The sequence below is a fragment of the Oerskovia sp. NPDC057915 genome (assembly GCF_042887685.1).
Taxonomy (GTDB): Bacteria; Actinomycetota; Actinomycetes; order Actinomycetales; family Cellulomonadaceae; genus Oerskovia.
Map to the genome: position 1 here is coordinate 1 of NZ_JBHVOS010000017.1, position 115,343 is coordinate 115,343.

A 115,343-nucleotide genomic window follows, 5' to 3' on the forward strand; every position below is an offset into this window, starting at 1 on the left:
CCGCTCCCCCCGTGAGGGGAGCGGCGCCGTCGGGCGTTCGCGTCAGAGCGACGAGTCGGTCAGCGACCCTGGTTCGCGACCGCGGCGATCGCGTCCGCCGCAGCAGCCGGGTCGAGGTACTTGCCACCCTTGACCACGGGGACCAGGTTCTCGTCCAGCTCGTAGACGAGCGGGATGCCCGTGGGCACGTTGAGGCCCGCGATGTCCTCGTCCGAGATGCCGTCGAGGTGCTTGATGATCGCGCGCAGCGAGTTGCCGTGCGCCGCGACGAGGACCGTCTTGCCCGCCTTCAGGTCGGGGACGACCTCGCCCTCCCAGTACGGAAGGGCGCGCTCGAGCACGTCCTTGAGGCACTCGGTCTGCACGACCGGCGCGTCCGCGTAGCGCGGGTCCGTGTCCTGCGAGAACTCCGAGCCCAGCTCGATCGCGGGCGGCGGCACGTCGTACGAACGACGCCACAGCATGAACTGCTCCTCGCCGAACTCGGCGAGCGTCTGCTTCTTGTCCTTGCCCTGGAGCGCACCGTAGTGACGCTCGTTGAGGCGCCACGAGCGCTTCACGGGGATCCAGTGGCGGTCCGCGGAGTCCAGGGCGAGGTTCGCCGTCGTGATCGCGCGACGCAGCAGCGAGGTGTGCACGACGTCGGGCAGCACGCCCGCGTCCGTCAGCAGGCTCCCGCCGCGCTTCGCCTCCTCGACGCCCTTGTCCGAGAGTGCGACGTCCACCCAGCCGGTGAACAGGTTCTTGGCATTCCATTCGCTCTCGCCGTGGCGGAGCAGCACGAGGGTGTAGGTCATGGTGACCATCCTGCCGCACGGAGGCTCCAGCGACCGCGCTGTCCCGGGAAATGGTCACCGAACATCTACGGAACGGGAATCCCTCACCGGCGGGCCCCCCGGGAATGGTGACGCGCGCCACGCGTTGTACCAGCATGCCGATCACCGGAGAGTACGCCCCCAGCGCGAGCGACTGGGCACGCAAGCAGGCCGACCTCTACGAGAGCTCGGGCGGGACCAAGGGCACCACGCTGCGCGGGATGCCCGTCGTGGTCCTGTGGACCCTCGGCGCGAAGAGCGGCAAGATCCGCAAGACCCCGCTCATGCGCGTCGAGCACGACGGCATGTACGCCGTCGTCGCCTCGCTCGGCGGGGCCCCGCAGCACCCCGTCTGGTACCACAACGTCGTCGCGAACCCCCACGTCGAGCTCCAGGACGGGCCCGAGCGCCACGACTACACGGCCCGCGAGGTCACGGGCGAGGAGAAGGCCCTGTGGTGGGAGCGCGCCGTCGCGGCGTACCCCGACTACGCGAGCTACCAGGAGCGCACCGACCGCGAGATCCCGGTGTTCGTGCTCGAGCGGCGGGACTGACCTGACCGTCCGCGGCACCCCCGGCGTGAGCGGCGCGCTCAGCGCGGCCTGCGCGCCCGAGCCTCGGCCGCCTGCTCGTACACCGTGAGCATGGCGTCCGCGGTGGCGTCCCAGCCGTAGCGCTCGCTCACGCGCCGGGCACCGGCCGCGAGCTCCGCGCGGCGCGCGTCGTCGGCGAGCAGGTCGCTCAACGTCCGCGACCAGGTCCACGGGTTGTGGTCGGGGACCAGGATCCCGGAGACGCCGTCCTCGACGACGGTCCGCAGACCGCCGACGGCCGCAGCGACCACCGGTGTGCCCGACGCCTGGGCCTCGGCCGCGACCAGCCCGAACGACTCGTTGTGCGACGGCACGGCGACGAGGTCCGCCGCGCGGTAGTAGCGCACCAGCTCGTCGCGCGGCACCGGGGGCCGCACGATCACCTGGTCGGAGACGCCCATCTGGTACGCCAGCGCCTCGAGCTCGCGCACGGCCGTCATGCGCCCGCTCGGTCCGCCCAGGACCACGAGGGTCGGCAGCGCCTCGTCGTGGTCCGCGAGGACACCGAGCGCCCGGACCAGCACGTCAGGGGCCTTGAGCGGCTGGACGCGCCCCGCGAACAGCACGAGCCTGCCCGTCGTCGGTAGCCCGAGCGCGGCCCGCAGCAGCTCCTTGGTCTCCCCCGGCGCGGGCGGCGAGAACAGCTCCAGGTCGACGCCCGGCGGCACCACGTGCACCTTCGCGGGGTCCGCGCCGTACTCCTCGACGAGGTCCTTGAACTCCTCCGGCGTGCTCGCCACGAGCGCGTCGGCCTCGGCGACGACCTGCTCCTCGCCGATGATCCGGCCGAGCGGCTCGGGGGCGTCACCCGGCGCGAGGGCCGCGTTCTTCACGCGGGCCATGGTGTGCATCGAGTTCACGAGCGGCACGTCCCACCGGTCGGCCGCGAGCCAGCCCGCCTGCCCCGACAGCCAGTAGTGCGTGTGCACCACGTCGTACCAGCCCGCCTCCCGACGCGCCTCGGCCCGCAGCACCCCCGCCGTGAAGGCGCAGAGCTGGCCGGGCAGGTCGTTCTTGTCGAGCCCCTCGAACGGACCGGCGACGACGTGGCGCACCAGGACGCCGTCCTCGGCCTCGACCACGGGAGGCTGGGCCGACGACGTCGCGCGCGTGAAGATCTCGACCTTCGCCCCGCGTCGTGCCAGCGCCCGCGACAGCTCGGTGATGTACACGTTCATCCCGCCCGCGTCGCCCGTACCGGGCTGGTCGAGCGGGGACGTGTGCACCGAGAGCATCGCGATGCGCGGCGAGTCCTTCACGGCGCTCAGGCCTCCACGACGCAGGCCGGGACGGGGATCGCGAGCTCGTCGACGAGCGTGCCCGCACCGTTCCCCCGGTCGACCCGCAGGACCGTGAGGTTCGACGAGTTCTGGTTCGCCACGACGACCAGGTCGGCCTCGGGGGTGCCCTCGCCCGCAGGAGCCAGCACCGCGAAGTGCCGCGGCCACGCACCGCCGAGCGGGGTGTCGGCGAGGTGCTCGAGGACGGGGGCGACGCCGTCGGGCGCTGTACCGGCGCACGAGACCGCGAACGTCGACAGCACGTCCGCGCCTCGGATCGCGACGAACAGGCGTGAGCCGTCCGCGCTCAGCGCGACGTGCGACGGATAGTTGCGGCCGCCCTCCGGGAGCGGGGCCGCCGTGGCCGCGACCGAGCCGACCACCTCGAACGTGCCCTCGCCCGACGGGACGAGGACGTAGACGCGCGCGTCGAGCTCGGTCGCCACGAAGAGCGCGGCGGGGGCACCCTGGGAGCCGTCGAGGACCGCGAGGTGCCGCGGTCCGGCCCCACCCGGGAAGGTGGCCGAGACGCGGGCCGGGCTGCCGCCGTCGGGCCCCTCGGCGAGGGCGCGGAGCTCCGCGTGAGACCGCGGGTAGGCGCGCAGCTCGTCCGTGCCCAGGTCCACCACGACCGGCGCGCCCTCGACCTGCGCCACGAAGTGGGCGTGCGGCCCCTCCTGACGCTCCGTGTCCGGCCCCGTGCCACGGTGTCCCAGGCGCAGCGGTGCCGTCGGGGCGCCCGACGCGTCGAGCGGGAGGACCGCGAACGTGCCGTCGCCGTAGTTGGCGACCTGCACGGCGTCGTCCGTCGCGACCAGGTGGCACGGGTACGTGCCACCGCTCGGGACCGTGCCCAACGGCGCGAGTCCCCCGTCCGGGGTGATCTCGAAACCGCTGACCGCGCCCTGCTCGGTCTCCGACACCGCGTACAGGCGCGTGCCGCCCGGGCCGAGCGCGACGAACGACGGCGACGGCGTCACGGCCGCGAGCACCGCGTCCCCCAGCGCGCCCGTCGAGGCGTCGACCGACAGCCGCCAGATCCCCTCACCGCTCCCGGGCGCCCCGCCGTCGGGGTAGGTGCCGAGCCAGAGGGTCCGCGAGTCCGCGCCGGAGGCCACGGACGACGTCGAGTGGGAGGTCATGACCAGAGCCTAGTAGCACCCGGACGCACGTCAGGGGCGCCCCGACCCGATCTCCACGATGCGGAGAACGGTCGGGACGCCCCTGACGGGAAACAGCGAAGAATCAGTGCGCTGCGTCGTAGGCCTGCTGGACGTCAGCGGAGATACGACCGCGCTCGCTGACCGTGTGACCGTTGGCGCGCGCCCATTCACGGATCTCCGTCGCCCGCGACGGGCCCGCTGCAGAAGAACGTGCCTTGCGCGCCGCGGGACGAGCACCGCCGCGCGTGACCTTGCGTGCGTGACCTACCCACGACGCAAAAGAGTCGCGCAATTCCTGGGCGTGAGCCGAGCTGAGGTCGATCTCGTAGGAGACGCCGTCGAGAGCGAACGTCACGGACTCGTCCGCCACCCCGCCGTCGACGTCGTCGACGAGAATTACCTGGACCTTCTGTGCCACTGTGCTACCTCGCGTCTTCGAGAATTGATGCTGGTATCTCGAAGTGTGCCATTACGAGGGAATGACGTCAAAGTCAAAGAGCGTGTCGTGGCTAGGCAGAAGTCGTCGAAGAATCCCCTGCAGGCCGTGCAGCGACCTCGGCCCGTTCCGCCTGGGCGTCGAGCTCCGCCATGGCGAGCCGTTCGTTACGGTCCGCGCGGATGATCGCGCGCATCGCGAAATAGAAGAGGATGCCGACCCCGACCGAAGGGATCAGGGCATAGACGGCCGGCCAGAAATCGCTCATGCGGGCCAGTCTACGACCGTCGGGCCGGTGCGGGTGCCGGCCCGTCGGCCGGCACCCGTGCACGTCGTCGCGGGGTCCGCTCCGCTGTACCTCGGGCGGTCACCCGCCCACGGTTCACTGCGCGGGCTTGACCAGCGGGAAGAGGATGGTCTCGCGGATCCCGTGGCCCGTCAGCGCCATGAGGAGGCGGTCGAGCCCCATCCCCATGCCACCCGACGGCGGCATCGCGTACTCCATCGCTGTGAGGAAGTCCTCGTCCAGGCGCATGGCCTCGTCGTCGCCCGCCGCCGCGAGGACCGCCTGGGCCTCGAAACGCTGACGCTGGATGACGGGGTCGACGAGCTCGGAATAGGCCGTCGCGAGCTCGAATCCTCGGACGTAGAGGTCCCACTTCTCGACCTGCCCCTTGACCGCGCGATGATCGCGCGTCAAAGGAGAGGTCTCGACCGGGAAGTCACGCACGAACGTCGGGGCATACAGGTGGTCACCCACCATGTGCTCCCAGATCTCCTCGACGAGCTTGCCGTGCCCGGCACGCTTGGTGTCGTAGGAGATCTCGAGGCGATCAGCAATCTTGGACAGGTGTTCCACAGACGTTTCCGGGGTGATCTCCTCCCCCAGCGCCGCCGACAAGGAGTCGTACATCTTGAGCTGCGCCCATTCCCCGCCGAGCTCGTACTGCTCACCGTCCGGAAGCTCGATCGTCGTGGTCCCCAGAGCATCCTGAGCAGCACGCTGGACGAGGTTCTGGGTCAGCTCGGCCATGGTGTTGTAATCACCGTAGGCCTCGTACGCCTCGAGCATCGCGAATTCCGGCGAGTGCGTCGAGTCCGCGCCCTCGTTACGGAAGTTGCGGTTGATCTCGAACACCCGCTCGACGCCGCCGACGACCGCACGCTTGAGGAACAGCTCCGGCGCGATCCGCAGGTACAGCTCCATGTCGAACGCATTCATGTGCGTCGTGAACGGACGCGCCGCCGCACCACCGTGAATGGTCTGGAGCATCGGGGTCTCGACCTCGAGGTAGCCGCGCTCGTGGAAGTTCTCGCGCAACGACCGGACGACCGCAGCACGCAGGCGGACCATGTCACGCGCCGCAGGACGCGCGATCAGGTCGACGTAGCGCTGACGGACACGGCTCTCCTCCGAGAGCTCCTTGTGCAGCACGGGCAGCGGGCGCAGCGACTTCGCCGCGATCTTCCACTCGTCCGCGAAGATGCTCAGCTCGCCGCGACGCGAGCTGATGACCCGGCCGTGCGCGAACAGGTGGTCCCCCAGGTCCACGTCGGCCTTGAACGCCGCGAGCGACTCCTCGCCGACCACGGCCTGGCTCAGCATGACCTGGAGGCGGTTGCCCTCGCCGTCCTGCAACGTCACGAAGCAGAGCTTGCCTGTGTTGCGCAGGTACACGACGCGGCCCGCCACACCCACGACGTCGTCCGTCTCCTGGCCGCTCTCCAGGTGGTCGTAGGCCTCACGCACCTGGGCGATCGTGTGCGTGCGAGGCACCGAGACCGGGTACGCCTCCTCGCCCTGCGCCAGGAGTCGTTCGCGCTTCTCGCGTCGGACCCGCAGCTGCTCGGGGAGGTCGTCCGTCTCCTCCACCTCCGCCGGAGCGGGGTTCACGACGGGAGCGGCATCGGCGGCGGGCACGGCGGCAGCAGCGGGATCGGGGGAAGTCACGCGACGATTCTACCGGGGCCCGGCGGGCCGGGTTCCGGGCCCGGGCCGCCGGGCCCCGCCCGCGTGCGGTGTGTGCCGCAGGCGGGCCGGGCCTGGCTTGGCCTGACCGGGCCGGGTCGGGCTGGGCCGGGCCAGGACGGGACGGGACAGGCCTGGTGCCTCAGCCGATCAGGTCGAGCGCGAGGTCGAGGATCGGCGCCGAGTGCGTCAGAGCCCCCACCGAGAGGTAGTCCACGCCCGTCCCGGCGACCTCGCGCGCACGGTCGAGCGTCAGGTTGCCCGTCGCCTCGAGCTCGATCTTCGCCGGGCCGCCCGGTGCACCCTCCCGCTCGCGCACGAGCCGCACCGTCTCGGCGAGCACGGGCGTGGGCATGTTGTCGAGCAGCAGGAAGTCCGCGCCGGCGTCGAGAGCCTCGAGCGCCTGGTCGGTCGTGTCGGCCTCGACCTGGATCAGGACGTCGGGGAACATCGCGCGCACGGCCTCGATGGCGCCGCTCACCGACCCGGCGGCGACGACGTGGTTGTCCTTCACCATGGCCACGTCGTACAGGCCCATGCGCTTGTTCGTGCCGCCACCGGACCGGACGGCGTACTTCTCGAGGGCCCTCAGGCCGGGGGTCGTCTTGCGGGTGTCGAGGACCTGCGCGCCGGTGCCGTCGAGCTCGCGCGCCCAGGCCCTCGTCGCGGTCGCGACGCCGCTCGCACGGCTCGCGAGGTTGAGCAGGGTGCGCTCGGCCGTCAGGAGCACCTGGACGGGACCCGTCAGAGCGGCGAGGACGCGCCCACGGGTCACCGCGTCGCCGTCCTGCGCGGTGAACGTGACGGTCACGGGTGCCAGCCCGAAGCGCTCGGCCACCTGCCGGGTGACCTCCTCGACGACGACGAGGCCGGCCACGACCCCGTCGGCCCTCGCCACGAGATGGGCCGTCCCCGTGCCCGACGGCGGAACGGTGGCCTGGGTGGTCACGTCCCGGCCGGGTGTGGGGCCGAGGTCCTCGTCGAGGGCGCGCGTGACGATGTCGGCGACCCACCGGGGGTCGAGACCGGGCTCGATGAGAGAGGGAGAGTTCACGGCGCTCACGCTACCGCCCGCCGACGGTGACCGTCCGGCCCGCCGAGGGTGACCGTGCGGACCGCCGAGGGTGACGCTTCCAGGCCCGACGGTGTCGCGCAGCAGCTCTTGAGGGCCATCGCACGATCCGGTCGTCACCCTCGGCACCCACGCACGTCGCCCCCGGCACCGCCAGCCGTCACCCTCGGCGGGCACTCACGTCACCCTCGGCGGGCACGCACGTCGCCCCCGGCACAGCCAGCCGTCACCCTCGGCACCCACGCACGTCGCCCCCGGCACTCCCAGCCGTCACCCCCGGCGGGCTGCCGCCTCAGACGACCCGCAGCTCGCCGTCGGGCCCCAGCGTGATCTCGATCCGCCGCGCCCACGCGGGCTCGACCTCGGGGAAGTCCGTCCGGAAGTGGCCGCCGCGGCTCTCCTCGCGCAGGAGCGCGGCCTCGGTGAGCACCGTCGCGACCTGGTGCACGTTGGTCGTCTCCCACTCGGCGGTCTGCGGGGCGGCGACGACGTCCGTGGACCGGTGCGCGTCGGTGCGGACGGCGGCGAGCTTGTCGGCGGCGACCCGCAGCCCGTCGCCGCTGCGGATCACGCCCGGTCCCGCCGACGAGACCGACTGGACCCGGGAGCGCGCGGCGGCCGGCACGAGGGCCGCCTCGCCGTCGCGCTCGACGGGCGTCCCGAGCGGGAGCTCGCCGGCGGCCACCCGGGCCGTGATCTCCTGGGCGGCGCGGTACGCGAAGACCAGCCCCTCCAGGAGGGAGTTCGACGCCAGCCGGTTCGCCCCGTGCACGCCGGTGCAGGCGACCTCGCCGACGGCGTACAGGCCGTCGAGCGTCGAGCGGCCGTGGAGGTCGGTCACGACACCGCCCGAGTGGTAGTGCTGGGCGGGCGCGACGGGGATCGGCTCCTCGGTGAGGTCGATGCCCTGGTCGAGCAGCCGCTCGGTGATGGTCGGGAAGCGCCGGCGCAGGAAGTCGGCTCCGAGGTGGCGGGCGTCGAGCAGCACGTGGTCCGAGCCGGTCGCGGCCATCTGCCGCACGATCGCGTGCGCGACGACGTCGCGCGGCGCGAGCTCGGCCATGGGGTGCACGGCGGGCATGAAGCGGTGCCCGTCGGTGTCGAGGAGGATCGCGCCCTCACCGCGGACGGCCTCGGAGATGAGCGGGAGCTGCCCCTTGGCGCCCAGGCCGAGCCACAGCACGGTCGGGTGGAACTGGACGAACTCGACGTCGCCGAGCGTCGCCCCGGCGCGCAGCGCGGCGGCCATGCCGTCGCCCGTGGCCTGGGGCGGGTTGGTCGAGGAGCGGAAGACCTGCCCGATACCACCGGTCGCGAGGACGACCGCGCGGCCGAGGACGGCCCCGACGCCGTCTCGCGACCCCTCGCCGCGCACGTGCAGCGTCACGCCGCAGGCTCGCGGTCCGCCGGGCTCGTCGGGCGACGTGGTGAGGACGTCGAGCACGAGCGCGTTCTCGATGACCTCGATCCCGGGGTCGGCGAGGACGGCCTCGAGCTGGGCGACGAGCGCCCGGGAGATCTCCGCGCCCGTGGCGTCGCCGCCCGCGTGCGCGATGCGGTCGGCGTGGTGCCCGCCCTCGCGCGTCAGGGCGATGTCGCCGCCGGGCGCCAGGTCGAAGTTCGCGCCGCGCGAGACGAGCTCGCGCACGCGCTCGGGTCCCTCTGTCACGAGGACCTCGACCGCGGCCGGGTCGCACAGGCCGCCGCCCGCGGCGAGCGTGTCCTCGAGGTGCGCGGCCGGGGAGTCCGAGGGGTCGAGCGCCGCGGCGATGCCACCCTGGGCCCAGACCGTGGACCCGGACGACAGCTCGCCCTTGGTCACGAGCAGGACGCGCGGGACCTGGGTGCGGAGCTCGAGCGCTGCCGTGAGCCCGGCGATGCCGGAGCCGACGACGATCGCGTCGACCGTTGTCGTCCAGCCGGGGGCCGGGGCGGCGAGGCGGCGGGCCAGGTGGCGGGGCGCGCGCGCCCCGGAGCCTGGAGCGACGGGAGCGGTGCCGGGGGCCGCGGCGGGCGCCCCGTCGGTGGAGACGTGCGCCTCCGCGGCCTGGGTCATTCGGCCGTGGCGGACTGGAACGGGGCGATGGGCAGGCCGCTCGGCTCGAGGTCGTATCCCTCGGGCACGAGGCCGGGCTCCTCGCTGACCTCGACGATGCGGTTGTCCCCGTCGACGAACACGACGTTCGGCAGGAAGTGGCGTGCCTCGTGGTCGGCGATCATGCCGTAGGCGATGAGGATCACGGTGTCGCCGGGGTGCACGAGGTGCGCGGCGGCGCCGTTGATGCAGACCTTGCCCGAGCCTCGCTCGCCGGGGATCGCGTACGTCGTCAGGCGTGAGCCGTTGGTGACGTCGACGATGTCGACCTGCTGGCCGGAGATGATGTCGGCGGCCTCGAGGAGGTCCACGTCGACGGTCACGGACCCGACGTAGTGGAGGTCCGCCTGCGTCACGGTGGCGCGGTGGATCTTGCCGATCATCATGGGTCGTTGCAAGGAAGCGGGGCGGCGCGTGCCGGCCTGCGGTCCCGTCTGGGTCACTGCGTGCCTCCTGGGCGGGCCGTGCGTGCGGCGGGGTCTGCCACGTCCACGGCCAGGTTGTCGATCAGTCGGGTGGTTCCCACGCGTGCCGCCACGAGCAGCAGCGCGGGTCCCACGTACTCCGGTTCCAGGTCGTCCACGGTAGTCGGGTCGACCAGCGCGAGGTAATCCACCACAACGCCGGGGTGCTCGTTGAGCATTCCCGAGGCCACCTCGATGGCTGCGGCGGCGCCCTGGCCGGCCGCCGCGGCGGCCGCTCCGGCGCGCAGCGCCTGGCTCAGCGCGAGGGCGTCGGCGCGCTCCTGCACCGACAGGTAGGCGTTGCGCGAGGACAGCGCGAGGCCGTCGTCGTCGCGCACGATGGGGACGCCGACGACCTCGACGTCGACGTCCAGGTCGGCGACCATGCGGCGGATCGCGAGGAGCTGCTGCGCGTCCTTCTCGCCGAAGAACGCGACGTCGGGCCTGGTCAGGTGCAGGAGCTTGAGCACGACGGTCAGGACGCCGTCGAAGTGGCCGGGGCGGAAGGCGCCCTCGAGCACGGTGCCGATGCGTCCGGACGTGACGCGCACGATCGGGTCGCCGCCGGGGTACATCTCCTCGACCGGGGGTGCGAACACGAGGTCCACGGCAGGGCGGCCCTGCGCGGGCTCGGGGAGCCCGGCGAGGAGCGCCACGTCGGCGTCGAGGTCGCGCGGGTACCGGTCGAGGTCCTCGCCCGGTCCGAACTGCAACGGGTTCACGAAGACGGTCACGACGACCTCCCCGGAGGGCCCGACACGCTCGCGCGCCGCGCGCACGAGCTGCAGGTGGCCGTCGTGGAGCGCGCCCATGGTCATGACGACGGCTCGCGAGCGCCCCTCGACCCCGCGGCCCGACGGCGTCGCACCGGCAGGCGCGTCGGTGGCAGCCTCGACGGGGGCGACCAGGGCCTCGCGCAGTGCGTCGCGCGTGCGCACGACGCGCGGCCGGGCCGTCGCGGGGGGTGTCGGCACGGACATCACTGACCTTCCTCGAGGACGTCGAGCAGCTCCTGGGCCTGGCGGGCGTCGATGCGCCCTGCGGCCAGGGCGCGGCTGGTGGCTCCGCGGCTGAGCTCGCGGTAGGACGCGGGGACGTCGGTCGCGGCGACGCGCGGCGCCGTCTCCTGCGCGGACGTGACGGCCAGGGCGCGCAGCACCTCCAGGTGCTCGGCGACGGTCCCGACGTCTCCGCGGGACACGGGGCCCGTGAGCGCCGCGATGGCGCCAGGCCCCGTGCCCTCGGCGGCGTCGGCCGACCGGGTGGCGCCGTCGAGCGCGGCGGACAGCAGCGGGGCCAGCACGCGCCCCGGCTGCTCGATGCCCGCCGCCTCGAGGGCCTGCGCGGCCTGCGCGACGAGCACCACGAGGTGGTTCGCGCCGTGCGCGAGGGCCGCGTGGTAGAGCCCGCGAGCCTCTTCCTCGACCACGACGGGCTCGCCGCCGATCTCGACGACGAGCGCCTGCCCGATGGGCTGGACGGGCGCCGGGCCCGTGACCGCGAACGTCGTGCCCTCGAGGCGCGACAGGTCGAGCGACGTCCCGGAGAACGTCATCGCGGGGTGGATCGCGAGCGGGATCGCTCCCTGGGCACGCGCCGGGTCGAGCACGCGAGCGCCGTAGCGGCCCGACGTGTGCACGACGATCTGCCCGCCCTGCCATGCCCCGACCTCGGCGAGGCCGGAGACCAGGCCCGGGAGGGCGTCGTCGGGCACGGCGAGCAGGACCAGCTCCGCGCGCCGGACGACCTCCTCGACCTCCAGGGCCGGGACGCCGGGCAGGAGGAGCTCGATGCGTTCGCGCGACGCCTCGGAGATGCCGCTCGCGCCGACGACCGCGTGGCCCGTGGCGCGCAGCGCACTGCCCAGGACGGCGCCGACGCGTCCCGCACCGACCACTCCCACACCCAGGCGCCCGGGGCGCCGCCGTCCGTCACTCACGTGCGTCCTCGCTCTTCTGGTCGTCCGTACCGCGCGGGTCGTCCGCGCCGCGCAGGTCGTCCGCCGCTCCTTCTGGCGGCGTGGGCTCCACGTAGGGCGCGGTCTCCGCGTCGTCGTCCTCGATCCTCTCGACGACGGCCGCGACCTCGTCGCGCCGCATCCACAGCTCGGGCCCGGCGTGCGCGCGGGCCTCGCGGGCGCGGCGCGCCTGCTCGTCCATGAGGGCGCCCGCGACGTGCTGGTCGAGGTGCGGCACGGTCGGCGTGACCGGGCCGGGCACCGAGTGCACGGCGAACGTCGCGACGCCCAGGCGCCGCTGCCACGGTCCCTGCTGGAGGCCGAGCGACTGCGTGCGCTCGTGCGGCACGATCTCGACCTGGCGCACGAGGCGCCCGCGCCGCAGGACCAGCGCTCGGCCCGTGACGGCGAACCCGTTGCGGCGCCACGCGATCGGGTCGAGCACGCGGGTACGGCGCGGCGCCGTGGTGAAGTGGTCGCCCGCGTCGATCCCGGACAGGGCCTCGTCGAGCAGGGCGCGCGGGTCGGGCGTGCCGAGGTCCGGCAGGACGAGCCACACGGCGCCCAGCGCCTCGTCCCGCGTCCCCACGGGGAGCAGGACGCTGTTGTTGGTCGTGCCGTCCGCGCTGAGGCCGTAGCCCGCGACGTTGACCTCGACGCGCCACCAGTCGGCGCTGCGCCACAGGAGCCCCTGCGTGAGCCGGATCGCCTGCACGCGGCCCGGCGGGATGGTCTGCGAGCGCGTCTCGAGCAGGCCGTGGCGCAACCGGATGCCGTCGGGCGAGATCGCGCTGCGGAAGTTGAACTCGCGCGTGAACCGACCGAAGAGATAGCCGCCGACACCCAGGACCAGCGGCAGCGCGGTGAACAGCGTGCCGATCTCGCGGGTGCCGACCGCGACCCCGATGAGGCCGAGCACGGCGACGACCAGGACGATCATCGCGACCGTGCGGACCAGCGACCAGACGAGGCGGCCCGGCGGGACCTCCATGACGGGCTGCTCGGGCGCCTCGGGCGCTCCCAGGTCGGCCTGCCCGACGACGGCGCTCGCGTCTCCCGGCACCTCGCCACCGGGCGCTTCGCCCGGCTCGTCCGGCCCAACCGCGGGTGCTCCGCCAGGGACGGACGGCCGCACCGGCGCGCCCCCGACACGCAGGCCCGCAGCACGTGCGAGCAGCTCGGCCCGCAGGTGGTTGGCGTCGTCGAGCTTGAGGAAGCCCAGCTTGATGCCCGAGTCCGAGCCGCCCGCGACCTCCAGCTTGAGCTCGGCCAGCCCGAACAGCCGGGCCACGAGCGGCTGGACGATGTCGACGGCCTGGAGCCGGTCGAGGCGCGCCTTGCGCTGCTGCCTGAACAGGACGCCCGTGTGGAGGCGGACCGACTCGTCGTCGATCGCGTACGTCGTCATGCGCCAGGCGAGCGCGGAGTAGCCGAGGCCGATGAGGCCGACGACGACGATCCCGCCCAGGATCTGCCACCAGCCGTTGCCGGCCAGCATGTTCTGCCCCGCGGGCAGGCCGTCGAGGGTCTGGTTGCCGACGATGACGAGGAGGACCGCGATGACGGACCAGCCCCGGACCACCGGGGTCACGGGGTGGACACGGTGCCAGGTCAGGTCTGTCGGTGGGGCGTCGGGCTGCGTGGTGCTCTCGCTCATAGCCCGGCCAACCGTGCCTCTCCACGGGAGGCGAGGCGGTCGCGCAGGCGCTCCGCCTCGGCCGGCTCGAGGCCGTCGATCGACGCGTCCGTCGCGGGCGAGGCCGTGTGGAGCTGGACCTGGGCGATGCGGAACCTGCGGGCGATCGGCCCGGCCTGGACGTCCACGTACTGCATGCGGCCGTACGGCACGACGACGAGAGAACGGAACATGACGCCCTTGCGGATCAGCAGGTCGTCGTCACGCTCGGCGTAGCCGATGGCCCGGACCTGGCGCGGCACGACGACCACGCACCAGACCCCGATCGCGAGCGCGACCGCGGGGACGGTCCACAGCCAGACCAGGCTGAACACGAGGGCGAACACGGCCCCGAGCACGAACGGCACGAGCAGGAAGATCCCCACCGTGAGCAACCGTGCCGTGATCAGCCGGGTCGAGACGCCCTGCCAGTGCACGCCCGGCGGGTCGAAGGGGCCGGTCGCTGAGGTCTGGCCCGGTGCTGGGTCCTGGTCCGGTGCGGGGGCCAGGTCGAAGGCGTGGTCCGTCATGTCCCCATCCTCCCATCCGGGCACGGCCCGCGCGTCGGCCGAAGGACCGACGTCGCGTCAGGCCGGCGCGCCGGCCTCGGGATCGGCCTCGCCGGCGGCGCGCGGCCGCCCGCCGTTCGCGGGGTCGGTGTCGTCGGGCGGGACCTGGCAGAACTTCTCCACGACGAGCCCGACGACGGCGAGCACCACGGCGCACAGCGCCGCGACCCCCGCCGCGATCGCACGCTCGCGCCGCGCCTCGATCGCGAGGTCGCCGAGCACGGCGACGACCTGCGCGAGGTACCACCCCGCGAGCAGCGAGCCGGTGAGGGCCGCCGCCTTGGCGAGCACGAGCGTCCGGGCCGCCCGCAAGGGGTCGAGCGACGGGCGCCGACCCTTGAGGTAGGACCGCACGGCCCAGCCCGCCCAGAGCACTCCTCCGGCGAGCGCGACCAGGGCCACGTCAACGACCCAGGGCACGTGCGGCAGGTAGGTGCCCCGGCGCTCCAGCCCGACGACGACGAGCCACCCGACCAGGGTCGTGGCGACCGTGACGAGCAGCAGCGTCGTGACCTTGGTGCGTTGCATCAGCTCGACGGGCCGCGCAGCTCGGCCGGGAAGGACATGGGCACGCCCGTGATGGGGCCCTGCTGGGTCGGCGGGGCCGGCTGCGCGCCCTGCTGCTCAGGGGTCACCGGGGCCGGCTGCGGCTCGAACGGGCTCGCCGGCGCCGGGTGCACGGGGTGGAACTGCGGGGTCACCGGCTCCTCGGGCACCGCCGGCGCGGGAGCGGCCGGGGCTGCCGGAGACGTCTGCGCGGGAGCCGCCTGGGCTCGCTGCTCGACCGCCGGGGCGGACTGGGAGACGTCGGCCCACAGCGGCGGGACCTGGGCGTGCGGCGGTTCCTGCCCGTCCTGCGGGTGCACGGGGTGGAAGGCCGGGACGAACGGTCCCGGTTCCTCCACGGCACGCTCGGGGCGGGGCGGGGTCGGCTGGGCCTGCGGGGTCGGGGCCTGGACGGGCGGGGCCGCCGGCTGCTCCGGCACGAACGGGTTCTCCTGGGCCTCCGCGGGCGTGTGCCCGGCGGACGCCCCGGTGTCCTGCGGGGACGTGGGAGGCGTCGCGCCGCCGGGTGCCGGCGACGGCGTGGAGGCGGTGGTCTGCTCGGGTACGTCCGCGGCGCTCGGCGCCTCGGGGGCCGGTGACGCCTGGGGTGCCGGTGCGGCCTCGGCGGGTGCCACAGGTGACTCGTCGGCGCGGGACGTGACCGGAGCCGCCTCGGGCTCGGGCTCGGCGTCGGTCAGCCAGTCGAGAGCGAGCCAGCGGATGCCGCCGCGGTCGGGCGCGGTCGCTGCCAGTGCAGCGACGGGGCCGCCGCCCAGACCCGGCAGCACGGCGTCGGGGGCGATCTGCGACCACGGCTCCAGCACGAAGGCACGCTCGTGCGCCCGCGGGTGCGGGAGCTCGAGGTCCTCGGTGAACTCGGTGACCGTGCCGAAGACGATCAGGTCGACGTCGAGCGTGCGCGGTCCGTTGCGCTCGGCACGGACCCGCCCGTGGGCGTTCTCGACCCCCTGGATGGCGTGCAGGAGCGCGCGGGGTGCGAGCGTGGTCCGTGCGAGCAGGATCGCGTTGAGGTAGTCGGGCTGGTCGGGGCCGCCGACGGCCGCGGTCCGCGCGAGCGGCGAGACGTCGGTGATCTCGAGGCCCGAGATCCGGTCGAGGTCGGTCACGGCGTCGCGCAGCGTCTGCTGGGCGTCACCCAGGTTGGCGCCCAGCGCCAGCACGACCGGCACGAAGCCCGAGGGAGCCTCGTCGAGCCGGTCGAGCACGGGGGCCGGGACGAGCTCCGGCTCGGGGGCGACAGGTTCAGCCGCGGGCTCCGGCTCGACCGGTGCCTCGGCGGCCTCCGGAGCGGCGCGCACGGGCAACGGGGCCGGGACGGCGAGCGGCTCGGGCTCCGGCAGCGGTGGGACGGGTCCCGTCTCGAGGCTCGAGGCCTCGGCGGCGAAGGGCGCTGCCGAGGGTGCTTCGGTGACGGGCGCGGACGCCGGGAGGGGCTCGGCCGGGACCGGGACGGCGACCGGCCGCACCTGCTCGTCCGGGGCGTGCTCGGCCGCAGCGGGCTCGACGGCGACCTGGTGCGGGACGGGAGCGACGTCGTCGGGCAGGGCGGGCTCACCCGACGCGACCTGTCCGTCGGCCGCGGGTGCCGCGTCCTCCGAGAGCGCGTCCGGCGCTGCGGGCACCTCGTGCACCGTGAGGGGCGCGGGGACCGCGGAGGCGTCCGGAGCCGCAGGCGCGGGGGTCTCCGCCGCGGGTGCGGCGGTCGGTGCCACGACCTCCGACGGCGCCGCGACGGCCTCGTGGAGGGGTGCCTCCGCGAGGGGTGCCTCCGCGAGGGGTGCCTGCTCAGCGGCGACCCCGGTGACCTCGGACGGTTCCGGCTGAGCGACCGGCGCGGGCTCGACGACGGGCTCGAAGGTCTCCGCAGGGGCGCTCAACGCGTCCTGGGGTGCGCTGTAGAACGAGTCGAGGGCGTCGACGAACTCCTGGTCGGACACCCTGCCCGTGTGCGGTGCCTCGCCGGCAGCCGGACCGAGGTCCTCGGAGGTGGCGGCGAAGACGCCCTGGTCGGGCGTGCGGTCCGGCGCCGGGGCAGGAGACACGGGCGGGATCGACGGCGGCATGACGACGTGCTGGTCCTGCGGCGGGGCCGGCTCCGAGACGGCGACGTTCCCGAGCACGGCCGGGGTGATCGACCCGACCGGGATGGGCACGACGCGAGGGACCTCGTCGGCCACGACGGGCACCTTGACGCGGTCACGACGGACGACGACCTCGACGTCGTCGAAGGGCACGGCGATAGGCGCCTGCGGCTTGTGGACCGCGACGTCGACCGCGACGACCGCCGGGTGGCGCAGCGCGACCGCGGCGACCCGCTCGGCGACCGTCTCGATGAGGTCGGCGGGCGAACCGGCGAGCACCGCGACGACGTCCTCGGCGACGACCGCGTAGCTCACCGTGTCCTCGAGGTCGTCGCCGGCAGCGGCCGGGCGCGTGTCGAGGTGCAGCACCACGTCCGCACGGAACAGCTGCCCCTCGATGCGCTCGTGCTCGAACACGCCGTGGTGGCCCGTCGCGCTGAGCCCCGTGAGCCGGATCTGGTCGAGCGGGCGCCCGTCGGACCCCTGCACCGCCCCTGCGAACGCTGTGCTCACGTCGTACTCCTGTCGTCGCTGTCGTTCGTTCCGTGGTCGTCCGTGCTCTGCCCCGCCTGCCCCACGCTGGCATCCTCCCCTGTCCGACCGGCCCGAGTCCACGCGGCGGCGACCCGCACGGCGTCGGCCGAGGCCCGGACGGCGTGCACCCGCACGCACCAGGCTCCCTCCGCGGCGGCGAGCGCCGTGATCGCGGCGGTCGCCGCGTCCCGCTCGAGCGGCGGGGCGGGCGTGCCGTCCCGTCCGGCGAGCAGGTGCCCGAGGAAGCGCTTGCGGGACGCGCCCACGAGCACCGGGAAACCGAGCTCCCGCAGCGTTCCCAGATGGGTCAGGAGAGGCCAGTTCGTGGAGCCCGCCTTGGAGAAGCCGAGGCCCGGGTCCAGGACGATGCGGTCGTCGCGCACGCCCGCCGCACGCAACGCCTCGACGCGCGCCGCGAGCTCGTCCCGCACGTCCGTCACGACGTCGTCGTACACCTCGAGGTCGTCCATGACGTCCGCGTGACCGCGCCAGTGCATGGCCACGAAGACCGCCCCGGTCCGGGCGGCGACCGCGGCCATCTCCGGGTCCGCGAGGCCCCCCGAGACGTCGTTGATGATCTGCGCCCCCGCAGCGACCGCCTGCTCGGCGACCGCGGCCCGCGTCGTGTCGACGCTCACCACGGCCCCTCGGTCCGCGAGGGCCGAGATCACGGGCAGGACCCGGGCGAGCTCCTCCTCGACGGGTACGCGCCCGGCACCCGGGCGCGTGGACTCGCCCCCGACATCGAGGACGTCCGCCCCCTCGGCCAGGAGCTCGAGACCGTGCTCGATCGCCGCACGCGGCTCGAACCACTCACCGCCGTCGGAGAAGGAGTCGGGCGTGACGTTGACGACTCCCATGACGAGCGTCCGGCCGATCCCCGCGAAGGGCAGGTCGGGGAGCGCGCCGTCGTGCTGTGTGTACCGCACTGCTGCGTGCCTACCGTCCCAGGATCAGGCTCATGGCCTCGGCGCGCGTGGCGCCGTCGCGCATCTGGCCGCGCACCGCCGACGTCACGGTCCGCGAACCCGGCTTGCGCACGCCGCGCATGGACATGCACAGGTGCTCGCACTCGACCACGACGATCACGCCGCGCGGCTCGAGGTTCTCGACCAGGGCGTCGGCGATCTGCGACGTGAGCCGCTCCTGGACCTGGGGGCGGCGGGCGTAGACGTCGACCAGCCGGGCCAGCTTGGACAGGCCCGTGATGCGGCCGTCGGCGTTCGGGATGTAGCCCACGTGAGCGACACCGTGGAAGGGCACCAGGTGGTGCTCGCACGTCGAGTAGACCTCGATGTCCTTGACCAGGACCATCTCCTCGTGGCCGAGGTCGAACATGGTGGTCAGGACGTCGCCGGGCTCCTGGCGCAGCCCCGCGAAGATCTCGCGGTAGGCGCGGGCGACCCGGGCGGGGGTCTCCTGGAGGCCCTCACGGTCCGGGTCCTCCCCCACCGCGAGGAGGAGCTCGCGCACCGCGGCGCGGGCCCGCTCCTCGTCGTACTCGGGGACGTCGGCCGCGGCCCGCAGACCCTGCTCGGCCCGTGCCGTCACGTCAGACCTGCCCGTCGTCGACCATGCGGTCCGCGGGGACCTCACCGATGCGCTCGGGCGGGAGCTCGTCGTTCGCGGCCGCGGCCTCGTCCTGCGGGACGACGATCGGCTCGCCCAGGGGGTCCTTGGGCATGCTGGCCTTCTCGGCGTCGGTCAGGACCGGAGGACGGTGCGAGACGGCACGCTGCTCGCTCGAGAGCCAGACCTCGCGGGGGTCGCGCTTGACGACCGGCGCGAAGATCTGCGCGAGCTCGGCCTGGTTCAGTGTCTCCTTCTCGAGGAGCTCCAGGACCAGGTGGTCCAGGACGTCGCGGTACTGGACGAGCACCTCCCACGCCTCGTCGTGCGCGGCCTCGACGAAACGGCGCACCTCGTGGTCGACCGTGCCCGCGACCGACTCGGAGTAGTCGCGCGTGTGACCCATGTCGCGGCCCATGAAGGGCTCGCCCGAACCCGTGCCGAGCTTGATCGCGCCCACGCGCTCGCTCATGCCGTACTCGGTGACCATCTTCTTGGCGATCGCGGTCGCCTTCTCGATGTCGTTCGAGGCGCCCGTGGTCGGGTCGTGGAACACGAGCTCCTCGGCGACGCGGCCACCCATCGCGTAGGCGAGCTGGTCAAGCAGCTCGTTGCGCGTCGTGGAGTACTTGTCCTCGAGCGGCATGACCATGGTGTAGCCCAGGGCACGACCGCGCGGCAGGATCGTCACCTTGGTCACGGGGTCCGTGTAGCGCATGGCCGCGGCGACCAGGGCGTGGCCGCCCTCGTGGTACGCCGTGATCTTCTGCTCCTTGACGTTCATCACGCGGGTCCGCTTCTGCGGACCGGCGATGACGCGGTCGATCGCCTCGTCGAGGGCGCGGTCGTCGATGAGCTGGGCGCCCGAGCGCGCGGTGAGCAGCGCGGCCTCGTTGAGGACGTTGGCCAGGTCGGCACCCGTGAAGCCGGGGGTGCGGCGCGCCACGGCGGCCAGGTCGATCTCGGGGACGATCGGCTTGCCCTGCGCGTGCACCGCGAGGATCGCCTCACGGCCCTTGAGGTCGGGGGCCTCGACCGCGATCTGCCGGTCGAAGCGACCCGGACGCAGCAGCGCGGGGTCGAGGATGTCGGGGCGGTTCGTCGCGGCGATCAGGATGACGTTGGTCTTGACGTCGAACCCGTCCATCTCGACGAGGAGCTGGTTCAGGGTCTGCTCGCGCTCGTCGTGCCCGCCGCCCATGCCGGCGCCGCGGTGACGTCCCACCGCGTCGATCTCGTCGACGAAGATGATCGCCGGCGAGTTCTCCTTGGCCTGCTGGAACAGGTCACGCACACGGCTCGCGCCGACGCCGACGAACATCTCGACGAAGTCGGAGCCGGAGATCGTGTAGAACGGCACGCCGGCCTCGCCCGCGACGGCGCGGGCCAGGAGCGTCTTGCCGGTCCCGGGGGGCCCGTAGAGCAGCACGCCCTTGGGGATCTTGGCGCCCACGGCCTGGAACTTGTCGGGCTCGGCGAGGAACTCCTTGATCTCGTGGAGCTCCTCGACGGCCTCGTCCGCACCCGCGACGTCGGCGAAGGTCACCTGCGGGGTGTCCTTGGACGCGAGCTTGGCCTTGGACTTGCCGAAGCCCATGACCTTGGAGCCGCCGCCCTGCATGCGGGACAGCAGGAACCAGAAGACGAGACCGATGATGAGGAACGGCAGGATGAGCGAGAGGGCCGACGCGAGGAACGAGGGACGCGCGATCTCGGAGTTGTAGCCCTTCGGGGGGTCCGCCTCCGTGACGGCGTTCACGACGGCCTCGCCCTGGGGAGCGACGTAGAAGAACTCCACGCTCTTGCCCTGGGACTTGCCGTCGACCTCGTAGTCGTCCTTGAGGGTCAGCTGGACGCGCTGGTCGCCGTCGACGATGAGGGCCTGCTCGACCTTGCCGTCCTTGAGGAGCTCGAGCCCCGTCGAGGTGTCGACACGGTGGACGCTGGGTCCGGACAGCGCCATGAAGGCGATCCCGAGGATCGCCAGGCCCACGACGATCCAGATGATCGGTCCGCTGAGAATCTTCTTGATGTTCATCGGCGACGGGGACGATTCCCCGTATCCCTCCACTCGCGCAATGGTTCCGCCAGTGAAGTTACACGCACAACCTGGCAGTTGGCTGGTCTGTTCGCCCAGGGCGTTGCGTCGACGAGCGACGTCCGCAACGGGTGGCGGCCGGGGCCGCGGGCGGCCCGCGGGTGACGGGAGGAGGACGCACGGCGACGAGCCGTGGTCCCCTCGCCCGTCACCGCACGGGCACGGTGGAGCGCGTCAGGACGAGTAGACGTGCGGGGCGAGCGTGCCCACGAACGGCAGGTTGCGGTACTTCTCCGCGTAGTCCAGGCCGTAGCCCACGACGAACTCGTTGGGGATGTCGAAGCCGATGTAGCGCACGTCGACCTCGGTCTTCGCGGCGTCGGGCTTGCGGAGCATCGCGGCGACCTCGACCGAGGCCGGGCCGCGGCTGCGCAGGTTCGACAGCAGCCACGACAGCGTCAGGCCCGAGTCGATGATGTCCTCGACGATGAGCACGTGGCGACCCGTGAGATCGGCGTCGAGGTCCTTGAGGATGCGCACGACGCCCGACGACTTGGTGCCCGACCCGTACGACGAGACGGCCATCCAGTCCATCTCGACGTCGTGGTGCAGCAGGCGGGCGAGGTCCGCCATGACCATGACGGCGCCCTTGAGGACGCCCACGAGGAGGAGGTCCTTGCCCGCGTAGTCGCGGTCGATCTGCTCGGCGAGCTCCACCAGCCTCCCGCGGAGCTGGTCCTCGGTGAGGAGGATGTTCTCGAGGTCGTTGCCGACGTCGGATGAGTCCACGGGTTTCACTCCTGTGCTGGTTCTGCTGGGGTCGCGGCGGGCACGGTTCGCTCGGGCGAGAGGGGACGCGCGGGCCGTAGGAAGAGTCTCCCACGGGTCCGCAGTGCCCGGAGGTCGCCCGGCAGGTGCGCGGGTCCCTGGCCGCGCCAGTCGGTGATCATCGCGTCGACGGTCGCGACGTGGCTCGCGAAGAGGGATCCGGCGGGGCTCCCGGCCTCGACCGCGGCCCGTCGCAGTGCCCGACGGCGGAGCGCAGCCGGGGCGGACCGCAGCACCTCGGTGTCGAGCACCACAGGGGCGACGCCCGTTCGAGGCTCCTCGTCGCCGCGCCGCCCGCCTCCCCCGGGGCCTGGCGTGTCCCCCGACGGGCCCGCGGCGCGCGTCTCCTCGTCCGGGCCGGCGGGGGCTGCTGGTTCCGCGGGTGCTGGCAGGCCCGCGGTGGCCGCCGGGTCCGCGGTGACCGCTGGTACCGCGGGTGCTGCCCGGTCCGCGGTGGCCGCCGGGTCCGCGGTGACCGCTCGGTCCGCGGCGGCCACCGGGGTCACGTCGGCCGGCTCGACGACGCGCGCCTCGTCGAGCAGCCGGTCCGCGAGCTCGTCGAGCAGGTCGGCGTCCTCGCGAAGCAGGTCCGCGGTCCGCGCGAGCGTGACCGCGACGCCCGGTCCGAGCACGTCCTCGAGGACGGGCAGGACACGCGCGCGCACCTGCGAGCGCAGCGGCAGGGGCGCAGCGGGCCGCGCCGACGGACCGACCGTGCCCGGTGCGGCGGTAGCCTCCGACGCCGTGCTCGCGGCCGGCGCGGCGCCCGAGGCCGTCCGGGCGCCCGGGTCCACCGGACGGCCCGGGGCCGGCGGGGCGACGGGCGTCCCGTTCGTGGGATCGGTCCACCAGGTCAGGCCGTTCGCGGAGCACACGTCCTCGGTGTCGGTCCGCCGCAGCCCCAGGAACGGTCGCCGATAGGTCCCGCGGACGGCAGCCATGCCTGCGAGCGACCGAGCCCCCGACCCGCGGGCGAGCCCCAGCAGGACCGACTCGGCCTGGTCGTCCAGGGTGTGGCCCAGCAGGACCGCCGCCGCACCCGTCCGGTGAGCGACGTCGTCGAGCACGGCGTAGCGCGCCTGGCGTGCCGCCGCCTCCAGCCCACCCCCGCCCGTGACCTCGACCCTCCGGACGTCGACCGGGTCGAGCCCCAGCGCGCGGCACTGCGCCGCCGCGACGGCGGCGACCTCCGCGCTGCCGTGCTGGAGCCCGTGGTCGACCACGACGGCCCCGGCACGCAACCCGTCGCGCGACGCGACGAAGGCCGTCGCGGCCGCGAGCGCGAGCGAGTCCGCACCGCCCGAGCACGCCACGAGCACGAGCGAACCGGGAACGAGGTCACGGACGGCGCTGCGCACCGCGCGACGCGCTGCCGCCTCGGCAGGACGAGGACCGACCACGTGCGCGTCAGCCGTGGACCCGGCGCACCCAGGCCCCGGGGTCGGCGATCTCGCGGGCGGAGGGCAGATGATCCGGGGTCGACCAGACCGCGTTGAGCCCGTCACGCCCCACCTGCTTCTCGACCCCGCGCACGAACGCCGCACCGTCGCGGTACTGGGCGAGCTTGGCGTCCATGCCGAGGAACCGGCGCAGGACCGTGTCGAGCGTGCTGCTGCCCTGCCCGTCACGACGCGCCTCGAACTGCGCCCGGATGCGGCGGACCGTGGGGACGGTCGCACGCCCGACGGCGTCCATCATGACGTCGGCGTGCCCTTCCAGGAGTGCCATGACCGCCGACACCTCCGCGAGCGAACGCTGCTGGTCGGACGTGAGCAGACCGTGGGCGACCCCGCCCTCCTGCCCCCGCACGGCCCGCAGGACGACCCGCCCGGCAGTGGTGAGCTTGTCGCGCAGGCGCGCCTCGGCAAGCTGGCGCGAGGACTCCGAGAGGCCCACGAGCAGCTCACGAGCCGAGGCCCGGAGGTGCTCCGCGAGCCACGGGGCCGCCGCGAACTGGAGCGCGTGGGTCTGCTCGTGCAGGCACACCCACAGGCGGAAGTCCGCGGGGACCAGGTCGAGGTCGCGCTCGAGCTGCAGGACGTTCGGGGCGACCAGGAGCAGACGTCCAGGGGCCGCCGCACCGTGCGTGCTGTACGGGTCGAACTGGCCCAGGACGCGGCTCGAGAGCGCTGCCAGGACCGCCCCCACCTGCGCCGCGCCGACGAGCGCCGTGGTCGCCGACACGGGCTTGTCGCCCGCGCTCGTGAGCGACTCCGCGACACCGTCCGTCAGGCTCGCCATGACCTCGGTGTTTGCCCGGGCCCACCGCGACCGGTCGACGACGAAGACCTGCGAGAGGGCCGCGGACCCGCCGTCGGCCGCCTCGGCGTGCGAAGCGCTCCTGCCCGGTGCCATGCGCGTGACGCGCAGGACGTGCGGCACCGCGGCGGACGCCGCCTCGCGCAGCCCCTCCACGAGCGCCGCGAGCTCGTCGCGCGAGGCGGTGGGCCCGGGGGGCGCGACCCGGGCGGCGATCTGCGCGGCAGAGATCCAGTCGACGAGCGGCGCGCCGACCACGGAAGACGTCATCGCCCCACCGTAGCCGGTGCGCGGGACCGGGTGACGGTCACCGTCGGGGTGCGCTTGGGTCCCCCTCGGCGGGTGGGTGGGTCACCGTCGGCGGGCTGGACCGTCACCCTCGGCGGACCGGTGGGTCACCGTCGGCGGGCGGGTGCGTCAGTCCGACGCGCCCACCAGGCTCCCGACGAAGCCGTCCATGAGCTGACGCGCGCCGTACGTGCCGCCGTCGGGCAGGGCGTCCGCGAGGAGCACGAACACGAGCTGACGGTCCTGCGCGGTGATGACCGTCCCTGCGAGGGAGGTGACGTTCGGCAGGCTCCCCGTCTTGGCCCGGACGACCCCCCTGCCCGGCGACGCGAGGTACCGGTCGTCGAGGGTGCCGGACAGCCCCGCGACCGGCAGCCCGACCGCGGCGGGACGCAGGCCCGGCTGGGCCGGGTCCGCCAGGAGGTCGACCACGGCGGCGAGCTGCGCGGCCGACACGGCAGACCCGTCGCCGAGCCCCGAGCAGTCCGCGAGGACGGCCCCCGTCAGGTCCACCCCGAGGCGCGAGACGCTCGCGCTCACGGCCTGCGTGGCGCCGTCGAACGTCGCGGGCAGACCTGCGTCGATCGCGACGAGGCGACCCACGACCTCGGTGATCGTGTTGTCCGAGTGCTGGAGGAAGTACGCGACGATCTCGCCCAGCGGCGCGGACTCGACCGACCCGAGGACCTTGGCAGCCGACGCGGACTCACCACGGACCGGAGCGCCGTCGATCGTGATGCCCTGCTCGGTCAGGCGCTGCGCGAGCACCTCGGCCGCCGCGACCGAAGGGTCGGCGCTGCGCTTGGCGTACTCCGCGTCGCTCAGGCGGGCGATGTCGACTGCGACCGACGTCACGGGTGCGACGTAACCGGCCGTGACGTTGCCGGGGAACACCGCGGGGCTGACCGTGGGACCGGAGAAGTAGCGGTCGTCGACCACGAGACGCACGGTCGTCCGTCCCGTGAGCTTGAGCTCGCCGGCGACCTGCGTCGCGAGGTCGGCCATCCCGGCCCGACCGTTCACGACCAACGGGTCCCCTGCGCCCCCGGCGAGCATCATGTCGCCGCCACCGACGAGGGCGATCGTGCCGGCGTCGACCTCGACGACCTTCGTGGTGAGCGTCACCTCGGGCCCGGGGGACGCGAGGGCCGCCGCGGCCGTGAAGACCTTCTGGGTCGAGGCCGGGACCATGAAGGTGTCGGCGCCGCTCTGCGCGAGCACCTCGCCCGTGATCCGGTCCATCACGACACCGCCCACCCGGCTGCCGAGCCGTGCGTCCTCGACCAGCGCGTCGAGCGAGGCGGAGATCGCCGCCGCGTCGGGCAGCGGGGCCGACTCGTCGAGGACCGGGAGCGTCTGCGCAGGTGAGGCCGAGTCGACCGCACCGGGAGGGCTCGGGAAGGGTGCGGCAGGAGCGACCGCAGGAGCCGTCGTCAGGATGCCGGGGACCACGTCGTACGCGTCCGCCGTCAGATAGCCGCCCGCGAGCACCACCACGATGCCGGCGGTGATCCCCGTCCGTGCCACCCAACCCATGCTGTCCCCTCTTCGCTCCTGCCGTCGACGCACGCAGGCGCGCCGCTCACGTGCGCATTATCACCCAGGAAGCGCGCTGTCCCCTGAGCCCGGCCACCGCCGACCGAGGGCGTTCGTGTCACACTAGAGGGCGCATGCTGGCCAGAGACCTCGTGGTCCACACCACCCGGCCGGGTTCACCGGTCGGACGGCCGGAGCCGCGTGCGCACGACAGCCGATTCACGACCGCCACACCGCGACCGAGCGGGTGAGCCGGTTCAACTGGAGGAGAACAGTGGAGTTCGACGTCACGATCGAGATCCCGAAGGGCCAGCGCAACAAGTACGAGGTCGACCACGCGACAGGTCGTATCCGCCTTGACCGCATGCTGTTCACCTCGACGCGCTACCCGGACGACTACGGCTTCATCGAGGGCACCCTGGGTGAGGACGGCGACCCGCTGGACGCCCTGGTCCTCCTCGAGGAGCCCACGTTCCCCGGCTGCCTGATCCGATGCCGCGCGCTCGGCATGTTCCGCATGCGCGACGAGGCCGGCGGCGACGACAAGGTCCTGTGCGTGCCGACGGGCGACCAGCGCGCCGCATGGCGCCAGGACATCGACGACGTGTCGGACTTCCACCGTCTCGAGATCCAGCACTTCTTCGAGGTCTACAAGGACCTCGAGCCGGGCAAGTCCGTCGAGGGCGCCCACTGGACGGGCCGCACCGAGGCCGAGGCCGAGATCGAGCGCTCGATCCAGCGCGCGATCGACAGCGGGTACCACACGCCCGGTCACTGACCTGTCCGGCGGCCGCAGCCGACCGCCGACGCCTCGAAGGCCCGGTCCCCTCGCGCGAGGGGACCGGGCCTTCGTCCGTGACGGCGTGCTGGTGCGCGCGGTCAGGGGCGGCCCGCGTACGGCATGGTGTTCGTCCAGCGCACCGGGGTGATCCGGACCGGCACCCCGGGCTGCGAGGCCTCGATCATCTGGCCACCGCCCGCGTAGATCGCGACGTGCCAGATCGTGCTCGGGTCCGCGGTGTTCCTGCCGTAGAAGATGAGGTCGCCGGGGCGCATCTGGTCGTAGGCGACCTTCGCCACCTTCGCGTACTGCGAGCGGGAGGTCCGGGTGATGTTGACGCCCACGCTCGACCACGCCTGCGACGTGAGTCCCGAGCAGTCGTAGGCGGGGCCGTTGCCGCCCCAGAGGTAGTCGGCGCCGATCTTGGACCGCGCCCAGTCGACCGCGGCCTGCCCCTTCGCGGCACCCGCGCCCGGGGGCGTCACCGGCGGGGTCACGGGTGGAGTGACCGGCGGTGTGACCGGGGGCGTGACGGGCGGCGTGACCGGGGGTGTCACGGGTGGGGTCACCGGGGGCGTCACGGGCGGTGAGACGGGCGGCGTCACCGGCGGCGTGACGCTCCCCCCTCCCGACGGCGGTGCGACCGGGGTCCCGCCCGCGCCGGGCGACGGCACGCTCTGACCGCCACGGTCGCCCTGCGCCTGCGCCTCGGCCGCCCGTCGGCGCTCGGCGTCCAGGGCGTCCTGGCGCGCGCGTTCCTCCTCGACGGTCGTGGCCCGTGCCGCCGCGAGGTCCGCGAGGAGCTCGTCACGGCGCGCGGTGGCGGCCCGCACCGCACCGTCTATCCCCTGCTGCGCCTGCAGGGCGGTGGCCAGGGCCTGGTCGGCGCGCTCGCTGGCGGCCGCTCGTTCCTCCTGGGCCGCGACCGACCGGGCACGTGCGGAGTCCGCCAGGGCGCGCGCGGTGCGGTGCCCGTCGGCGACCGCCTGGACCTTGCGGCCCGTGAGTCGCTGCGCCTGCTCGGACGCGACGATCTGGTCGAGCTCCTCGGCGTCGAGCACGACGCGCAGCGGGTCGAGAGTGCCCCCGGACTGCCGCGACGCGCGGTACGTGGCGCCCATGGCGGACCGCGCTCCGGCCTCCCCGGCCACGGCCTCGTCGAGCGCAGCCTGCGCGGCCTCCACCTCGGCCGTCGCGGCCTCGAGCTCCATCTGCGCGTCCGTGGCGTCCTCGGTGGCGAGGCCCGCGCGCATCCAGGCGTCGTCCTGCTGTCCCGCGAGGACCGCGAGGTCGGCCTCGATGTCGGCCACGCGCTGGTCGACCGAGCGTTCGTCCTGCTGGGACGAGCGGGAGTCGTCGTCGGACGGGTCCGCCTCCGCGAGCGGGACCACCCCGCCGGTGAGAGTGACGGCCAGGGCGGCGACGACCGCGATGCGCCCCGCCCCCCGGGGCGCGCCGGACTCCTGGGGTGCGCGACGCCGTCGGGCGGGCGTCGCCTGCTGGGGGGAAGGCTGCGAGAGCGTCACGCTCCTCCTATGCGTCGTCGGGGGGTGGCGGCCGCACCGGCGACCGTCGGGCCACGGTGGCGGCCGACGTCCAGTCTCTCCGGCGTTCCGCGAGGAGGCGACCCGGTGCACGGGTGAACAGGCGCCTCTCCTGGGTGAACATCGACCCCAAAGGTCTCGTATCGCGAGACGGGGGTATCGCCGGATGAGATGCCGACCTACTCTCGGGACATGACCCGCCGCCGAATGTGTAGCTGACCCCCAGCGCACGTTCGCCTGCCCTGCGGGCGGCACCCGGACGCACCTCGGACCGGCGACCTGACGACGACCGTCAGCCGCAGCCCCGACGTCCGGCCGGACCCGCCCACCGCGTGCGCACCAGTCCCCTCACTGCCCCGCCGCGGACCGCCCCGGAACCAGGCCACCGGACGCACCTGCGGCTCCCTCCCCCGCACCCCAAGGAGCCACCATGAGCACCGAGCCCCGCTGGTCCTTCGAGACCCGCCAGATCCACGCCGGCCAGACGCCCGACCCCACCACCGGGGCCCGTGCGCTGCCGATCTACCAGACCACGTCGTTCGTCTTCCCCGACGCGGGCGTCGCCGCCGACCGCTTCGCCCTCAAGGACCTCGGCCCCATCTACACGCGCATCGGCAACCCGACCGCCGAGGTCGTCGAGAACCGCATCGCCAACCTCGAGGGCGGCGTCGGCGCACTGCTGCTCGCCTCGGGCCAGGCTGCGACGACCTTCGCGATCCTCAACGTCGCCGAGGCGGGCGACCACGTCGTGGCCAGCCCCTCGCTCTACGGCGGCACGTACAACCTGCTCCAGTACTCGCTCGCCAAGCTCGGCGTCGAGACCACCTGGGTGACCGACCCGCACGACCCGCAGGCGTGGCGCGACGCGGCCCGCCCCAACACCAAGGCCTTCTTCGCCGAGACCATCCCCAACCCCAAGGCGGACGTCCTCGACATCGAGGCCGTCGCCGCGGCCGCGCACGAGGTCGGCGTCCCGCTCATCGTCGACAACACCGTCGCCACGCCCTACCTGCTGCGGCCGATCGAGTTCGGCGCGGACATCGTCATCCACTCCGCGACCAAGTACCTCGGCGGCCACGGCTCGGCGATCGGCGGCGTGATCGTCGACTCCGGGAACTTCGACTTCTCGAAGGACCCCGAGCGGTTCGCGAACTTCAACACCCCCGACCCCAGCTACAACGGGATCGTGTACGCCCGCGACCTCGGCGTGGACGGCATCCTCGGCGCGAACCTCGCCTACATCCTCAAGGCGCGCGTCCAGCTGCTGCGCGACCTCGGTTCGGCCATCTCGCCGTTCAACGCGTTCCTCATCGCCCAGGGCATCGAGACCCTGTCGCTGCGCGTCGAGCGCCACGTCGAGAACGCGAAGACCGTCGCGGCCTGGCTCGAGTCGCGCGACGACGTCGTGTCCGTGGGCTACGCAGGTCTCCCGTCGAGCCCCTGGTACGCCAACGCGCAGAAGTACACGCCGCGCGGAGCGGGCGCCATCGTCACGTTCGAGCTCGACGGCGGGGCCGACGCCGGGCAGGCGTTCTTGTCCGCGCTCACGCTCCACTCGAACGTCGCCAACATCGGCGACGTCCGCTCGCTCGTCATCCACCCGGCGTCGACGACGCACGCGCAGCTCAGCCCCGAGGAGCAGGTCAAGGCCGGCGTCACGCCGGGTCTCGTCCGCCTGTCGGTCGGGATCGAGCACGTCGACGACATCCTCGCGGACCTCGAGGCGGGGTTCACCGCCGCGAAGGCCGCGCTGGGGTCCGACGCCGCGACCGCTGCCTCGGTCGCGGCGGAGTAGGACGCCGGGACACGCGATGACGATTCTGGACGGCCGGGGCACGCCCGGTGCCCCGGCCGTACAGTGGACGGCGATGACTTCTCCGGCCCCCTCCGCGTCCCCACGCCCGCAGCGCGGGTCGGACTCGCGCGCACGGGCCAAGGCGCCCGTCCCGGCCTCGGCCGCGTGGCGCGAGGGGGACGACGCCGGGGACCGCCTCTTCGCGGACGTCGGCACGTTCGACCTCGAGTCCGGGGGCCGGCTCCCGGACGTGCGCGTCGCGTACGAGACCTGGGGCACCCTCTCCCCCGACGGCTCCAACGCGGTGCTCGTGCTGCACGCCCTGACCGGGGACTCGCACGTCGTCGGTCCGACCGGACCCGGGCACCTGTCCGCGGGCTGGTGGGAGGCGATGGTCGGGCCGGGCGCCCCCATCGACACCGACCGGTACTTCGTCGTCGCGCCCAACGTGCTCGGCGGCTGCCAGGGAACCACGGGCCCTGCGTCCGACGGGCCGGACGGTCGCCCCTGGGGCGGGCGCTTCCCGCGCGTGACGACCCGCGACCAGGTCGCCGTCGAGATCGAGCTCGCACGTGCCCTGGGCATCACGTCGTGGGAGCTCGTGATCGGCGCGTCCATGGGCGGGCTGCGCGTGCTCGAGTGGGCGATCCTCGGCCCCGAGGCCGGCATCACGGTCGAGTCGGTCGCGGTCATCGCGTCGGGCGCCCAGACGTCGGGCGACCAGATCGCGTGGGCCCACCCGCAGCTCGGCGCGATCCGCGCCGACCCGCAGTACCGCGGCGGCGACTACTACGACGTGCCCGACGACCAAGGGCCTCACGTGGGCCTCGGCATCGCCCGGCAGATCGCGCACGCGACCTACCGCAGCGCGCGCGAGCTCGACGAGCGCTTCGGCCGCCTGCCGCAGGGCGGCGAGGACCCGTTCACCGACGGCCGCTACGCCGTCCAGTCCTACCTGGACCACCACGGCGACAAGCTCTCGCGCCGCTTCGACGCGAACTCCTACGTCGTGCTGACCGAGTCCATGCTGACGCACGACCTGGGCCGCGACCGCGGCGGCATCGACGCGGCCCTGGGCCAGATCACGGCCCGCGCGCTCGTCGTGGCCGTCGACACCGACCGCCTGTTCCTCCCCGAGCACTCCGCACGCATCGCCCAGGGCATCCCCGGCGCGCAGCCGCTCCGGCTCCTGCACTCGGAGTTCGGGCACGACGGGTTCCTCATCGAGTTCGACCAGCTCGGGCCCATGGTCACGCAGTTCCTCGGGGAGCGCGCTCAGGTCTGAGCCCGGCCGCGAGTCGGCTCGGGTCGGGTCCGGTCCGGAGCGCTCCGGCCGGCCGTCGAGTGTGCACTTCGGGTCGTCCCTGCGCGTCGGGAACGACCCGAACTGCACACTCGGCGGGAGCGGCCCGCCCGCATCGCGGCCACCACTCCCCGCCCGCATCGCGGCCACCACCACGCGCCCCCACCCCGCCCCACACCCGTCCCACCCCTCGCACCGCACGTGACGTCCCGCCCGCCGACCGGGCAAGATCTCCCCATGACCGCAGACCTGGCCGAGGCCACAGCAGCGCTCCGTACCCAGTGGGACCGCCTCGAGAGGTGGCTCGGGGCGCTCGACGACACCCTGGACGACGCGGTGGACCAGCCCAGCGTCCTGGCGGGCTGGACCGTGGGCGAGCTCGTGTCCCACCTGGGCCGTGCCATGGACGCGCTCGTGGCCGCAGGCCCGGTAGCGCCCGGCACCAACCCGCTCACGCTCGCCGAGTACCTCGGCACCTACCCCGAGCGGGCCGAGCAGATCGCCCAGGTGACCCGCGCCCTCGACGAGGAGATCGCGGCCGACCGACTGACAGCCGTCTCCGGGTACGCGCGCCGCGCGTTCGCCCGCCTCGACGAGCTCGCCCCGACCGAGACCGTGGTCCAGGCCCGCCGCGGCCCCATCACGCTGCGCGACATGGTGGTCTCACGCCTGATCGAGCTCGTCGTGCACGCCGACGACCTGGAGCGCAGCCTGCCGGGCGTCGCCGAGAAGGCTGTCGACCGCGGCGCCCTGGACATCGTCGCGGCCGAGCTGCTGCGCATCGTCGTGACGCGCGGCGGGTGGAGCCTGGAGGTCGCCGACCCGCGCCTGTGGGTCCGCCTCGCGACGGGCCGCATCCCCTACGACGTCGACGACCTGGCCCGTGCGCTCGCACCGCTCCACACCTCGGACTCGGTGCCGGACCTGGGACGCATGCTGCCGCTGCTCTGAGCGCGCCGCGCACCACGGGCGCGCGTCTGGCGCGAGACGGCGCGAGACGGGTGGTCGCGCCCGAGACGGTTCCCCGCGCCTGGTGCGCCACCACCCGCCTCGTGCGCGGCCACCCGTCTCACCGGGCACCGGCGGGCCAGCCGCCCCTGGCCGCCCAACTATGCTCGACCGGTGGTGAACGACGTGCGGGTGACGGTCCTGGCAGGCGGTGTGGGTGGCGCGAAGCTCGCCCACGGCATGGAGCTCGCGGGGGCCGACCTCACGGTCGTGGTCAACACGGCCGACGACGTCGAGCTCCACGGCCTCGCGATCAGCCCGGACCTCGACACCGTGACGTACACGCTCGCGGGCCTCGCGGACGACGTGCGCGGGTGGGGTCTCGCCGAGGAGACGTACGCGACGCTCGACGCCATGCGGCGCCTGGGCGAGGACACGTGGTTCACGCTCGGCGACAAGGACCTCGCGACCCACGTGGTGCGCAGCGCCCGCCTGCGTGCGGGGGCGACGCTGACAGAGGTCACGGCCCAGCTCACGGCGTCGCTCGGTGTGCGGTCGCGCCTGCTCCCCATGACGGACGACCTGGTGGCGACCGTCGTCGAGACGGCCGACGGGCCGCTCGGCTTCCAGGAGTACTTCGTCGCCCGCCAGCACCGCGACGAGGTCCTGGGCCTGACGTTCGTGGGCGCCGAGCAGGCGACACCGGCCCCCGGTGTGCTCGACGCCGTCTCGGGGGCGGACCTGCTCGTCGTCGCGCCGTCGAACCCGTTCCTGTCGATCGAGCCGATCCTGAGCGTGCCGGGCGTGCGCGACGCCCTCGCGACGTCGACGGCCCGCCGCGTCGCGGTGAGCCCGATCATCGGTGGCCGCGCGCTCAAGGGCCCGGCGGCGTCGGTCCTCGCGAGCCTGGGGCACGACGTCTCGGCGCTCGGCGTCGCCCGCCTGTACGTGGGTCTGGTCGACGTCATGTGCATCGACGAGAGGGACCGGGACCTCGCGCCCGCGATCGAGGCGCTGGGCCTCGAGGTGCTCGTGACGGACACGGTCATGGGTGGGGCGCCGGGTCGGGAGCGCCTGGCCCGCGAGCTGCTCGCGGCGTCGGCATGATCCCCGACGGCGCCGCTCCCCCCGCCGCCACGGGTCCGGCGGATGCGTTCCCGGCCGGGCAGCGTGTGGTGGCCGTGGTGCCGCTGCGGGACGGTTCCTCGGGCAAGTCGCGGCTCGCGACGGTGCTCGACCCGGCCGAGCGCAGCCGGCTGGTCGCGACGCTCGCGCGGCACGTGGTCGGGACGCTGCTCGCGAGCGAGGCCGTGGAGCGGGTGCTCGTGGTGACGTCGGACCCACGGTTCACGTGGCGCGCGCTGGGCACCCTGGTCGAGCCGGTCCAGCCGCCGATGGCCGACGCCCCGCCGACGGTGACCGACACAACGGCCGAGGGCGACGGCCCCGGCCGCCTCCAGATCGTCCTGCAACCCGCGAGCCGCCCAGGGTTGAACGCAGCGCTCGACGTCGGACGCGAGATCGTGGCGAGCCTCGCGGGCGACCCGGCAGGCGAGGACGCCGAGGCTTCGACCGCCCGACCCGTCCGGCTCCTCGTCGCTCACGCCGACCTCCCCGCGCTGACGGTCGAGGACGTCGAGGCCCTGATCGCCGAGGAGGCGCCGGTCGTCGTCGCGACCGACCGGACCCGCTCGGGCACCAACCTCCTCGTGCTCGACGTCGAGGCGCCGTTCACGTTCCGGTTCGGCGTCGGGAGCCTCGACGCCCACCTGGCCGAGGCCGAGCGCCGGGGCCTGCGCGCCGCCGTCGTGCAGCGGACCGGGACCGCCGTGGACCTGGACACGCTCGACGACTGGTCCGAGCTCCCCGCGGACGTGCGCGCCCGCCCCGAGCTCTCCGACCTGCACCGCGCCGGCTCCGGCACCTGAGCCGGCCGACAGGACGAGCGTGGCTCACGGGTTCTGACGACGCCCCGCGGACGGGCCACGTGCCAGGACGAGCGTGGCCGCCACCCCACGTCCTGGAACGCGCACCAGCAGGCGATTGCCGGGCCTGTCCGCCGGTGGCATCGTGGCCGCATGGCGATCGAGGTTCGACCCGCGACGGTGTTCGCCGACGTGCGCACGATGGTCGGGCCCAGGCGGCCCGACGCGAACGTGTGCTGGTGCCTGAGCTACCGCCTGCCCTCGAAGGAGAACGTCGCGCTCGTCGGCCCCGAGCGGGGGACCCTGGTCGAGAGGCTCTGCCGCCAGGACCCGCCGCCCGGCGTGCTCGCCTACGAGGGCGACGAGGTCGTGGGCTGGGCTGCGGTGCACCCGCGCGCCGACACGGCTTTTGCGCGTAACCGCAAGATCCCGCACGTCGACGACCTCGACGTATGGTCCGTGTGGTGCGTGCGCGTGCGCCCGGGCCACCGTGGGTCGGGCATCTCGCACCACCTCCTGAAGGGTGCGGTCGCGTTCGCCCGCGAGCACGGCGCACCAGCCGTCGAGGGGTACCCGCTCGACAACCAGGGGAAGAAGATCGACCTGACCATGGCCTACGCGGGGACCAAGAAGCTCTTCGAGGCCGCCGGGTTCGCGCAGGCCGCGACGACCGACTCGGTGCTGAACGGCTTCCCGCGGGTGCTCATGCGGCTCGACCTGCGCTGACCCCGCCTCTCACCACCCGCCGCGGTGCACCACGTCCTCGAGCGGTCGGCGCGGGCGCCGCGTCGGCGAACCGCCCGACGGCGCAGCACCGGCAGGTCCGCGCGCGCCCTCCCGGGGGGCCAGGTCCGCCGCGTGACCGACGGCGACCACCCCGGTCACCAGGAACTCGTCCGGCACCCCGAACGCTTCCCGCAACGCCCCGACCTGCCCCGGCGGCACCCCGAAGAAGCACGCCCCCAGGCCCTCGTCGACCGCGGTCTGGAGCATGAGCAGCGACGCCATGCCCGCGTCGACGTGCCAGTAGGGCACGTCCCACGGGGAGTCGCCCTCGCCCGCGGCCTGCGCCGCCGCCCGCGCCTTGTCGTCCTCGGCGTACCGCCGCAGGTACGCCTCGCGCGACGTCAGGACCACGACGATCACGGGGGCCGTCCGCATCCCCGTGAGCCACCGGTTCTCGCGGGCCTCACCCTCGGCCCCGACCCCCGCGCGGGGCGACGTCGCGGACCAGAAGCGCGCGACGCCGTCGGGCGTGTCGAGGACGACGAACGCCCACCCCTGCGTGAAGCCCGCGTTGGGTGCGCGGACCGCGTTGCGCAGCATGCGCTCCACGGCCTGCGGCGGGACGGGCCCGTCCGTGAAGCGTCGGACCATGCGGCGGCGGCGGACGACGTCCTGGAACTCCATGCCGACCATGCTGCCAGTCCTCGGCCGGCCCGGGCTCGCAGCCGGGCCCGCGCAGAGCCCGCGCAGCCGCACCCTCCCCGCGCGCCACCGCTCCCCCGGTGCCACGATGCGTGAGTCGCACCGTCGGCCACGACCCGCCCCGCCCCAGGAAGGCCCAGCACGTGAGCGAAGCACGCAGGACGCCCGGCGCGGGGACCATCACGGTCGCCGCGCTCGCCGTCATGAACATCGTCGCGGTCGTGAGCCTGCGCGGGCTGCCGGCCGAGGCCGAGTACGGGCTCGCCTCGACGTTCTACTACCTGTTCGCCGCGCTGTTCTTCCTGGCGCCCGTGGGCCTGGTCGCGGCCGAGCTCGCGACCGGCTGGCCCGAGGAGGGCGGCATGTTCCGCTGGGTCGGCGAGGCGTTCGGCAGCCGGTGGGGGTTCCTCGCGATCTTCATGGTGTTCATCGAGGGCTGCATCTGGTTCCCCACGATCCTCACGTTCGCCGCGGTGACGCTCGCCTACACGGGGGACGCCGCGACGGCCCCGCAGGTGTCGAGCGACAAGGTCTTCGTGCTCGCGGTCGTGCTCGGGGTGTTCTGGCTCGCGACGCTCATCGCGCTGCGCGGCGTGAAGTCGTTCTCCCAGGTCGCGAAGTGGGGCGGCATCGTGGGGACGCTCGTCCCGGCCGCGCTGCTGATCGGGCTGGCCGCGGCGTACCTGGCGAGCGGCAACCCGTCGCAGGTCGAGCTGTCGTGGGGGGCGTTCGTGCCGGACCTGTCGAAGTTCTCCAACATCGTGCTGGCCGCTGGCATCTTCCTGTTCTACGCGGGCATGGAGATGAACGCGGTGCACGTGCGCTCGATCCGGAACCCGGTCCGCAACTACCCGATCGCGATCCTCGTGGCCGCGCTCGGGGCCGTCGTCGTGCTCGTGCTGGGGACGCTCGCGATCGCCGTGGTCATCCCGACGGGGCAGATCGACCTGACGCAGAGCCTGCTCACGGCTTTCAACACGCTGCTCGCCTGGGCGGGCATCGGATGGGCCGGGCCGATCCTGGCCGCGATGCTGGCCGTGGGCGTGCTCGCGGGCGTCGTGACGTGGGTCGCGGGTCCCGCGACGGGGCTGCTGTCGGTCGCGCGCGCGGGCTACCTGCCCCGCTGGTTCCACCGCACCAACCGGGCGGGCATGCCGTCACGCATCCTGCTGGTCCAGGCCGCGGTCGTCACGGTCCTGTCGGTCATGTTCGTGATCCTGCCGTCGGTGCAGGCCGCCTACCAGCTCCTGAGCCAGCTCACGGTGATCCTGTACCTCGTCGCGTACGTGCTGATGTTCGCGGCCGTGATCGCGCTGCGCTACACGCAGCCTGGCCGCCCGCGGCGCTACCGCGTGCCGGGCGGCATCGTGGGTGTGTGGGTCATCGGCGGGTGCGGGCTGCTCGCCGCGACGCTCGCCCTGGTCGTGAGCTTCGTGCCGCCCGCGCAGGTCGAGGTGGGCAGCCCGACGGCGTACGTGGGTCTGCTCGTCGGCCTCAGCGTGGTCTTCGTGGCGCTGCCGTTCTGGGCGTACGCCGCGCGCAGGCCGTCGTGGCGCGACGAGACGCTCGACTTCGCGCCGTTCACGTGGCAGGTCGGCGCCCCGGAGCCGGCCACCCAGACCCGGGCCGCGCAGACCGCGCCCCCCGAGGGCCCGGCCTAGAGCCGCTCGGCGAGCAGCTCGACGAGCGCCTTGCCCTGCACCCCGCCGAGCTGGTCGGCCTGGGTGCGGCACGAGAACCCGTCGGCGAGGAAGATGTCGTCCGGCCCGGCCTTGCGCAGCGCGGGCAGGAGGGCGTTCTCCGCGACCGCCACGGACACGTCGTAGTGACCCTTCTCCATGCCGAAGTTCCCGGCGAGACCGCAGCACCCGGCGAGCGTGTCGATGGTCGCGCCGGCCCCGCGCAGCAGCTTCTCGTCGGCCTGGAAGCCCATGACGGAGTGCTGGTGGCAGTGCGGCTGGACGACGGCCGTGACGTCGGACAGGTCGGGGACCTTCCACCCGGTCTCCGGCGCGGGCCGGGTCTCGGGTCGCGTGAGGAGCTCGGCGACCGTGTTGGTCGCGCCCGCGACGGCCTTCGCGCGCGGGTCGTCGGGGAAGAGGTCGAGCAGGTCGGAGCGCAGCACCGCGGTGCACGACGGCTCGAGCCCGACGATCGGGATCCCGTTGACCGCGAACGGCCCCAGGACCTGGAGCAGGTTCTCGAGACGCTTGCGGGCGCCGTCGAGCTGGCCCGTGCTGATCCAGGTGAGGCCGCAGCAGGCCTGCTGGTCGGGCACGATCACGTCGTAGCCCGCGGCGTCGAGCACCGTGACCGCGGACTGCGGCACCGAGGGCGCGAGGGCGTCGCTGAACGAGTCGGTCCACAGCACGACCTGCGGCCGCTTCCCGGCCTTGGGCCGACCGGGCGTCTGCCCGACGGCGAGCCCCGGCACCCCGTTCGTCGCACCGCCGCGCTTCCACCACGTGCGGAAGGGGACCTCGGCGAACTTCGGCACCTCGCGGCGGGAGTCCATCCCGCCGAGCGTGAGCACGAGCCTCGCGAGCGGCCGGATGCCGAGCACCGCGTTGATGACGCGCGGCATCATGCCCGCGAGGCGGGCCCAGCGTGGGAGCCAGCCCAGCGCGTAGTGGTTCATGGGGCGCAGCTTGCCCTGATAGGTGCGGTGCAGGACCTCGGCCTTGTACTGGGCCATGTCGACGCCTGCGGGGCAGTCGGCCGAGCACGCCTTGCACGACAGGCACAGGTCGAGCGAGTCGCGCACCTCGGGCGAGGTGAGCCCACCCACGAGCGTGCCGTTGATCGCGTCCTGCAGGACGCGGGCCCGGCCGCGCGTGACGTCCTTCTCGTCCTTGGTCGCCTGGTAGGAGGGGCACATGAACCCGCCCGACGCCGACGAGTCCGCGCGGCACTTGCCGACGCCGACGCAGCGGTGCACGGCCTGGGTCATGTCCCCGTGGTCGTGGCTGAACGAGAAGCCGCCCTTGGTCGGCAGCACGGGCAGAGCCCGGGGCCGGCGCAGGTCCGCGTCGACCGCGTTCGGCCGCACGATCACCCCGGGGTTGAGGACGTCCTGCGGGTCGAACAGCGCCTTGACCTGCTCGAACAGCGAGATGGCCTCGGGCGAGTACATGACGGGCAGCAGTTCCGAGCGCGCGCGGCCGTCACCGTGCTCGCCGGACAGCGAGCCGCCGTACTTGGCCACGAGCTCGGCGGCCTCGGTCATGAAGGTGCGCAGCACGGAGCCCGACGTCTCGAGCGGGATGTCGATGCGCAGGTGCACGCACCCGTCGCCGAAGTGCCCGTACGGCAGGCCGTCGACGCCGTAGCGCGCCATGAGCGCGTCGAGGTCGCGCAGGTAAGCGCCCAGCTTCTCCGGCGGGACCGCGGAGTCCTCCCAGCCCGGCCACGCCTGCTCGCCCGCGGGCGTGCGCCCTGCCAGCCCGGCGCCGTCGGCCCGGATCTGCCACATGGCCGTGGCGTCGGGGCCCGCAGGCAGGATGCGCGTGGACGTCGACGAGGAGGCCGCGACGATCGCCTCGGCGTTCGCGTACGCCTCCTCGGGGGTCGCTCCCCCGACCTCGACCATCATCCAGCCCCCGCCCGGCGGGAGCTCCGGGACCGAGTCGGCGCCCTTGGCGCGGCGCACCACGTCGACGAGGCGCGCGTCGAGGCCCTCGACCGCGAGCGGGCTCAGGGAGAGGAGGGCGGGGACGTCGTCGGCCGCGGTCGGCATGTCCTCGTAGGCGAGGACGACGAGCGTGGGAGCGCTGGGGACCGGGACCAGGGCGACCGTGGCCTCGAGGATGGTGACGAGCGTGCCCTCGCTGCCCACGAGGAACTTCGCGAGGTCCGAGCCGTTCTCGGGCAGCAGGTGCTCGACCGAGTACCCCGAGACCTGACGACCGAACCGCCCGAACTCGGTGCGGATGAGCGCCATGTTGTCCTGGACGATCCTCGCGAGGCCCGGCACCGCGGCGAACGTCGCGTCGCCCTTGCCCGCGGTGAATCGGCGCCCCGTGCCGTCGACCACGTCGAGCTCGACCACGTTGTCGGCGGTGCGCCCGTACGCGACCGCGTGCGGACCGCACGCGTTGTTGCCGATCATGCCGCCGAGCGTCGCGCGGTTCTGCGTCGAGGGGTCGGGGCCGAAGCGCAGGCCGTGCGGTGCCGCGGCCTTCTGGAGCGTCGACATCACAACGCCCGGCTCGATGCGTGCCGTACGGGCCTCCGGGTCGACCGACAGGACCCGGTTCACGTGCCGCGAGAAGTCGATCACGACGCCCGGGCCGATCGAGTTGCCCGCGACCGACGTCCCCGCGCCGCGCGCCGTGAGCGGCACGCCCAGCTCGCGCGTCACGTCGAGCGTCGCGACGACGTCGTCGGTCGAGACCGGGAAGACGACCATCTCGGGGACCACGCGGTAGTTCGAGGCGTCGGTCGAGTACTCGGCCCGGCGCCGCGTCGAGGAGTCGACGATGCCGCGCGTCGTCGTGCGCAGCGCGGCCGCGATCGCCTCGCGCGCCGCGTCGGCCGCACGCTCGGCCTCGCGCTCCGCCTCCTGGTGGGCCGCGGACCGCGCGGCCTCCTCGGCGGACGCCGCCTTCGCGGCGTGCTGGGCGTCCGTGCGCTCGGGCGGGACGGGGGCTCCTGCGGCGTCGAGTTCAGCGGTCACGTCGGCGATTCTCCCACCACTCCTCGGGCCCGCGGACGCGCGTCCGGGGAGTGTCCGGGATCGGGGGTCCCGCGCGGACGGAGAAGGCCGGGGCGGGCTGGGCTGCCGGACGGCAGTGCGGAGCGGTGCAGAGCGGGGCGGGCTGGGCTGCCGGACCGCAGTGCGGAGCAGCGCGGAGCGGACGGAAGGTCCCCGGACCCACCCTCGCCACGTGCGGACCAGCACTCGGTGGTGCGCTGTGCCGGGTGCGCGGTGCACATGTGCGCCGTGCTGGGCTGCACCGTGCCAGGAGTGATCCTGTACAAGCCTGCCCACCGGCTCCTGGAGTTGCCCTGCCCGGGCCGGGTCGTGCTCGCTCCCGCTCGTGGCTACCGACTTCCGTCCGCTCCGGTCGCAACGGTACTGCCGAGCGGCCGGACGACGCACGGCGCGCGACCGCGCGGGCGACCGGCGGGACCTAGCGCCTGGTCTCGTACCGGGTCAGGAGCACACCGCCGGGGAACGCCCGGGTCTCCACGAGGTCCAGGTCCACCCAGGCGTCCAGGGGCGGGAAGAACGGCGTGCCGCCGCCCACCAGGACCGGGTGGGTGACGATCGCGTACTCGTCGACCAGCCCGGCCCGCATGACCGACGCGGCGAGCGCGGCACCGCCGACGTCCATCGGACCGCCTTCCTCGGCCTTGAGCCGGGCGATCTCCGCGACGGCGTCCCCGCTGAACAGACGGGCGTTCCAGTCGACCGCGCTGATCGTCGACGAGAACACCACCTTCGGCATGTCGCGCCAGCGGCGGGCGAACTCGGCGTGCGCAGGCGTGACGCCGGGCTGCTGGTCGGCGGTCGGCCAGTGCGAGCTCATGTCCTCCCACAGGACGCGCCCGTACAGCGCCAGGCCCGTCGCTCCCACCCGGTCGGACCACCACTGGAACAGCTCGTCGCTCGGCACGCTCCAGCCGAGGTCGCCGCCGGGCGCGGCGACATATCCGTCCAGGCTCGTGCTCATGGCAAACGTCAGCGTCCCCATGGTGTCTTCCTCCCGGTCGATGTTCGGTGTACTACTGACCAGCACGGCGCGGAGAAGTCATCGACCGGGGCCGGCACGACCCCGTGCACGGGGCCTCAGTCGACGCCGCCACCCTCGACGTCAGCCGTCCAGTTGACCTGCTGGATGCGGGTGTCGAGCTCACGCAGCGTTCGCGCCAGGTCGTCGGCCTCGGCCCGCGTCGCGGGAACGTCCACGCCCGACACGTACCGCAGCTCGGTGCGCGTGAACCTGTCCTGGGAGGCCGACGCCGCGTCGGCGAGGTCGGTCCGGAGCCTGTGGCGCAGGCGCAGCACGTCGCGACGCGCGAGCGCGGCCGTCATGGTCAGGCCGGGCTCGACCTCGGTCGCGAGGTTCGCCGCGTTGATGCGCCCGATCAGGGACTCGAGCTCCGCCGCGGTGCGCTCGTGCTCGGCGAGCAGCGCGACCGGGTCCTCGGCCGGAAGGTCGCCCTCCTGGTGGCGGGCGTTCGCGATCGCCCTGCTCGCCACCTGGGCGAGCCGGCGCTGGAGGTCGGCGCGCAGCGCGAGGGCCTCGGCGAGCTTCATCGTTGATCGACTCCTGGTTCTGGGACGGACGGGGTACCGGTCCGAACCTATCTCGGCCTGACGAACCCGTCGCAGGATCACCGCTCGACGGCAGGACGAGCGAGCACCCCAGGTCACGCTCGTCCTGACGCACCGCTAGAGCACCAGCTCCGGCTGCAGCCGCGTCGGGCTCCACACCCGCTGCCGGTACGCCGCGAACGTCGTGGCCGCGAGCGCGACCGCGAGGACCACGAGCAGCACCCCGACGTCGCGCGCGACGGTCGCGAGGTCCCCGCCGTAGAGGAGCTGCCGGAGCCCCTCGACCGTGTAGGACATCGGCAGGAAGCGGTGCAGCGCCCGCAACGGTTCGGGGATCGTCTGCCACGGGAACGTCCCGCCCGCGGTCACGAGCTGGACGAGCATGAGCACGAGCCCCAGGAACTGCCCGACCGCACCCAGGTACACGTTGAGCGCCTGGAGGATCGCGACGAACGTCGCCGACGCGAGCACGAGCAGCACCGCGGTCCCGACGGCGTACACGGGGTCGATGTCGAGCGCGAGCTTCACGACCGTGAACATGAGCGCGACCTGGGCCACGCCGATCACGGCCGGCGGGATCCAGCCGCCGAGCGCGGTCTGCCACGCGGGCCGGCCGGCCGCGAGCGACCGGCTCGACAGCGGCCGCACGAGCAGGAAAAGCACGTACGCGCCGATCCACGCGGCGAGCGACAGGAAGAACGGTGCGAGCCCGGCACCGTACGTGCCCGCGTTCGCGATGGTGTCCTTCTGCACCGCGACCGGGTTGCCGAGCGTCTTCGCCGTGTCCTCCTGCGTCTGCTCGTCGACGTCGGGGATGCGTCCCAGGCCCGCCGCGAGGCCGTCGTGGAGCTGGGTCGTGCCGGACGCCAGCTCGGCCGTCCCGTCACGCAGGGTCACGCTCGACGACGCGAGCTCGGCTGCGCCGTCGGACACCTGGGACGTGCCCGAGGCGAGCGCTTCCGCACCGCTCGCGAGCGTGCCGGCCCCGTCCTCGAGCTCGGCCGCGCCCGCTGCGAGCCGGTCCCCGCCCGACGCCGCCGTCGCGATGCCCTGCGTGAGCGCGGGCGTGGCGCCCGCGAGCGTCGCCGCCCCGGCCGCGACCTGCGCCGAGCCTGCGCCGAGCTCGCCCAGCTTCCCCGCGGCGCCCTCGACCGTGGCGGCGGCGTCCTCGACCGGGCCGCGCGCGTCCTCGAGGACCTGCGTGACGGCGTCGGCCTCGTCCTGGGTGATGGCGCCCGACGCGACGAGGTCCGCGAGGCGCGCCTCGAGGTCGACGCGCGCGGTGTCGAGGCGCCCGACGACGTCTCTCGCCGCCGCGGCCGCCTGCTGCCCGTAGCCCGCGACCTGGGCGTTGCCGTCCGCGACCTGCTGCGCGCCGTCGGCGAGCTCCTGGGCCTGCGCCGGAAGGTTGGCGGTCCTGCTGCGGAGCGTGTCGAGGCCGTCCGACAGGGTCGCCGCGCCCGAGGCGAGGGTGCCGCTCGCGGTCGACAGCTCATCGGCCCCGTCGGCGAGGCGGGCCGCACCGCTCGCGGCCTCGCTCGCCCCCGCCGCGAGCCGGGCCGTGCCGTCCACGAGCTGCACGGTCCCGTCGGAGAGCTGCGAGGCGCCGTCGACGAGCTGCTGCGCACCCTCGACGCCGCTCGCGAGGTTCGTGTGGATCGACGCGAACCCCTTGAGAAACGTGTCCGCCGCCTCGGTGCCGACCTGCTCGGCGATCGCGTCGCGGACCTTGCTCACGATCGTGTCGGCGATGGTCGCGACGAGGTAGTTGTTGGCGTCGTTGGTGATGAGGACCAGGCTCGCCTGCTGCGGCTCGAACCTCCCCGACGAGGCGAGGTCCTGCGAGAACGTCGGACCGATGACGAGGGCAGCGTCGAAGCGCCCCGACCGCACCCCGGCCTCGGCATCCGACTGCGTCGTCTCGACCCAGCCGAACCCCCCGTCGCCGCCGACGAGCGTCTTCGCGACCTCCTCGCCGAAGTTCCTCTCCGTCGAGGTGCCGTCCACGGCGTCCTCGACGGTCGTGCCGCGGTCCTGGACGACGAGCGCCGCCGGGACCTCGGCGAGCCTGGCGTACGGGTCCTCGTTCGCGAACAGGTACAGGCCCGAGTAGAGCGTGGGGATGACGATCATGGCGAGGATCGCGAGCTTGGGCAGGGTGCCGGCGCTGATGCGCCGCAGCTCGGAGATGCCGAGGCGGACGGCGGTCATCGGTCGGACTCCTCGTCGGGAGCGGGGTCCGGGGCGGGGTCCTGGGCGGGAGGCGAGGCGACTGCCCCCTCTGGTCCGGGTTCCGGGCCTGGTGCCGGGCCCGGCTCGGGCTCCGGCTCCGGCTCCGGCTCCGGCGAGCCCTGTCCGACCTCCGGCGCGGAGGCCGGTACCGAGTCCGGGGCGGCCGGCGCCTCGGGCTCGGGCGGGTCGGTCGCCTGGTGGCGCCCCGGCTCCGCCCGGTCGAAGAGCGTGGTCGGGTCGGTCGTCTCGACCGGGGCCGCGTCGGGCTCGGCGCCGTCGGCCGCCTGCTCGTCCGGGCCCACGACCGGCGCGGGGCGCGTCCTCAGGGCCTCGACAGGTGCTGCCCGCAGCGCGTCGTCGCCGCGCGCGGGCGGCAGGTCGGCGCCGAGGTCACGGGCCGAGGAGCGCGTGCACTGCACGAGCACGCCGTAGCCGAGCGCCGCGAGCGACTCCGCGACGGCCCACCAGCCCGACGGTTCGCCCCGGTGCCGGTCGGGCAGCGTCAGGACCAGGAACCGCACCTCCGTGCGCTCGGACGCGAGGGAGGTCAGCAACGCGGTGCGCAGCGTGCCGTGCAGCTCGTCGACGCGGTCGCCGCGCCGGTCGAGCAGGTCGTGCGCGTCGAGCCACTTCGTGGCATCCCCTGGCAGGGACCGCTGCCCGGCGAGCGAGAGCTCCTCGGCGACGACGTCCCCGACCGTGAGCGCCTCGTCGGGCTCGGAGATCCCGGGGACGTCGACCACGGCCGTGACCCGGCGCAGGTCGGCCGTCGCCGTCGTGGTGGCGCCGTCGTCGTCGACGAGCGTGACGGTCCCGGTGTACGGGGCGAGGCGGCCCGTCGCGACGAGCGCGAGCGCGGTGTGCCCGTGGCCGGGTTCGCCCGCGAGGAGGACGCACTCCCCCGAGGCGAGAGTCAGGGTGGTGGCCTCGAGCATCGGCGCGCGCCGACCCTCGACCTGGACGTCGTCCATCGCGATCTGCACCTTCGGGTCCTCTCGTGGCGAGCCCCGTGCGGATGGGCCGCGGCGGAGCCTCCCGTCGATCTTCCGTTGGACCCCGCAGGGGTGCACCTTGTCGGGTGCGGGTCCGGGCGTCCGGTCTGCCCGGTGGGGTGAAGGTCTCCGCTGCCCCGGCCGGGTCGGCGCCGGGTCGGTAGCCTGGGGAAACGGGCGTCGAGAGGAGACTTCATGCGTGTCGTGGTTGTCGGGGCGAGCGGGAACGTCGGCTCCGCCCTGCTGCGCAGGCTGGCGGGTGACCCGGTGGTCACGTCGGTCGTCGGGGTCGCGAGCCGGGTCCCGCGCGCGGACGGTTCGAGCACCGTCGTGCCTCCCTTCGACACCGCCGAGTGGGCGCGTTGCGACCTCACGGACCCCGAGGAGGTCGTGGCGTCGCGCCTCGCGGGCGCGTTCGTGGGTGCCGACGCCGTGGTCCACCTCGCGTGGGCGATCGACCCTGCGCACGACCGCGAGGAGCTCGCGCGAGTCAACGTCGAGGGGACGCGGCGTGTCGCTGCGGCGGCGGCGAGGGCGGGCGTCGGGCACCTGGTGGTCGCGTCGTGCGCGAGCGCGTGCTCGCCCGCGTTCGACGACACGCCCCGCGACGAGTACTGGCCGACCGCGGGGATCGCGGGGTCCGTCTCGAGCGCGCAGAAGGCCGAGGTCGAGGAGATCCTCGACCGGTTCTCGGCCGAGCACCCGGGGGTCGTGGTGACGCGCGTGCGCGCACCGTTCACGTTCCAGCGCGACGCGGCGAGCGAGGTGTCACGGTTGTTCTTCGGCAAGCTCCTGCCGGCGCCGCTGCGCCGCAAGGGGCACCTGCCGACGCTCGTGTGGCCGCGCGGCATGCGCCTGCAGGTCGTCCATGCCGACGACCTCGCGGACGCCTACCGCGAGATCCTCGTGGGCCGGCACCCGGGCACGTTCAACGTCGCCGCGCCGGACGTCCTCACCGGGCCCGACGTCGCCGCGATCGTCTCGCAGGGACGCCTGCGCGAGGTGTCGCCCGGGTCTCTGCGGCGCGCGGTCGCCCTGGCCTGGACGGCCAGGCTCGTCCCGCTCGACCCGGGCTGGTTCGACGTCGCGCTCGCCGTCCCGGTGCTCGACACGTCGCGGGCCCGGAGGTTGCTGCGGTGGGCCCCGGTGCACGACGCCCGGGCCACGGTCACCGAGGTCGTCGGTGGTCTCGTCGAGGGCGCGGGCACGCAGAGCCCACCGCTGCTGCCGTCCTGACGCGGGGCTCCTAGGACTCCAGGGCCGCGTCGAGCGTGATCGTCGCGCCGGTCAGCGCCTTGGACACGGGGCACGTCGCCTTGGCGTTCTCGGCCGCCGCGAGGAACCCGGCCTCGTCGAGGCCCTCGACCTCGCCGCGGACCGTGAGCGCGACGGCAGAGATGCGCAGCCCGCCCGCCGGGTCCGGCGACAGCGTGACGTCGGCCCTGACCTCGAGCGCTACCGGCGTGCCACCGGCCTCGCCGATCACCCCGGAGAGCTGCATCGCGTAGCAGGAGGAGTGCGCGGCACCGATGAGCTCTTCGGGGCTCGTGATGCCCTCGGCCTCGTCGGCCGTGCGGCGCGGGAAGCTGACGTCGAACGTGCCGGTCCCCGAGCTCGTGAGCTCGACCTGACCGGTGCCTTCCATGAGCGTGCCGTTCCACGCGGTGCGGGCGGTGCGGACTGCCATGATGTGGCTCCTTCGTGCGGTGTCGGGGTGCGAGGCGGTAGCCGTCGGCTACCCGTCGACCGTAACCCCGGGGTCGTGGACCTGCAGAGGCGTCCCACGGTCTCCTGCCCTACGGCGCACCGACCTCCACCTCGACCTCGACCGGGAACCCGACCTCGGTCGTGAGCCGTCGGGCGAGCGTGAGCGGGTTGGGCTCGTGGCCGACCTGGACGACGATCGACGAGAGGTCGTCGCCGAGGAGCGACTCCGCACGCCTCTGGAGATCGCCCGGCAGCACGTCGATCGGCTCGACGTGCACCAGGACGTCGGGGTGGGCCTCGGCGAGCACGGCCAGCGCCTCCTGAGGAGGGTCGCCGTGCCACACGAGGACCACGGTCCCGCTGCCGTCGAGCCGCACCGTGCCGAACCGCTCGTCGTCCGCCAGGAGCCCTCCCAGGAGATCCGCCGCGCCCGCGGGGCCGGTGGCCCGCTCGGCGACCACCGCCCCGTCCGGGCGGAGCCTGATCTCGCTCGGGCCGGTCTGCTCCGGCACGACGACCGTCACGGTCGTCTCCACGAGCGGCGTCTCGTGCGGCTCGGGCACCGCCGTGCACCCGCCCACGAGCAGCACGCCGGCGAGCACCAGGCCCGCGGTCCCTCGCCTCATCACGCATCCCCCCTCGCGCGCACCCTAGCGAAGGCCCACCGACAGGGGGAAGAGCGTCCGGGCGTCGTCGACCACGGACCATGGGCCGCGACACCGCGGGGCCCCGGCCCACCACGCCCTGCCCGTCAGGGCGCGAGCACCACGGCCGTCCCGTACGCCACGATCTCCTGGTAGCCGTTGCCGACCTCGTCGCTGTCGTAGCGCATCGCGAGGATCGCGTTGGCCCCCTGCGCGGTGGCCCCCTCGACCATCCGGGCGACGGCCTCGTCGCGCGACTGCTGGAGCTGCTTGGTGAGTCCCTTGAGCTCGCCGCCGACGATCGACTTGAGCCCCGCGCCGATCTGCGCGCCGACGTTGCGCGACCGGACGGTCAGTCCCGTCACCTCGCCGATCACCTGCTGCACGGTCCGGCCCGGGACATCGTTCATGGTGGAGACCAGCACGGTACGTCCTCCTCACGGCCGTGCACCGTGCGCGGCCACTTCTCACGGTAGAAGGCGACCGCCGCCCGCGCTCGGCGTGCGCGACCGCGCGGCCGGCGTGCGTGGCCCGGTCTGGCGGACCGGCGTGCGCTACCCGACGTGCGCGGCCCGACGTGCGCGGCCCGCCCCGCGCCCCGGGCGGGATGGAACGCTTCGTCCCACCCCGGTGCCTCGCCGGGTGCTCGACCACGTGCAGGCGTTGAATGAGAGGCATGACAGCCTCGGACACCCCTCTCGTCCCCGCGACTGCCGACCCGACGCCCTGGGCGCTCCCGCCGCAGGCCGTGCTCGTCGAGGTCGGGTCGAGCGACGCCGGCCTCACGGCCGAGCAGGCGCGGACCCGGCTCGCCGAGGTCGGCCCCAACCGGCTGGCGCCGCCCGCCCGCACCCCGTGGTGGCGTCGCGTGCTCTCCCAGTTCGACGACGTCCTCATCTACATCCTGCTCGTGTCCGCGGTCCTCAAGGCGATCGTGGGCGACTGGATCGACTTCACCGTGATCCTCGCGGTCGCGGTCATCAACGCGGCGATCGGGCTGATCCAGGAGGGGCGTGCCGAGAAGGCCCTCGACGGTATCCGGGGCATGCTCTCGGTCCACGCCCAGGTCCGCCGCGACGGCGCGTGGGCCCAGGTCGACGCCGACGACCTCGTGCCCGGCGACGTCGTACGGGTGCGCTCGGGAGACCGTGTCCCCGCCGACCTGCGCCTCCTCACGGGCGTCAACCTGCGGGTCGACGAGTCGGCCCTCACGGGTGAGTCGGTGCCCGCGTCCAAGTCGGTCGACGCGGTGCCCGCCGAGGCCGGCGTGGGCGACCGGTCGAGCATGCTGTTCTCCGGCACGCTCGTCTCGGCGGGCACGGGGACGGGCGTCGTGGTCGAGACGGGCGAGACGACCGAGATCGGCCGCATCCAGACCTTGATCTCCGAGGTGGACTCGCTCGAGACCCCCTTGTCGCGCACGCTGGACGCGTTCGGGAAGAGGCTCGCGGTCCTCATCCTCGTCATGGCCGTGGTCATGGTCGTGATCGGTCGCGTGTTCCACGGGTTCGAGACCCCCGAGCTCGTGTCCGCCGCGATCGGCTTCGCGGTCGCGGCAGTCCCCGAGGGCCTGCCGGCGCTCGTGACGATCACGCTCGCCCTGGGCGTGCAGCAGATGGCCCGACGTCGGGCGATCACGCGTCGCCTGCCCGCCGTCGAGACGCTCGGCTCGGTGACCACGATCTGCTCGGACAAGACCGGGACGCTGACCAAGAACGAGATGACGGCCCGCACCGTGCGGACCGCCGGGCACGAGTACGCGGTGTCCGGGATCGGCTACGCCCCGGACGGCGCGGTCAGCCTCGACGGCTCCCCCGCCGCGCTCCCCGAGCACCCCGACCTGCGGCGCCTGACCGAGGTCATGATGCTGTGCAACGACGCGCGCATCGTCCACGAGCCCGGAGGGGAGGGCGACGGCTGGCGCCTCGTGGGTGAACCGACCGAGGGCGCGCTGCGGACCCTGGGTCTCAAGGCCGGTCTCGACCCGTCCGGGTGGCGGCGCGTCGCGCTCGTGCCGTTCGAGTCCGAGAACAAGTACATGGCGACGCTCACCGAGGACCCCGAGGGCGGCCTCCACGTGCTCGTCAAGGGTGCCCCCGACCGGGTGCTCGACCGCTGCTCGACCCAGACCGGGCCCGACGGGCGGCCCGAGCCGCTCGACCGCGGCTTCTGGTCGGCCCAGATCGACGAGATCGGCGCGCAGGGTCTGCGCGTCCTGGCCGCGGCCCGGGCGTCGGCAGCACCGGGGAGCACGACCCTGGCCCCGGAGGACGTCGACGCGGGCCTCGAGCTGGTCGGCCTGGTCGGGATCGTCGACCCGCCACGCCCCGAAGCGGTCGAGGCCATCGCGCAGTGCCAGGACGCCGGGATCACGGTCAAGATGATCACGGGCGACCACTCGGGCACGGCGCTCGCGATCGCACGGGAGATGGGGATCGTCCGCGACGGGGACGCACCCGCGGCCACCAAGGTCCTCACGGGGGCCGAGCTCGAGGCCATGAGCACCGAGGAGCTGCGTGCGGTCGTCGAGGACGTCGACGTCTACGCGCGCACCAGCCCCGAGCACAAGATCAGGATCGTCTCGGCGCTCCAGTCCCACGGGCAGGTGGTGGCGATGACGGGCGACGGCGTGAACGACGCCCCGGCACTGACGCAGGCCGACGTGGGCGTCGCGATGGGCATCAAGGGGACCGAGGCCACCAAGGAGGCCGCCGAGGTCGTCCTCGCCGACGACAACTTCGCCACGATCGAGCGTGCGGTCGAGGAAGGCCGACGGATCTACGACAACCTGCGCAAGTCGGTGCTGTTCCTGCTGCCGACCAACGGTGCCCAGTCGCTCGTGATCCTGGTCGCGGTGCTGCTCGGGTGGGCGCTGCCCCTCCAGCCGGTGCAGGTGCTGTGGATCAACATGGTCACGGCCGTGACGCTGTCGCTCGCGCTGGCCAACGAGCGTGCCGAGCCCGACATCATGTCCCGCGCTCCGCGGGACGCCAAGGCCTCGATCCTCACGCCGGCGTACCTGCGCCGCATCCTGCTGGTCTCGGTCCTCATCGGCGGCGCGACCATGGCGGTGTACTTCATCGAGCGCGACCAGGGCATGGGCGTGGCCGAGGCCCAGACGACGGCCGTGACGATGCTCGCCCTCGGTCAGCTCGCCTACCTGTTCAACTGCCGGTTCCTGGACCGCTCGTCGATCACGCTCGCGGTGCTGAGGGGCAACCGGGCGATCTGGTACTCGGCCGCCTCGCTGATCGCCCTCCAGGCCGTGTTCGTCTACGCGCCCTTCATGCACTCGTGGTTCGGCTCCGCGCCGATCGGGCTGCGCGAGTGGGGCATCACGCTCGGTCTCGCGATCGTGGTGTTCCTGCTCGTCGAGGCCGCCAAGGCGCTCGGTCGGGCCCGACAGCGCTGAGGCCTGGCACGCCGTCGGGCACGCTGCTCAGGGAGCGACGTGCCCGACGGGCGCGAGCGAGCAGGGGTCAGTCGATGCCGCTGCCCGCGGGACGGAAGACGATCGAGGACGCGCGGTCGTTCATCGAACCGAGCGTGGCGCAGAAGGGGACGCAGTTCGTCGAGGCGCCCTTGACGTAGTTCTCGAGGTCGTAGAGGGTCGCCCAGCACTCGGCGTACGCGTTCAACGAGCTGATGTTGTTGTTCATCAGGTAGGGCGACAGCCTGGGGAACCCGTACGTGTTGCCCGTCATGCAGCCGTAGCCGCCGCTGCTCCAGAAGACCTTGTTGCCCCCGGTGTGGTTGGCGCCCTTGTACGCGACGCCGATCATCATCGTCGTCCCTGGTGCGGCGGCCTTCGCGCCCGGGCCGGCGGCGCGGGACTGCGACTGCGCCGCCTGGTCCTGCGCGAAGGCGCGCAGGGCGGCAGGTTCCCCGGCCTCGACGGCGGGATCGGTGACGGGCACGCCCGTGGCGGACTCGATGGCCTCGCCGAACGTGTCGAAGCACTCGACCGTCGGCGCGGGCGTGAAGGCGACGTCCTGGCCCGCGGGGGTGGGCTGGGCGATGACCGAGCAGACCTCCTCCTCGGCCGTGAACGACTTCGAGGTGAGGTCGGGGCCTTCGGGGCCGTCGGCGAGCGCGGGCGTCGCGCTCAGCGCCCCGACGACGAGGATCGCCGCGGAGACGGCTGCGATACGGGTCGGACGACGTGACATGTGGTGCTCCTTCACAGCGTGGGCCGGGTCGACCGCTGCCCGCGGACGACGTCGACACGTGGGTGAGGACGGTCTGCGAAACCCCGGTGTTCCGCGCCCCCGCACCGATCGTAGGGGGCGGAGCACGCCCTGTCCTGGTTTGTCCTGGCTGCCTCGGTCCGGGGCTGCTGCCCGGTCGGTCCTGGTTCGGTGACGTTCGCGCAGCGCGCGGGCGTCGGACTTCACCTATAGCGTGCAGGCACGGTCGTCTGCACACAGCCGTCGGCGACCACAACGGGGGAACCACCACGCACCTTCAACGCCACCGGTCCGTACCGGGGAAATGAGTGTCGATGAAGCACCGTTCGTTGTTAGCTGCTGTCTCAGGACTGGCGGTGGTCGCAGCCTCGGCGCTGCCCGCCGCGTCCGCCGATCCCGCCGGTCCGTCCGGCCCAGACCTCACGTCGCAGTCCGCGAGCTCGCTCTCCCCCACCGAGAGCGAGGCGGGCAAGGTCGCCCCCTCGCTCGCCGAGTCCACGGGGACCGTGACTGCGTTCGTCCAGCTCGACACCCCGTCCGGTGCGGACCTCGCCGACCAGGGCGCGAGCCCGGCGCAGGTCGAGGACAACCAGGCCGTCGTCGAGCGCCTCGCGGACACCGTCGTCCCCGCGCAGACGAACGCCCGCAGTGCTCGCGCCGCGGGCGCTCCCCAGCAGGTGTCGGTCACGAGCAGGCTCGTCCCCGGCGTCGTCGTGACGGGCGACGCCGAGCAGGTGCGCGCCCTGGCTGCCGACGACAAGGTCGTCACGGTCTACCGCATCATCCCGAAGACGCCGTCGAACAAGGGCACCGACGCGTTCACGCGCGCCCTCGAGGCGTGGCAGAGCACCGGCTACACGGGGCAGGGCGTCCGGATCGGGATCATCGACACGGGCATCGACTACACGCACGCCGGGTTCGGCGGTCCGGGCACGCAGGCCGCGTACGACGAGGCCTACGGCGCCAAGGGCCAGGGACCCGTCCCCGCGGGGACGTTCGACGACGCGAAGTACCTCGGGGGGTACGACTTCGCCGGCTACGACTACGACGCGTCGGGCACCGTGCCGGGCACGTCGCTGATCCCGACGCCGGACGAGAACCCGATCGACTCGCTCGACTCGATCGGCTCGGGTCACGGCTCGCACGTCGCGGGCACGACGGGCGGCTACGGCGTCCTGGCCGACGGGACGACGTTCGACGGCGACTACACGACCCTCACCGACATCTCCGACTGGACCGTCGGGCCGGGCTCGGCCCCCGAGTCGGGGCTGTACGCGCTCAAGGTCTTCGGTGACCTGGGCGGCTCGACGAACGTCGTGGTCGACGCGCTCGAGTTCGCGGCCGACCCCGACGGCGACGGCGACCTGTCCGACCGGCTCGACATCGTCAACCTGTCGCTCGGCTCGGACAACAGCCCCGCCGACGACCCGGAGAACCTGTTCATCGACCAGCTCTCGCGCCTGGGCACGCTCGCGGTGGTGGCGTCGGGCAACGCGGGCGACGTGACCGACGTCGGCGGGTCGCCCGGCAACGCGCGCACCTCGCTCACGGTCGCGAACTCGGTGGGCAACACCCAGACGTTCGACGGCGTCGAGGTCACGGCCCCGGCGGGCGTCGCCGGCTCCTACCCGGCGCAGAACTCGCAGAGCTACACGGGTTCGGCCGACGTGACCGCGGAGGTCGCGTTCCTGGGCGCCACGGTCAGCGGGTGCACGCCCCTGACCCCGGCGCAGGCCGCCGCCACGGCGGGCAAGATCGCGTTCCTCTACTGGGACGACGACGACGCGACGCGGGCGTGCGGGAGCGCGACGCGTTTCAACAACGCGCAGGCCGCGGGTGCGGTCGGCGTCCTGCTGTCGTCCGAGCTCGAGGTCTTCGCCGCCGGGATCGCGGGCAACGCGGGCATCCCGGGCGCGCAGCTCACGGGCCCGAGCCACGACGCGCTGCGTCCGGCGATCGAGGCGGGCGGCGTCGTCCTGACGCTGGGCCCGTCGCTCGCGAACTCGTCGTTCGTCGAGATCCCTGCGATCGGGGACACGCTCAACGCGGGGTCGTCGCGCGGGGTGCACGGTTCGCTGGGCGTCGTGAAGCCCGACGTCGCCGCACCGGGCACGGGGATCTCGTCGGTGGCCTCGGGTCGTCTCACGCAGCCCGGCATCAAGTCGGGTACGTCCATGGCGACCCCGCACGTCGCGGGCATCGCGGCGCTCGTCAAGGAGGCCCACCCGGGCTGGAGCGCGCAGCAGGTCAAGACGGCCGTCATGAACACGGCCTCGCACGACGTGTGGACGGGCCAGAACGGCACAGGGACCGCCTACGGCCCTGAGCGCGTGGGGTCCGGGCGCGTGGACGCGGTCGACGCGGTGAAGAACTCGACCCTCGCCTTCTCGGCGCAGGACAAGGAGCTCGTCTCGGTGTCGTACGGGCTCGTGCCCGTGGCGGACAAGACCGTCAAGGAGCGCCGCACGGTCGACGTGCAGAACACGGGTTCGCAGACCGTGAAGTACGCGGCGGCCTTCACGAGGTCGAGCAGCGCGGGGGGCGCGACCGTCACGGTCTCGCCCGCGAACCTCACGATCCCCGCGGGGCAGACCCGGACGGTCACGCTGACCCTGACGGCCGACCCGGCGACGCTCGCCAAGCAGATCGACCCGACGTCGGCCACGACCACCTCGGGCGTGCCGCGCGACTTCGTCGGCATGCTCACCGGTCGCCTGGTCCTGACGCCGGAGTCGGGCAGCGAGCTGCGCGTCCCGGTCCAGGCAGCACCGAGGCTCGTGAGCGACCTGACGGGCAAGGACGTCACGTTCCTGAACCAGGACACGTCGGCCGAGCTCGACCTCGACGGACGCGGCGTGGCCTCGGGCGGCTGGACGTCGCTCGTGGCGCCGTTCGAGCTCAAGGCGACGAGCCCGCGGCTCGAGGCGGACGCCGCCGAGGGCTCGTCGGCATCGGCGGTCGCGTCGGGTGACATCCGCGCGGTCGGCTTCACGTCGAGCGCGCCGCAGTACGCGGCCGCGGGCGAGGACCCGGGCGCCGGGCGCATCGGCATCGGCGTGGCCATGGACGGCGACTGGGCATCGCTCGGTGCGGTCATGTTCCCGTCGGTCGAGACCGACGTGGACGGCGACGGCTCGGCCGAGTTCGAGACCGTGGTCCGCAAGTACAACGAGTCGGACCTGACCCTGGCGACCACGTACACGCTCAAGGACTGGACCGGTCCCGACGGCGAGGAGTACGGAGCGGGCGAGGGCGTGCTGCTCGAGCCGGTCAACTCGGTCTGGGCGAACGTCGACACGTCGGTCTTCGACAGCAACGTGCTGGTGGTGCCGATCGCGATCGGCGAGCTCGGCATCGAGCCGGGCACCGTGCCGTCCTTCACGGTCGCGACGTACTCGTACTACGGGACGCAGCCCGACCAGTCGATCGACCGGGTCGGGCCGTTCACGGGCGACCCGTACGACCCCGCGTACTGGTTCAGCGGCGGTGGTCAGCTGCTGTTCGTGGGCGCCGACGACGCCCCGGTCACGGTCAACCGGTCCGCTGCCGCGGCCGAGGCCGGGACGGGCGAGCTGCTCCTGCTGCACCTGCACAACGCGAGCGCCGGGAAGCGCTGGCAGACGGTCGGGGTCCGGAACCTCGACGCGTCGGTCGAGCTCACGGTCACGGCGCAGTCGCGCTGCGTCGCGGGCAAGGCGCAGGTCGCGGTCCGCGCGGTCAACGACGGCGACCTCAGGGCCGACGTCGTGGTCGAGACACCGTTCGGGACCAAGACGTTCAAGGGCGTCGCGCCGGGCAGGTCGGCCTCGCAGTCGTTCAGCTCGCGGGCGACCGGGATCGACGCCGGTACGGCGACGGTCACGGGCACCGCGATCGTCGAAGGCGTCACGGTCACGACGCCGTACGAAGCCGGGTACGGGGCGATCAGCTGCGGCTGACACCTCGACCAGCCGGGCCTCGTCAGGACGGGAGCGTGCATGGGGCCGCTCCCGTCCTGACCGGGGACGCCACGAGCACCCGGTGAACGGGACGACGAAGGGCGCGACCCGCGGGTCGCGCCCTTCTGGTCTCCCCGGACGTCCCGAGGACACTCTGGGGAACCGTGTCAGGACGAGCGTGGATCCCAGCCAAGCCGAGCAGCCATTAACCCCGGCAGCAACGATCGCTAGAGATTTCACCCTCGAGGCTACCCGCATCCGCTCTCACGCGAGCGATAAGCCGCTACAATCGCGAGCAAGCCAGAGAGGCTGGCGGAAAAACGAGGATCGAGTAGAGCATGCCAATCGGCAACGAGGCCGACCTGATCGCGCGCCTACGTTCAATCTACCGCAACGGCGACGAGACGCGGTCATTGTCAATCCTCTGCGGATCAGGGATCACATCCTCGGTCATTGCGAGCCCGGCGCATATCGTTGAAATGACGCGCAAAGGGCTCCACAGTGAGGATCGCCAAGATCTCGATTCTGCACTCGCAGACATCGTCGACGATGCGGAAAAGTATCGAGCCACCTTCGATTTTCTTGCCCTCCGTCGCGAACCCGGATACCGCGATCGAGTCATTCAACTGGCCACCCTCGGCGCCTACAAGGGTCTGGACAGTCAGCAGACCCCCACTCTCACCGCTGAGGCACTCACTACATACGAAAACGACGAAGAGTCTTGGAAACTGCCCATTGGTGTCGAATCTCTGGGACGAATCTGGGCCGGAACAGCGAACATCAAGCGGGGCCCCATCCTCACTTCGAACTTTGATCCTCTATGCGAGATTGCGATTCGACGCGCCGGAGGAACGCCAGTAACGAACGTGCTGGATACAGACGGGGCGTTCCTACGTGACGTGAGGGTTTCGTCCGAACCTCATATCGTCCATTTCCACGGATACTGGCGCGGTCAAGCAACTCTAAGCATGGCAAATCAACTGAGCCAAAGCAGACCCGCACTTGGCGCGTCATTGCGCACAGTCCTCCGGAGAAACACTCTCTTAGTTATAGGTTACGGAGGCTGGAGCGACGCACTCACGGCGAAGATGGTAGAGATTATCGGCGAGCAAGATTCTACCGTCCTGGACATCCTATGGTGCCACTTTGGCGATGTGGCAGACCTGAACAATCAGATTGCCGCAAATCCGGTGCTACAGTCTCTTTCTAACGCCCCTGGCAACGTCCAGTTCTATGCGAAAATTGATTCTGACACACTCTTTCCCAAACTGGAAAGGGCCCTCTCCGAGCACCTCGCCTATCCGGACGATAGCCGCACAAAGAACCCGGGTGGCGGCCTAATCGGGTGGCAAATAGTAGATGGCAAACCAATTTCCAGAGATCATGCGATCGAAAAGTCAGCGGCGCTGAGCTTCTTTGATGGGCGCCTTCCTAACTGGGGCGACGCTGCGAGCCCTCTAATCCCCCTGCGGGACGTCTCCGCCTCGTGCATAAATCAGATCAAGCGCGCAATCTCCAATAGGACACCTTCCATGTCTCTACTCCTTGGCCCTAGTGGAGAAGGCAAATCTACGGCGTTAATGCAGATCGCTGCCGCATTGGCGCGCGAGAGGAAAGCCGGCGCCATGGTCATGTACCACCCAGACGGCGGGTTGGCCGCAGCCGACGAAGTACTAGCACTACCACCCGGGCGAGAGTACATTCTCGTCCTTGACGAGGCCTCAAAATGCGTTGACAGGCTTCGAGATCTTGTGCGTCGAGCAAACGAGGTTGGTCGAAAGAACATCCACCTAGTACTTGCAGCTCGCTCAACCGACTGGCGCAATTCTGGCGGAGCCGGCTTCTCATGGCGGCAGCATATCGGCTTTTTTGACCACTCGATCAGTGGCATGACACGGAACGATGCAGTATCGGTAGTGGATGCCTGGAGTAGAATCGGCGAATCGGCCCTCGGTGAGTTACGTCAGATTCCGACCAGAGAGGACCGAATTCAACAATTGCTTCGAGCGGCAAGAGATGGCCAAGCCGCCGGGGAAGGGGCGTTTCTTGGAGCACTCCTGACCACCAGGTATGGGAACGGGTTCCGCGATCACGTGGTTGAACTAATGCGACGCCTTGCCAACTGGGAGGTGCTCTCGGAGGAGCGCACTTCCACTCTCTTGGACGCCTTCGCAGCGATCGCCCTTCCACATTCGCTAAATATCCGCACATTGTCACCTAGCGTCCTAGCTGGCGCGCTTGGCGTTTCTGTAGACGAACTTTACCACGAAGTCCTTGTCAAGCTTGGAGATGAGGCGGCCGTCACATACTCGCGGGAGGCAGTGCTAGTCAGACACAGCATGATCGCGAGAACGGCTATCGATGCCGCAACGGACGGTGGCATCATCTTGGCAGACACGGTGGCGCGGCTAGTGCGATCATCGGTGGAACAGATCGAGTTCACGGGCCCGAGAGCGGATCTACTTGAGATTGCATATCTGTCGCGAAAGATTGATGATCCAAAACTCGCCGTCGTAGCCGCCGAGGTCGCCGCGAGCACAGCTCCGATGCGCTTGTCGTACAAAAGTAGCCTTAGCAAGGCGCTGCGGCGAGCAAATCGTTACCCCGATGCGTGCGAAGTGGGCGAGACAGCCCTTGCGCAACTCAGCGCGGCTCCTGATCTTTCGACCGCCGGTCGCCCATTCTTTACAGAGTGGGGCATCGCCGAGGGGCACGCTTCGAGGTGGGCCCGAAATGCTTCTCTCGCTGGCGTTGCTCTTGCAGATAACTTCAACCTGGGAGCGCTTCGCGGCGACCAAGCGATGGTCGCACTCTACTGTCTTTCGTTTGCGTTCCGGCGGCTTTCCGAGGATAGGAATTCGGCAGTTTTCGCCAACGCGGCTCTCGCAGTCTTCGAAATAACGGCCAGCGAGCGTCTCGACAAGAATGCTGATTGGACGGACGATCTGAACCTTTGGCTACGGGGAAATGGCGTGCGGTCGAAGCTGGCGGGCGCGGCCGCAATGGAGGCCATCACTGAAGCACTCTCGGTTGCCGATTCACTACTTGAGGCCCCGTTCTTGCATATGCTTCCGGGAAACTCACGGAGATTCTCTGAACTGAATACACTAGCATCCTGGTAGCCTTCCGTTCATGCGGGCCGGCGGCTCCTCAGACCTTCACGCCGAGGTTCTGCATCTCGAGCACCAGGCCCTTGATCGCTGCGGCGGGCACCTGTCCCCCGCGCTCGACGAGCGCCGCGACCGACGCGGGGATCTCGGCCTCCGAGCACAGGATCAGGGGCGTGTCGGCCGCGGAGTCGGGCAGCCGTCCGTGCGTGCCGCGCACGTAGGACGCGTCGAGCGGGACGGTGCTCATGGCGTAGCGCAGCCCGAGCTTCTTCTTGACGAGGTTCATCCCGGCCTTGGCCTTGGCGAGCGGGTCGGCCGGGTCGAAGAACAGCTCGGCGGGGTCGTAGCCGGGCTTGCGGTGGATGTCGACGCCGCGCGCGTACTCGGGGGCGCGGGCGTCGTCGAGCCAGTAGTAGTAGGTGAACCACGCGCCGGGCTCGGCGACCACGACGAGGTCGCCCGAGCGCTTGTGGTCGAGCCCGTAGCGGGCCTGCGCCTCACGGTCGAGGACCTCGTCGACGCCGGGCACGCTGCGCAGCAGGTCCTGCACGCGGGCGAGCCGCGACGGGTCGTCGACGTACACGTGCGCGACCTGGTGGTCTGCGACCGCGAACGCCTTGGACGTCCAGGGGTCGAGCTGTTCCTTGCCGTCCTGCACGTAGACCTCGAGCAGCCCCTCGCGGCGCAGGATCCGGTTGAGGTGCACGGGCTTGTCCGCCTCGGCGATGCCGTACTCGGAGACCACGACGACCGCGACCCCGTTGTTGGCCGCGTCGTCGAGCAGCGGGGCGAGGACGGCGTCGAGCTCGGCGGCCGCGGCGTCGGCCTCGGGAGAGTCGGGCCCGAACCGCTGGAGGTCGTAGTCGAGGTGCGGCACGTAGGCCATGGTGAGCTCGGGCGAGTGGGTGCGCAGGACGTGCCGGGTCGCGTCGACGATCCAGGCCGAGGACGCGATCGCGGCGGTCGGGCCCCAGTAGGTGAACAGGGGGAACTCGCCGAACCGCCCGGTGAGCTCGTCGTGCAGCGCGGGCGGGCGGATGTACGCGTCGGGCGACTTGCGCCCGTCGGCGTGGTAGATCGGGCGGGGTGTGACGGTCACGTCGGTCGTGGCGCCCATGGCGTACCACCAGCAGACGTTCGCGGTGCGGTGGTCGGGGTTCGCGCGCCGTGCGGCCTCCCAGACCTTCTCGCCCGAGACGAGCTTGTTGTGCTGACGCCAGAGGAACACCTCGCCGAGCTCGCGGAAGTACCAGCCGTTGCCCACGGCGCCGTGCTGGGCGGGGGCGAGGCCCGTGGTCATGGTCGCCTGGACGGTGCACGTGACGGCGGGCAGGACAGTCGCGAGCTGGGTCTGCCAGCCGCCCGCGGCGAGCTGCCGCAGGCGCGGCATGTGGGCGAGGGCCTTCTCGGTGAGCCCGACGACGTCGAGCAGCAGCACGGGCTTCATGCGGGGACTCCTGAGGTCTGGAGGGTGGTGGTGGAGGACGCGGGGGCCGGCCCGAGCAGGTGCGCAGCGGCCCATCGCAGCTCGGCGGCGATCCCGGCGACGAGCGGCTCGACGCCGCCCCCGCCGAGGGTGACGGACTCCCCCGCCGACGGTGACGCCCCCACCCCCCGACGGTGACCAGGATCGTCGCCGACGGTGACCGCCTCGCCCGCCGAGGGTGACGCATCGTCCGTCGACGGCGACGGGACCGGGGCGGGGAACGCGGGCGAGCCCGGTGGCAGCACGGCCCACGTGTACGTCTCGACGTCGAGGTGGGCCTCGTCGCCGTGCGGTGCCGCGCGCACGGCCGCGACGGCGTCGCGCAGCACGTCGGTCGTCGCGGCCAGCGGCGGGGCCGGCTCGTGGTGCAGCGGCACGTGGAAGTGCACGCGCCACGGCCCCTCCCCCGGCAGGCCGGGCGCCTCGCCGTCGCCCAGGGCGTCGGGCAGGTCGTCGGCGGGCAGCACGTCGCCGCCCGGGGCGAGCTCGCGCACCTGGTGGATGTAGCGCTTCTCGACGAACTGCCCGACGGCGTCGCGCGCCCCCGGCGCGGACGGCTCGGCGAGGTGCAGCGCAGCCGAGGCCTGGACCTTGACCACGCGCAGCCCCGCCCCCGTGATCCGCGAGACGGCTGCGGCCGGGTCGGCGAACGAGACCGCGAGGTGGCACGTGTCGAGGCAGACGCCCACGAACGCGGGGTCGATGCCGCCGCCCGCCTGCTCACGGGTCGAGTGGTCGCCCGCCCCGTCGCCCCGCCCGTCGGCCGGCGTGAGCCGCGCCTCGAGCCAGGCCACGACGTCCTCGACGGTGTCGAGGACGCACCCGGGCTCGGGCTCGACCGCGACGCGCACGACCTTGCCCGTGCGGGCGGCGAGGTCGCGCAGGCCTGCGGAGAGGTCCTCGAACGCGCGCGTCGCCGCGGCGTCCTGCGCGGGCGACCACGCGACCCCGTCCGGCTCGCGCCATGCGAGCGGGAGCGTCGAGATCGACCCGTCCACGCCGTCGGGCAGGAGGGCCGCGAGGACCTCGGCGCACTCGAGCGTGTAGGCGAGCCGCTCGGCGTCGGCCCAGGTGGGCGAGTAGACGGCGAGCTTGACGACGTCGTCGTGGAACCCGCCGTAGGGGAACGCGTTGAGCGTGTGCACCTGGAGGCCGTGCTCGTCGAGCGCGGCCCGCAGCCGGGCCATGTCCTCGGCCGCCCGCGGGGACGCCGAGAGCCGGTGCGCGAGCGACGCCGGCAGCCACAGCCCGACCCCGAGCACGTCGAGCCCCGCGGCCTCGCGCACGGGCCCGGCGTACCGGGCGAGCTGGTCGACCACGCCGTCGAGGTCCTCGGCGGGGTGGACGTTGGTGCAGTACGAGAGCTGCATCAGACCCGTGCCCCGCGCAGCACCGAGCTGCCCTCGTAGCTCGCGGACGGTGCGGGCGCCTCGCCCTCGACGAACCCGGGCACGGGGTCGAGCAGCAGGTTCCCCGACTGCCCGTAGAACTCGACGGGGTTGCGCCACAGGACCTTGTCGACCTCGTCGTCGCTGAACCCGGCCGCGAGCATGGCGCGCCCGGTCTTGAGCGTCTTGAGCGGGTCGGAGCGCCCCCAGTCCGCGGCGGAGTTGACGAGCACGCGCTCGGTGCCGTGCTCGAGCATGATCGCGACCATGCGGTGCTCGTCCATCTTGGTGTCGGGGTAGACCGAGAAGCCCATCCACGCCCCGGCGTCCTTGACGAGCGCGACGTTGGTCTCGTTGAGGTGGTCGACCACGACCATCCCGGGAGCGATCCCCGACTCGCGGACCACGTCGAGCGTGCGGCGCGTCCCGACGAGCTTGTCGCGGTGCGGGGTGTGGACCATGACGGGCAGCTCGGCGTCGATCGCCATCGCGAGCTGGCGCGTGAACGCGTCGTCCTCGGCGGGCGTCATGGAGTCGTAGCCGACCTCGCCGACCGCGACCACGCCGTCCTTGGCGAGGTAGCGCGGGATCTCGTCGAGCACCTCGGTGCAGCGCGGGTCGTTCGCCTCCTTGGGGTTGAGGGCGATGGTCGCGTGGTGGCGGATCCCGAACTGCGTGGCCCGGAACCGCTCCCACCCCAGCAGCGCGTCGAAGTAGTCGAGGAACGACCCGACCGTCGTGCGGGGCTGCCCGAGCCAGAACGCGGGCTCCACGAGCGCGCGCACGCCCGCGGCGTACATGGCCTCGTAGTCGTCGGTCGTGCGGGAGGTCATGTGGATGTGGGGGTCGAAGATGCGCATCAGGCGTCCTTGCTGTGGTTCGCGAGAGGGGTCGGGGGTGCGGGGGTGAGGTCGGGCGCGATGCGCGCGACGTCGTCGGGCACGACGCGGCCCGCCGCTCGGCGCTCGGCCGCGAAGTCGCGGGCCATGCGCGCGAGCTCGTCGTCGGCGCGCTCGTCGAGCCCGGCGACCGCGTCGAGGCTCACCCCCATGAACACGAGCTTGAGGACCGCGTGGCGCCACGCGTGGTCGTCGAGGTGCGCGGCCGCGAACGGCCCGACGGCCGCCGCCACGAGGCTCTGGTCGTTGGCGCGCAGGGCGTCGGCCGCGAGCGCCGTCCCGGCCGACGCGAGCGCCGGGGGCACGGTCCCGGCGAGGGTCAGCGCGTCGAGCCCGCGCAGCACGCCCCGCCGCTCGGGCGTGTCCCCGCGCTGGTAGGTCTCGGTGAGGCGAGCCGCGAGGGACTCGCCGTCTGCGGGCAGGGATCCCGCGAGCGCCACGACGAGGCGGGCGCGGGCGGCGTCGTCGAGCGTCCCGTGCAGGACCCCGGCGGGGTCCAGGTCGGGGTCGAGGGACGTGCGTCCCACGGACCGCCCGGCCCGTGCCAGGTGCCCGACGGCGGAGCCCGGGTCCGTGGCGACGTCGCCGCACGCCGTGGCCAGCCAGGCGGCCTGCTCGTCGGTGAGCAGGCCCGCGAGGGCGCCGGGATCGCCTGCGGTGGTGGGGCGGCCCGGTGCGTCGGTCAGGTCGGGGGTGGTCATCGGAGTGCCTCCTGGGGTGTGGATGCGGAACCTGCGGTGCTCTGGTGCCAGGCGGCCCAGGCGCCGGTCATCGCGGCCATGCTGCGGTGCGCGAGCCCGGGGGCGTCGTACGAGTGGCGGGGCAGCTCGACGGCCGCGACCCCCGTGTACCCGATCTCGCCGAGGGTGCCCAGGGCCAGCGCCAGGTCGAGCTCGCCGTCCCCGAAGGGCAGGTGCTCGTGCGCGGTGTGCCGCATGTCGTCGACCTGCACGTTCAGCAGGTGGGGGGCCGCGGCGAGCAGCGCACCGCGCACCCCGTCGGGCTCGACGACGACGCAGTGCCCCAGGTCGACCGTCACGCCGAGCGCGTCGGGAGCGCCGGCGTCCTCGCGCAGCCGCAGCGCGTCGGCGACGGTCTCGACGAGCATCCCGGGCTCGGGCTCGAGCGCGAGCCGGACACCGTGGTCACGTGCGTGGGCCACGACGCGCGGCGCCCGGGCGAGCAGACGCTCCCACCCTTGCTCCACCGTCGTGCCTGCGGGCAGGACGCCCGAGAAGAAGGAGACGCACTCGGCGCGCAGACCCGCCGCGACCTCGACCGCGCGGCACAGGAAGCGGACCCGGAGGTCGGCGAGGTCCGCGTCGGGGTCGAGGAACGTCGGGTGGTGCTTGCGGAACGGGTCGAGCAGGAAGCGCGTGCCCGTCTCCACGACCACGCGCATCCCCAGGTCGTCGAGACGTCGCCGCAGGCGAGCGACCTGCGCGTCGACGTCGTCCGCGAACGGGTCCAGGTGCGGGTGCCCGAGCGTCAGGGCCACCGCGCCGTACCCCTCGTACGCGAGGACGTCGAGCGTCACGTCGAGCGGGTGGTCGGTGAAGCCGTTGGTGCCGTACCCGAGGGTGAACGGCATGCGGGGCTCGGGAGGCATGCGAGACACGGGAGGCGCGGGCCGCGGCGGGACGGACCCGGGAGCCACGGACCCCGACGGCGCCGAGGTCTCGCTCATGACTCGCTCAGGCCCGGGTTCGGGCTCACCCTGCGCCGACCCCGGGCCCGCAGGGCACGGCCGGCGAGCTCGACCCCCGCGAGGACCGCGACCGACCCCAGGCTCCCGCCCCGTGCCGCGAGCGCCGCCTGGAGCGGGACCATCGACCGGATACCGGCCTTGGTCGCGGCGAACGCGTTCCGCGCGTCGGGCGAGCCGACCGCGGCGGCCTGGTGCGGCAGGCACGACGCCACGTAGACCCCCGCCGAGACGAGCGAGGCCAGCGCCGGCACGACGGTGGTTGCTCGGCCGGTCGTCACCGTGCCCGCCGTCGACGTGCCCGCCGACGACGCGGAGGTGAGCGCCGCCGTCGGGCGCCTGCGCAGCGAGCGCAGCGCACCCACCGCGACCGCGCCCGCCACGCTCACCGTGCCCGCGGCCACCGCCGCGGCGACGGGCTGCGTCGTCCCGTGGACCTCGCCGCGCGAGAGGACCGTGACCCCGGCCGTGTGCACCGTGAGGGCAGCTGCGGCCGGGAGCGCCGCACGCACGCGACCCAGACCCGCGCCCATGAGGACGTCCAGACCCCGGCATGCCGCCATGACGACGGGCCCGGACGCGTGGTTCTTCGCGACCAGGTCGTACGTCCACACGCTCGCCGCGAGCGGGACCGCGAGGGCGAACGAGCGCCGCCCGCCCCCGACCCCCGCGAGGGCGAGCCCCGCGACCGTGAGCCCCGACGCGACCCCGAGGGCCTGCGTGGGCGAGACCCGACCCGAGGGCAGCGGGCGCTCCGGGCGCTCGACCGCGTCGAGCTCGCGGTCCGCATAGTCGTTGAGGGCCATCCCGCCCGCGTACAGGCACGCGGACGACAACGGCAGGAGCGCGAGGCGCCACGGCCTCACGTCGGCCCCCGCCGCAGGCCCGGCCGCGCGGCGCGGCCGGCCGAGCCGACCGGCCGCGGACGCCCCGGCGAGGGTGTCCCCCACGACCGACAGGACCGCCGGGGCCCGGACCAGGTCGAGGTAGTCGCGCAGCGTCACGGCTCGCCGACCTCGGTCCGAGCCTGGTCCGCCTGCGCGCTCGTCCGGTGCGCCCACACGCCCAGCTCGCGCGTCTGCTCCGCGAACGAGTGCACGTCCGAACCCCACGGGTCCTTGAAGAAGAAGCCCATCTCCGGCACAGGCCCGGACAGGCCCGCCGCGTCCGCGAGCGCCAGCAGGCGCGCGAGGTCCAGCACGAGCGGGGCGGCGAGCATCGAGTCGTAGGCGCTCCACGTCGTCTGCAGGGTGAGCCGCGACCCCAGGAAGCCCTCGACGTGGATGTGGTCCCACGCGACCTTGATGTCGCCCAGGTCGGGGACGTTGTCGATGTGCAGCGGGGTCACCTTCGTCCCCGTCAGGTCCTGCAGCCCGCGGTTCTTCGAGACGAGCTTGCTCTGGACCGCGTGCGGGTCGGCGAGCGTCGCGCCGTCGCCACCACCGAGGAGGTTCGACCCGGCCCAGGACAGCACGCGCAGCCCACGGGCCGCGAGCGCCGGGGCCAGGACCGAGCGCAGCCAGGTCTGACCGGTCTTGCCGTCCTGCCCGGCGAACGGCACGCCACGCTCGGTCGCGAGGGCGTGCAGCGCCGGCAGGTTCATGCTCGCCGAGGGAGTGAAGCCCGCGTACGGCGCCCCCGCGAGGAGCGCCGCGTACGCGGTGACCGAGCTCGCGGGCAGGACCTCGCGCTCGGGGTCCTCGATCGCGGCGCGCAGCAGATCCAGGTCGTCGAGCTCGGCGGCCGGTTCCGGGAGGGGCTCGGTCGAGGCGAGGTCGATCACGACGACGCGGGCCAGGCCGTGACGGTCGCGGAAGGACCGGATGTCCTCGGCGAGGCGCTCGGCGCTCGCCGCCTGGGAGCCCGTGCGGTGGGCGGGGTCGTAGCCGGGCCTGATCTCGGCGTCGGCCGCGTCGAGCTGGGGGCGCACGGCCTCGAGGAGGCGGTACGGGATCATGCCTGCCTCGACGAGCATCTCGGCGCGCTTGCCGAGCGGGGTGTCGCTGATGTCGTGGCCACCGACGACGAGGTCCGTGAACGCCGGGAGCGCGACCGTGTCGAGCGGCGACTGCGCGGTGACGCAGCCGGTGGGGGCGCTGAGCCCCGAGGAGATCGCTGCCAGGCCGAGCGTGGCGGTCGTCGCGACGGATCCTCGTGCCCCGACGAACCAGATGCCGGTGCGGCCGTGGTCCCAGGTGGGCTGGTGGGGTGAAAGGTGCATCGTCGCTCCTGGTCCCGTCGGTCCCCGCTGACAGGACCGAAGTGCGGAGTCGGGGGCCTCGTCGCCCTCGACGGGCTCCGTCCCGTGGCGGGCACGCTCGCGCGAGCGAGACGTGCCCAGTCCTGCCGGGCTGGTGGCCGTGCAGCGACCCTAACCCCCCTTTTGTCGATGGTCAATCAAAAGCCGGACGGCTGTTGTGCCGACTTTCGGATTCGACGACAAAAGAAAGGTGCCGAGGGCAACGCTCGCGCGTCACCCTCGGCACCCCGGTACGTCACCCTCGGCGGGGGTGGGCGTCACCCTCGGCGGGGGTGGGGCGGCCCGTCAGCCGGCCGACGAGAAGTCCAGCTCGTCGTCGGCCACCGCGATGACCGACCACGTGCTGCCCTCGGCGTCGCTCAGCTCGTACGACGGGACCAGCACCGCTCCGCCGTCGGCCTGGTAGTGCACCGCCCAGCCGAGCCGGGCCGACGTGATGGTCACCTCGTCCACGGGCCAGGAGAAGGCAGCGCCCGCACCGGCGGTCGGCGGGACGACCGGCACCTCGGGCTCGACCGGGGCGACGTCCGTCGTGGCTCCCTCCAGCAGCATCGACGCGTCCCCGCCACGTGCGTAGGCGATCATCGCCGGGCTCCCGAACCGCGGGTCGCCCAGGCGCTCGACGGCGACCGTGGGGCTCACCACGGCGTAGTCACCCATCGGGACGGTCGGGGCGAGCGAACCGTAGAGCGAGGACAGTCCCGCTCCCGAGTACGTCATGCTCCACACGATGCCGGTCCGTTGTCCCTCGACCACCTGGGCCGCGCTCACCGCGAGGATCTTCCCCTCACCGTCGTACGACTCGGTCGTGTACTCGAAGGCGGCCGGGTCGAGGCCGAGCGAGCCGAGCACGTCCTTGCTCGTCGAGATCGCGGCGTCGGGCGCGGGAGCCTGCCCCAGGTCCTGCTGACCGCACCCGGCCTGCGGGTCGGCCTCCATCTCCTCGGTGGTCGCCGTGCCGCTCCCGGGGACCGCGACGACGGCGCACGCCCACGGGTCCTTGCTCGGGTCGTTGAACGAGACGCTCGTCGTCCCGTCCGGCTGGACGCTCACGGTGGGCCCCTGCCCGTCGTTCGGCCCGACGGTCCACGTCCCGTACTCCTGCCGGGGCTCACCCGCGACGCCCAGCGCCGAGGCCACCTTCGCGGCGGTCTCTGCGGAGAAGGTCCCCGCGGCGTCGAACGCCCACGCGGGAGCCGACGTCCCCTCGGTCCCGAGCCCCGCGGACGTGAACACGGTCCGACCCCCGAAGCCGTGCATGCTCGACATCTTCGCGTCACCCGCACCCATGGCCGCCCCCTCGGGCGCGGCCCCCCGGCTGCCCGCCGCGAGGTCCTGGAGGGCGATGGGCGCGTCCGCGGTCGCGACCGACGTCCCGCCGCCCGAGCCCCCCGCACTTCCGAGCGCGTACCCGCCGACGCCGAACGCGAGCACGCCCGCGACGGCCGCGGCCGCCGCCCCGGCGAGCGGGACACGGCGCCGCTTCTTCTCGCGGTGCACAGCCAGCTCGTCGGTCTCGTCCGCTCCGGCGCCCGACGACGTCGCTCCCGTCGAGTCGTCCGGCGCGCCCAGGGCGCTGGCCGCCACCGAGCCGAACGAGTCCCTGAGGTGCGCGCGGACGGTCGCGTCCTTGGCCGCGATCGCCGCGAGGTCGGGCGTCGCGGTCGCCGCCGGGTCGGCGTCGCGGACCCGGTCGTACGCCTCGTCGGGCGTGTCGTCGACGGGGGGTCGGGGGGTCGTGTCGTCGGTGCTCATCGGGAGCCTCCAGCTCGTCGATCCGGGGGCCCGGATCCTCTACCCCGTCTGTGTCGTCACGCCTCGGTCTCTTGCACGGGCCCCGACGGTCGCACCGCCGCACGGACCTGGGCGACGGGCACCTCGCCCGTGTCGCCCGCGCGCGCCTGCGCGGCCCAGGCGTCGCGCAGGCGCGAGCGCGCACGGGACAGGGCCGCGTCGGCGCCGCCGCGGCTCACTCCCAGCACCTGCGCGAGCTGGTCCCCCGTGAGGCCGTCCCAGGCGTTGAGGAGCAGGATGCGCCGGTCCCGCGGAGCGAGCACGCCGAGCACGCGACGCACGTGGTCGTCGGTCAGCGCGAGCGACTGCGGGTCGACGTCGTCGGCCTCCTCGGGCACGTCGGCCACGAGGACCGGGCGCATCTTGCGCCGGTGGTTGGCGAGGACGAAGCCGGCCGTGCGGTAGAGCCAGGGCAGCTCGGCTCCCTCGGGGACGTCCTCCCGCCGTCGCCAGGCCGTCGCGAAGACCTCCGCGGTGAGGTCCTCGGTGTCCGGTCCGGCACCTCCCGCGCCCGTGGGGAGCCTGCGCCGGAAGTAGCGGTAGACGGCAGTCGTGTGCGCGGTGAAGAGCGCCTCGAACCAGGCGTCGTCGCGGGTCGGGGGCGTCACTGAGGCTCCAGGTGGGATGGCCGGCATCGTCAACCTCCCTGTGTCGTGACGTCGTCGTTCCTTGCAGGCTCGCCGCAGGGTGCCACCTGGCCACGCGGCCCGCGCCTGCGCGTCCTGCTCCGATCATGCCTCTACCCTGATGCCATGAGCGCCATCGACGACGCAGGCCCGACGACGCCACCGACCTCCCGCCGTCCGCGCCGCAAGGGGCGCCGGGCAGGCTGGATCGTGCTCACGATCTTCCTGCTCCTGGTCGGGCTGCTCGTGTGCGTGGGCCTCCTGGTGCGCGACGCGCTCGCTGCCCGCTCGTCGTTGACCGACGCGATCGACCGGTTGCCCGCGGTCGAGGAGGCGCTGCGCGCCGGCGACGGCGCGGGCGCTCAGGCCGCGCTGGCCGACGTCCAGCCCCTCACCGCCGACGCCCGCAGCAACACCGACGGCCCCCTGTGGTGGGTAGCCGGTCGCCTGCCGTTCGTCGGTGCCGACGTGAGCGCGTTCTCGACCGCCGCCTGGGCGGTCGACGAGATCACGCAGGACGTCCTGCCGCCCCTGACTGAGGCTGCGGCGCTCGTCTCGGAGGGTGGGATCCGGGTCCAGGGCGGGACGGTCGACCTCGCCCCTCTCACCGCGGCAGCACCGGCCGTCGCCGAGGCCGCCGACACCATGTCGACCGTCGTCGGGCGCGTCGGCGACATCGACGTGACCGCGCTGCAGGACGTGCTCGCCGGTCCCGTCTCCGACCTCCAGGACAAGGTCTGGACGCTTGACGGGCTCGTGACGACCGCCGACCGCGCGACGACGCTCCTGCCCGCGATGCTCGGGGGCGACGGGCCACGGACCTACCTCGTCATGGCGCTCAACAGCGCCGAGCTCCGCTCCCCCGGAGGCATCCCCGGGGCGTTCGCCGTGATCGGCACCGATGCGGGGCGCATCTCGCTCCTTGACCAGGCCTCGACGCAGGACGTGGGCCCGTTCCCGGAGGGCATCAGCCCCTTGGCCCCGGCCGACGAGGAGCTCTTCGGCCCGAACATGGCCGTCTACGTCCAGGACACGGTGTACACGCCGGACTTCCCCACCGCGGCTCCCCTGGCCGCCGCGATGTGGCAGGCCTCGAAGGGGCAGGCCGTCGACGGGGTCCTGACCCTCGACCCCGTCGCGCTCTCCTACCTGCTCGAGGCCACCGGTCCGATCGACGTCGCGGGCGCCACGATCGACGCCGGCAACGCGGTCGACGTCCTGCTGTCGGACGCGTACGAAGAGCTCGAGCCCGGCCCCGAGACGGACGCGTTCTTCGCGGCAGTGGCGGCAACGGTCCTCACCACGGCCCTGTCGGGCGACACCGATCCGCAGAGCCTGCTCGGCGCGGTCCAGCGAGCGACGAGCGAGCACCGCGCCCTCGTGTGGTCGAGCCACGAGGACGAGCAGTCGATGCTCGCCGACACCGTGGTCTCCGGCGACATCTCGTCGTCCGACCGCGCCGCGGACTCCGTCGGCGTCTTCTTCAACGACGCGACCGCGGGGAAGATGAGCTACTACCTCGACTCGAGCGTGCAGCACGTGGCGAGCGAGTGCACGGCGTCGGGCCGTACGGACACGTTCCAGGTCGACCTCACGTCGACCGCCCCCGCCGACGCCGCGACGGACCTGCCCTGGTACGTGACCGGTGGGGGGATCTCCGGGACCCCGCCTGGCAGCATCCGCACCGACCTGTTCCTCTACCCGCCCCGCGGGGGGACCATCCTCGACGTGACGGCCGACGGGACCCTGGCCGGCAGCGAGGTCGTCGAGAACCACGGCCGTGCCGTCGCGACGCTCCCGCGCGAGCTCGCCCCCGGGCAGAGCACGAGCGTGACGTTCACGGTCGCGACCACCGACGGCGGCGACCCGTCGGGCACCCGGTGGATCGACCTCTGGTCGACCCCGACGATCGACCAGCCGGGGCTCGCGACGATCGAGGTCCCCGCCTGCGGATGACCGTCGACAAATCACGGCGAGACAACGATTCCTCAGGATTGTCTTTTCACCCGGACAACCGTCCACTTCCTGACCGATAGTCGCTACCCTCAAAAGTTCAGGGTCCAGTGACGGTACGAAGGCGCGCCGAGGCTTCGACCCTTCCTTTCATCGACCGCCACGACCAAGACTGGTGAAGACGCCATGAGCACTTCAAGAACCACACGCTGGGTGCGGGGGCTCCTCGTCGCAGGGCTCGTGGGTGCGACGGCTCTCGTCGGCCCTGCGGCGAACGCGTCCGTCGAGTCCCCCGAACCGACCCCGACCGGGGGCGACTACGTCGAGACGACGCCGCCCCCCACGATCGAGCTCACGGTGCTCCAGCCCGTGTGCGACGGCGACGTGCCCTACCTCGAGTACGACGTCGACGTGACGGGCACCCCGAACGACACCGTGACCATCACGTGGCTCAACCCCTCGGGCGCGAACGTCGTCCAGGCCGGGCTGCCCCTCTCCGGTCGAGTCCTGTGGCCCGGCGCCACGGTGGACGCCGCCGGCAAGCCCACGGGCTGGCCGGGCTGGGTGTTCGAGAACGGCGAGTGGGTCGAAGGTGGCAGCTTCGGCTGGGTCCGCCCGACCGTGAACGTCCTCTTCCAGGTCAACCCCGAGACAACGGTCTCGGTGGCCTACCCGCCGTCCAGCCCCAACTGCAACACGAACCCTCCGGGCAAGACGACGCCCCCCGGGAAGACGACCGTCGACGGCAAGGTCACGACCGTCTCCAACAAGGCCGGCGCCCAGGAGAGCGGTCTCGCCGCGACGGGTGCCACGGTCGGCAAGTTCGTCGGCATCGGTGCAGCGCTCCTGCTGGTCGGTGGCGGACTCGTGCTGGTCGCGCGTCGCGGCCGCAAGGGCGACGCCTGACGAACCGCACCCCCGTGACAGCAGGAAGGCCCCCGGTGACGATCACCGGGGGCCTTCCTGCTGTGCGGCGTGCTCAGGTGCTGGCGCCGTGCCGGCACCAGGTCACGCGGAAGCCGTCGCCCACGTCGCGGCGTAGAGGCGCTGCTCGAGGCCCTCGAAGGCCCAGCGGTCCGCGATGAGGGTCGGTCCGTTGGGCGAGTCCGGCACGAACCACTGCATCTGCTCGACCGTCATCTGCTCCGCACCCGAGGCGTCGACGCAGCTCAGCTCGAAGCGCGTGAGCGTCGCGGGCTGCCCGTCGATCTCGACGTCCAGCTTGCTCGTCTCCTTGGACGCGCCCACCGTGAGCTTGCCGGTCCCGGGGCAGAAGGCGCCCTCGGGGACGTAGGCCTGGGTCGTGTCGACAGCCGCGACCGGGTCACCGTTCAGGACGTCGAAGCTCGGGCACGCCTCCGACTCGGGGCACCCGCCCGCGCGCACCTGGGTGAGCCCCTCGGACGGCTGCACGACCGACCAGTAGTCGGCCGCGAAGAGAGCCAGCGGGCCGACGTCCACGGTGTTCGTGTGCTGCCCCTCGTGCTCGTCGTGGGTGTCTGCGGCCGCCGGACCGGAGCCGGACGGGTCGGTGCTCGCGGTGCCCTTGTCCGTCGCTCCACCACCGGAGCACGCCGAGGCCAGGAGCCCCACGCCCAGGACGACCCCGACGAAGGGGACCAGGCGCGCACGTGCGGTGCCACGCCGTCGGGCCTGCGGGGACGTCGCCGCTGCTGCGGCCGAAGAAAGGATCACACGGTGCTGGTGCACGGGTACTGCCTCACTCATGTAGGTCGGCCCCGGCGTGACCCACTGGGGAGGGTCGCGCCGGGGCCTCGGACGATTTCACGCTACTGATGGCTGCCGGAAAGGGTGATGAGGGGATCCCACATCCTTGCCGGGGAGGTACGGGATTCCCCGTACCCGACGACGTCCGTGGGACAGGCGGGCCGGCCGAGGCGCCGAGGCGCCCGCCCCACGGAGGTCAGCGGTCGGACGACGTCAGCAGGCGCCTCCGTCGGTCCATGCCCCCCACTGCTGAGCCCCCGGGGTGTCCCCCTGGTTCCAGTACTTCGCCGTCCACGTGCGCCCTGCGTGGCTGACCTGGGCTCCGCCGGCGTAGGTCGCCGTGGCGGACCAGGCCGTCGCGGTGCAGACGCCCGTGCCACCCGTGCCACCCGTCGTGCCGCCCGTGGTGCCGCCGGTCGTCCCGCCCGTCCCGCCCGTGGGCTCGACGACCGTGACGCCGCGCGGGTAGTCGTAGGTCGTCGAGTAGGACGTCCCGTTGATCGTGACGATCACGTTGGAGAACTGCGCGATCGGCATCGTCCACTTGAGCTGGTTCGTGATGCTCCCGCCCGCGGGGATGCCGCCGAGAGGCACCGTGAACTCTGCCGTGTGGAAGTCGCCCTTGAGGCCGCCGACGTTCGGGCCGACATGACCCTGCTTGGTCGTCGTCGTCTTCATGCCCGACCAGTCGCTCATCTCGCCCGTGTCCGTGGTGCCGTACTGGAACGAGACGGTCGCACCCGCCGGGATGGCGGTCTTCGACCTGTTGGTGAACACGACCTTGGGGTTGATCGGGTAGTTGCTGTCACCGAGCGCGAACTGCGTGTAGTCGATGCTCAGGTCGATCGCCTGCTTCGGCATGACCCGGTCTGCGTTCGCCTTGGTGGCGCCGTAGGCCGTGGTCGTGCTCAGCTTCGAGTGCATGAGGTCGACCATGGTCTGGCCGATCTCGTACTGGCCCTTGGTCTGGTTGTAGCCGTAGTCGCCCGCGAGCTCCCAGATCATGACGCCACCGAGACCCGTGTCGGCCACGTAGTCGGTCTTGGCGCCGATCGCCTGCGTCGTGTCACCGGACAGGAAGACCTTCTTGCTCGCGTTCCACCACCACTCGTTCTTGGTGACCGGGTCGAAGTGGTGCACGTACGAACCCGTGACGGCCGTCGGGACCTTGTAGGAGGCCGCGTAGTCGCCCGCGATCCCCTTCTGCAGGTTCAGCGCGTGCCAGATCGGGTTCACGCCGGCCGGGACCGCGTTGCCCATGGGGTCGGAGTCGAACCAGAGGTTGTCGACACCCTCCGCGCCGTAGCCGCACTTGCCGTTGGTCCCCGCCGGGCACGTGAAGCCCGCGGGCGGGACGGCCTTGCCACCCATGCCGTCGGTGCCGCCCTGCACGCCCTGGAGGCCGCGCGTGTAGAAGCCGACGCCGAGGTTCACGCGCCCCGCAGGCATGGCGCCGCGGAAGTAGTGCGCGGCCCAGTCACCGTTGAGGTAGCCCATGCCCTTGTACGCCGTGTACACACCCGCGGCCGTGAGCTCGGGGTCCTTGCCGTCGTCGAACAGCGGCGAGTTGCCGCCGACGTGCTCGTTCCACGCACCGTGCAGGTCGTACGACATGAGGTTGACGTAGTCGAGGTACTGGACGACCTGGAAGGCCTCCATGCCTCGCAGCAGCCACCCGGACGACGGCGTCGCGGTCGTCAGCATGTAGTACTCGCCGTCCTCGGCGCCCGCCTTGTCGAGCTTCTCGCGGAGCGTCTTGAGGAGGTTCACGTACCCCTGGAAGTGCTGCCCACGCTTGGCGTCCGAGAACGCGAAGTCGTCGGGGTTGCCCGCACCCTTGTTGGACGTGGGGTACTCGTAGTCGATGTCGATGCCGTCGAACCCGTACTGACGGATGAACGCGACGGTCGAGTCGGCGAACGTGTCGATCTTCGCCTGCGACTCGGTCATGGTGTAGAAGCCGCCCGACGCGACACGGTTGCCGTTCGCGTCGAAGTAGCCGCCCGTCTCTGCCCAGCCTCCGACGGCGGGGATCACCTTCACGCCCGGGTTCGCCTTCTTGTACTTGGCGAGCAGGTTGAAGTGCCCCTTGTAGGACAGCGTCGGGTCCATCTCGGCCCCGGCGACCCCCGGCCACGTCATGTCGGTCGACGCGTTGCCTGCGGCCTGCGCGTTGACCGAGATCTTGTTGTCGGCACCCACGTGCGCGAACGCGTAGTTGATGTGCGACAGCTTGTTCCAGGGGATGTCGCTCGCGAGGTAGCGCGGCTGGCCGTTGGCCCCCGTGCGCCAGTTCGAGAAGTAGCCGATCACTCGGCGGTCGAGGCCGTTGGGGAGCTTCTCGCGGCCCGCGGTGTCGTAGACGTCGCAGTAGGGGACGTCCACGCCCGGGGTCTTGTACATGCCGTCCGGACGGCACGCCTCGTGGCCCGTCACGGGGGTCACCGGGGTGGTCGTGCCACCCGTGGTGCCACCGGTCGTGCCGCCGGTCGTACCGCCCGTGGTGCCGCCGGTCGTCCCACCCGTCGTGCCACCGGTCGTGCCGCCCGTTGTGCCGCCAGTCGTGCCACCGGTCGTCCCACCCGTCGTGCCACCGGTCGTGCCACCAGTCGTGCCACCGGTCGTCCCACCGGTCGTGCCGCCCGTCGGGCCGCACGCTCCCTGGGAGGCCCACGGGCCGGAGGCCTCGGCGCCGGGGACGTTGTTCTGGGTCCACCACTTCGCCGAGTAGTTCACACCGTCCTTCGAGACGGTCGCACCGTTGGTGTAGGTCGCGGTCGCCGACCAGGCCGGGGCGCAGTCGGCGGCCGCGGCCGACGACGCAGCCGCGACGAGCATCGTCGCGAACAGCGCCGTCGTGGTCGCGAGGGCCGCGCCGACCCGGGCGCGGTGCCCGGAGAGTTTCACGTGCATCGAGTCTGCCTTCGTTGTGCGGAGCGCGGCACGCGGCGTGCGTGCAGCGCCAGAGGACCGCAGGGCGCTGCCCGGCGGAGATCAGGGGAGCTCACGGAGAGCTGGGGAGGACGTCGCCGAACCCGAGGTCCGCAGCGGCCGTCTGGCCGGTCAGCAGGACCTCGGGTCCGGCAGCGGCGAACCGCTACGTGGTACCCACCGGTGACGGAGCCTCGTTCGGCGTCGGTCCTCGGCGGGGGTCGTGGGGAGGGAGCCGGGGGGCGGGGCGGGGATCCCGCCCCCCGGCCCGACTCTCAGCAGGCGCCGAGCGCCTGCCACGGGCCGTACTGCTCGGCCCCGGGGACGTTGTTCTGCGTCCACCACTTGGCGGTGTACTTCTGACCGTTGTGCGAGACCGAGGCCCCGCCGTTGTAGACAGCCGTGGCCGACCATGCCGGGGCGGTGCAGGTGCCCGTGCCGGTCGTGCCACCCGTCGTCCCACCGGTCGTGCCGCCGGTCGTCCCACCCGTGGTGCCGCCGGTCGTCCCGCCGGTCGTGCCACCAGTGGTCCCACCGGTCGTGCCGCCCGTCGTCCCGCCGGAGGTGCCGCACGTGCCGACGAGCTCCCAGGGACCGCCGGCCGTGCCGGGCGTCTCGTTCTGGGTCCACCACTTGGCCTTGTAGTTCTTGCCGTTGTAGGAGACCGTCGCTCCGCCGTTGTAGGTTCCGGTCGCGGTCCACGCCGCGGCGCACTCGGTCCCGGTCCCGCCGGTCGTACCGCCGGTCGTCCCGCCCGTGGTGCCGCCGGTCGTCCCACCCGTGGTGCCACCCGTGGTGCCACCGGTGGTCCCACCCGTGGTGCCTCCCGTCGTGCCGCCGGTCGTGCCGCCGCCACCTGTCGGGTCACCGATCACCGGCCCGGCCGGTGCCGCACGGAACTTCGTCGCGAGCCCCTTGAGGAGCGAGCCGTCCTGGTTGCCCGTGAGGTCCCACCACATGGCGCCACCGAGCTTCTTGGCGGCGATGTAGTCGCCCTTCACAGCGACGGACTTCGGGTCGTCGAAGCTCCACCACTGGTTGCCGTCGTGACGCCACGAGGCCACCGATACCGGGTCGAAGTACCCCGTGCCGAGGTTCTTGAGCTTGTCGTAGTCCTCGTTGCCGGCCTCCCAGGTGCCGGGGCCGGCGTCGGTCGCGACGCCCCAGGGGGCCGACGACGTCGCGCCCTTCCAGCCTCGGCCGTACATCGCGAGCCCCAGGGTGAGCTGCTTCGCGGGGACGCCGGCGTCGAGGTAGGCCTTGACGGCCTTGTCGACGCTGTAGCGGCGGTTCGCGGGGCGCGTGTCGGTGGGGTCGTCGTACAGGTTGCCCTGGTGGCCCGTGAGGGTCTTGTTCCAGGCGCCGTGCAGGTCGTAGCCCTGGATGTTCCCGAAGTCGAGGTACTGGTAGTTCTCGGGGTCGTTCCAGCCGCCGGACGCGATGTCGTCGGGGTTCGCCGGGAGGAACGCGCTGAGCTGGTACTTCTTGCCCGTCGTCGCGCCGTAGGCGTCGAGCTGGGTGCGGAACTCCTTGAGGAGGGCCTTGAAGTTCGCCTTGTCGTTGGCGATGTCGACGATGTTGCCGACCTCACCGTTGAGCGAGCCGGGCCACTCCCAGTCGATGTCGAAGCCGTCGAACACGCCGGCCGCCGAGCCGGGGCCGCCGCGACCGTCGATGACGGGCAGGTTCCCCTTGAGGTACAGGTCGATGCAGGACGACACGAGCTTCTTGCGGCTCGCGTCGGTCGCGGCGGCCTTGGAGAAGTTCTTGGACCAGGTCCAGCCGCCGATCGACAGCATGGCCTTGATCTGGGGGTTCTTGGCCTTGAGCTGCTTGATCTGGTTGAACGAGCCGGCGAGCGGCTGGTCCCAGGCGTCGGCCACGCCCGCGACCGAGTTGGCTGCGGTGTAGCCCATGCCGTAGTCGGCCCAGGCGTCGCCCGCGCCGTCGGACCCGTTGGGCCCGGTGCCCTGCGCCTTGTTGGCCTCGAAGCAGGTGAGCGTCTGGTGGTGGATGTTGCCGAACGCGTAGTTGAGGTGCGTCAGGTCGGCGGCGGCGCCGGAGTCCTGGAGCTCCTTCATCTTGAAGTCGCGCCCGTAGACACCCCACTGGGTGAAGTAGGCGACGTTGCGGTAGCCGTTGATGGCGCTGTCGCCGGTCGCGGCGGTCGTGGTGGCTGCGGGGAGGGGGCTGGCGGTCGCGGCGACGGTGCCGGCGACCAGGGACGTCGCGAGCATGGCTGCCGCGGTCAGTCCCGCGGCCAGCTTCCTCGCCCGTCCTCGGGGGGTTCTCAGTCGCATGTGTATGCCTCACTGGGTGGGGGCTCTGTGCCCGGTGACCCGGACGTCGTTGCCCAGGAACACCCCGACCCTAGGGAGCGACCTGGCCCTCGTGAATCAGCGTTTCCCACATTGTTCACCTCGCGTACATACACAGTGGCGCGTAGGTGTTCCCCCCTACGTACCCCTGCGGGGCATACGGGTCGCCCCGCCCCCACGACCCGTCCGGCTCATCGTCCGACCCGGTGCGCGAGCACCGCGAGCTCGACCCGCGAGCGCACCCCCAGCTTGCGGAAGACGCGGCCCAGGTGCACCTCGACGGTCCGCACGGACAGGTAGAGCTGGTCCGCGGCCTCGCGGTTGGAGCCCCCTTGGACGACCAGGAGCGCGACGTCGAGCTCGCGCTCGGTGAGCTCGTCGGCCCAGCGGGCGCGCAGCTCGTCGAGGGCGTCGTCGGACACGTCGCTCTCGCGTGCGGCGAGGCGAGGCCTGCCCGACGGCGAGGCCCCCGCGTGCGGGACGCCTCCCCCGGGTGTCGTGGTCGGCACGGGCGGGTGGTCGGTGCGAGCGGAGGCGACCTGGAGGGCCTGGAGGTGTCCGAGGACGCCGGCGAGCTCCCCCTGCGCCTGCCGCGCCCACGCCCACGCCCCGGACTGCGTGAGGAGCTCGACCGCGGAGAGCAGGTGCTCGTGGGCCGCGGGCAGGTCTCCCCAGCGGGTCAGAGCCCGCCCGAGACAGAGCTCGGTGCGTCCGTGCTCGAACGGCGACGCGATCCCTCGGCCTGCCGAGGCGACCGCGTCGCGCAGCGCTACCGCGTCCTCGGGCCGTGCCAGGGCGATCTCGGCGCGGGCGAGCGTCGCGACACGGTTCGCCGGGGAGAGGTCCTTGGCCTCGACGCGCCGCCGCACGAGGGCTCGTTCGGCCGCGTCCGGGCGGCCGGCGAGGACCCAGGCCTCGACGTCGTCCATCCCGGGCAGGTGCAGCATGTGGGCGCAGTCGCGCCGGTCGGTCTCGGCGGCCAGCTCGAGCAGCGTCGCCGCCTGGGTGTGGTGGCGCGCGAACGACGCCCCGATGGCCCGGTCCACGAGGAGCCCCAGCCGGACGGGTCGCGACGTCGGGCAGGAGCAGGTCTCCTCGAGCGCGGTCGCGACCGTCCCCACGCTGCCGTGCACCGCCATGTCGAGGCGGCGCGCGACCGCGACCCCGGTCCCCGCGAACGGCAGTCCGACGGGCAGGCGGAACGCCGCCTCCTCGAGCTCGCGGCGCGCCTTGGTGATGTTCCCCGACCAGAAGTGGACGAGCACCTGCGCCAGACGGAGGTGCGCCTCGACGTACGGGGTCACGGCTCCCGACGGCGCGTCGAACCACCGACCGCCGTTGCGCACCGGCGCGAGGTTCGCGACCGCGCTGGCCAGCGCCTGGCCAGCGGTGTCCAGGGCGTCCTCGTCGGCCAGGGCGATCGCCCGGCTGACCTGCGCGTACGCCTCCTGCTCGGGCGAGAGGCACGAACCGGGCAGGGTGGCTCCCTTGCCGCGCTCGCCCACCCCGTAGTTGGCGAGCCACGACCGCACGACGTCGAGCCCTCCGACCCCCTGCGTGCAGCGTCGCGCGAGCCGCTTGGCCGCGTCGAAGGCCTGGGACGCGGCGACGCCGTCGCCGCGCTCGGCGTGCAGCGTCGCCGCGCTCGTGAGCCCCTTCACGACGTCGCCGATCTCGCATCCTCCGGCCGCGTCGCGAGGACGGCCCTCGTGGTCGACGCAACAGGTGCAGGCGTCGTCGTTGTCGGCGAGCGCGAGGAACGGGGCGATGACGTCGTCGGGCACCTGGCCCTGGACGTGCGTGAGCGCGGTGACGAGCGGGCCCAGGATGCGTGCCGAGCTCACGCCGCCCTCGCAGCGCGCGGCCCGTCGCAGCCAGTCGGCCGCATCGTGGACGTGACCGGACTGGAGCGCGGCCGTCCCCGCGACCACGTACGCCTCTCCGCGCTCCGTCGCGGCAGCCTGGCTCGCGGCCTCGCGGGCGACCTCGTGGGCCCACACCACGTCCCCGCGCTCGAGGAGCCGCTGGGCGAGGGACACGAGCCCGGGAGCGAGCGTCGGGTCCCCCGCGAGCGTCGCGAGCGCCGTGTGCCAGGTGGCGATGTCCTCCTCGCCGACCGCCGTGTGGACCGTCGCCAGCCGCAGGTGCGCGGCCGTGCGGTCCGCGAGGCGGGCGTCGCCGTGGACCAGCGAGCGCACCCGCGGGTCCGTGAACGCGAAGCGACCCGAGACCAGGGAGAGCTGCCCCGAGAGGGGCCCGTCGAGCACCTCCTCGATGCTCAGCCCCGACGCGGCGAGCAGCACGTCCGTGCGCTCGACGACCGCGACCGCCGCGACGAGCAGAGCGCGCCGCTCCTCGGGGGCGAGCCCGTCGAGCCGGTCGGCGAGGAGCGTGCGCACCGCGGGCACCGGGGGCAGCGGGTCCGGGAGGATCGCGGTGCCCGCGAGCTGCTCGCTCGACAGCAGCCGGGCCGTCTGGGCGATCGCCGCCGCGTTGCCCGCGAGGTTCTGGGCGAGCCGCGCAGCGACGTGCGGGGCCACCGCCAGACGCTCCTCGACGAGCAGGAGGTGCAGCGCCTCGGGCGGCCCCAGGGGTGCGAGCTCGCGGACCTCGATCGGGTACGGCAACGGACGGTCGAAGCCGCCGGGGACGGCGGTCGCGAGGAGCACGAGCGCGGCGCGACGCTGGGCGACGAGCCCGACGACCACGGCACGGCTGATCTCGTCGACCAGGTGGAGGTCGTCGGCGAGGAGCACGACCGTCCGGTCGGGCACCGCCTCCTCCAGGTACTCGGCGAGCGCGACCGCGCCGACCTCGGGCAGGTACCCGTACTCCGGGTCGGCGACGTCGAGCGGGCGCACGAGCCGGTCCGGCACCGCGCACCCGGTGACCTGGGCGACCTGGGACACGAGCGAGCGCACCGCCCCGCCGGAGCGTTCCGGGCCCACCGCCTGGGCAACCCTCAGGACCAGGGGCGGGTGCGGTCCGCTCGCCCCGTGCAGCGCCTCGTGGACGAGCTCGAGCGTGGTGCTCGCGCCCATGCCCGGCTCGCCGGTCCAGACGAACGCGCCCCGCCCGTCGGCGACCGCCGCGAGCGCGAGGTCGATCTCCGCCCGTCGCGACGACAGCCGTTCCGGCCGGTGCTCGGTGGACGTGCGGGACGTGCGCACCTGATCTGAGGTCAGGACTTCTTGCTGGCTGGCTGGCATGTCAGACCCTCCCGTCCGGGGCAACGATGGCCGGACGACTCTCAGGAATGTTAACAACCCGACGTAAAAGCGGGCATCCTGTCCTGTTACCCGTCAGTGTCTTCGGCAGCTTCCGTCGGGGGCGGTTTGCCGGGGCCTTCGAGCAGGTCTAGGGTGACCTCGTTCCTCCGTCTGCTACTGCCGAGAGATCTCGGTACCTCAGACGAGCACGGAACCAGAAGCAGATGAGAAGGAGGTGAGAGCGATGCCGGACGGCAGCAGTCATAGATCCCCGCACTGCGCGCTCGCTCCCCTCCACCCTGCCCGCTGACCCTTCCGGTCGGCTCTCCCGGCACGGCCCTCGGGGCGGTCGCCAGTGCGCTCCATGCACCGTCACCCCCCCTCGCCAGGACCTGCCCTGCCCGCACGCAGGGCGGCCCGGCGTCCGGTCGGCACCGTCGAGAGCACGGCGCCGGGAAGGACCACCATGTCGACGAGCACACACCTCAGTGCACCCTGCCCCGCGACCACTCGCAAGGGCTCCGCACCACTCCGAACGAACCGGGCCACCACCCCCGCGCCCGCTCCCCGCCGCCCCGACCTCGAACGCCAGTCGATCGCTTTCACGATCGGCCTGTACCTGTTCATCTGCACGGCCCTCCTCGGGACGCACCTGCTGGCCGCGGGCCACGACGACGACCCCGCCCAGGCACCGGTGACGACGACCGCCCCGACGGGAGCGACGCCGTCGGGCACCGACGTGGTGTCCCTGGACGAGCCGGCGGTGGCACCGTGACCGGGGCGACGCCCGTGGTCGCCCCGGCGCCCCCCGCCGGTGCCGCGCCCCGCACCGCCGCTCGCCGGTCGCCCGCCCCGGCCCGGCCGGCCCCACGGTTCGACCCCCAGGCGCTGCGTGCCCGCTGGCTCCAGGTCGCGTCCGAGGACCCGGCCGCTCTCGAGCGTGCAGCGGAGGTCGGCGTCGACTTCTCCCCTGCCTCCGGGCGCGTCTGGGAGACCGACGACCACGTGTACCTGCCCGTCGTGGCGACCTACCGGCGCGGCGAGCGCATCGAGCGCGAGGTGCTCATGTTCGCGCTGTCACCCGAACGCGTCGTGACCCTTCAGCCCAGCCGGCACTACCCGATCTTCGACAAGGCCATCGCCCGCATGCGGCGCACGCCGCGCCTGACCCAGACCTCCTACGGCGTCATGTACGCGCTGCTGTACGCGCTCAACGAGGCCGCCGAGCGCGTCATCCACCACGCGAGCGACCTGCTCGAGGACATGTCCGACCAGATCGAGGAGGCCACGCTCGGCTACGACCGGCGCGGGCGCGAGATCGGCGTGACCGACATGCAGGGCACCATCGCGCGCATGAACCGGGCCGAGGAGATCGTGTCCAGCACGCAGGAGTCCCAGCTCTCCCTCGCGCGGGCCGCGCGGCACCTGCGCAGCGAGATCGCCGACACCGACCCCGTGCTCGCGGGACTGGTCGAGACCCTCATCGCGGACGTCGACGGCGTCAAGGAGCACGCGAGCTTCGAGCACGACAAGGTCCGCTACCTCCAGCAGGCCATCATGACCTCGCTCGACGTCAAGCAGAACCAGATCGTCAAGGTGTTCACGATCATCACCGCGGTGTTCCTGCCGCCGACGCTCATCACGTCGTTCTACGGCATGAACTTCACGCGCATGCCCGAGCTCGAGTGGGAGCTCGGGTTCCCGTGGGTCGTGCTCGTGACGCTCGTCGCCGCGGTCATCCCGCTGGTGTACATCAAGCGGCGCGGCTGGCTCCGCTGACCCCCTCGCCCCGGCGGTGCTCGTGGACGTGCGGACGCCGTCGGGGCCACGACAGGCAGGTCGTGGTCCCGACGGCGTCGGGTTGCGCAGGGCCGAGGCCGCTACCGCGTCAGGTCAGACGCAGGAACCGACCACGCGCCACGGGCTCCAGTGCGTCTCGGTGCCCGGTGCGTTGGTGTGGACCCACCAGTTGGCCTGGTAGTTGACGCCCTGGTGGGACGCCACCTGGCCTGCAGTGTAGATGCCGGCCTTGGTCCAGTCCCCGTAGCATCCACCGGGAGCGTCCGAGTCGACCGGGCCGGGCTGCGACGCGCGGTAGACGTCCGCGGCCGTTCCGACCAGCTCGTCCTCGTAGTCGCCCGCGAGGTCCCACCACATCGAGCCGCCGAGGCCCTTCTCCACGACCCAGCTCGCCTTGAACTCGACCGCGCGCGGCGAGTCGACGCTCCACCACTCGTTGCCGTCGTAGCGCCACGAGGAGCCGGTCTTCTCGTCGAAGTACTCGGTGCCGTGGTCGCGCAGCTCGAAGTACTGCTTGTAGCCGGGCTCGTGCGTGCCCGCGGCGACACCGGCAGCGCGCTGCCAGACGCCGGCCTTGCCGCCGTCCTCGACGCCCGTCCAGCCGCGGCCGAAGGCCGGGATGCCCAGCGTGATCTGCTGGGGGTCGACGCCCCGGCTCAGGTACAGGTCGATGCCCTGCTCGACCGAGATGTCACCCGTGTACGACGGGTCGTCCTTCAGGTTGGACTGGTGCCCGGCCAGGTTCGGCGACCAGCCGCCGTGCAGGTCGTAGCCCTGGATGTTGCCGTAGTCGAGGTAGTCGAAGATCTTCGGGGCGTCCCAGCCGGCGTTGATGGCCGTCGGGTTCACGGGGATGTACGACGAGAGCAGGTACTCCTTGCCCTGCGAGGCGCCGTACTCGTCGAGCTGCTCGCGGAACTCCGCGAGCAGGGCCGTGAAGTTCGCCTTGTCGTTGACCGGGTCGATGAAGTTCTCGGGGTGCTGCGCCCAGGTCGGGGCCCCGGGCCACTCCCAGTCGATGTCGATCCCGTCGAAGAGACCCGCTGCCGCGCCCGCGCCTCCGCGGCCGCCGATCTCCGGCAGGTTGCCCTCGAGGTAGAGGTCGATGCACGAGGACACGAACTTCTCGCGGGACTCGGGCGTCGCGGCCGCCTTCGAGAAGAACTTGGACCAGGTCCATCCACCGATCGACACCAGCACCTTGGTGTCGGGGTTCTCCTCCTTGAGCTTGAGGAGCTGGTTGAAGTTCCCGGCGAGCGCCTGGTCGGCCGTGTCCGCGACCCCGTCGATCGAGTCCGCCGCGCTGACGGCGTCGACGAAGTCGGCGCCGGCGACACCGGCGCCGTCGTTGCCACCCGGTGCGGGCGACCCGTCCTTGTCGGAGATGAAGCACGTCAGGTCGGTCGGGTGGATGTTCGCGAACGCGTAGTTGACGTGCGTGATCTGGTCGGCCTGGCCGGTCTCCTGGAAGTCCTTGACCGTGTAGCCGTAGTTCTCGGGAGCCCACGACATGAAGTAGCCGACGTTGCGGTACCCGTTGATGTCGTTGTCGCCGTTGGGGCTGACTGCTGCCGGGGCAGCCGGGGCAGGGGCGGCCGTCGCGGCGCCTGCCGCGACCAGGCCCGAGCCCACGAGGGCGAGGGTCGTCGCGGTCACCACGGCACCGGCTGCGCGGCGGCTGCGGCGTGGTAGCGGGGATGGGGTGCGGGATGCGTGCAAGGGGAGGCCTCTTCGTCTTCCGTGCTGCTGACTCCGGTCCGTTCCGGAGCCCCGGGCGCCGGGTTCCTGGAAAGGACACCAGCGGCCGGGCACTCCCGAACCTAGCCAGCGCCGCGCGCGAAAGATGTACGGGGCTTCCACATGGTTCACAGCGGTCACATAAGGGATTTCCCTTACCAACCAGGCGAAACGCTCGAAACGTTACGAACGGTAGCCTTTCGCGCCTCGACGCCCCCTACGCCTCGACGAGGATCGTGACCGGGCCGTCGTTGACGAGCTCGACCTGCATGTCCGCACCGAACACCCCGGTCGCGACCTCGACGCCCTTCGCGCGCAGCGCCGCGACCACCTCGGCGACGAGCGGCTCCGCCACGTCCCCCCTGGCCGCGCCGTTCCACGAAGGCCGGCGGCCCTTCCTGGTGTCCGCGTAGAGCGTGAACTGGCTGACGACCAGCACCGGCGCCCCCTCGTCAAGCACCGACCGCTCGTCACGCAGGATCCGCAGCTCGGCGACCTTGCGCGCCACCAGCTCCACCTGCGCGGGCCCGTCGTCGTGCGTCACGCCCACGAGCACGACCAGTCCCGGTCGGTCGATGCTCCCCACGACCTCGCCGCCCACGCTCACGCTCGCGCGCGTCACGCGCTGCACGACGGCCCTCATGCGGCGCGACCCGGTCCGAACGCGACCCGTACCTCGCCCACGGGCTCTCCCCCGCCCAGGACCGGGGTGCGGCCGACGCGGTCGAGCGCGGCGCCGTCGGCCCCGGGAACATCCCTCGCACCCAGCACCGACAGCGCGGCGACCAGCACCGCGGGGCGCGGACGGGGCGAACCGTCGAGGACCTTGAACGCGAGCGCCCGCCCGTCCGGCAGGCCCGCAGCGTAGACACCGTCCGCCCCGTCCTTGGCGACGAGGCCCGGCACGGCCTGCATGACCTCGGTCGCGTCGCGCCCCGTCCCACCGACCATCTCCGGGAACGAGGACATCGCGCGCGCCACCAGGGCCTCGGGCGACCCGGGCGCCGTGGAGGGCGCCGCGGCCAACCGGCCGAAGGCCCGCGCCATGCCGAGCAGAGTCGTCGAGAAGAGCGGTGCCCCACAGCCGTCGACCGTGACGTGGAGGTCCGCCGCGTCGTCGCCCGTGAGCTCGAGCAGCGTCTCGCGGATCGCGACCTGGAGCGGGTGCGTCACCTCCAGGTACGTCGAGGTGTCCCAGCCGGCAGCGACGCACGTCGCGAGCATCGCCGCATGCTTGCCCGAGCAGTTCTGGGTGATCGACGCCGGGCCGTTGCCCAGCTCCTGCCAGGCGAACGCCGCAGGAGGATAGACCGGCATGTCCGGCGTGTTGCGCAGCGCCGACTCGTCGAGCCCGACGCCCGCGAGGATCTCGCGCGCCCCCGCGAGGTGGAAGTCCTCGGCGTTGTGGCTCGCGGCGCCGAGCGCCAGCAGGCGCGGCGGCAGGGACAGCCCGTTGCGGAGCATCGCGACGGCCTGGAACGGCTTGACCGACGAGCGGGGCCAGATCACGGTCGACGGGTCGCCCACCACGAGGTCCGCGGCACCCGCGGCGTCGGTCGTGACCAGGTGCCCCAGGTGCACGGACTCGACCAGGTCGCCCCGGACGACCTCCGCGAGCGGAGCGGCGGAGCGCAGCACGGCGGTCACCACCCGCCCGGACGGCGGTTGCCGCCCGACCCTCCCGAGCCGCCCGACCCGCGGCCGTACGGCTTCAGACGAGGACGCACGTCGACCAGGTAGATCACCGCGGGTGCGACCGCGAAGATGTTGAGGAAGCCGACGCTCGCCCCCATGGGCGGCAGGGCGATGAAGCCCAGCGCGGCGCAGACACCGAGGATGAGCAGCCAGAGGTTCTTGGTCAGCTTCCCCTCGGCCGTGTAGGCGTTCTTGGGCCGGCTCGCGGCGTCGATGAGCGCGACGAGCTGCGCGACGAACACCGCGAGGAAGAGGACGAGGTAGACGAGGGTCTGGGCTGCTCCGAACACGACACGAGCCTACGGCAGGACGCGCAGCGCCTCCGCGCGCGCCGCGCTCGCGACGCGCTCGTCCCACACGGCGAAGATCGCGTCCTCGTGGCGCAGCACCAGCGCCGAGGCGAGGTGCACGGCGTCGGCGCCCCGCAGCGCGTGGCCGTTCGCGCCCGCGAGGACGCTCGCCCGGTCCAGCACCTCGGGCGAGACCTCGACCAGGTGCAGCGCGGGCCAGAGCCGCTCCCACGTGGCGAGCGCCTGAGCCCGCTCGGCGGCGTCGAGGACCCCCGTGCGCTCGCCCGCGGCGAGCGCGGCGCGGACCTCGGTGTCGGACAGACGGCTCGTGCTGACGACGTCCGCCCGGTTCCACAGGGCGCTCGCGAGCTCGGAGCCGGGCTCGGCGACGCACAGCTTCACGAGCGCGCTCGCGTCGAAGTAGACCAGTGCCATGAGGCGCGCCCGCTCAGCGTCGGATGCGGCGCACGAGGCCCGACATCGCCGACTGCTTGGCAGCCGGGCGAGCGGGCGGAGTGTGCACGGGCCGCTCCTCGGTGGCCGGCGTCAGCAGGCCGTCCCGGGTCAGCGACGTGATCAGGTCCGCGCTGTCGATCGCGCTCAGCCGCGCGACCGGGATGCCGCGCTCGGTGATCACCACGTCCTCCCCGTCACGCGCCCGCTCGATCCACGACTTCAGCTCGGCCCGCAGGGCGCTGACGGAAACCTCCATCCCCTGAAGGTACCGGCCAACGCCCGGATTGCGTAGACCTCCACGCGCGCCAGTCCTGCGGATCTGCGGGGTGCGCGCCGCGGCGCGGCCCCGGCACGTTCGCGGCGCGGCCTCGGCACGTTCCGGGCGCGCCCCGGGGCGCTCCCGGCACGCCACGCGGCCGGTCAGAGCTCGTGCAGGGCCGCCCGGGCGTCCTCGGGGGACATCCCCGCGGCCTCGAGCGTGTCCACGATCGGGGAGCGCAGCAGCATCACGAGCGACTGGACCTGCCAGTCCCCCGCACCGACGGTCCGCGGGTCGGCCGCGGCCGCGGTGTCGGCGAGGATCTCCCGCGCGGTCGACGGGTCGCGACCCGCACCGATCGCCTCGGCCAGCACCCGTGTGCCGGCCGCGAACCGGTCGACGATCGCCGCGACGGGCAGGAGGTCGTGCTCGGCCCCCGCGACCGGGCGGGCCCGACGGGCCAGGACGCGGACGCTGCGCATGGCCCGGTCCACCAGGACCGCCTTGCGCTCGATGTCGCCCAGCTCGGTGCGGTGCTTGCGCCCCACGGGACTCACCCGCGACAGCTCCTGGGCGCTCGTCGCGGTGGCCTGCCACTCCTCGAGCGCGGGCTCGGACGCCCGTCCGCGCACGAGCGCGGCGTCCAGGTCGTCGACGTCCCCGGAGCGGAAGCCGCGGGCGAGCAGCTCGAGCGTCTCCGCGAGCTCGGTCGTCGCCTCGTCGCCCAGCATCCGGGGTCGACGGCGGGGGTCGCCCGGGGTGAGCGTCGCGACGAGCAGCGCGACCGCCCCGCCGACCAGCGCGTCGACCAACCGGCCTCCCGGGCCACCGGTCTGCGTCGCGGGCAGCCCCACGATGACGATGGCCTGCACCCCGGCCTGGGTAGCGAGCAGCACCCCGCGGTCGATGAACCGGGCCACCAGTGCGGACGTCGCGAGGACGATCGCGACCTGCCACCAGCCCGACCCGATGAAGTGGACGATGAGGTCGCCCAGCCCCACGCCGACCGCCACGCCGATCGCGAGCTCGCCGACCTTGCGCACCTGTCGGTCCAGGCTGAACCCGAGGCAGACCCACACCGAGACGGGCGCGAAGAACGGGTACGGGTGCCCGAACACGAAGTGCGCGATCCCGTAGGCGAGACCCGCCGCGAGCGAGGCCTGGATGATGGGCCAGAACGCCGCCCGGACGCGGGAGGTCCCCTGCCGCAGCCGAGCACGGAGCACCAGCCGACGGAACGCCTTGCGGGCCGTCTCGACCGCCCCCGGTTCCGGGGCCGTCGCTCCCCCGGCCGACTCCCGCGCCTGCGTCATGTGCTCCTGCTCACCGCGTCCCACCGTGCCGGGGTCCCGGCACGGTCCTCGGATACCGCTCTAGATCATGCTCTGGGGCGCGCCCTCACCCTTGGGGGTGATGCCTCGTGCGACCGGACCACGCGGTGCGGGACGGTCGACCGACACGCCCTCGCCGGGGACCACGACCTCCTGGGCCGCGGCTACCGCGCCCCCGTCGCAGTCGACGACGAGCTCCACGTCCTCGGGTGCGCTGCGCTTGAGGACCGCGAGCGCCACCGGGCCCAGCTCGTGGTGCCGGGCGACCGACGTCACGACCCCGACCGCGCGGCCGGGGGCGACCGTCCCGTCCGGTCCCGGGGCGCCGCCCGGCAGCCGCACCTCGGCCCCGGCGACGGGCAGCAGGTGGCCCGAGCCGTCGAGGTGGAGCATCACGAGCCGCCGCGGCGGACGACCCATGTTGTGCACGCGCGCGATCGTCTCCTGGCCGCGGTAGCAGCCCTTGTGCAGGTGGACCGCGGTGCGCAGCCAGTCGAGCTCGTGCGGGATCGAACGGTGGTCGACCTCGGTCGCGAGGCGGGGACGCCAGGCCTCGACGCGCAGCGCCTCGCTCGCCCAGGTCCCTGCGAGCCGCCACCCCGCGGCCTCCCGGGACGCGACGGCGTCGGGCAGGTCGGCGCGGGGCACCAGGACGAGGCGCCACGGCCGGTGCGCGCCGGGGTGCTCGTCGTCCGCCGGGCCGTAGCGCGTGCCACCGGGCGCGGTGCGCGGCCAGGGGTCGCGCCACGTGACGGGCTCGCCCTCCACGCCCTCGGCGTCGCGGGGCTCACCCAGGACGGCGATCTCGTCGCTCATGTCGGTGATCTCGACGCGCAGCGAGAACTTCATCCGGTCGAGCCATGCGGCCAGGGTCGGTGCGTGCGAGCCCTCGGTCACGAGCCACGTGGACTCGCCGTTGTCGACGACCCCCGCGGCGTGCTCGACGTGCCCCTGCGGGCTCAGGACGAGCAGCTCGGTCGAGGTGCGGGGTGTCAGGCCCAGGAGGTCCTGCGACGTGATCGAGTTGAGCCACGTCAGGCGGTCGGGGCCCGTGACCCGCACGACGCCCTGGTGCGAGAGGTCGACGACCGCGCCGCCCGACTCGAGCGCACGCTGCTCGCCCGTCGGGTCGCCGTAGTGCCAGGCCACGCCCGCGTCGGGCCCGGAGCCCGCGACCGCGCCGGGGCGCGAGAGCAGCGGGCTCGTCCGGACCGCGGTCTCGGTCGGGGCGGTCTGGGTGGCGTCGTCAGGTCCAGCGGTCACGGTGCAACAACCTCCTCGGCGCCGGTGGGCGCACGTCCGTCCGGCCGCGCGGTGGCGTCGGCCGTGCCTCATGCGTCGGAGGGCTAGAGGCGGTCCAGCTTCGCCGACGCATACGACTGCAACGGTTGACCGAAGGCTGCCAATTCCCAGACCCACAGGAGCTGGCCCTGGACGTTGCCGTAGAGCCGGTTCGACGCCGTGACCTCGGCCGAGGTGGACGTGCGCACCATGGCGTCGCTCGACAGGTCGACCCGACCGTTGCCGACGACGCCCAGGTACAGGGTCATGCGGCCCGACGGGTCAGCGATCATGACCTCGATCGCCGCCTTGTCCTCGGGCAGCCCCTCGGGGCGCTCGGGGGACACGCGCCAGTAGCCGGTCTCGGTGGACCAGATGCGCCCGGGCGCGAGGTTCCCCTCGCTGCTCGTCCCGGTCTCGTCGCTCGACGGGTCGAGAGCCTCGGCGGGGTCGTCGGTGGTCCAGGCCTCGGGCACGGTCTCGGGGGCCTCGGCCTCGAGGACGCGCAGGGTCGACTCGTACCGCAGGTACGGGCCGCCGTCGTGGTCGAACACGACGTCCTGGACGAACGGTGTCTCGGCGAGACCCGGGTAGGCGATGACTCCCTCGCCACGCCAGGAGCCCACGAGCCACGCGAGCGGGTAGGCCTCGGGGGCGAGCCCCTCAGGGAACGCGAAAGCCATCTGGTGGTACCTCCGGCGGTTCCGGTCCGGGGACCGGTGGTGACGACAAGGGAGCAGGACCGTGATCTCACCGGGCGACGGCGCCCGGTGCGACGCTCAGGTCAGCGCTGGCCCTTGTACAGCTTGTAGACGACGAACCCTGCGAACCACGTGATGGTCACGGTCGCGGCGATCAGCAGTCCCAGGAAGATGAGCTCGAGTGCATGCGTGGACATGTCGCCGATCCTACCGTCCGGCCTCTAGGCTCGCGCACGTGACCTCCCAGCCCGTCCCGCCGCCGTCCTCGGCCGTCCCGGCCGCCGTCTCCCGCTCCCTGGTCGTCAAGTCGACCGCGGGCCTCGAACGCCCCGAGGCGACCAACCAGGCCTTCACGGTCGCGGCCGCCGCGGTCGCTGCCGGGGTCGAGGTCAGCGTGTGGCTGACCGGGGAGTCGGCGTGGTTCGGGCTCCCGGGGCGTGCGAGCGAGCTCGAGCTCGAGCACGCGACGGCCCTGCCCGACCTGCTGGACGTGATCCTGTCCGCCGGGACCGTCACGGTCTGCACCCAGTGCGCCGTGCGCCGCGGCATCACGGAGGCCGACCTGCTCCCGGGGGTGCGCATCGCGGGCGCGTCGGTGTTCGTCGAGGAGGCGCTGCGCCCGGGGGCGCAGGCCCTCGTCTACTGACGCCTGGGCGTCGTCCGCCACGCGCACACCGCGACCAGGCCCGACGACGCAGCATCCGTCGCGCGCGCGTCGCACCGAGCGCCGTGGCGGGCTGTCAGCGCGAGCGCGACCTCTGCACCTCGCTCGTACCGACGGCCGGTCCGGCCCGGGCGTGATCAGTCCTCGACGCGGATGCCGAGCTCTGCGGCGAACAGCGGCGCCATCTCGACGAGCTGCGACGGGCTGAGCGTGGCCCCTGCGAGCCTCTCGAGGCTCGTGATCCGGCGCAGGCGCGCTCCGCGCAGGTCGGTGTGCGCGAGCCGCGCGCTCGCCAGGACGAGGTGGTCGACCGAGGTGTCCTCGAACGCGACGCGCGTGGCCTGGGCGTTCGTCAGGTCGAGCTCGTCCACGGTGCACCGCGTGAGCCGCAGGTCGCGGATCGTCGCCCCGCGCAGGTTGACGTAGCCGAGCTTGCAGTCGACCAGCTCGACCGACCGCCACCCCGACTCGTAGAGCTCCGCGGACCCGATCCTCGACCCGGCCAGCACCACGTCGTGCCACACGGACCGCGGGGCGCTCAGCAGGGGTGCGTCGACCCGTTCGAGCCGGGACTCGCTGAACGTCGCGGCCCGCAGGTCAGCCTGGTGCAGCGAGAGCCCGACGAGGTCGCAGCGCTCGAACGTGACGTCGGACAGGTCGGCGTGGGACAGGTCGCCACCCTCGAACCGCTCGTCGTGGCGGCGGTCCTCCGGGCCGATCCCCTCGGCGTCGCCCGGGGAGCGGACACCGGCACGCAGCCGTCTGATCCGGGGCGGGACGGTGGTCGAGGAGTCGTTCTGCGCAGGCACCGCACGACCCTACGCCTCGACCGCTCGCCGTACCCGCGGCACCTCGGTGCCGACCCGAGGAGACGGGGACGAGGGGACGCGGGGACCTCAGCGGACGGGGACCCGGGCACCCGCGGACCTCAGCGGGCGGGCGCGAACCGCCGGATCAGCAGGTACATCTCGCAGCCGAGGCACAGCCCGAAGGCCGCGTTGAGCACGGCTGCCACCAGGGCCAGCGCAGCCGCGACCGGCACCGCCACGAGCGACACCGTGAAGCCCAGGACCACACCGACCCCGGTGATGACGAACCCGACGCCCTGCGCGAACCGCGGCGGACGCGGGTCCTCGCGCTCCGCCGTCGGGCCGAGCCTGGGCTGGACGATCGTCTTGAAGACCCAGCCCTGCCACGTGCCCTGGGCCCCGCGCAGCGCACCCAGCAGGAAGCTCAGCGCGATGAACGTCAGCAACCACAGCGCCGCCTGGGACGCGCCCAGGAGCAGGGTCACGGCGAGCAGCAGGGCGGTGATCCCGGCGCCGACGCGAGGGCCACGCGGGTCGATGCCCCGGGCCACGCTCGGGGAAGGGTGCGGGTCGTGCGACATGGTGGCTCCTCGGTCGGCCCGCCCCGGTGGGCGAGCGGTGTCAGACGACGGACCCGGCGGGCACGTCGAGCGCCTCGACCGCCTGGGCCCGGTTCACGCTGCCGCTCATCCGAGCGACCTCTCGACCGGACGGGTCGAGGACGAGCACCGTCGGAGTGCGCAGTATGCCGAAGGTTCGCACGAGATCGTGGTGCTCGTCGACGTCCATCTCGCGATGTGTCACGTCGGTGCGCGCCGCGACGACCTCGTCGAGCACACGGGCCGTGTGCCGGCAGGGCGAGCAGAACTCGCTCGAGAACTGCACGAACGTGCGGTGCTCCCCCAGGACGATGCCGAGGGCCGCCCAGTCGACCGCGCCGTCCTCGGCCGCAGGCCGGGCCGCACGGACCACCCCCTGCCGTCGCTGCCACCAGAGCCCGAGCAGCACGCTCGCGGCGAGCACCACGACCAGGACCAGGATGCGCCAGACCATCGCGTCGACCTCTTTCCTCGGACAGCATCACGGCGGACCCGCCGTGCGGCAGGCCGCTCAGCAGGCTGTCGGCGGGCCGCTCAGCCCACGACCACGCGACCGACCACGAAGACCAGGATCCCCCCGACGGTCACGGGCAGCACTATCGCAGCAACAGCCGCCTGCCTGCGCTCGAGGGCCGGCAGCTGGTCGAACAGGGCTCGCAGCCCCGCGACCAGCATCCCCGAGACGACGCCCGTCCACAGCCCGTTGCTGATCGCGACCTCGGGCAGCACGTACCCGAGGCCGCCCCCGGCCGCAGCGGCCGCGGCGACCGTCACGACCGAGCTCCACCACCCGGCGAGGGGCAGCGCCGAGATCGCGGACGCGACGGCGATCGTCGCAGCGCACGTCACGACGAGCTCCGCGCCGGCGTCCGTGCGGTCGGTCGCGATCCAGCCCGCGGCCGAGACCGCGACGACCAGTCCGCTCACCGTGCCCAGGAGGGACTCGACGAGCCGCGGGCGGCCGTCCCGGCGCAGCATCTCGGCGACGAACGCCAACACGATGCCCATCGCGAGCACGAGCGGCAGGTTGCGCAGCGCGGGCTCGCCGTCGGTCGCGGCCACGACGGCGACGGCACCGACCCCGGTCAGACCGATCACCAGACCGGAGCCGCCCGGGGCGGGCTGCCCCAGCAGCGCGGGCCACCCGACCGCGATCAGCACGACGAGCGCGGCGGCCGCGAGCGTCAGGGGCAGGAGTCCGAAGAACGCGGCGGCGGCGACCGCCGCGGCCACCACGGACGTGGCGACGGCGCGAGAGGAGAGGCCCACTAGGCACACTCCCCCGACGACGCGAGCGGCGAGGGGGCGAGGGCGGTACCGGGTCCGGAGAGGCTGAGCACGAACATGAGTCTCCCAGATGACGCCGCACGGGAACACGAAACAAGGTTGTAACAGCGCAAAGGCCTTGGTCACCCCGTCGACCCCTGTTCCACGCGCTACGGTAATGATTCCGGCCTCCTCGGGGGTCACTGGGAGGAGGTGCGTCGGTGGCAGAGCTGTTGATCCTGACACCGGCGACAGGTGGGTCCGTCGACATCCTGCCTGCGCTGGGACTGCTGTCGCACCGCTTGCGGGTGCTGCCCATGGAGCCGTCGGCACTCGTCGACGCTCCGGACTCGGACGTCGTGCTCCTCGACGCGCGCCGCGACCTCGCGGCCGCCCGCACCACCTGCCGCCTGCTCCACGCGACCGGTCTGACGGTCCCCCTCGTGCTCGTCCTGACCGAGGGCGGCCTGACCGTGGTCACGGCGGAGTGGGGCGCCGACGACCTGCTCCTGGAGCACGCCGGCCCGGCCGAGGTCGAGGCCCGTCTGAGGCTCGTGATCGAGCGGTCGTCGCACGGTCGCGCCGAGGACGCACCGCAGGAGATCTCCGCGGGCGAGCTCGCGATCGACGCGGGCGGGTACACGGCCCGCCTGCGGGGACGCCCGCTCGACCTGACCTACAAGGAGTTCGAGCTCCTCAAGTACCTGGTGCAGCACCCGGGCCGCGTGTTCACGCGGGCCCAGCTCCTCCAGGAGGTCTGGGGATACGACTACTACGGGGGCACCCGGACGGTCGACGTCCACGTGCGGCGTCTGCGCGCCAAGCTCGGCCCCGAGCACGAGCAGCTCATCGGGACCGTGCGCAACGTCGGCTACCGGTTCGACCCGCCCAAGGACCGGCGCGCGTCCGCGTCCGCCGACGGGAGCACGAGCGACGCGCCGGGAACCGAGGCGACCGAACCCACGGCCTCGAGCGAGCAGGTAGGTTCGTCCGGGTGACGACCGACTCGAGCGACTTCTCCGCAGCCCTCGTCGACGGCCCCTGGCGGCACGAGTTCGTGCCCGCCAACGGTGCCCGCTTCCACCTCGCGCTGGCCGGCCCCGAGTCCCGCGGAGGCGGTTCGAGCGCGCCCCTCGTTCTCCTGCTCCACTCGTACCCGCAGTTCTGGTGGGCGTGGAGGCACCAGCTCGAGGCGCTCGCCGAGGCCGGCTACCGGGTCGCCGCGATGGACCTGCGGGGCACCGGCGCGTCGGACAAGCCGCCGATCGGCTACGACGCCCCGACCCGTACGCGCGACGTCGCGGGCGTGGTCCGTTCGCTGGGCGCCGACCGCGCCGTCGTCGTCGGGCACGGGACCGGCGGCGGGCTCGCCTGGGCCATGGCCGCGCTCCAGCCCGCGGTGACCGCGGGCGTGGCGGCGTTCGCCGCACCGCACCCGTCCCACGTCCACACCTCGGGCCGCAGGCTCCTGACGCCGCTCGCGCAGCGCCACCTCGCGTTCGCCCAGCTCCCGACGTTCCCCGAGCGGGCCCTCACGCAGGACGACCTGGTCGGCCGGGTCCTCGCGGACGGGGCTGCGACCCCGTTCGCCCCCGACGCGGTGGACACGTACCGCACCGTCATGCGCATCCCGTTCGCGGCGCACTCCGCGATGGAGGCCATCCGCTGGTCGGTGCGTTCGGCGCCTCGACCCGACGGCCGCCGCTTCCGCAGCGCGCTGCGGAGGCCGATCACCGTCCCGACGCTCCAGGTCCACGGCGGGGCCGACGGCTTCCTGCGCCGCGAGCTCACCGACGCGGACGCGGCCGCCGTCTCGCGCTCGTTGCGCTTCGAGGTCCTCGAGGGGGTGGGGCACTTCCTCCCGGAGGAGGCGCCCGACGACGTCACACGCCTCCTGCTGGACTGGTTGCCCACGACGCGGGGCTGAGCGCGCTCCCCGGCCAGGCCCGCGCCGAGCGGGTGCTGGTTGCTGAGCGGGTGCTGCGCCGAGCGGGTGCTGCGGGCTGAGCCCGCACGCGCGTCTCAGTCCGTCTTGACCATGCCCGCCGCGACCGCCGGGTCGGTCTCGCCGACCCCGAACGACGGGCACAGCTGCGCGATGGTGCACGCCCCGCACGCGGGCCTGCGCGCGAAGCAGACCCTGCGGCCGTGGAAGATCAGCCGGTGCGAGAGCATGGTCCACTCACGCTTCTCGATGAGCTCGCCGACCTCCGTCTCGACCTTGACGGGGTCCTCCTCCGTCGTCCACCCCAGCCTGCGCACGAGGCGCCCGAAGTGGGTGTCGACCGTCAGGCCGGGGACGCCGAACGCGTTGCCGAGGACGACGTTGGCGGTCTTGCGCCCGACGCCGGGCAGCGTCACCAGGTCGTCGAGCTTCCGGGGGACCTGCCCGTCGTACCGCTCGACGAGCGCCTGCCCGATCCCGATGACCGACTGCGCCTTGGCCCGGAAGAAGCCCGTGGGCCGCAGGATGTCCTCGAGGTCCTCCCGGTCCGCGGCGGCGTAGGCCGCCGCGTCCGGATAGCGGGCGAAGAGCTCCGGGGTGGTCAGGTTGACGCGCTTGTCCGTGGTCTGCGCCGACAGAACCGTGGCGATCAGCAGCTCGAGCGGCGTGGTGAAGTCCAGCTCGCAGTGCGCGTCCGGATAGGTCAGCGCCAGCTCGCGGTTGGTGCGCCGCGCTCGCCGCACCAGGGCGAGCCGTGACTCGACGTGCGGGGCTGGTGCAGGACTCGAGGTACCGCCCGAAGTGGTCACGCTCGGCAGCCTACTCGGCCCCACCCACACCCCTCCCCCACGCCTTCCGTGCAGGTCTCGCCGGGTCGGTGGCGATCCGAGTTGCGCGCATGAGGCAGACTTGTGGGAGGAATCACGAGTACCGGTTCGCTCGAACTCCGCCGATGCAGACGGGCTCATGCCGGGAAAGTCCGCTCAACACTCGAAGGACATCGCGTGGACGACGACGTAGTGCTCTCGGCCCCCCTCTTCGCCACCATGGACCGCGAAGAGACCCGGACGCTGTTCGACTCGATGCAGCAGATCGAGCTCACCCGTGGAGACGTGCTCTTCCGCGAGGGCGAGCCCGGCGACAGGCTGTACGTGATCGCGCAGGGCAAGATCAAGCTCGGCCGCCGCTCGAACGACGGTCGGGAGAACCTCCTGTCCATCCTCGGACCGGGCGAGATGTTCGGCGAGCTCTCGCTCTTCGACCCGGGGCCACGCACGGCCACGGCCAGCTCGGTGTCCGACGCGCTGCTCTACGAGCTCCGCCACGAGCAGCTCATCGAGTGGATCGAGAAGCACCCCAGCGTCGCGAAGCACCTGCTCAACGCGCTGGCCCGCCGCCTGCGCCGCACCAACGAGACGCTCGCGGACCTGGTCTTCTCGGACGTGCCCGGCCGTGTCGCCAAGGCGCTCCTCGACCTGTCCACCCGCTTCGGCGAGGAGACGGACGAGGGCGTGCGCGTCGCGCACGACCTCACGCAGGAGGAGCTCGCCCAGCTCGTCGGGGCGTCGCGCGAGACGGTCAACAAGGCCCTCGCCGACTTCGCCACGCGCGGGTGGGTCCGCCGCGAGGGTCGTGCGGTCGTCCTGCTCGACGTCGACCGGCTCGAGCGCCGCGCGCGCTGACCGCGGACGTACCAGATCGGCGAGAGGCCGGTCGCGCGACCTTCGGGTCGTGCGACCGGCCTCTCGCCGTCCCAGAAGCGTCGCTCAGACGTCCGCAGGCTCCGCGAGCTCGACGACGAGCTCCACCTCCACCGGGGAGTCGAGCGGGAGCACCGCGACGCCCACCGCGCTGCGCGCATGGATGCCTGCCTCGCCGAAGATCTCCCCCAGCACCGTGCTGGCACCGTTGATCACGGCAGGCTGCCCGGTGAACGACGGGTCGCTCGCCACGAACCCGACGACCTTGACGACCCGGGAGACCTGGTCGAGGTCCCCCACGAGCGCCTTGACCGCCGCGAGCGCGTTGAGCGCGCTCGTGCGGGCGTAGCCCGCCGCGTCGGCAGGTGCGACGAGCCCCTCGCCGTCACCGACCTTTCCGGTCGCCGGCAGGGCGCCACCCACGAACGGGAGCTGGCCCGAGGTGTAGACGTACCGGCCCGTGCGCACCGCGGGGACGTACGCCGCGACGGGCGCTGCGACGTCGGGCAGGGTGATGCCCAGCTCGGCGAGCCGGGCGTCGACGACGCCGGCCACTACTTCTCGCCGGTCGGACGCTTGAGGTAGGCCACCAGGCCGTTCCCGTCCGGTCCCGTGACGACCTGGACGAGCTCCCAGCCGTCCGAGCCCCACGTGTCGAGGACTGCCTTGGTGTTGTGGATGATGAGGGGGATGGTCGCGTACTCCCAGGTGGTTGCCATGCGCCCGAGCGTAGTCGTCATCCAGCCCGCGCACAGGTCGCACCGGCTTCGCCACCTGGCCCACGGATGCTCACACAACCCGCACACCGGACGGGTGCGGAATCCCCGGAAGAGCGTCGGCGGCCTCCCGTAGGCTTGCGCCTATGGCTTCCCCTGCGCGTCCCCGTCGACAAGTCAACGCCTATCAGCTCATCGCCCTGCTGCTGGCGTTCGTCCTGGTCTCCGGGGTCGGCGGAGTGCTCGGCGCGGGTCTGCTGATCCCCCTCGCGGCGGGCGCCAGCCAGGTGACCGACAGCAGCGTCCAGATCTTCGACGAGCTGCCCGACGAGCTCGAGCCGGGTCCCCTCGCCGAGCTGTCGCGCGTCTACGCCAAGGACGGGACCACGCTGCTCGCGACGTTCTACCAGGAGAACCGCATCGTGGTCCCCCTCGACCAGGTCTCCGAGCACATGAAGAACGCGGTCATCGCGACCGAGGACAAGCGCTTCTACCAGCACGGCGGGATCGACCCCGAGGGGACCATGCGTGCCGCCGTCAGCAACGCGATGGGCAACTCGCAGCAGGGTGGCTCGAGCCTGACCCAGCAGTACGTCAAGAACGTCCTCATCGAGCAGGCCGTCCGCGCCGAGGACCCCATCGCCATGGAGGCGGTCAAGGAGAGCACCATCGAGCGCAAGGCCCGCGAGGCCAAGCTCGCGATCTCGCTCGAGAAGCGCATGACGAAGGACGAGATCCTCCAGGGCTACCTCAACATCGCGCAGTTCGGCGTCCGGGTCTACGGCGTCGAGACCGCCGCACAGCACTACTTCGGCAAGAGCGCCGCCGACCTCAGCATCGTCGAGGCGGCGACCATCGCCGGCGTGACCAACGCTCCTGGCAAGTACGACCCCGTGACCAGCCCGGAGAACTCCGAGAAGCGCCGCAACCTGGTGCTCGGTCGCATGCTCGAGCAGGGCTACATCTCCCAGCAGGAGCACGACGAGGCCGTCGCGACCCCGCTGCCCTCGACGCTCAACATCGTGCCCGTGGAGGTCGGCTGCGTGGCCGCCAAGGGCGCGGCGTTCTTCTGCGACTACGTCACCAAGGTCATCATCTCCAACCCGAGCTTCGGGGAGACCGAGAAGGACCGCAAGGCCCTGCTCTACCGCGGAGGCCTCGACATCACGACGACGCTCGACCCCGCGATGCAGGCCGCGGCCGAGGCGAACGCCCTGGCAGCCGTGCCGACGAACGACCCGAGTGGCATCGAGGACGCGATCGTCTCGATCGAGCCCGGCACCGGGAAGATCCTGGCGATGGCCCAGAACCGACCGTACGACGCCGCCCTGGACCCCGAGCCGGGCACGACGGCGCAGAACTACAGCGCGGACCAGGCTCACGGCTCCTCCCGAGGCTTCTCCCCCGGCTCGACCTGGAAGCCCTTCCTGCTGGCCGAGTGGCTCCGGTCCGGCCACACGCTCAACGAGACGGTGAGCGCGAACAAGCGTGCATGGAACAACACCGACTTCGAGTGGTGCGGCGCGCGGGTGCGCAACGAGGCGACGCCCTGGAGCCCCAGCAACTCCGACGGCAACAACGACCAGGGCAACATCACCGTCCTGCGAGCGACGTACAACTCGATCAACACCGCGTACGCGTCCATGGAGTCGCAGCTGCGTCTGTGCGACGTCAAGTCGACCGCCGAGGCCATCGGCTTCAAGCCGGCCGTCACGGCCGACAAGGAGGCCGGCGTCAAGATGATGCCGTCGATGGTCATCGGCACCCAGGAGTCCTCGCCCCTGCAGATGGCCGCGGCCTACGCCACGTTCGCGAGCGGCGGCACCTACTGCGACCCCATCGCGATCACCCGCATCGTCGACGCGGAGGGCAAGGACCTCGAGGTCCCCTCGGCGAACTGCACGGCCGCGCTCGACCCCGCGGTGGCCAACACCGTGACCTACGCGCTCGAGAACGTCATGACCCAGGGCTCCGGCAAGAAGTCCCAGCTCGAGGGGCGCCCGAGCGCAGGAAAGACCGGCACCGCGAACCTCAACACCCACACCTGGTTCGTCGGCTACACCCCGCAGGTCTCCACCGCCGTCTGGATCGGCAACGCCGAGAAGAACGTCGAGATGCGCAGCAACGGGCGCGGCCGTTTCGTCATCAACGGTGTCGGCAAGCAGTGGTGGTTCGGTTCCGACCTCGCAGCGCCGACCTGGCGTGACTACATGAACACCGTCCTCGCGGGCACCCCCGCCCAGGCCTTCCCGGCGCCCGACCCGAAGATGGTCGGCCAGGTCCAGGCTCCGCCCACCCCCACGACCCCCACGACCCCGCCGAGCGACGGTGCCACCGGTGACGGCAGCACCGGCGGGAACGGTGGCGGCGGGAACGGTGGCGGCGGCAACGGCAACGGTGGCGGCAACGGTGGTGCCGGCAACGGGAACGGGAACGGGAACGGGAACGGCGGCAACGGCGGTGGCGAGACCGGCACGCCGGGCGGGGAGCAGGACTGACCGGGGCCCGCGTGCACCCCGCACTCGTCGGCGTCGGCGCTCTCGCTGCTGCCGGAGCGGGGGCGCTCGCCTACGCCCACCTGGAGACCAAGCTCTTCACGCTGCGTGAGGTCACGGTCCCGGTGCTCCCCCGGGGGGCGGCCGACCTACGGGTCCTTCACTTCTCGGACCTTCACCTGACACCCACGCAGGAGCGCAAGATCGAGTGGATCCGGTCGCTCGCCGCCCTCCGCCCCGACTTCGTGGTCGACACGGGCGACAACATGGCGCACGTGGACTCTCTGGAGCCGCTCCTCGACGCCCTCGAGCCGCTCCTGAGCAGCGCTCCGGGCGCGTTCGTCATGGGGTCGAACGACTACTTCGCCCCCTCGCCGAAGAACCCCGCCCGCTACCTGCTGCCCGACGCGCGGATCTTCCACAAGATCGACCCGCCGCGGCTCCCCGCCGACAAGCTGGCCGCAGCGTTCAGCGCCGCAGGGTGGATCGATCTCACCAACCGCCGCGACGCGATCGACCTCGGTGGCGTGCACGTCGACCTCGTGGGCGTCGACGACCCGCACCTGGACAGGGACGTCTTCCCTGCCGCACGCGAACGAGCGGCGGGCGACGACAGGACGGGCGCTGCGTCGTCGGGCCTGCGGATGGGCGTGGTGCACGCGCCCTACGTGCGCGTCCTCGACCAGATGCACGACGACGGCGCCGACGTGATCCTCGCCGGCCACACCCACGGCGGGCAGCTCTGCGTCCCGTTCTACGGGGCGCTCGTGACCAACTGCGACCTGGACCGCGGACGGGCCAAGGGCCTGCACGGCTGGCCCGGCGCGCGACCGGACGCCCCGGGAGGCGAGGACTCGACCTGGCTCAACGTGTCGGCCGGCGCCGGCACCTCGCCCTACGCACCCTTCCGGTTCGCGTGCCGCCCGGAGGCCACGCTCGTGACGCTCACCGCACGCTGAGGGGCCGGTTTCGTCGCAGGGGCAAACGTCGGCTATCCTAGGCAGGCTCCAGCGCGCAGGTTTGGCGGGACCTTTCGAGGACCCTCCGCAGACGGCTCGCACGGGAGCAATCGGGGTGTGGCGCAGCTTGGTAGCGCGCGTCGTTCGGGACGACGAGGTCGCAGGTTCAAATCCTGTCACCCCGACCAGCACGAAGGCCCGGAGTCCACTGGACTCCGGGCCTTCGTCGTTCCCGCCCTCGCAGCGCCCGCCGAGGGCGACCGTCCACTCCGCCGAGGGTGACCATCTCCTCCGCCGACGGTGACCGTCCACTCCGTCGACGGTGACGGCGCGAGCGGATCTCGCGCGCTCTCCAAGTCCAGGGCGGTGAGCCCGCCCGCGACAGCCCTATGCGGGTCCCCTCTTCCGGTGTCACGATGAGGGTCCTGCACCCCCAGCGTCGGAGGTCGTCGTCATGGCTGAGGAGCCGATCGTCATCGTCGGAGGCGGCCTGGCGGCCGCGAAGGCCGCCGAGTCCCTCCGGACCGAGGGGTACGACGGCGACCTCGTGGTCGTCTCGAGCGAGCCGCACCGACCCTACGAACGCCCGCCGCTCTCGAAGGACTACCTGCGCGGCGAGGCCGAGCGCGACGTCCTCTTCCCGCTCTCCGAGGAGTGGTACGCGGACCAGCACGTCGACCTGCGGACCGCGACACGGGCTGCGGGGATCGACGTCGGCGCGCACTTCCTCACGCTGATCGACGGGACGTCGCTGCCCTACGCGCGCCTGCTCCTCGCGACGGGCTCGACGCCGCGCTCGTTCGCGGTGCCCGGCGCCGACCTCCAGGGAGTGCACTACCTGCGCACGATCGAGCACGCCGACCTGCTCGCCGCGACGCTCGAGGCCTCGGCCCGCGAGGGCGCGGGAAGGCTCGCCGTCGTGGGCGACGGGTGGATCGGGATGGAGGTCGCGGCCTCGGCGCGCAGCCTCGGCCTGGACGTGACGGTCGTGGGGCGCGGCGTGCACCCCCTCGGGCGCGTGCTGGGCCCGCTGCTGGGCGAGATGTACGGGAAGGTCCACGCCGACCACGACGTCCACCTGCACCGCAACGCCCAGGTCGTGGGGATCACGGGCAGCGAGGGGCGGGTCACGGGGCTCGACGTCGCGGACGGTACGCACGTGGCGGCCGACGTCGTCGTGGTCGGCGTGGGCGTGACGCCCAACGTCGGCTTCGCGGAGGCCGCGGGGATCGACCTGCGCGACGCTCGCCTGGGCGGTGGCCTGGCCGTCGACGCGACCCTGCGGACGTCGGCGCCGGACGTGTGGGCGGCCGGTGACATCGCGAGCGTCCCCTCGCCGCGCTACGGCCGCCCCCTGCGGGTCGAGCACTGGGCCGTGGCCCTGGAGACCGGGCCGCACGCGGCCCGCGCCATGCTGGGCTCACGCGAGCCCTACGACAAGCTGCCCTACTTCTACTCGGACCAGTACGACGTGGGCATGGAGTACCTGGGGTTCGTCGAGGACCCGGCCGCGACCGAGGTGGTCGTGAGCGGGTCCCTCGAGAACCACGAGCTCGTCGCGTTCTGGGTGTCGGGCGACCGGGTGCAGGCGGGCATGACGGTCGACGTCTGGGAGCAGATGGGACGCGTCGAGGAGATCGTCCGGGCGACGGGACCGGTCGACCGGGAGGCCCTCGCGGCGTTCCACGGCTGAGCGACCCGCGGCGGCAGCGATCCGCGCCACAGCGGCCCGCGGCGGCAGCGCTCCGCCCACAGCGGCCCGCCGCAGCCCCGCCCGGACGGCCCACCGGCTACGGCACCTCGCGCTGCGCCTGCCCGACGTACTGGCTGAGCGGCCGGATGAGGGCGTTCGCGGACCGCTGCTCGACGACGTGCGCGGTCCAGCCCACGACGCGCGCCGCGACGAACAGGGGCGTGAAGGTGGGGGTGTCGAAACCCATGAGGTGGTAGGCGGGGCCGGTGGGGTAGTCGAGGTTCGGCAGGATGCCCTTGCGCTCGGTCATGGCGGCCTCGAGCGCGTCGTACAGGTCGTCGAGCGCGGTCGCGTCGTCGGTCCCGAGGTGCGCGACGAGGTCGTCGAGGGTCTTCTTCATGGTCGGGACGCGTGAGTCGCCGTGCTTGTAGACGCGGTGGCCGAAGCCCATGATCTTGCGCTTGTCGGCCAGGGCCTCGTCGAGCCAGGCAGCGGCCCGGTCGGCCGTCCCGATCTCCGCGAAGGTCGCCATGACGGCCTCGTTCGCGCCGCCGTGCAGCGCCCCCTTGAGGGCGCCGATCGCGCCCGTGACGGCCGAGTGCAGGTCGGACAGCGTCGAGGTGATGACGCGGGCCGTGAACGTCGAGGCGTTGAACGAGTGCTCGGCGTACAGGATCATCGACACCTCGAAGGCCCGCACGACGCACTCGTCGGGAACCTCTCCGAAGGTCATGTGGAGGAAGTTCTCGGCGTATCCCAGGTCCTCGTCGGGGTCGACGATCTGCTGCCCGCGGCGTCGGCGCTGGTCGAGGGCGACCACGGCGGGCAGCATGGCCCACAGGCGCAGGGCCTTGGCGTGCTCCGCCTCGGGGGACGAGTCCTCGGCGGTCGGGTCGTGCGCGCCGATGACCGAGACCGCGGTGCGGCACACGTCCATGGGGTGGCAGGTCGTGGGGAGCTCGAGGATCGCGTTGCGCACGGCGCCCGGCAGCGCACGGTGTGCGCGCTCGACGGCGGTCTGCTCGGCGAGCTGCTCGGGGGTGGGAAGCTCGCCGTGCCACAGGAGGTAGGCGACCTCCTCGAAGCTCTTGCGCGCGGCGAGCTCCTCCACGGGGTAGCCCCGGTAGAGCAGCGAGTTGGTGTCGGGGTTGACCTTGGAGACCGACGTCGTGTCGACGACGACGCCCGCGAGCCCCTTGCGGATCTCGGGGGCCGGGGCCGCGGCCGTCGGGGTGGTCGCCGGAGTCCCGACGCGGGGGGTGCTGGTGGTCATGTGCTCACTCCTTCGTGATGCGGGGTCGTGCTGCTGCGGGGTGCCGGAACCGGCGAAGGACCCGGCCCTCGCCGGTTCCGACGACCCCGGTCGTCCTACGGCCGGTACGTGAAGATCTCGGTGTCGAAGTGGTTGTAGCCGGCGTAGTCCACCAGCTCGTACAGTCGCGCGCGCGTCTGCATCTCGCCGACCACCCCGTCCTGCGTGCCGGTCTCCCGGATCATGTCCAGCGTGCGCTCCGCAGCCCCCATCGCGCTACGCAGGAGGGTCACGGGGTAGATGACGATCTGCACGCCGGACGCCGCGAGCTGGTCCCGGGTGAACAGCTCGGACTTGCCGAACTCGGTCATGTTGGCGAGCACGGGGACGTCGACCGCGGAGGCCACGGCCTCGAACTCCGCGAGGTCCCGCATGGCCTCGGGGAAGATCGCGTCGGCGCCCGCGTCGACGAGCGCCTTGGCACGGTCGATCGCGGCCGCCAGCCCCGCGGCGCCGTCCAGGCTCGCGCGGACGTCGGTGCGCGCCATGACGAGGAAGTTCGGGTCGCGCCGGGCGTCGACCGCGGCACGGATGCGCTTGGTCGCGGTCTCGAGGTCGACGGTCGCCTTGCCGTCGAGGTGGCCGCAGCGCTTGGGGTTGACCTGGTCCTCGATGTGGCAGCCTGCGACGCCCGCGTCCTCGAGGGTCTGGACGGTGCGCGCGACGTTCATGGGTTCACCGAAGCCGGTGTCGGCGTCGACGAGCGCGGGCAGGTCCGTCATGCGCGCGATCTGTCCCGAACGCGTCGCGACCTCGGTGAGGGTCGTGAGGCCGATGTCCGGCAGTCCCAGGTCCGCCGAGATGACGGCCCCCGAGATGTACACGCCGTCGAAGCCTTTGTCCTGGATGAGACGCGCGGAGAGCGGGTTGAACGCGCCGGGGAGCTGGAGCAGCTCGCCGGCCGCCAGCCGGGCACGGAGCGCGGCCCGCTTGTCCGACGGCGTCGCGTGCGAGTACAGCATCAGTTGCCTCCTGCGGTGGTCGGGTCGGCGGGGGTGGCCGGGTCGGCGGGGTCGGCGGTCGCACCGGGCCCGTCGTCGGTCGCCTCGTGCATGGTCCAGCCCGCGGCGCCCTCGCCGGGACCGGTCTCACCGGGTCCCCCGGCGTCGCTCTCGGGGCTCCCCGGGGTGCCGGACGCACCCGGGTGCGCTGCGCCGTCGGGCTCGCTGCCTGCCGCACCCCCGTGGGGGCGTCCCCGCTCGAAGATGCCCGTGGGCACCGGGACCGACTCCAGGAGCCCGGGGCGCGCGACGATCGAGAGCTCGCGCACCTCGTCGGGCGTGAGCGACGGGAGGCGCTGCGCGAGGTCGAGGAAGCGCTCGATCTCGGCGGGCTCGAGCACGCCGTCGGCGAGCAGCCGGAACTTGGCGACGTACTGTGCGCGAGCGAAGGGGCGTGCGCCGAGCGGGTGCGCGTCGGCGACCGCGATCTCGCGGACGATCCGCCCACCGTCCGCGAGCTCGATCTCGACGCGTCCGCCGAACGCCTTCTCGACGGGGTCGACGGAGTGGTATCGGCGCGTCCACTCGGGGTCCTCGGCCGTGGTGACCTTGCCCCACAGTGCGACGGTGTCGGCGCGCCCGGCGCGCTCGGGCGTGTAGGAGTCGACGTGGTGCCACCCGCCGTCCTGCAGCGCGACCGCGAAGATGTACGGGATGGAGTGGTCGAGCGTCTCGCGCGAGGCGGTCGGGTCGTACTTCTGCGGGTCGTTCGCGCCCGAGCCGATCACGTGGTGCGTGTGGTGGCTCGTGTGGATGACGACGCTCGCGACGTTCTCCGGGTCCGCGAGCCACGGGTGCTCGGCGTGCAGCGCGCGCGCCAGGTCGATGAGCGCCTGCGACTGGTACTCCGCCGAGTGCTCCTTGGTGTAGGTGTCGAGGATCGCGGTCTTGGGCTCCCCGGGCGACGGCAGCACGACGTCGTAGCGTCCCTCCGGACCGTCGAGCAGCCACGCGATGACGCCGTCCTCGCCCTCGTAGATCGGCTCGGGCGAGGTCTGTCCGCGCATCGCCCGGTCCACGGCCTCGACCGCGACCTTGCCCGCGAGGGCGGGCGCGTACGCCTTCCACGTCGAGATCTGCCCCTTGCGGGACTGCCGCGTCGCGGTCGTGGTGTGCAGGGCCTGGCCGATCGCCTGGAAGATCGTGGTGGTGTCGAGCCCGAGCAGGGTCCCGATCCCGGCAGCGGCCGACGGGCCGAGGTGTGCGACGTGGTCGATCTTGTGCGCGTGCAGGCTGATCGCCCGGACCAGGTCCACCTGGATCTCGTAGCCCGTCGCGATGCCGCGCACGAGCGCCGCCCCGTCGCAGCCCGCGTGCTGGGCGACCGCGAGGATCGGCGGGATGTTGTCCCCCGGGTGCGAGTACTCGGCCGCGAGGAACGTGTCGTGGTAGTCGAGCTCGCGGACCGCCACGCCGTTGGCCCACGCTGCCCACTCGGGGCTCGTGCGGGTCGCCAGCGGCGTCCCGAAGACCGTCGCGCCGGGCTGGTACGGATGCGCGAGGGCCTGCCCGCGGGCCGCGACGGCCGGGGCTCGCGTGAGGCTCGCGGCCGCGACGGCCGCGTTGTCGATCACGCGGTTCACGATCATGTCGGCAACCTCGTCGGGCACCTCGACCGGGTCGGTCGCGAGCTCGGCGAGCTTCCACGCGAGCTGGTCGGTGCGGGCGAGGTTCTCCGCGGAGCGGTGGGTGCGCAGGTGGTGGGTCGTGGGCATCGGTGCCTCCGGGAGTCTGGTGCGTTCGTCGGGGTGCGGCGGGCGGGAGCGGGCGGCGGGTCCGGTGCGCCGGCGTCAGGCGGGCGGCGGGTCCTCCTGCTCGCGGAGCGCCTTGGCGGCCAGGGCCGCGCTGCGTTCGATGTGCTCGCGCATCGCGCGCTCGGCCGCGTCCGGGTCACCGCTCGCGATGGCGGACGCGACCGCACGGTGCTCGTCGACGTGGTCGGTCGTCCCGACGCGCTCGCGCGCGGACAGCGAACGGTAGCGGTCGACGTGCCCGCGGATCTGACGCAGCAGCTCGGAGCACCACCGGTTGTCGGCCAGGGCCTCGATCTCGCCGTGGAACTGTGCACCGATGCGCAGCACCTCGTCCTCGTGGTCGCGCACGGCGTCCATGAGGACGACGAGGCGGGCGAGGCGCTCGACGTCGCCGGACTGGGCGCGCTCGCACGCGTCCCGGGCGAGCAGCCCTTCGAGGCGGGCCCGGACGTCGTAGACGCGGTGCAGGTCGGTGACCGCGAGCGGGGCGACGCGTACTCCCCCGGTCGGCTGCTCGACCACGAGGGCCTCGGCCTGGAGCAGTCGCAGGGCTTCACGGACGGGGGTTCGGCTCACGCCGAGCTGGGCCGAGAGGACGGGCTCGGTGAGCCGGGCGTCGGCCGCGAGCGTGCCGTCGATGATGCGGGACCGCAGGAGGTCGTAGACCGCGCGGGCGCCGGACTGTCGACGGACGACGGCGAGCGGCTCGTCGCGGGGCGGGGACGACGTCGTCGGGGCGCTGACCATGCGGCCATCGTGCCACAGGATCTGCGTACTTGTATACAACTATCGGACAAGCGGTAGCCCTCGCCGAGAGACGCGAGCGGCGGTCCCCCGGAGAGGACCCGACGACCTAGCAGCCGTCGGCCGGAAGTTCCGCCCGCGGGGCATCGTCGTCCAGAGGCCGCATGCGCTCGGCCAGCTCGTGGTGCCACACCGCGAGCCCTTCCAGGAGCACCGCGCGCCGTTCGACCCAGGACCCCGCACCCTGACCCGACCAGAGCGGCGGGTAGACGCTCAGGCCCATGTCCGGAGGCAGGTCCTCGACGTCCCGCTCCCAGCCCGGCCACCGAAGGTCCGCGACGTACTCGGCGAGCCCGCCGCTGATCGCCCACTCGGTGAACGCCCCCTGGCCGAACCCCAGGCAGTGCCACTCGAGGGTGTCGGGCGCGAAGTAGTGCACGTCCCCCAGCGGCCCGGGCAGCCCGCCGCCGTTGACGGCGAACGTGCCACCCAGCACGTCGAACGCGACCACGAGACGCTGCGGCGCGACGCTGCCCTCGGCCGGGTCGCCGAGCCCGTTGATGGTGGCGAGGTCCGGAAGGCCGTAGGCGCCGCCGCCGAGGAGTCGCAACCAGCCGTGGTCGATCAGCACGCCCCCCGTGTGGAGCGCAAGCGCTCCCAGGGTCGAGCGGGTCGTGATCTGGAGGCGGTACAGGACCTCGGGGGCCCACTCGGGGGGCGCGAGGACCTCGACGCCCGGTCGCTGGAACATCCGCGCGAGCGTGGGCCAGGCAGGTTCCTCGACCTGCGTGAGATCCACCACCGTCCTGATGCCCATGATCGGGGATCATGCCACGTCGGGCAGTGAATTCCGACACCCTGCGGAGAATCCGTTACCGGATCCGCCCCATGTGCGCATCTTTTCCGGACTTTCCTGGCGCACAAACCCCGGAATTCCGCTGAAAACCACCCGCTGACCGGTCCACCTGACGAGACTAGCGCTGGACGTTCCCGGCCCCGACGCCCTCGGCGTCGAGCTCCGTGACCGACCCGGTCGCGAGAGCCTCGGCGTCGTCGACGCCGCGCGCGACAGGCGGGCGCCGCCCCGAGACGACCGCGTAGCCCAGGCCGACCACGACGGCTCCGCCGACCACGTTGCCCAGCCCGACGAACAGCAGGTTGCGCCCGAACTGGCCCCAGGTCGTGAGCGTCTCGGGGCTGAAGAGGCCGATGCTGAACGTCGTCATGTTCGCGACGACGTGCTCGAACCCCGAGGAGATGAACGCGAAGATCGCCCAGAAGATGATGATCGCCTTGCCGGCCTCCGAGCGCAGGCGCCCGCACGCCCAGATCGCGGCGCAGACCAGGACGTTGCACAGGACGCCGCGGAAGAAGAGCTGGCTGCCGGTCTCGTGCTCCTTGCCCGCGAGCATCGACGCGATCATCTCGCCCGCGGCGGCGTTGGTGTGCAGGATGCCGGACTGCACGACCATCCAGCCGAAGAGCATGGACCCGAGCAGGTTCCCGCCGAAGCAGAACAGCAGCGTCCCGACGGCGGAGCGCACCGGGATCGTCCGGGTCACCGCTCCCTGGGTCAGGATCATCATGGCCGAGGTGCTGAGCTCGGCCCCCGCGAAGACGACGAGGGTCAGCGCGACCGCGAACACACCGCCGGCGACGAGCCGCTCGGCCGGGGCTCCTGCGGCGAGGAACGGGCCGGCGGTGGCGACCATGAGGACCACACCGACGCCGATGTAGGCGCCCGCGAGCATCGCGGCCACGAGGTAGCGCCACGGGTGTCGGGTGCCCTCGACCTTGGCCCGAGCTGCACGGGACTGCTCGGTCAGGTTCTCGGAGAGGCTCAGCACCCTCTCATGATCCACCCCTTCCATCTATGCGACAGGACGGGGTCGCCAGATGGAACGGGTGGTCTCAGCCCGTGCCCCGTCAGCTCCCCGAGCAGGCGCGCAGGAGGTCACGGAAGGTCGGGACCCCTTCCTTCACCTGGGCCTGGTCGATCGTGCCGACGAAGCCGTCCGCCACGACGCCGTCACGCGCCCGCTACCCGAACGTGAACGTGAAGACCTGCATGCCCGCGGGCACGTCGAGCTCGACCGTCCCCTCGCTCGGTGCGCCCCCCTCCAGCACGGGGTACAGGGTCGGGTTCCCCGAGACGTCGATCTCGCGCCGTTCGACGACCTTCCCCGTCGTGTCACGGACCGTGGCCGTCACCGTGCCCTCGCCGCCCAGGACGCTGAACACGTCGGTGCCCCGGTAGGCGAGACGTACGCGGGCGCCGTCGGACACCGCGGTGGCGCCCTGGAAGTCGACGTCCCACGTCCCGCCGAGCGAGAACGTGTCGGGCGCCTGGTCGTCGGTGAGCGTGAACGCCTGCTCGCCCGCCGCGTAGCGCGGCTCGCCCGCGTAGTTGCCCACCTTGCCCACCGAGAAGTACGTCTCGGGGGTCGTCGCCCCGTCGGGGGTCCCGTCCTCGACGGAGGTCGCGCCGGGCAGGCGCACACCGGGGTTCGCGTCCGCGAGGAGCTCACGGATCAGGCCCTCGGTGTCCTCGTAGCCCCCCTCGCCGAACCGGATGTGCCGCACGGTCCCGTCGGCGTCGACCAGGTACTGCGCAGGCCAGTAGCGGTTCCGGTACGCGGTCCACGTCGCGTACGAGTTGTCCTGCGCGACCGGGTACGTGACACCCAGGTCCTTGGCGCCAGCGACGACGTTGCGCGTCTCGCGCTCGAACGCGAACTCGGGCGTGTGCACCCCGATGACCTCGAACCCCTCGCCCACGTCCATGTACTGCTCGTACCAGGCGTCGACGTGCGGGATCGCGCGCTGGCAGTTGATGCAGGAGTACGCCCAGAAGTCGACGAGGACGACCTTGCCCCGCAGGTCGTCGAGCGCGAGCGGCTGGTCGCCGGGGGTGTTGAACCACGTGTCGATCCCGCGCAGCGCGGGGGCCGGGCCGCAGTCCTCGAGCTCGGGCGCACCGTTCGAGCAGTTCGACAGCTCACGGTTCTCGTCCGTGACGATCCCGCCGAGGTCGAGCGCCTCGCGCACCGTCCCGGACGCGTCGACGCGCTCCTGGAGGCTGCCCGTGTAGTCGGGCAGCGCGCGCTGGAGGTACGCGGGCAGGTTGAACGCGAGGCCGACGGCGAGCGCGATCATGACCACGCCACCGGCCACACGGATCCCGCGCGTGTGGCGCTGGAACGCCTTGACCCGCTCGGCCACCCGACGTCCCGCGAGGGCGAAGACCAGCAGCGGGATCGCGGCGCCGACCGCGAACGACACCGTGAGCGCGACCGTCTCCGGCCCGATGTTCCCCGTCGCGCCCGCGACCGTGATCGCCGCGAGGACCGGCCCCGCGCAGGGCACGTACAGGACCCCGAGTCCCAGACCCAGCACGAACGCCCCGCGGTCCTGGCTGCGGGCACCACGCCGCGAACCGAGCGCTGCGATCTTCTGGAACGGCCGCTCGAGGACCTCCTCGAACCGGGGCACGATCATGCCCACGCCGATGACGGCGAGCAGCGTCAGCCCCACCCAGCGCAGCAGGTCCTGCGGGAGCCCGAGCGCCCCGAGGAGCAGCGAGCCGAGCAGCGTGAAGACGCTGAAGCTCACGACGAGTCCGGCGATCACGAGGTAGGGCCGCCACGAGCGGCGAGCGCCCCGGCTGCCGGTGCCGTCGCGCCCCTTCCCCGCCCGACGGCGCCGCTCACCGTCCGTGGGTGGCACCCCCTGCCCCGTGGTCGGGTCCGACGCGCCGCCCGGCACCGCGTCACCCGCCGGGCGGACGGCCGTGACGACCTGCCCGCGCGCACCGACCTGGACCGCACCGGGGACGCCGGCGAACAGCGAGGCGGTCGGGGTGCCCGACCCGTCCCCCGCCGAGGGCGACGGGTCCGCGGTGGCCGCGGCGCCGTCGGGCACGGGGACGGGCGCGGTGGCTGCGGTGCCACGGGCGCCCTGCACGCCGCCCGCGAAGAAGATCACGGGGAGCATCGGGAGGATGCACGGCGAGATGCCGGTGATGAGGCCACCGAGCAGGCCGATGAGCACGAGGGTTTCCATGGCCGAGGTTCGGCGCGACGACCCGGGCGGATGGGTCGGCGATCTCCTCGGACGTCCGACCCATCCGCCCCGCCACCGGCTCCGAACCTCGTGCGAGACGCCCCGCACCTGACGGGGCGACGACAACGAGGAGAGACCGATGAACGTTCGAACCCGTTCGTACGCCGTGGCCGGCGTCGCCGCCCTGGCGATCCTGGGCCTGACCGCCTGCAGCTCCGACTCGGACTCCGGCTCCGGGAGCGACTCGTCGAGCGCGTCGGAGATGACGACGCCGTCCGACGACATGTCGCAGGAGTCCATGACCCCCGAGGTCGACCCCGCGGCGAACCTCGTCGGCCCCGGCTGTGCGGCCTACGCCGAGCAGGTCCCCGACGGTGCAGGCTCCGTGACCGGCATGTCGACCGACCCGGTCGCCGTCGCCGCGTCCAACAACCCGCTGCTCACGACCCTCACCGCTGCGGTGAGCGGGCAGCTCAACCCCGACGTGAACCTGGTCGACACGCTCAACGGCGGCGAGTTCACGGTGTTCGCGCCGGTCGACGACGCGTTCGCCAAGATCGACCCGGCGACCATCGACAGCCTCAAGACCGACTCCGACACGCTGACCAAGATCCTCACGTACCACGTGGTGCCCGGCCAGCTCACCCCGGACCAGGTCGTCGGCGAGCACGCGACCGTCGAGGGCGGGACGGTGACCGTCACCGGCTCGGGCGACGACCTCATGGTCAACGACGCCAAGGTGATCTGCGGCGGCGTCATGACGCAGAACGCCACGGTCTACCTCATCGACACGGTCCTCATGCCGACGATGTGACCCCGACGCCGGCCGCCGCGGTTGTCCCCGTGCCGCGGCGGTCGGCTCTCAGCGGCCTGCGGGCCGCGCACGGGGACGACGAGCGAGGAGCCGACAGCACCGGACGGGATGCCCGGAGCTGTCGGCTCCTCTTCGTGCCCACCTCTCGGCGGTGGGCCCGGCTCACCTCAGCGGCTCAGGCGTTCGCCCGCCGACGTGCCCAGATGATGCCCGCTCCGCCGCCGACGAGCAGCAGCGCCAGGAAGGCGGCACCGCCCACGGTCGCGCCGGTCGCCGCGAGCGACGGGCCGGCCGGCTTCTCCGCGCTCACCGGGGTCGCGGGACCCTCGAGAGGGCCGGTCGCGGCCAGGATGCGCGGGTTCGCGCACGCCGCCGTGGCCTCGGGGTAGCTGACGGTCGTCGACCAGCCCGGGTTGACCTCGAACAGGACCTGGACGCCCGATCGGGTCCACGCGTAGTTGCCGTCGGTCTCGGTGTAGGTGCCGTCGGCCTGACGCTCCCAACCGGGCCACGAGAGCGGCTCGGTCGCCGAGGCGCCGGGCCACAGGAGCGTGCCGTCGAGCGGCAGGCCCTCGACCGTGTAGTCCTCGCCCTCACCGGGGTTGAGGAACGTGATGCTCAACGGGCGGTCGCTGTCGGCGACGTAGCCCTCGGGCAGGAACACCTCGTAGCCGAGGTAGGGGGTGTCGGCCTCGCAGACCGCGCCGATCTCTCCCGGGACCAGGGCGCAGTCGACCGCGGTCGCGTCGATCGTGAACGTCGCGGACGAGCCGTCCTCGGCGAGGGCGTACCCCTCGACGGCGGCCAGCGTGCGCCCGGCGGCCGGGCGGGCCACCACGGTGTCACCCGAACGCTCGTAGGTGATCTCGTCGGTGCTCGCCGGGAGGTCGACGTCCTGGCCCTCGGCGGTGCACACGTCACCGACGGTCGGCACGACCGGGGTCACGGGAGTCAGCGGCACCTCCGGGGCGGGCTTCGACGGGCGCGGCGGGGTCGTCTCCTGGTCGCATGCCGGCACCTCGACGAGGTCGCCCAGGTCGTGGTGCTTCGAGTCGATCAGGACGCCGCCCAGGGCCGACGTCGGCGGGGTGATGGTCTCGGGCCAGGTGAACGGGCCCTTGGGCTTGACCCTGTCCTGCTGGACGGCCCAGCCGTCGCCGCAGACCTCTGCGGGCAGGTCGGTCGGGAACGTGGTGTACCACTCGTTCCCCGGCCGGTGGTCGACGAGGGTCTGCGGACCGGAGTTCGTCCACGAGGCGGGCTTCGTGGGGTCGGTCTTCTCGTAGACGTAGAGGCCGACCTCCTTCCCGGGCTTCGGGGTAGACGGGCCGGTGCAGGCCTCGGTCGTGCCGTCGTCGCTGAAGTCGTACCGCTTGCCGTCCGAGGCCTTGACGACGACCTCCCACGAGTGGCCGACGGTCGTGTCAGGGAACGTGTAGGTCGTCGTCCAGGAACGCTTGAAGGACTCGTCCTTCACGACCTTTCCGTCGACCTTCACGACGACGGAGTTGGCGTTGTCGGAGTAGGCCCGCAGGTCGACCGCGAGACCGGAGCAGTCCGCGGTGACGCGGGGGGTGTGTGCGGAGGCGGGGGCCGCGGTGGCGACCAGTCCGCCGAGCGCGAGCAGCGCGGCAGCGCCGCTCGCCAGGAGCTTCTTCACGGGTGGTGGATTCCTTCCGGGGTGATGTCGGAGCGCCTTCGCACGACGACACAGGTGGGAACGTGTCGTATTGCATCACCAATACCCAGAATTTTACAAACCCTGGCATATATCCGGAATCGGACCAAGGAATTACCCGAGAGCGGGTATTTCGCGGCCCTTTTTCGACGGACCTTTATCCGGTGTCGAGTATCAGGTCTCGAGCACGACGAGCGGATCGCTCGTGGGCTGCGGAGAACCGCCCGCCGGCTCGAGGGTCACCGCGACACCTGCGCTCCCGGCGGCCTCGACGAGCAGGGCCGCCGACCCGTCACGTGCGTCGAAGACCCCCGCCGAGACCATCTCCTCGCCCTCGACGAGCCAGAGCTGGTAGTCCTCCGCCGTGCCCGCCTGCGGCAGGTCGGTGACGGAGAAGAGCACACGGTCCCCCGAGACGAGCGCGCTCGCGTCCCCGCCCCCCACCATCTCCCCGCGCACGATCTCGGCGGTCGGGTCGGCCAGCATCGAGGCGACCGCGTCTGCCTGCGTCTGGAGGCGGACCTGCTCCTGCCGAGCCTGGATCGCGATCGTCGTCGGGACCGCGACGGCCACGACCGCCGCGGCGGCCACCGCGACTACGGCCCACCTCCCGCGCGGGCGCCGCGCCGTGCCCGGACGCGCACCGTCCCCCGTGCCGCCCGTACCCGTGCCCCGGGGAGTCT

The 115,343-nt window shown here is 72.8% G+C and carries 95 protein-coding genes, 1 tRNA gene and 1 pseudogene (1 of these 97 running past the window's edge); 26 read left to right on the top strand and 71 right to left on the bottom strand.

All coding sequences use genetic code 11. The annotated features are described in order from the left end of the window. Nucleotides 1–59: 59 nt before the first annotated feature. Nucleotides 60–797 carry a phosphoglyceromutase gene (locus tag ACFVQ3_RS12450; protein WP_387639325.1) on the bottom strand — a complete coding sequence of 246 codons (738 nt, stop codon included), beginning with the start codon at nt 795–797 and terminating at the stop codon, nt 60–62. Between the two features lie 134 nt (nt 798–931). On the opposite strand from ACFVQ3_RS12450, the gene ACFVQ3_RS12455 reads away from it, so the two are divergent. Then, entirely contained in the window at nt 932–1,369 is a 438-nt protein-coding gene (locus ACFVQ3_RS12455) for a nitroreductase family deazaflavin-dependent oxidoreductase (protein ID WP_387639328.1), read from the top strand. A 38-nt stretch (nt 1,370–1,407) separates the two neighbouring features. On the opposite strand, the gene mshA is transcribed toward ACFVQ3_RS12455, so the two are convergent. The 21 genes from mshA to dacB form a co-directional block, all read right to left on the bottom strand. Continuing rightward, complete coding sequence (gene mshA, locus ACFVQ3_RS12460; RefSeq protein ID WP_387639558.1) at nt 1,408–2,643, bottom strand: D-inositol-3-phosphate glycosyltransferase; 1,236 nt, start codon at nt 2,641–2,643, stop codon at nt 1,408–1,410. A 29-nt stretch (nt 2,644–2,672) separates the two neighbouring features. After that, nucleotides 2,673–3,830 carry a lactonase family protein gene (locus ACFVQ3_RS12465; RefSeq protein WP_387639331.1) on the bottom strand — a complete coding sequence of 386 codons (1,158 nt, stop codon included), beginning with the start codon at nt 3,828–3,830 and terminating at the stop codon, nt 2,673–2,675. Between the two features lie 103 nt (nt 3,831–3,933). After that, a complete protein-coding gene (locus ACFVQ3_RS12470) occupies nt 3,934–4,269 on the bottom strand; it encodes an Lsr2 family protein (RefSeq protein ID WP_387639334.1) in 336 nt (111 codons plus the stop codon). A gap of 91 nt (nt 4,270–4,360) precedes the next feature. Continuing rightward, complete coding sequence (locus ACFVQ3_RS12475) at nt 4,361–4,555, bottom strand: hypothetical protein (RefSeq protein ID WP_387639337.1); 195 nt, start codon at nt 4,553–4,555, stop codon at nt 4,361–4,363. Between the two features lie 114 nt (nt 4,556–4,669). Further along, on the bottom strand, nt 4,670–6,181 hold the full coding sequence (lysS, locus tag ACFVQ3_RS12480; RefSeq protein ID WP_387639561.1) for a lysine--tRNA ligase: 1,512 nt from the start codon (nt 6,179–6,181) through the stop codon (nt 4,670–4,672). Nucleotides 6,182–6,398: 217 nt separating this feature from the next. After that, the gene (gene nadC / locus ACFVQ3_RS12485) at nt 6,399–7,319 is read right to left on the bottom strand and encodes a carboxylating nicotinate-nucleotide diphosphorylase (protein WP_387639340.1); all 921 of its coding nucleotides are present in this window, start codon (nt 7,317–7,319) and stop codon (nt 6,399–6,401) included. A 301-nt stretch (nt 7,320–7,620) separates the two neighbouring features. Further along, nucleotides 7,621–9,384 (bottom strand): L-aspartate oxidase, encoded by a 1,764-nt coding sequence (locus ACFVQ3_RS12490; RefSeq protein WP_387639343.1) that lies wholly within the window; start codon nt 9,382–9,384, stop codon nt 7,621–7,623. Then, a complete protein-coding gene (gene panD / locus ACFVQ3_RS12495; protein ID WP_239526437.1) occupies nt 9,381–9,809 on the bottom strand; it encodes an aspartate 1-decarboxylase in 429 nt (142 codons plus the stop codon). Before panD ends, ACFVQ3_RS12490 begins: the two co-directional genes overlap by 4 nt. Nucleotides 9,810–9,862: 53 nt before the next feature. Further along, nucleotides 9,863–10,867, bottom strand: a complete 1,005-nt coding sequence (gene panC, locus ACFVQ3_RS12500) for a pantoate--beta-alanine ligase (protein ID WP_387639346.1) — start codon at nt 10,865–10,867, stop codon at nt 9,863–9,865. Then, nucleotides 10,867–11,826 (bottom strand): Rossmann-like and DUF2520 domain-containing protein, encoded by a 960-nt coding sequence (locus ACFVQ3_RS12505; RefSeq protein ID WP_387639348.1) that lies wholly within the window; start codon nt 11,824–11,826, stop codon nt 10,867–10,869. The genes panC and ACFVQ3_RS12505 overlap by 1 nt, the downstream gene beginning before the upstream one ends. Beyond that, a complete protein-coding gene (locus tag ACFVQ3_RS12510; RefSeq protein ID WP_387639351.1) occupies nt 11,819–13,501 on the bottom strand; it encodes a PH domain-containing protein in 1,683 nt (560 codons plus the stop codon). The genes ACFVQ3_RS12505 and ACFVQ3_RS12510 overlap by 8 nt, the downstream gene beginning before the upstream one ends. Beyond that, nucleotides 13,498–14,049, bottom strand: a complete 552-nt coding sequence (locus tag ACFVQ3_RS12515; protein WP_387639354.1) for a PH domain-containing protein — start codon at nt 14,047–14,049, stop codon at nt 13,498–13,500. Before ACFVQ3_RS12515 ends, ACFVQ3_RS12510 begins: the two co-directional genes overlap by 4 nt. 57 nt (nt 14,050–14,106) lie before the next feature. Continuing rightward, nucleotides 14,107–14,616, bottom strand: a complete 510-nt coding sequence (locus ACFVQ3_RS12520; protein WP_387639356.1) for a DUF3180 domain-containing protein — start codon at nt 14,614–14,616, stop codon at nt 14,107–14,109. Continuing rightward, nucleotides 14,616–17,249, bottom strand: coding sequence for a 2-amino-4-hydroxy-6-hydroxymethyldihydropteridine diphosphokinase (gene folK / locus ACFVQ3_RS12525; RefSeq protein ID WP_387639359.1), 2,634 nt, complete (start codon nt 17,247–17,249; stop codon nt 14,616–14,618). The genes ACFVQ3_RS12520 and folK overlap by 1 nt, the downstream gene beginning before the upstream one ends. Then, on the bottom strand, nt 17,246–18,130 hold the full coding sequence (gene folP, locus ACFVQ3_RS12530) for a dihydropteroate synthase (protein WP_387639563.1): 885 nt from the start codon (nt 18,128–18,130) through the stop codon (nt 17,246–17,248). The genes folK and folP overlap by 4 nt, the downstream gene beginning before the upstream one ends. Nucleotides 18,131–18,209: 79 nt before the next feature. Beyond that, on the bottom strand, nt 18,210–18,797 hold the full coding sequence (gene folE / locus ACFVQ3_RS12535) for a GTP cyclohydrolase I FolE (RefSeq protein WP_387639566.1): 588 nt from the start codon (nt 18,795–18,797) through the stop codon (nt 18,210–18,212). Nucleotides 18,798–18,822: 25 nt separating this feature from the next. After that, a complete protein-coding gene (ftsH, locus tag ACFVQ3_RS12540) occupies nt 18,823–20,877 on the bottom strand; it encodes an ATP-dependent zinc metalloprotease FtsH (protein ID WP_387639361.1) in 2,055 nt (684 codons plus the stop codon). 234 nt (nt 20,878–21,111) lie between these two features. Continuing rightward, entirely contained in the window at nt 21,112–21,666 is a 555-nt protein-coding gene (gene hpt, locus ACFVQ3_RS12545; RefSeq protein ID WP_030144051.1) for a hypoxanthine phosphoribosyltransferase, read from the bottom strand. Between the two features lie 5 nt (nt 21,667–21,671). After that, nucleotides 21,672–23,063, bottom strand: coding sequence for a tRNA lysidine(34) synthetase TilS (gene tilS, locus ACFVQ3_RS12550; RefSeq protein WP_387639364.1), 1,392 nt, complete (start codon nt 23,061–23,063; stop codon nt 21,672–21,674). A 49-nt stretch (nt 23,064–23,112) separates the two neighbouring features. Next, the gene (locus tag ACFVQ3_RS12555; protein WP_387639366.1) at nt 23,113–24,234 is read right to left on the bottom strand and encodes a zinc-dependent metalloprotease; all 1,122 of its coding nucleotides are present in this window, start codon (nt 24,232–24,234) and stop codon (nt 23,113–23,115) included. A 147-nt stretch (nt 24,235–24,381) separates the two neighbouring features. Continuing rightward, the gene (dacB, locus tag ACFVQ3_RS12560) at nt 24,382–25,788 is read right to left on the bottom strand and encodes a D-alanyl-D-alanine carboxypeptidase/D-alanyl-D-alanine-endopeptidase (protein ID WP_387639369.1); all 1,407 of its coding nucleotides are present in this window, start codon (nt 25,786–25,788) and stop codon (nt 24,382–24,384) included. A 274-nt stretch (nt 25,789–26,062) separates the two neighbouring features. Between dacB and ACFVQ3_RS12565 the strand changes: the two genes are divergently transcribed. Next, nucleotides 26,063–26,566 carry an inorganic diphosphatase gene (locus tag ACFVQ3_RS12565; protein WP_056645206.1) on the top strand — a complete coding sequence of 168 codons (504 nt, stop codon included), beginning with the start codon at nt 26,063–26,065 and terminating at the stop codon, nt 26,564–26,566. 101 nt (nt 26,567–26,667) lie between these two features. On the opposite strand, the gene ACFVQ3_RS12570 is transcribed toward ACFVQ3_RS12565, so the two are convergent. Then, the gene (locus ACFVQ3_RS12570; protein ID WP_387639373.1) at nt 26,668–28,095 is read right to left on the bottom strand and encodes an NlpC/P60 family protein; all 1,428 of its coding nucleotides are present in this window, start codon (nt 28,093–28,095) and stop codon (nt 26,668–26,670) included. A 448-nt stretch (nt 28,096–28,543) separates the two neighbouring features. Here ACFVQ3_RS12570 and ACFVQ3_RS12575 point away from each other — a divergent pair, with 448 nt between their 5' ends. The 6 genes from ACFVQ3_RS12575 (at nt 28,544) to ACFVQ3_RS12600 (ending at nt 34,810) form a co-directional block, all read left to right on the top strand. After that, nucleotides 28,544–29,908 carry a bifunctional o-acetylhomoserine/o-acetylserine sulfhydrylase gene (locus ACFVQ3_RS12575; RefSeq protein ID WP_387639375.1) on the top strand — a complete coding sequence of 455 codons (1,365 nt, stop codon included), beginning with the start codon at nt 28,544–28,546 and terminating at the stop codon, nt 29,906–29,908. Nucleotides 29,909–29,981: 73 nt separating this feature from the next. Continuing rightward, nucleotides 29,982–31,193 carry a homoserine O-acetyltransferase gene (locus ACFVQ3_RS12580; protein WP_387639378.1) on the top strand — a complete coding sequence of 404 codons (1,212 nt, stop codon included), beginning with the start codon at nt 29,982–29,984 and terminating at the stop codon, nt 31,191–31,193. A 255-nt stretch (nt 31,194–31,448) separates the two neighbouring features. Beyond that, complete coding sequence (locus ACFVQ3_RS12585) at nt 31,449–32,162, top strand: maleylpyruvate isomerase N-terminal domain-containing protein (RefSeq protein WP_387639380.1); 714 nt, start codon at nt 31,449–31,451, stop codon at nt 32,160–32,162. 171 nt (nt 32,163–32,333) lie between these two features. Further along, on the top strand, nt 32,334–33,266 hold the full coding sequence (cofD, locus tag ACFVQ3_RS12590; RefSeq protein ID WP_387639383.1) for a 2-phospho-L-lactate transferase: 933 nt from the start codon (nt 32,334–32,336) through the stop codon (nt 33,264–33,266). Continuing rightward, nucleotides 33,263–34,087 (top strand): 2-phospho-L-lactate guanylyltransferase, encoded by an 825-nt coding sequence (cofC, locus tag ACFVQ3_RS12595; protein WP_387639386.1) that lies wholly within the window; start codon nt 33,263–33,265, stop codon nt 34,085–34,087. Before cofD ends, cofC begins: the two co-directional genes overlap by 4 nt. Nucleotides 34,088–34,237: 150 nt before the next feature. Then, the gene (locus ACFVQ3_RS12600; protein ID WP_387639389.1) at nt 34,238–34,810 is read left to right on the top strand and encodes a GNAT family N-acetyltransferase; all 573 of its coding nucleotides are present in this window, start codon (nt 34,238–34,240) and stop codon (nt 34,808–34,810) included. Between the two features lie 9 nt (nt 34,811–34,819). On the opposite strand, the gene ACFVQ3_RS12605 is transcribed toward ACFVQ3_RS12600, so the two are convergent. Beyond that, on the bottom strand, nt 34,820–35,494 hold the full coding sequence (locus tag ACFVQ3_RS12605; RefSeq protein WP_387639392.1) for a nitroreductase family protein: 675 nt from the start codon (nt 35,492–35,494) through the stop codon (nt 34,820–34,822). Nucleotides 35,495–35,655: 161 nt separating this feature from the next. Here ACFVQ3_RS12605 and gadC point away from each other — a divergent pair, with 161 nt between their 5' ends. Then, nucleotides 35,656–37,173, top strand: a complete 1,518-nt coding sequence (gadC, locus tag ACFVQ3_RS12610) for a putative glutamine/gamma-aminobutyrate antiporter GadC (protein WP_387639395.1) — start codon at nt 35,656–35,658, stop codon at nt 37,171–37,173. Here gadC and ACFVQ3_RS12615 read toward each other — a convergent pair. The 5 genes from ACFVQ3_RS12615 to ACFVQ3_RS12635 form a co-directional block, all read right to left on the bottom strand. Further along, nucleotides 37,170–40,025 carry an FAD-binding and (Fe-S)-binding domain-containing protein gene (locus ACFVQ3_RS12615; protein WP_387639569.1) on the bottom strand — a complete coding sequence of 952 codons (2,856 nt, stop codon included), beginning with the start codon at nt 40,023–40,025 and terminating at the stop codon, nt 37,170–37,172. The two genes, gadC and ACFVQ3_RS12615, sit on opposite strands and share 4 nt — an antisense overlap. Nucleotides 40,026–40,644: 619 nt before the next feature. Continuing rightward, entirely contained in the window at nt 40,645–41,208 is a 564-nt protein-coding gene (locus ACFVQ3_RS12620) for a dihydrofolate reductase family protein (RefSeq protein ID WP_387639398.1), read from the bottom strand. Between the two features lie 95 nt (nt 41,209–41,303). Continuing rightward, nucleotides 41,304–41,774 carry a DIP1984 family protein gene (locus ACFVQ3_RS12625; protein WP_387639400.1) on the bottom strand — a complete coding sequence of 157 codons (471 nt, stop codon included), beginning with the start codon at nt 41,772–41,774 and terminating at the stop codon, nt 41,304–41,306. Nucleotides 41,775–41,909: 135 nt separating this feature from the next. Next, nucleotides 41,910–44,003 (bottom strand): YhgE/Pip domain-containing protein, encoded by a 2,094-nt coding sequence (locus ACFVQ3_RS12630; protein ID WP_387639403.1) that lies wholly within the window; start codon nt 44,001–44,003, stop codon nt 41,910–41,912. Further along, nucleotides 44,000–45,007 (bottom strand): hypothetical protein, encoded by a 1,008-nt coding sequence (locus tag ACFVQ3_RS12635; RefSeq protein WP_387639405.1) that lies wholly within the window; start codon nt 45,005–45,007, stop codon nt 44,000–44,002. Before ACFVQ3_RS12635 ends, ACFVQ3_RS12630 begins: the two co-directional genes overlap by 4 nt. 204 nt (nt 45,008–45,211) lie before the next feature. Here ACFVQ3_RS12635 and ACFVQ3_RS12640 point away from each other — a divergent pair, with 204 nt between their 5' ends. Further along, entirely contained in the window at nt 45,212–46,252 is a 1,041-nt protein-coding gene (locus tag ACFVQ3_RS12640; RefSeq protein ID WP_387639407.1) for an NAD-dependent epimerase/dehydratase family protein, read from the top strand. A gap of 10 nt (nt 46,253–46,262) precedes the next feature. Here ACFVQ3_RS12640 and ACFVQ3_RS12645 read toward each other — a convergent pair whose 3' ends face one another. The 3 genes from ACFVQ3_RS12645 to ACFVQ3_RS12655 all read right to left on the bottom strand — a co-directional run bounded on the left by ACFVQ3_RS12645 (nt 46,263) and on the right by ACFVQ3_RS12655 (nt 47,792). Beyond that, nucleotides 46,263–46,703, bottom strand: coding sequence for an OsmC family peroxiredoxin (locus ACFVQ3_RS12645; RefSeq protein ID WP_377675987.1), 441 nt, complete (start codon nt 46,701–46,703; stop codon nt 46,263–46,265). 109 nt (nt 46,704–46,812) lie between these two features. Beyond that, complete coding sequence (locus ACFVQ3_RS12650) at nt 46,813–47,349, bottom strand: hypothetical protein (RefSeq protein WP_387639411.1); 537 nt, start codon at nt 47,347–47,349, stop codon at nt 46,813–46,815. A gap of 125 nt (nt 47,350–47,474) precedes the next feature. Beyond that, entirely contained in the window at nt 47,475–47,792 is a 318-nt protein-coding gene (locus ACFVQ3_RS12655) for a YbjQ family protein (RefSeq protein WP_354508229.1), read from the bottom strand. 251 nt (nt 47,793–48,043) lie between these two features. Here ACFVQ3_RS12655 and ACFVQ3_RS12660 point away from each other — a divergent pair, with 251 nt between their 5' ends. Continuing rightward, nucleotides 48,044–50,779: a cation-translocating P-type ATPase gene (locus ACFVQ3_RS12660; RefSeq protein WP_387639414.1), complete on the top strand. Its 2,736-nt coding sequence runs from the start codon at nt 48,044–48,046 to the stop codon at nt 50,777–50,779. Nucleotides 50,780–50,846: 67 nt separating this feature from the next. On the opposite strand, the gene ACFVQ3_RS12665 is transcribed toward ACFVQ3_RS12660, so the two are convergent. Beyond that, nucleotides 50,847–51,536 carry a hypothetical protein gene (locus ACFVQ3_RS12665; protein WP_387639417.1) on the bottom strand — a complete coding sequence of 230 codons (690 nt, stop codon included), beginning with the start codon at nt 51,534–51,536 and terminating at the stop codon, nt 50,847–50,849. Nucleotides 51,537–51,868: 332 nt separating this feature from the next. Here ACFVQ3_RS12665 and ACFVQ3_RS12670 point away from each other — a divergent pair, with 332 nt between their 5' ends. Continuing rightward, nucleotides 51,869–55,492 carry a S8 family serine peptidase gene (locus ACFVQ3_RS12670; RefSeq protein ID WP_387639419.1) on the top strand — a complete coding sequence of 1,208 codons (3,624 nt, stop codon included), beginning with the start codon at nt 51,869–51,871 and terminating at the stop codon, nt 55,490–55,492. Between the two features lie 338 nt (nt 55,493–55,830). Beyond that, entirely contained in the window at nt 55,831–58,614 is a 2,784-nt protein-coding gene (locus ACFVQ3_RS12675; RefSeq protein WP_387639422.1) for an SIR2 family protein, read from the top strand. Nucleotides 58,615–58,642: 28 nt separating this feature from the next. Here ACFVQ3_RS12675 and ACFVQ3_RS12680 read toward each other — a convergent pair whose 3' ends face one another. The 9 genes from ACFVQ3_RS12680 to ACFVQ3_RS12720 form a co-directional block, all read right to left on the bottom strand. Beyond that, entirely contained in the window at nt 58,643–60,049 is a 1,407-nt protein-coding gene (locus ACFVQ3_RS12680; protein WP_387639424.1) for an alkaline phosphatase family protein, read from the bottom strand. Next, the gene (gene eboE, locus ACFVQ3_RS12685; protein WP_387639427.1) at nt 60,046–61,458 is read right to left on the bottom strand and encodes a metabolite traffic protein EboE; all 1,413 of its coding nucleotides are present in this window, start codon (nt 61,456–61,458) and stop codon (nt 60,046–60,048) included. The genes ACFVQ3_RS12680 and eboE overlap by 4 nt, the downstream gene beginning before the upstream one ends. Next, on the bottom strand, nt 61,458–62,336 hold the full coding sequence (locus ACFVQ3_RS12690; RefSeq protein WP_387639431.1) for a TatD family hydrolase: 879 nt from the start codon (nt 62,334–62,336) through the stop codon (nt 61,458–61,460). The genes eboE and ACFVQ3_RS12690 overlap by 1 nt, the downstream gene beginning before the upstream one ends. After that, nucleotides 62,336–63,076, bottom strand: a complete 741-nt coding sequence (locus ACFVQ3_RS12695; protein ID WP_387639434.1) for an EboA domain-containing protein — start codon at nt 63,074–63,076, stop codon at nt 62,336–62,338. The genes ACFVQ3_RS12690 and ACFVQ3_RS12695 overlap by 1 nt, the downstream gene beginning before the upstream one ends. Then, the gene (locus tag ACFVQ3_RS12700; protein WP_387639437.1) at nt 63,073–63,984 is read right to left on the bottom strand and encodes a sugar phosphate isomerase/epimerase family protein; all 912 of its coding nucleotides are present in this window, start codon (nt 63,982–63,984) and stop codon (nt 63,073–63,075) included. The genes ACFVQ3_RS12695 and ACFVQ3_RS12700 overlap by 4 nt, the downstream gene beginning before the upstream one ends. Before the next feature lie 74 nt (nt 63,985–64,058). Next, a complete protein-coding gene (locus ACFVQ3_RS12705) occupies nt 64,059–65,084 on the bottom strand; it encodes an SCO3242 family prenyltransferase (protein ID WP_387639439.1) in 1,026 nt (341 codons plus the stop codon). Then, nucleotides 65,081–66,301 (bottom strand): inositol-3-phosphate synthase, encoded by a 1,221-nt coding sequence (locus ACFVQ3_RS12710; protein ID WP_387639441.1) that lies wholly within the window; start codon nt 66,299–66,301, stop codon nt 65,081–65,083. Before ACFVQ3_RS12710 ends, ACFVQ3_RS12705 begins: the two co-directional genes overlap by 4 nt. Before the next feature lie 324 nt (nt 66,302–66,625). Beyond that, nucleotides 66,626–68,095, bottom strand: coding sequence for a hypothetical protein (locus ACFVQ3_RS12715; RefSeq protein WP_387639443.1), 1,470 nt, complete (start codon nt 68,093–68,095; stop codon nt 66,626–66,628). 56 nt (nt 68,096–68,151) lie between these two features. Next, nucleotides 68,152–68,742, bottom strand: coding sequence for an RNA polymerase sigma factor (locus ACFVQ3_RS12720; protein ID WP_387639446.1), 591 nt, complete (start codon nt 68,740–68,742; stop codon nt 68,152–68,154). 144 nt (nt 68,743–68,886) lie between these two features. Between ACFVQ3_RS12720 and ACFVQ3_RS12725 the strand changes: the two genes are divergently transcribed. Then, entirely contained in the window at nt 68,887–70,716 is a 1,830-nt protein-coding gene (locus tag ACFVQ3_RS12725; RefSeq protein WP_387639448.1) for a DUF4012 domain-containing protein, read from the top strand. Between the two features lie 183 nt (nt 70,717–70,899). After that, nucleotides 70,900–71,619 carry a peptidase gene (locus ACFVQ3_RS12730; protein WP_387639450.1) on the top strand — a complete coding sequence of 240 codons (720 nt, stop codon included), beginning with the start codon at nt 70,900–70,902 and terminating at the stop codon, nt 71,617–71,619. Nucleotides 71,620–71,721: 102 nt separating this feature from the next. Here the strand turns inward: ACFVQ3_RS12730 and ACFVQ3_RS12735 are convergent, their stop codons facing one another. The 4 genes from ACFVQ3_RS12735 to ACFVQ3_RS12750 all read right to left on the bottom strand — a co-directional run bounded on the left by ACFVQ3_RS12735 (nt 71,722) and on the right by ACFVQ3_RS12750 (nt 80,899). After that, nucleotides 71,722–72,423 carry a hypothetical protein gene (locus ACFVQ3_RS12735; RefSeq protein ID WP_387639452.1) on the bottom strand — a complete coding sequence of 234 codons (702 nt, stop codon included), beginning with the start codon at nt 72,421–72,423 and terminating at the stop codon, nt 71,722–71,724. A gap of 231 nt (nt 72,424–72,654) precedes the next feature. Then, nucleotides 72,655–75,354: a glycosyl hydrolase family 18 protein gene (locus tag ACFVQ3_RS12740; protein WP_387639455.1), complete on the bottom strand. Its 2,700-nt coding sequence runs from the start codon at nt 75,352–75,354 to the stop codon at nt 72,655–72,657. 293 nt (nt 75,355–75,647) lie between these two features. Then, nucleotides 75,648–77,672, bottom strand: coding sequence for a glycosyl hydrolase family 18 protein (locus ACFVQ3_RS12745; protein ID WP_387639458.1), 2,025 nt, complete (start codon nt 77,670–77,672; stop codon nt 75,648–75,650). A gap of 209 nt (nt 77,673–77,881) precedes the next feature. Continuing rightward, complete coding sequence (locus ACFVQ3_RS12750) at nt 77,882–80,899, bottom strand: LuxR C-terminal-related transcriptional regulator (protein WP_387639461.1); 3,018 nt, start codon at nt 80,897–80,899, stop codon at nt 77,882–77,884. A 466-nt stretch (nt 80,900–81,365) separates the two neighbouring features. Between ACFVQ3_RS12750 and ACFVQ3_RS12755 the strand changes: the two genes are divergently transcribed. Together ACFVQ3_RS12755 and ACFVQ3_RS12760 are read left to right on the top strand one after the other, a co-directional pair. Beyond that, nucleotides 81,366–81,674, top strand: a complete 309-nt coding sequence (locus tag ACFVQ3_RS12755) for a hypothetical protein (protein ID WP_387639464.1) — start codon at nt 81,366–81,368, stop codon at nt 81,672–81,674. Then, nucleotides 81,671–82,678, top strand: a complete 1,008-nt coding sequence (locus tag ACFVQ3_RS12760) for a CorA family divalent cation transporter (RefSeq protein WP_387639467.1) — start codon at nt 81,671–81,673, stop codon at nt 82,676–82,678. The genes ACFVQ3_RS12755 and ACFVQ3_RS12760 overlap by 4 nt, the downstream gene beginning before the upstream one ends. A 114-nt stretch (nt 82,679–82,792) precedes the next feature. On the opposite strand, the gene ACFVQ3_RS12765 is transcribed toward ACFVQ3_RS12760, so the two are convergent. From ACFVQ3_RS12765 to ACFVQ3_RS12805, 9 genes are all read right to left on the bottom strand, one after another. Further along, a complete protein-coding gene (locus ACFVQ3_RS12765; protein ID WP_387639469.1) occupies nt 82,793–84,355 on the bottom strand; it encodes a glycosyl hydrolase family 18 protein in 1,563 nt (520 codons plus the stop codon). A 298-nt stretch (nt 84,356–84,653) separates the two neighbouring features. Beyond that, a complete protein-coding gene (gene dtd / locus ACFVQ3_RS12770) occupies nt 84,654–85,079 on the bottom strand; it encodes a D-aminoacyl-tRNA deacylase (protein WP_387639472.1) in 426 nt (141 codons plus the stop codon). Continuing rightward, entirely contained in the window at nt 85,076–86,074 is a 999-nt protein-coding gene (locus ACFVQ3_RS12775; protein ID WP_387639475.1) for an asparaginase, read from the bottom strand. The genes dtd and ACFVQ3_RS12775 overlap by 4 nt, the downstream gene beginning before the upstream one ends. A gap of 5 nt (nt 86,075–86,079) precedes the next feature. After that, the gene (locus ACFVQ3_RS12780; protein ID WP_387639478.1) at nt 86,080–86,421 is read right to left on the bottom strand and encodes a DUF2516 family protein; all 342 of its coding nucleotides are present in this window, start codon (nt 86,419–86,421) and stop codon (nt 86,080–86,082) included. A 9-nt stretch (nt 86,422–86,430) separates the two neighbouring features. Beyond that, nucleotides 86,431–86,856 carry a type II toxin-antitoxin system VapC family toxin gene (locus ACFVQ3_RS12785; protein ID WP_387639480.1) on the bottom strand — a complete coding sequence of 142 codons (426 nt, stop codon included), beginning with the start codon at nt 86,854–86,856 and terminating at the stop codon, nt 86,431–86,433. Nucleotides 86,857–86,869: 13 nt separating this feature from the next. Further along, entirely contained in the window at nt 86,870–87,133 is a 264-nt protein-coding gene (locus tag ACFVQ3_RS12790) for a type II toxin-antitoxin system Phd/YefM family antitoxin (protein WP_138822733.1), read from the bottom strand. Nucleotides 87,134–87,297: 164 nt separating this feature from the next. Next, nucleotides 87,298–88,449: an aromatic acid exporter family protein gene (locus tag ACFVQ3_RS12795; protein ID WP_387639484.1), complete on the bottom strand. Its 1,152-nt coding sequence runs from the start codon at nt 88,447–88,449 to the stop codon at nt 87,298–87,300. A 60-nt stretch (nt 88,450–88,509) separates the two neighbouring features. Next, nucleotides 88,510–89,730, bottom strand: a complete 1,221-nt coding sequence (locus ACFVQ3_RS12800; protein WP_387639486.1) for a YgfZ/GcvT domain-containing protein — start codon at nt 89,728–89,730, stop codon at nt 88,510–88,512. Nucleotides 89,731–89,813: 83 nt separating this feature from the next. Further along, nucleotides 89,814–90,431, bottom strand: a complete 618-nt coding sequence (locus tag ACFVQ3_RS12805) for an FABP family protein (protein ID WP_387639488.1) — start codon at nt 90,429–90,431, stop codon at nt 89,814–89,816. Between the two features lie 253 nt (nt 90,432–90,684). Here ACFVQ3_RS12805 and ACFVQ3_RS12810 point away from each other — a divergent pair, with 253 nt between their 5' ends. Next, the gene (locus ACFVQ3_RS12810; RefSeq protein WP_387639491.1) at nt 90,685–91,095 is read left to right on the top strand and encodes a DsrE family protein; all 411 of its coding nucleotides are present in this window, start codon (nt 90,685–90,687) and stop codon (nt 91,093–91,095) included. A 155-nt stretch (nt 91,096–91,250) separates the two neighbouring features. Here the strand turns inward: ACFVQ3_RS12810 and ACFVQ3_RS12815 are convergent, their stop codons facing one another. From ACFVQ3_RS12815 to ACFVQ3_RS12830, 4 genes are all read right to left on the bottom strand, one after another. After that, nucleotides 91,251–91,922, bottom strand: coding sequence for a pentapeptide repeat-containing protein (locus tag ACFVQ3_RS12815; protein WP_387639494.1), 672 nt, complete (start codon nt 91,920–91,922; stop codon nt 91,251–91,253). 119 nt (nt 91,923–92,041) lie between these two features. Beyond that, entirely contained in the window at nt 92,042–92,503 is a 462-nt protein-coding gene (locus ACFVQ3_RS12820; RefSeq protein ID WP_387639497.1) for a DUF4395 domain-containing protein, read from the bottom strand. Between the two features lie 40 nt (nt 92,504–92,543). Continuing rightward, the gene (locus ACFVQ3_RS12825) at nt 92,544–92,975 is read right to left on the bottom strand and encodes a thioredoxin family protein (RefSeq protein ID WP_387639500.1); all 432 of its coding nucleotides are present in this window, start codon (nt 92,973–92,975) and stop codon (nt 92,544–92,546) included. Between the two features lie 80 nt (nt 92,976–93,055). Then, entirely contained in the window at nt 93,056–93,790 is a 735-nt protein-coding gene (locus ACFVQ3_RS12830; protein WP_387639502.1) for a hypothetical protein, read from the bottom strand. Between the two features lie 218 nt (nt 93,791–94,008). Here ACFVQ3_RS12830 and ACFVQ3_RS12835 point away from each other — a divergent pair, with 218 nt between their 5' ends. After that, on the top strand, nt 94,009–94,785 hold the full coding sequence (locus ACFVQ3_RS12835; protein WP_387639504.1) for a winged-helix domain-containing protein: 777 nt from the start codon (nt 94,009–94,011) through the stop codon (nt 94,783–94,785). Then, entirely contained in the window at nt 94,782–95,714 is a 933-nt protein-coding gene (locus tag ACFVQ3_RS12840; protein ID WP_387639506.1) for an alpha/beta fold hydrolase, read from the top strand. Before ACFVQ3_RS12835 ends, ACFVQ3_RS12840 begins: the two co-directional genes overlap by 4 nt. A 95-nt stretch (nt 95,715–95,809) precedes the next feature. On the opposite strand, the gene nth is transcribed toward ACFVQ3_RS12840, so the two are convergent. Next, complete coding sequence (nth, locus tag ACFVQ3_RS12845) at nt 95,810–96,541, bottom strand: endonuclease III (protein WP_387639508.1); 732 nt, start codon at nt 96,539–96,541, stop codon at nt 95,810–95,812. A gap of 195 nt (nt 96,542–96,736) precedes the next feature. Here nth and ACFVQ3_RS12850 point away from each other — a divergent pair, with 195 nt between their 5' ends. Continuing rightward, a complete protein-coding gene (locus ACFVQ3_RS12850; protein ID WP_030143997.1) occupies nt 96,737–97,414 on the top strand; it encodes a Crp/Fnr family transcriptional regulator in 678 nt (225 codons plus the stop codon). An 84-nt stretch (nt 97,415–97,498) separates the two neighbouring features. On the opposite strand, the gene ACFVQ3_RS12855 is transcribed toward ACFVQ3_RS12850, so the two are convergent. Both ACFVQ3_RS12855 and ACFVQ3_RS12860 read right to left on the bottom strand, forming a co-directional pair. Further along, entirely contained in the window at nt 97,499–97,987 is a 489-nt protein-coding gene (locus tag ACFVQ3_RS12855) for a RidA family protein (RefSeq protein WP_387639510.1), read from the bottom strand. Continuing rightward, entirely contained in the window at nt 97,987–98,151 is a 165-nt protein-coding gene (locus tag ACFVQ3_RS12860; RefSeq protein WP_387639512.1) for a hypothetical protein, read from the bottom strand. The genes ACFVQ3_RS12855 and ACFVQ3_RS12860 overlap by 1 nt, the downstream gene beginning before the upstream one ends. Before the next feature lie 143 nt (nt 98,152–98,294). On the opposite strand from ACFVQ3_RS12860, the gene ACFVQ3_RS12865 reads away from it, so the two are divergent. The 4 genes from ACFVQ3_RS12865 (at nt 98,295) to ACFVQ3_RS12880 (ending at nt 103,295) form a co-directional block, all read left to right on the top strand. Continuing rightward, nucleotides 98,295–100,646: a transglycosylase domain-containing protein gene (locus ACFVQ3_RS12865; protein ID WP_387639515.1), complete on the top strand. Its 2,352-nt coding sequence runs from the start codon at nt 98,295–98,297 to the stop codon at nt 100,644–100,646. Nucleotides 100,647–100,657: 11 nt separating this feature from the next. Continuing rightward, nucleotides 100,658–101,602: a metallophosphoesterase gene (locus ACFVQ3_RS12870; protein ID WP_387639517.1), complete on the top strand. Its 945-nt coding sequence runs from the start codon at nt 100,658–100,660 to the stop codon at nt 101,600–101,602. Between the two features lie 111 nt (nt 101,603–101,713). Next, nucleotides 101,714–101,790: transfer RNA gene (locus ACFVQ3_RS12875), tRNA-Pro, on the top strand. A gap of 266 nt (nt 101,791–102,056) precedes the next feature. Further along, complete coding sequence (locus ACFVQ3_RS12880; RefSeq protein ID WP_387639520.1) at nt 102,057–103,295, top strand: NAD(P)/FAD-dependent oxidoreductase; 1,239 nt, start codon at nt 102,057–102,059, stop codon at nt 103,293–103,295. Between the two features lie 97 nt (nt 103,296–103,392). Here ACFVQ3_RS12880 and ACFVQ3_RS12885 read toward each other — a convergent pair whose 3' ends face one another. The 7 genes and pseudogenes from ACFVQ3_RS12885 to ACFVQ3_RS12915 all read right to left on the bottom strand — a co-directional run bounded on the left by ACFVQ3_RS12885 (nt 103,393) and on the right by ACFVQ3_RS12915 (nt 112,168). Next, entirely contained in the window at nt 103,393–104,568 is a 1,176-nt protein-coding gene (locus ACFVQ3_RS12885; RefSeq protein WP_387639523.1) for a bifunctional 2-methylcitrate synthase/citrate synthase, read from the bottom strand. Nucleotides 104,569–104,663: 95 nt separating this feature from the next. Beyond that, entirely contained in the window at nt 104,664–105,569 is a 906-nt protein-coding gene (prpB, locus tag ACFVQ3_RS12890) for a methylisocitrate lyase (RefSeq protein ID WP_387639526.1), read from the bottom strand. A gap of 239 nt (nt 105,570–105,808) precedes the next feature. Further along, nucleotides 105,809–107,323, bottom strand: a pseudogene (locus ACFVQ3_RS12895) (MmgE/PrpD family protein); the annotation flags it as partial. 75 nt (nt 107,324–107,398) lie between these two features. Next, nucleotides 107,399–108,109 (bottom strand): GntR family transcriptional regulator, encoded by a 711-nt coding sequence (locus tag ACFVQ3_RS12900; RefSeq protein ID WP_387639529.1) that lies wholly within the window; start codon nt 108,107–108,109, stop codon nt 107,399–107,401. A gap of 106 nt (nt 108,110–108,215) precedes the next feature. Continuing rightward, the gene (locus ACFVQ3_RS12905) at nt 108,216–108,923 is read right to left on the bottom strand and encodes a DUF2625 family protein (protein WP_387639532.1); all 708 of its coding nucleotides are present in this window, start codon (nt 108,921–108,923) and stop codon (nt 108,216–108,218) included. Between the two features lie 157 nt (nt 108,924–109,080). Next, nucleotides 109,081–109,953, bottom strand: a complete 873-nt coding sequence (locus ACFVQ3_RS12910) for a formate/nitrite transporter family protein (protein ID WP_387639535.1) — start codon at nt 109,951–109,953, stop codon at nt 109,081–109,083. Between the two features lie 193 nt (nt 109,954–110,146). Continuing rightward, nucleotides 110,147–112,168, bottom strand: a complete 2,022-nt coding sequence (locus ACFVQ3_RS12915; RefSeq protein WP_387639538.1) for a cytochrome c biogenesis protein DipZ — start codon at nt 112,166–112,168, stop codon at nt 110,147–110,149. Between the two features lie 139 nt (nt 112,169–112,307). Here ACFVQ3_RS12915 and ACFVQ3_RS12920 point away from each other — a divergent pair, with 139 nt between their 5' ends. After that, nucleotides 112,308–112,982: a fasciclin domain-containing protein gene (locus ACFVQ3_RS12920; protein WP_387639540.1), complete on the top strand. Its 675-nt coding sequence runs from the start codon at nt 112,308–112,310 to the stop codon at nt 112,980–112,982. A 175-nt stretch (nt 112,983–113,157) separates the two neighbouring features. Here ACFVQ3_RS12920 and ACFVQ3_RS12925 read toward each other — a convergent pair whose 3' ends face one another. Next, nucleotides 113,158–114,642 carry a hypothetical protein gene (locus ACFVQ3_RS12925; RefSeq protein WP_387639543.1) on the bottom strand — a complete coding sequence of 495 codons (1,485 nt, stop codon included), beginning with the start codon at nt 114,640–114,642 and terminating at the stop codon, nt 113,158–113,160. Nucleotides 114,643–114,834: 192 nt separating this feature from the next. Beyond that, nucleotides 114,835–115,343, bottom strand: the 3' portion of a protein-coding gene (locus ACFVQ3_RS12930; protein ID WP_387639546.1) for an anti-sigma factor domain-containing protein. Its footprint extends 298 nt past the window's final position; 509 of the gene's 807 nt are visible here — the last part of the coding sequence; its start codon lies off the right edge, out of view — the gene reads right to left on this strand; the stop codon is at nt 114,835–114,837.

What these genes read in the sequence shown, in the direction of transcription:
- ACFVQ3_RS12450 (WP_387639325.1), bottom strand. Translation starts at nt 797, where the DNA reads ATGACCTACACCCTCGTGCTGCTCCGCCACGGCGAGAGCGAATGGAAT.
- ACFVQ3_RS12455 (WP_387639328.1), top strand. Translation starts at nt 932, where the DNA reads ATGCCGATCACCGGAGAGTACGCCCCCAGCGCGAGCGACTGGGCACGC.
- mshA (WP_387639558.1), bottom strand. Translation starts at nt 2,643, where the DNA reads ATGCTCTCGGTGCACACGTCCCCGCTCGACCAGCCCGGTACGGGCGAC.
- ACFVQ3_RS12465 (WP_387639331.1), bottom strand. Translation starts at nt 3,830, where the DNA reads ATGACCTCCCACTCGACGTCGTCCGTGGCCTCCGGCGCGGACTCGCGG.
- ACFVQ3_RS12475 (WP_387639337.1), bottom strand. Translation starts at nt 4,555, where the DNA reads ATGAGCGATTTCTGGCCGGCCGTCTATGCCCTGATCCCTTCGGTCGGG.
- ACFVQ3_RS12490 (WP_387639343.1), bottom strand. Translation starts at nt 9,384, where the DNA reads ATGACCCAGGCCGCGGAGGCGCACGTCTCCACCGACGGGGCGCCCGCC.
- panD (WP_239526437.1), bottom strand. Translation starts at nt 9,809, where the DNA reads ATGATGATCGGCAAGATCCACCGCGCCACCGTGACGCAGGCGGACCTC.
- panC (WP_387639346.1), bottom strand. Translation starts at nt 10,867, where the DNA reads ATGTCCGTGCCGACACCCCCCGCGACGGCCCGGCCGCGCGTCGTGCGC.
- ACFVQ3_RS12510 (WP_387639351.1), bottom strand. Translation starts at nt 13,501, where the DNA reads ATGAGCGAGAGCACCACGCAGCCCGACGCCCCACCGACAGACCTGACC.
- ACFVQ3_RS12515 (WP_387639354.1), bottom strand. Translation starts at nt 14,049, where the DNA reads ATGACGGACCACGCCTTCGACCTGGCCCCCGCACCGGACCAGGACCCA.
- ACFVQ3_RS12520 (WP_387639356.1), bottom strand. Translation starts at nt 14,616, where the DNA reads ATGCAACGCACCAAGGTCACGACGCTGCTGCTCGTCACGGTCGCCACG.
- folP (WP_387639563.1), bottom strand. Translation starts at nt 18,130, where the DNA reads ATGGGAGTCGTCAACGTCACGCCCGACTCCTTCTCCGACGGCGGTGAG.
- ftsH (WP_387639361.1), bottom strand. Translation starts at nt 20,877, where the DNA reads ATGAACATCAAGAAGATTCTCAGCGGACCGATCATCTGGATCGTCGTG.
- ACFVQ3_RS12555 (WP_387639366.1), bottom strand. Translation starts at nt 24,234, where the DNA reads ATGACGTCTTCCGTGGTCGGCGCGCCGCTCGTCGACTGGATCTCTGCC.
- dacB (WP_387639369.1), bottom strand. Translation starts at nt 25,788, where the DNA reads ATGGGTTGGGTGGCACGGACGGGGATCACCGCCGGCATCGTGGTGGTG.
- ACFVQ3_RS12575 (WP_387639375.1), top strand. Translation starts at nt 28,544, where the DNA reads ATGAGCACCGAGCCCCGCTGGTCCTTCGAGACCCGCCAGATCCACGCC.
- ACFVQ3_RS12580 (WP_387639378.1), top strand. Translation starts at nt 29,982, where the DNA reads ATGACTTCTCCGGCCCCCTCCGCGTCCCCACGCCCGCAGCGCGGGTCG.
- ACFVQ3_RS12585 (WP_387639380.1), top strand. Translation starts at nt 31,449, where the DNA reads ATGACCGCAGACCTGGCCGAGGCCACAGCAGCGCTCCGTACCCAGTGG.
- cofC (WP_387639386.1), top strand. Translation starts at nt 33,263, where the DNA reads ATGATCCCCGACGGCGCCGCTCCCCCCGCCGCCACGGGTCCGGCGGAT.
- ACFVQ3_RS12600 (WP_387639389.1), top strand. Translation starts at nt 34,238, where the DNA reads ATGGCGATCGAGGTTCGACCCGCGACGGTGTTCGCCGACGTGCGCACG.
- ACFVQ3_RS12605 (WP_387639392.1), bottom strand. Translation starts at nt 35,494, where the DNA reads ATGGAGTTCCAGGACGTCGTCCGCCGCCGCCGCATGGTCCGACGCTTC.
- ACFVQ3_RS12620 (WP_387639398.1), bottom strand. Translation starts at nt 41,208, where the DNA reads ATGGGGACGCTGACGTTTGCCATGAGCACGAGCCTGGACGGATATGTC.
- ACFVQ3_RS12625 (WP_387639400.1), bottom strand. Translation starts at nt 41,774, where the DNA reads ATGAAGCTCGCCGAGGCCCTCGCGCTGCGCGCCGACCTCCAGCGCCGG.
- ACFVQ3_RS12630 (WP_387639403.1), bottom strand. Translation starts at nt 44,003, where the DNA reads ATGACCGCCGTCCGCCTCGGCATCTCCGAGCTGCGGCGCATCAGCGCC.
- ACFVQ3_RS12640 (WP_387639407.1), top strand. Translation starts at nt 45,212, where the DNA reads ATGCGTGTCGTGGTTGTCGGGGCGAGCGGGAACGTCGGCTCCGCCCTG.
- ACFVQ3_RS12645 (WP_377675987.1), bottom strand. Translation starts at nt 46,703, where the DNA reads ATGGCAGTCCGCACCGCCCGCACCGCGTGGAACGGCACGCTCATGGAA.
- ACFVQ3_RS12650 (WP_387639411.1), bottom strand. Translation starts at nt 47,349, where the DNA reads ATGAGGCGAGGGACCGCGGGCCTGGTGCTCGCCGGCGTGCTGCTCGTG.
- ACFVQ3_RS12660 (WP_387639414.1), top strand. Translation starts at nt 48,044, where the DNA reads ATGACAGCCTCGGACACCCCTCTCGTCCCCGCGACTGCCGACCCGACG.
- ACFVQ3_RS12665 (WP_387639417.1), bottom strand. Translation starts at nt 51,536, where the DNA reads ATGTCACGTCGTCCGACCCGTATCGCAGCCGTCTCCGCGGCGATCCTC.
- ACFVQ3_RS12670 (WP_387639419.1), top strand. Translation starts at nt 51,869, where the DNA reads ATGAAGCACCGTTCGTTGTTAGCTGCTGTCTCAGGACTGGCGGTGGTC.
- ACFVQ3_RS12675 (WP_387639422.1), top strand. Translation starts at nt 55,831, where the DNA reads ATGCCAATCGGCAACGAGGCCGACCTGATCGCGCGCCTACGTTCAATC.
- ACFVQ3_RS12680 (WP_387639424.1), bottom strand. Translation starts at nt 60,049, where the DNA reads ATGAAGCCCGTGCTGCTGCTCGACGTCGTCGGGCTCACCGAGAAGGCC.
- eboE (WP_387639427.1), bottom strand. Translation starts at nt 61,458, where the DNA reads ATGCAGCTCTCGTACTGCACCAACGTCCACCCCGCCGAGGACCTCGAC.
- ACFVQ3_RS12690 (WP_387639431.1), bottom strand. Translation starts at nt 62,336, where the DNA reads ATGCGCATCTTCGACCCCCACATCCACATGACCTCCCGCACGACCGAC.
- ACFVQ3_RS12695 (WP_387639434.1), bottom strand. Translation starts at nt 63,076, where the DNA reads ATGACCACCCCCGACCTGACCGACGCACCGGGCCGCCCCACCACCGCA.
- ACFVQ3_RS12700 (WP_387639437.1), bottom strand. Translation starts at nt 63,984, where the DNA reads ATGCCTCCCGAGCCCCGCATGCCGTTCACCCTCGGGTACGGCACCAAC.
- ACFVQ3_RS12710 (WP_387639441.1), bottom strand. Translation starts at nt 66,301, where the DNA reads ATGCACCTTTCACCCCACCAGCCCACCTGGGACCACGGCCGCACCGGC.
- ACFVQ3_RS12715 (WP_387639443.1), bottom strand. Translation starts at nt 68,095, where the DNA reads ATGAGCACCGACGACACGACCCCCCGACCCCCCGTCGACGACACGCCC.
- ACFVQ3_RS12725 (WP_387639448.1), top strand. Translation starts at nt 68,887, where the DNA reads ATGAGCGCCATCGACGACGCAGGCCCGACGACGCCACCGACCTCCCGC.
- ACFVQ3_RS12730 (WP_387639450.1), top strand. Translation starts at nt 70,900, where the DNA reads ATGAGCACTTCAAGAACCACACGCTGGGTGCGGGGGCTCCTCGTCGCA.
- ACFVQ3_RS12740 (WP_387639455.1), bottom strand. Translation starts at nt 75,354, where the DNA reads ATGCACGTGAAACTCTCCGGGCACCGCGCCCGGGTCGGCGCGGCCCTC.
- ACFVQ3_RS12745 (WP_387639458.1), bottom strand. Translation starts at nt 77,672, where the DNA reads ATGCGACTGAGAACCCCCCGAGGACGGGCGAGGAAGCTGGCCGCGGGA.
- ACFVQ3_RS12750 (WP_387639461.1), bottom strand. Translation starts at nt 80,899, where the DNA reads ATGCCAGCCAGCCAGCAAGAAGTCCTGACCTCAGATCAGGTGCGCACG.
- ACFVQ3_RS12755 (WP_387639464.1), top strand. Translation starts at nt 81,366, where the DNA reads ATGTCGACGAGCACACACCTCAGTGCACCCTGCCCCGCGACCACTCGC.
- dtd (WP_387639472.1), bottom strand. Translation starts at nt 85,079, where the DNA reads ATGAGGGCCGTCGTGCAGCGCGTGACGCGCGCGAGCGTGAGCGTGGGC.
- ACFVQ3_RS12785 (WP_387639480.1), bottom strand. Translation starts at nt 86,856, where the DNA reads ATGGCACTGGTCTACTTCGACGCGAGCGCGCTCGTGAAGCTGTGCGTC.
- ACFVQ3_RS12790 (WP_138822733.1), bottom strand. Translation starts at nt 87,133, where the DNA reads ATGGAGGTTTCCGTCAGCGCCCTGCGGGCCGAGCTGAAGTCGTGGATC.
- ACFVQ3_RS12795 (WP_387639484.1), bottom strand. Translation starts at nt 88,449, where the DNA reads ATGACGCAGGCGCGGGAGTCGGCCGGGGGAGCGACGGCCCCGGAACCG.
- ACFVQ3_RS12805 (WP_387639488.1), bottom strand. Translation starts at nt 90,431, where the DNA reads ATGGCTTTCGCGTTCCCTGAGGGGCTCGCCCCCGAGGCCTACCCGCTC.
- ACFVQ3_RS12820 (WP_387639497.1), bottom strand. Translation starts at nt 92,503, where the DNA reads ATGTCGCACGACCCGCACCCTTCCCCGAGCGTGGCCCGGGGCATCGAC.
- ACFVQ3_RS12825 (WP_387639500.1), bottom strand. Translation starts at nt 92,975, where the DNA reads ATGGTCTGGCGCATCCTGGTCCTGGTCGTGGTGCTCGCCGCGAGCGTG.
- ACFVQ3_RS12860 (WP_387639512.1), bottom strand. Translation starts at nt 98,151, where the DNA reads ATGGCAACCACCTGGGAGTACGCGACCATCCCCCTCATCATCCACAAC.
- ACFVQ3_RS12865 (WP_387639515.1), top strand. Translation starts at nt 98,295, where the DNA reads ATGGCTTCCCCTGCGCGTCCCCGTCGACAAGTCAACGCCTATCAGCTC.
- ACFVQ3_RS12880 (WP_387639520.1), top strand. Translation starts at nt 102,057, where the DNA reads ATGGCTGAGGAGCCGATCGTCATCGTCGGAGGCGGCCTGGCGGCCGCG.
- ACFVQ3_RS12885 (WP_387639523.1), bottom strand. Translation starts at nt 104,568, where the DNA reads ATGACCACCAGCACCCCCCGCGTCGGGACTCCGGCGACCACCCCGACG.
- prpB (WP_387639526.1), bottom strand. Translation starts at nt 105,569, where the DNA reads ATGCTGTACTCGCACGCGACGCCGTCGGACAAGCGGGCCGCGCTCCGT.
- ACFVQ3_RS12900 (WP_387639529.1), bottom strand. Translation starts at nt 108,109, where the DNA reads ATGGTCAGCGCCCCGACGACGTCGTCCCCGCCCCGCGACGAGCCGCTC.
- ACFVQ3_RS12905 (WP_387639532.1), bottom strand. Translation starts at nt 108,923, where the DNA reads ATGGGCATCAGGACGGTGGTGGATCTCACGCAGGTCGAGGAACCTGCC.
- ACFVQ3_RS12915 (WP_387639538.1), bottom strand. Translation starts at nt 112,168, where the DNA reads ATGGAAACCCTCGTGCTCATCGGCCTGCTCGGTGGCCTCATCACCGGC.
- ACFVQ3_RS12920 (WP_387639540.1), top strand. Translation starts at nt 112,308, where the DNA reads ATGAACGTTCGAACCCGTTCGTACGCCGTGGCCGGCGTCGCCGCCCTG.